Annotated in this window: 67 protein-coding genes and 2 tRNA genes; 23 read left to right on the top strand and 46 right to left on the bottom strand. The window is 41.4% G+C overall.

The features are described from left to right. Positions 1-106: 106 nt before the first annotated feature. The 3 genes from ACK4HU_RS16690 to ACK4HU_RS16680 all read right to left on the bottom strand — a co-directional run bounded on the left by ACK4HU_RS16690 (position 107) and on the right by ACK4HU_RS16680 (position 4085). Positions 107-1411 carry a putative oxidoreductase C-terminal domain-containing protein gene (locus ACK4HU_RS16690; protein WP_409808668.1) on the bottom strand — a complete coding sequence of 435 codons (1305 nt, stop codon included), beginning with the start codon at positions 1409-1411 and terminating at the stop codon, positions 107-109. A gap of 304 nt (positions 1412-1715) precedes the next feature. Next, positions 1716-3086 carry a Gfo/Idh/MocA family protein gene (locus tag ACK4HU_RS16685; protein ID WP_409808666.1) on the bottom strand — a complete coding sequence of 457 codons (1371 nt, stop codon included), beginning with the start codon at positions 3084-3086 and terminating at the stop codon, positions 1716-1718. A gap of 30 nt (positions 3087-3116) precedes the next feature. Continuing rightward, positions 3117-4085, bottom strand: coding sequence for a PmoA family protein (locus tag ACK4HU_RS16680; RefSeq protein ID WP_409808664.1), 969 nt, complete (start codon positions 4083-4085; stop codon positions 3117-3119). 82 nt (positions 4086-4167) lie between these two features. On the opposite strand from ACK4HU_RS16680, the gene ACK4HU_RS16675 reads away from it, so the two are divergent. Continuing rightward, a complete protein-coding gene (locus ACK4HU_RS16675) occupies positions 4168-5088 on the top strand; it encodes a ThuA domain-containing protein (RefSeq protein ID WP_409808662.1) in 921 nt (306 codons plus the stop codon). A 239-nt stretch (positions 5089-5327) separates the two neighbouring features. Here ACK4HU_RS16675 and ACK4HU_RS16670 read toward each other — a convergent pair whose 3' ends face one another. The 4 genes from ACK4HU_RS16670 to ACK4HU_RS16655 all read right to left on the bottom strand — a co-directional run bounded on the left by ACK4HU_RS16670 (position 5328) and on the right by ACK4HU_RS16655 (position 9361). Further along, on the bottom strand, positions 5328-5726 hold the full coding sequence (locus ACK4HU_RS16670) for a hypothetical protein (RefSeq protein WP_409808661.1): 399 nt from the start codon (positions 5724-5726) through the stop codon (positions 5328-5330). Between the two features lie 272 nt (positions 5727-5998). Then, entirely contained in the window at positions 5999-6574 is a 576-nt protein-coding gene (locus tag ACK4HU_RS16665) for a Maf family nucleotide pyrophosphatase (RefSeq protein ID WP_409808659.1), read from the bottom strand. Next, complete coding sequence (locus ACK4HU_RS16660; protein WP_409808657.1) at positions 6555-7865, bottom strand: DUF1015 domain-containing protein; 1311 nt, start codon at positions 7863-7865, stop codon at positions 6555-6557. The genes ACK4HU_RS16665 and ACK4HU_RS16660 overlap by 20 nt, the downstream gene beginning before the upstream one ends. Continuing rightward, positions 7865-9361: an acetyl/propionyl/methylcrotonyl-CoA carboxylase subunit alpha gene (locus ACK4HU_RS16655; protein WP_409808656.1), complete on the bottom strand. Its 1497-nt coding sequence runs from the start codon at positions 9359-9361 to the stop codon at positions 7865-7867. Before ACK4HU_RS16655 ends, ACK4HU_RS16660 begins: the two co-directional genes overlap by 1 nt. Before the next feature lie 315 nt (positions 9362-9676). Here ACK4HU_RS16655 and ACK4HU_RS16650 point away from each other — a divergent pair, with 315 nt between their 5' ends. After that, a complete protein-coding gene (locus tag ACK4HU_RS16650) occupies positions 9677-10927 on the top strand; it encodes an aminotransferase class I/II-fold pyridoxal phosphate-dependent enzyme (RefSeq protein WP_409808654.1) in 1251 nt (416 codons plus the stop codon). Between the two features lie 102 nt (positions 10928-11029). After that, on the top strand, positions 11030-11206 hold the full coding sequence (locus ACK4HU_RS16645; protein WP_409808652.1) for a histone H1: 177 nt from the start codon (positions 11030-11032) through the stop codon (positions 11204-11206). 65 nt (positions 11207-11271) lie between these two features. Here ACK4HU_RS16645 and ACK4HU_RS16640 read toward each other — a convergent pair whose 3' ends face one another. After that, positions 11272-13110 carry a M1 family metallopeptidase gene (locus ACK4HU_RS16640; protein WP_409808651.1) on the bottom strand — a complete coding sequence of 613 codons (1839 nt, stop codon included), beginning with the start codon at positions 13108-13110 and terminating at the stop codon, positions 11272-11274. Between the two features lie 179 nt (positions 13111-13289). On the opposite strand from ACK4HU_RS16640, the gene ACK4HU_RS16635 reads away from it, so the two are divergent. From ACK4HU_RS16635 to ACK4HU_RS16620, 4 genes are all read left to right on the top strand, one after another. Then, on the top strand, positions 13290-16433 hold the full coding sequence (locus ACK4HU_RS16635) for a VPS10 domain-containing protein (protein ID WP_409808649.1): 3144 nt from the start codon (positions 13290-13292) through the stop codon (positions 16431-16433). Between the two features lie 293 nt (positions 16434-16726). After that, positions 16727-16972 carry a hypothetical protein gene (locus ACK4HU_RS16630; protein WP_409808647.1) on the top strand — a complete coding sequence of 82 codons (246 nt, stop codon included), beginning with the start codon at positions 16727-16729 and terminating at the stop codon, positions 16970-16972. 1 nt (position 16973) lies between these two features. Continuing rightward, on the top strand, positions 16974-17261 hold the full coding sequence (locus ACK4HU_RS16625; protein WP_409808646.1) for a type II toxin-antitoxin system RelE/ParE family toxin: 288 nt from the start codon (positions 16974-16976) through the stop codon (positions 17259-17261). 366 nt (positions 17262-17627) lie between these two features. Next, positions 17628-18914: an APC family permease gene (locus tag ACK4HU_RS16620; protein ID WP_409808644.1), complete on the top strand. Its 1287-nt coding sequence runs from the start codon at positions 17628-17630 to the stop codon at positions 18912-18914. Here ACK4HU_RS16620 and ACK4HU_RS16615 read toward each other — a convergent pair. The 4 genes from ACK4HU_RS16615 to ACK4HU_RS16600 form a co-directional block, all read right to left on the bottom strand. Continuing rightward, the gene (locus tag ACK4HU_RS16615) at positions 18904-19380 is read right to left on the bottom strand and encodes a tryptophan-rich sensory protein (protein WP_409808642.1); all 477 of its coding nucleotides are present in this window, start codon (positions 19378-19380) and stop codon (positions 18904-18906) included. The two genes, ACK4HU_RS16620 and ACK4HU_RS16615, sit on opposite strands and share 11 nt — an antisense overlap. Before the next feature lie 513 nt (positions 19381-19893). After that, positions 19894-20337 carry a DUF1572 family protein gene (locus ACK4HU_RS16610; protein ID WP_409808641.1) on the bottom strand — a complete coding sequence of 148 codons (444 nt, stop codon included), beginning with the start codon at positions 20335-20337 and terminating at the stop codon, positions 19894-19896. Continuing rightward, on the bottom strand, positions 20334-21164 hold the full coding sequence (locus ACK4HU_RS16605; RefSeq protein ID WP_409808639.1) for an N-acetylmuramidase domain-containing protein: 831 nt from the start codon (positions 21162-21164) through the stop codon (positions 20334-20336). The genes ACK4HU_RS16610 and ACK4HU_RS16605 overlap by 4 nt, the downstream gene beginning before the upstream one ends. Before the next feature lie 77 nt (positions 21165-21241). Continuing rightward, on the bottom strand, positions 21242-22675 hold the full coding sequence (locus ACK4HU_RS16600) for a DEAD/DEAH box helicase (RefSeq protein WP_409808637.1): 1434 nt from the start codon (positions 22673-22675) through the stop codon (positions 21242-21244). A 186-nt stretch (positions 22676-22861) separates the two neighbouring features. Between ACK4HU_RS16600 and ACK4HU_RS16595 the strand changes: the two genes are divergently transcribed. The 3 genes from ACK4HU_RS16595 to ACK4HU_RS16585 all read left to right on the top strand — a co-directional run bounded on the left by ACK4HU_RS16595 (position 22862) and on the right by ACK4HU_RS16585 (position 27263). Further along, positions 22862-23914: a carboxypeptidase-like regulatory domain-containing protein gene (locus tag ACK4HU_RS16595; protein ID WP_409808636.1), complete on the top strand. Its 1053-nt coding sequence runs from the start codon at positions 22862-22864 to the stop codon at positions 23912-23914. Positions 23915-24388: 474 nt separating this feature from the next. Further along, on the top strand, positions 24389-26257 hold the full coding sequence (locus ACK4HU_RS16590) for a gamma-glutamyltransferase family protein (protein ID WP_409808634.1): 1869 nt from the start codon (positions 24389-24391) through the stop codon (positions 26255-26257). Between the two features lie 589 nt (positions 26258-26846). Next, the gene (locus ACK4HU_RS16585) at positions 26847-27263 is read left to right on the top strand and encodes a hypothetical protein (RefSeq protein WP_409808632.1); all 417 of its coding nucleotides are present in this window, start codon (positions 26847-26849) and stop codon (positions 27261-27263) included. Between the two features lie 597 nt (positions 27264-27860). Here the strand turns inward: ACK4HU_RS16585 and ACK4HU_RS16580 are convergent. Then, entirely contained in the window at positions 27861-28958 is a 1098-nt protein-coding gene (locus ACK4HU_RS16580; protein WP_409808630.1) for a hypothetical protein, read from the bottom strand. A gap of 219 nt (positions 28959-29177) precedes the next feature. On the opposite strand from ACK4HU_RS16580, the gene ACK4HU_RS16575 reads away from it, so the two are divergent. Continuing rightward, positions 29178-29573: an endonuclease domain-containing protein gene (locus tag ACK4HU_RS16575; RefSeq protein WP_409808629.1), complete on the top strand. Its 396-nt coding sequence runs from the start codon at positions 29178-29180 to the stop codon at positions 29571-29573. 165 nt (positions 29574-29738) lie between these two features. Here ACK4HU_RS16575 and ACK4HU_RS16570 read toward each other — a convergent pair whose 3' ends face one another. Together ACK4HU_RS16570 and ACK4HU_RS16565 are read right to left on the bottom strand one after the other, a co-directional pair. Beyond that, entirely contained in the window at positions 29739-31232 is a 1494-nt protein-coding gene (locus tag ACK4HU_RS16570; RefSeq protein ID WP_409808628.1) for a calcineurin-like phosphoesterase C-terminal domain-containing protein, read from the bottom strand. A gap of 113 nt (positions 31233-31345) precedes the next feature. Further along, on the bottom strand, positions 31346-32353 hold the full coding sequence (locus tag ACK4HU_RS16565) for an alkaline phosphatase D family protein (protein ID WP_409808626.1): 1008 nt from the start codon (positions 32351-32353) through the stop codon (positions 31346-31348). Between the two features lie 443 nt (positions 32354-32796). Here ACK4HU_RS16565 and ACK4HU_RS16560 point away from each other — a divergent pair, with 443 nt between their 5' ends. The 4 genes from ACK4HU_RS16560 to ACK4HU_RS16545 are packed head-to-tail and all read left to right on the top strand — an operon-like array spanning position 32797 to position 38432. Further along, on the top strand, positions 32797-33495 hold the full coding sequence (locus ACK4HU_RS16560; protein ID WP_409808624.1) for an ABC transporter ATP-binding protein: 699 nt from the start codon (positions 32797-32799) through the stop codon (positions 33493-33495). A gap of 7 nt (positions 33496-33502) precedes the next feature. Further along, entirely contained in the window at positions 33503-34903 is a 1401-nt protein-coding gene (locus ACK4HU_RS16555; RefSeq protein WP_409808622.1) for a DUF3526 domain-containing protein, read from the top strand. Beyond that, positions 34900-36222: a hypothetical protein gene (locus tag ACK4HU_RS16550; RefSeq protein ID WP_409808620.1), complete on the top strand. Its 1323-nt coding sequence runs from the start codon at positions 34900-34902 to the stop codon at positions 36220-36222. The genes ACK4HU_RS16555 and ACK4HU_RS16550 overlap by 4 nt, the downstream gene beginning before the upstream one ends. Beyond that, positions 36219-38432, top strand: a complete 2214-nt coding sequence (locus ACK4HU_RS16545; protein WP_409808618.1) for a DUF5916 domain-containing protein — start codon at positions 36219-36221, stop codon at positions 38430-38432. Before ACK4HU_RS16550 ends, ACK4HU_RS16545 begins: the two co-directional genes overlap by 4 nt. A 51-nt stretch (positions 38433-38483) precedes the next feature. On the opposite strand, the gene ACK4HU_RS16540 is transcribed toward ACK4HU_RS16545, so the two are convergent. Both ACK4HU_RS16540 and ACK4HU_RS16535 read right to left on the bottom strand, forming a co-directional pair. After that, complete coding sequence (locus tag ACK4HU_RS16540) at positions 38484-39407, bottom strand: DUF4625 domain-containing protein (RefSeq protein WP_409808616.1); 924 nt, start codon at positions 39405-39407, stop codon at positions 38484-38486. Then, a complete protein-coding gene (locus ACK4HU_RS16535) occupies positions 39397-41787 on the bottom strand; it encodes a TonB-dependent receptor (RefSeq protein ID WP_409808615.1) in 2391 nt (796 codons plus the stop codon). Before ACK4HU_RS16535 ends, ACK4HU_RS16540 begins: the two co-directional genes overlap by 11 nt. A gap of 163 nt (positions 41788-41950) precedes the next feature. Between ACK4HU_RS16535 and ACK4HU_RS16530 the strand changes: the two genes are divergently transcribed. Further along, complete coding sequence (locus ACK4HU_RS16530; protein WP_409808613.1) at positions 41951-43213, top strand: hypothetical protein; 1263 nt, start codon at positions 41951-41953, stop codon at positions 43211-43213. A gap of 406 nt (positions 43214-43619) precedes the next feature. Here the strand turns inward: ACK4HU_RS16530 and ACK4HU_RS16525 are convergent, their stop codons facing one another. After that, positions 43620-44582: a tryptophan 2,3-dioxygenase family protein gene (locus tag ACK4HU_RS16525; protein ID WP_409808612.1), complete on the bottom strand. Its 963-nt coding sequence runs from the start codon at positions 44580-44582 to the stop codon at positions 43620-43622. 115 nt (positions 44583-44697) lie between these two features. Between ACK4HU_RS16525 and ACK4HU_RS16520 the strand changes: the two genes are divergently transcribed. Continuing rightward, positions 44698-45903 (top strand): acyl-CoA dehydrogenase family protein, encoded by a 1206-nt coding sequence (locus ACK4HU_RS16520; RefSeq protein ID WP_409808611.1) that lies wholly within the window; start codon positions 44698-44700, stop codon positions 45901-45903. 301 nt (positions 45904-46204) lie between these two features. On the opposite strand, the gene ACK4HU_RS16515 is transcribed toward ACK4HU_RS16520, so the two are convergent. Beyond that, positions 46205-47203: an acyloxyacyl hydrolase gene (locus ACK4HU_RS16515; RefSeq protein WP_409808610.1), complete on the bottom strand. Its 999-nt coding sequence runs from the start codon at positions 47201-47203 to the stop codon at positions 46205-46207. Between the two features lie 329 nt (positions 47204-47532). On the opposite strand from ACK4HU_RS16515, the gene ACK4HU_RS16510 reads away from it, so the two are divergent. Beyond that, positions 47533-48801, top strand: coding sequence for a TCR/Tet family MFS transporter (locus ACK4HU_RS16510; RefSeq protein ID WP_409808608.1), 1269 nt, complete (start codon positions 47533-47535; stop codon positions 48799-48801). Positions 48802-48977: 176 nt separating this feature from the next. On the opposite strand, the gene ACK4HU_RS16505 is transcribed toward ACK4HU_RS16510, so the two are convergent. The 3 genes from ACK4HU_RS16505 to ACK4HU_RS16495 are packed head-to-tail and all read right to left on the bottom strand — an operon-like array spanning position 48978 to position 53988. After that, positions 48978-49847, bottom strand: coding sequence for a hypothetical protein (locus ACK4HU_RS16505; protein WP_409808606.1), 870 nt, complete (start codon positions 49845-49847; stop codon positions 48978-48980). Positions 49848-49857: 10 nt separating this feature from the next. Next, positions 49858-52839, bottom strand: a complete 2982-nt coding sequence (locus ACK4HU_RS16500) for a metallophosphoesterase (protein WP_409808604.1) — start codon at positions 52837-52839, stop codon at positions 49858-49860. Between the two features lie 51 nt (positions 52840-52890). After that, positions 52891-53988 (bottom strand): DUF1573 domain-containing protein, encoded by a 1098-nt coding sequence (locus ACK4HU_RS16495; RefSeq protein ID WP_409808603.1) that lies wholly within the window; start codon positions 53986-53988, stop codon positions 52891-52893. Between the two features lie 70 nt (positions 53989-54058). On the opposite strand from ACK4HU_RS16495, the gene trpS reads away from it, so the two are divergent. Next, on the top strand, positions 54059-55033 hold the full coding sequence (gene trpS / locus ACK4HU_RS16490; RefSeq protein ID WP_409808601.1) for a tryptophan--tRNA ligase: 975 nt from the start codon (positions 54059-54061) through the stop codon (positions 55031-55033). 556 nt (positions 55034-55589) lie between these two features. On the opposite strand, the gene ACK4HU_RS16485 is transcribed toward trpS, so the two are convergent. From ACK4HU_RS16485 to ACK4HU_RS16475, 3 genes are read right to left on the bottom strand one after another with little or no spacing between them, the layout of a single operon-like run. Next, positions 55590-56072: a DUF6992 family protein gene (locus tag ACK4HU_RS16485; protein ID WP_409808600.1), complete on the bottom strand. Its 483-nt coding sequence runs from the start codon at positions 56070-56072 to the stop codon at positions 55590-55592. Beyond that, positions 56065-56472 (bottom strand): hypothetical protein, encoded by a 408-nt coding sequence (locus tag ACK4HU_RS16480; RefSeq protein WP_409808598.1) that lies wholly within the window; start codon positions 56470-56472, stop codon positions 56065-56067. Before ACK4HU_RS16480 ends, ACK4HU_RS16485 begins: the two co-directional genes overlap by 8 nt. Before the next feature lie 4 nt (positions 56473-56476). Continuing rightward, a complete protein-coding gene (locus tag ACK4HU_RS16475) occupies positions 56477-56881 on the bottom strand; it encodes a hypothetical protein (protein ID WP_409808597.1) in 405 nt (134 codons plus the stop codon). Positions 56882-56988: 107 nt separating this feature from the next. On the opposite strand from ACK4HU_RS16475, the gene ACK4HU_RS16470 reads away from it, so the two are divergent. Beyond that, positions 56989-57351, top strand: a complete 363-nt coding sequence (locus ACK4HU_RS16470) for a MerR family transcriptional regulator (RefSeq protein WP_409808595.1) — start codon at positions 56989-56991, stop codon at positions 57349-57351. 98 nt (positions 57352-57449) lie between these two features. Here ACK4HU_RS16470 and ACK4HU_RS16465 read toward each other — a convergent pair whose 3' ends face one another. The 4 genes from ACK4HU_RS16465 to ACK4HU_RS16450 all read right to left on the bottom strand — a co-directional run bounded on the left by ACK4HU_RS16465 (position 57450) and on the right by ACK4HU_RS16450 (position 62100). Next, complete coding sequence (locus tag ACK4HU_RS16465; RefSeq protein ID WP_409808593.1) at positions 57450-58304, bottom strand: PIG-L deacetylase family protein; 855 nt, start codon at positions 58302-58304, stop codon at positions 57450-57452. Then, positions 58301-61717, bottom strand: coding sequence for a HEAT repeat domain-containing protein (locus ACK4HU_RS16460; protein WP_409808591.1), 3417 nt, complete (start codon positions 61715-61717; stop codon positions 58301-58303). The genes ACK4HU_RS16465 and ACK4HU_RS16460 overlap by 4 nt, the downstream gene beginning before the upstream one ends. A 179-nt stretch (positions 61718-61896) precedes the next feature. After that, a tRNA-Glu gene (locus ACK4HU_RS16455) sits at positions 61897-61968 on the bottom strand. A 60-nt stretch (positions 61969-62028) separates the two neighbouring features. Beyond that, a tRNA-Glu gene (locus tag ACK4HU_RS16450) sits at positions 62029-62100 on the bottom strand. A 185-nt stretch (positions 62101-62285) separates the two neighbouring features. Between ACK4HU_RS16450 and gap the strand changes: the two genes are divergently transcribed. Beyond that, on the top strand, positions 62286-63305 hold the full coding sequence (gene gap, locus ACK4HU_RS16445) for a type I glyceraldehyde-3-phosphate dehydrogenase (protein WP_409808589.1): 1020 nt from the start codon (positions 62286-62288) through the stop codon (positions 63303-63305). Here the strand turns inward: gap and ACK4HU_RS16440 are convergent. The 9 genes from ACK4HU_RS16440 to ACK4HU_RS16400 form a co-directional block, all read right to left on the bottom strand. Then, positions 63295-64365 (bottom strand): VOC family protein, encoded by a 1071-nt coding sequence (locus ACK4HU_RS16440; protein WP_409808587.1) that lies wholly within the window; start codon positions 64363-64365, stop codon positions 63295-63297. The genes gap and ACK4HU_RS16440 overlap by 11 nt on opposite strands. Beyond that, positions 64349-65050, bottom strand: a complete 702-nt coding sequence (locus ACK4HU_RS16435) for a TIGR04283 family arsenosugar biosynthesis glycosyltransferase (RefSeq protein WP_409808585.1) — start codon at positions 65048-65050, stop codon at positions 64349-64351. Before ACK4HU_RS16435 ends, ACK4HU_RS16440 begins: the two co-directional genes overlap by 17 nt. An 8-nt stretch (positions 65051-65058) precedes the next feature. Next, complete coding sequence (locus tag ACK4HU_RS16430) at positions 65059-65706, bottom strand: DUF6134 family protein (RefSeq protein ID WP_409808583.1); 648 nt, start codon at positions 65704-65706, stop codon at positions 65059-65061. Continuing rightward, the gene (gene arsM / locus ACK4HU_RS16425; protein WP_409808581.1) at positions 65660-66631 is read right to left on the bottom strand and encodes an arsenosugar biosynthesis arsenite methyltransferase ArsM; all 972 of its coding nucleotides are present in this window, start codon (positions 66629-66631) and stop codon (positions 65660-65662) included. Before arsM ends, ACK4HU_RS16430 begins: the two co-directional genes overlap by 47 nt. Then, positions 66624-67235, bottom strand: coding sequence for a TIGR04282 family arsenosugar biosynthesis glycosyltransferase (locus ACK4HU_RS16420; RefSeq protein WP_409808579.1), 612 nt, complete (start codon positions 67233-67235; stop codon positions 66624-66626). Before ACK4HU_RS16420 ends, arsM begins: the two co-directional genes overlap by 8 nt. After that, positions 67232-68287 carry an arsenosugar biosynthesis radical SAM (seleno)protein ArsS gene (gene arsS / locus ACK4HU_RS16415; RefSeq protein WP_409808578.1) on the bottom strand — a complete coding sequence of 352 codons (1056 nt, stop codon included), beginning with the start codon at positions 68285-68287 and terminating at the stop codon, positions 67232-67234. Before arsS ends, ACK4HU_RS16420 begins: the two co-directional genes overlap by 4 nt. 104 nt (positions 68288-68391) lie before the next feature. Next, positions 68392-68724 carry an arsenosugar biosynthesis-associated peroxidase-like protein gene (locus ACK4HU_RS16410; protein ID WP_409808576.1) on the bottom strand — a complete coding sequence of 111 codons (333 nt, stop codon included), beginning with the start codon at positions 68722-68724 and terminating at the stop codon, positions 68392-68394. A 400-nt stretch (positions 68725-69124) separates the two neighbouring features. Continuing rightward, positions 69125-69793: a bifunctional 4-hydroxy-2-oxoglutarate aldolase/2-dehydro-3-deoxy-phosphogluconate aldolase gene (locus ACK4HU_RS16405; protein WP_409808574.1), complete on the bottom strand. Its 669-nt coding sequence runs from the start codon at positions 69791-69793 to the stop codon at positions 69125-69127. Next, the gene (locus ACK4HU_RS16400; RefSeq protein WP_409808573.1) at positions 69793-70785 is read right to left on the bottom strand and encodes a PfkB family carbohydrate kinase; all 993 of its coding nucleotides are present in this window, start codon (positions 70783-70785) and stop codon (positions 69793-69795) included. Before ACK4HU_RS16400 ends, ACK4HU_RS16405 begins: the two co-directional genes overlap by 1 nt. Positions 70786-70832: 47 nt before the next feature. Between ACK4HU_RS16400 and ACK4HU_RS16395 the strand changes: the two genes are divergently transcribed. Continuing rightward, positions 70833-72467 (top strand): UxaA family hydrolase, encoded by a 1635-nt coding sequence (locus ACK4HU_RS16395; protein WP_409808571.1) that lies wholly within the window; start codon positions 70833-70835, stop codon positions 72465-72467. A 56-nt stretch (positions 72468-72523) separates the two neighbouring features. Here the strand turns inward: ACK4HU_RS16395 and ACK4HU_RS16390 are convergent, their stop codons facing one another. Together ACK4HU_RS16390 and ACK4HU_RS16385 are read right to left on the bottom strand one after the other, a co-directional pair. Further along, a complete protein-coding gene (locus tag ACK4HU_RS16390; RefSeq protein WP_409808569.1) occupies positions 72524-73207 on the bottom strand; it encodes a hypothetical protein in 684 nt (227 codons plus the stop codon). Positions 73208-73345: 138 nt separating this feature from the next. Continuing rightward, positions 73346-73627 (bottom strand): DUF1330 domain-containing protein, encoded by a 282-nt coding sequence (locus tag ACK4HU_RS16385; protein ID WP_409808567.1) that lies wholly within the window; start codon positions 73625-73627, stop codon positions 73346-73348. Between the two features lie 44 nt (positions 73628-73671). On the opposite strand from ACK4HU_RS16385, the gene ACK4HU_RS16380 reads away from it, so the two are divergent. Continuing rightward, entirely contained in the window at positions 73672-74979 is a 1308-nt protein-coding gene (locus ACK4HU_RS16380; RefSeq protein WP_409808566.1) for a tagaturonate reductase, read from the top strand. Between the two features lie 16 nt (positions 74980-74995). Here the strand turns inward: ACK4HU_RS16380 and ACK4HU_RS16375 are convergent, their stop codons facing one another. From ACK4HU_RS16375 to ACK4HU_RS16350, 6 genes are all read right to left on the bottom strand, one after another. Beyond that, positions 74996-76384: a TolC family protein gene (locus tag ACK4HU_RS16375; protein ID WP_409808564.1), complete on the bottom strand. Its 1389-nt coding sequence runs from the start codon at positions 76382-76384 to the stop codon at positions 74996-74998. Continuing rightward, positions 76381-77736, bottom strand: coding sequence for an HlyD family secretion protein (locus ACK4HU_RS16370; RefSeq protein ID WP_409808562.1), 1356 nt, complete (start codon positions 77734-77736; stop codon positions 76381-76383). Before ACK4HU_RS16370 ends, ACK4HU_RS16375 begins: the two co-directional genes overlap by 4 nt. A gap of 4 nt (positions 77737-77740) precedes the next feature. Further along, positions 77741-79438 (bottom strand): peptidase domain-containing ABC transporter, encoded by a 1698-nt coding sequence (locus tag ACK4HU_RS16365; protein ID WP_409808560.1) that lies wholly within the window; start codon positions 79436-79438, stop codon positions 77741-77743. Beyond that, on the bottom strand, positions 79431-80108 hold the full coding sequence (locus tag ACK4HU_RS16360; RefSeq protein ID WP_409808558.1) for a TetR/AcrR family transcriptional regulator: 678 nt from the start codon (positions 80106-80108) through the stop codon (positions 79431-79433). Before ACK4HU_RS16360 ends, ACK4HU_RS16365 begins: the two co-directional genes overlap by 8 nt. Before the next feature lie 94 nt (positions 80109-80202). After that, entirely contained in the window at positions 80203-80571 is a 369-nt protein-coding gene (locus ACK4HU_RS16355) for a DUF2237 family protein (RefSeq protein ID WP_409808556.1), read from the bottom strand. Then, on the bottom strand, positions 80564-80959 hold the full coding sequence (locus tag ACK4HU_RS16350; protein WP_409808555.1) for a hypothetical protein: 396 nt from the start codon (positions 80957-80959) through the stop codon (positions 80564-80566). Before ACK4HU_RS16350 ends, ACK4HU_RS16355 begins: the two co-directional genes overlap by 8 nt. Positions 80960-81114 lie beyond the last annotated feature (155 nt).

Genomic DNA, 81114 nt, shown 5'->3' with positions numbered 1-81114 from the left:
CGGCTGTGCCGCATATACCTCCCCTCCCTTTAATAACCTGAAATCCGGTGGCCGAGCGAAGTCGAGGCCATTTTGATTTACTGGCATAGTAGCGGATAATCATAATTCATTTCAACGCAAACTCTCTTGCCAAAATCGTAGTGTAATACTTCGTGATCATATTTGGTACTTCCCAAGCCGGCATTTTTCCATTTTGGTAATATTCCAAAAACCGCTCGGTCACTTGTGCAAAGTGCGCCTCGTGTCCATTGTGATAGGAATTTGGTACGATCACTTGATATTCACCTGACGGCATTTTCAGGAGATCAATCCCCGGATACTTTACTTGAAGGGTTTCTTTCACCGCTTTTTCCAAATTGGCCAGATCCGAACCAAGTAATTTCACATACAATGCCGGTCGGTAGTTTTCTTCTTTCCCCTGACGAATAATCAGATTTGCTTTGGTTCCACGCATCATACTGTAATGTGTATCTGCGCTTCCTTCAGGCGCTTGGAAATTCCAAATCACACTGACTTTAGCATGTTTACCTTTGAGCGTGTAATTCATTTCTCCGTTGGAAAAGACTTCCAAAACATCACCTTTCATGGATTTTTGAAGGAAATCAGGGAAGGTTGATTTTCCAGTCACATTTTGGAATTGGTCCAAAGTCATGCTCGTTGCCCATCTTTTTGCAGAAAGCATTTGAACATCAATTGTATCCAAAGTTACATCCGGAAATGCTTCCCATTGAATCAAATCGACTAAGTGAGTTGTCACATCAACGATCCCATCCCCTTCTTTTTCCACATCAAAAAACCAATCCGGACGGATCAAAGGAGCTCCGGAAACATACTTGAAGAAATGATGGATGGACTCTTTAGTGATTGCTGGATTTACTTGAGTTCCGTTTTCCAATTCACCAAAAACATCAGAAATCATCGAAAGCTCCCGCTGTAGCAACGTCGTGATTTCAAATCGCTCGGTCATGATATCATACAGTAAGAGATCTTTTTTCCCTGCGATTTGGAAAGCTTTTTTGAGCTTCTGGAAACCTTCGGGATTGATCACCAAAGGCTTGTCAGCATAGACGTGGATTCCATTTTCCACTGCTGCAAGGATGTAATCGATCTTTTGATCATTTTTACCCGCCACCATCATCACATTACCCGGCTTTTGGGAAATCATCTTTTTGAGGTAATCCACACCGGTATATACTTCAAGATTCCACGCCGTCGGATCTACTTCCCGGTTATTGTAGCTAGCAATTCGATTCAAGTGATCTTTTAATTCAGGCCCATCGGGTGCGAAAATATAAATGGTCGAATCCACCACGGGATACATGGACTTATGAATCAATCCGGCATGAAAGTGACCAGGATCGAGCGTCATGATTCTCACTTTTGAATCTGATTCAGAAGTTTCGTTTTTCATTTCTGAGGTATTACAGGAAACGAGAAAAAGGGCCACTATGGCCCCAAAAATTACTTTTGATGAATGCATATTAATTATTTTTTTTACCACAGACCTGCCTGCCGACAAGCAGGGTTCACTGAGAATAAAGTTATTCGAGGTATTAACCAATTTAGAACTTCAGAACTAAATCGACATAGTGAGTTTTTGAGAACACAGAGGTTAAAAGCTTCGCTTTTATGGACGATACAACTTACCAATCACTGTTCACCTCTTACTAATGGCCTCCTGCATCGGTCATCGGTCATCTGACATCCGACCCTCTTTACCCCTTCACAAAATCCGTTCCCCAAGGAGCTCTTTGCGGTCTGCTCAAATGTGAATTGGCTTCGGCATCATTGATAAATTCTTCTTTGACAGGATCCCAAGCTAATTTTCTACCCAGTCTCATTGCAACATGACTGACCAAACAAACTGAGCAAGATCGATGACCAATTTCTACCGGAGATAATAATTCGGCATTTCCCTGAATAGCTTCCAGCCAGTTGCCATGGTGTTCCTTGCTTCTGATCAATCGGATTTCATTTTCACCGATGACTGACTGAAGGATTTTAGGATCAGAAGCATCCAATGCTTTGGCGCTATTTCCCTGAGCAACAGGATCTGAAGCAGAGGCAACATAATTTCCTCTTGAGACCCAAATCCAACCTTCAGAACCTTCGTATCGGATGCCATTAGGATAGCCTCCGGATGTCAGCATCACGATACCATTATCATATTCAGCTTTGACCATGAAGTCGCCGTGAACATTCCAAAGACCTGACCTTGGGAATTCTGCAACAGCTTCAATGTATCGGGGACCTGTCAGTTCTGTATCCATACCCCAAGCGGCAGAGTCAAAATGATGTTGACCCCAACCTGTGATCATCCCGGCTCCATAATTTTCATGTCTCAACCATCCCGGACGACTGTAATCGTTTTGTGGGTGAACGCCAATCTCGGTGTAAGGTACTTGGGGAGTTGAACCCAGCCACATGTCAAAGTTTAAATTGGAAGGTATCGGCATGGCAGGCGCAGCAAGTCCTGCAGGATCCCCTGGAAGTCCAATTCGTACGGTATGAAGCTTTCCAATTCGGCCATTTCTTACCAATTCAGCAGCAATTCTAAATTGCTCACTGGATCTCTGCTGAGTTCCCAACTGAAGGACAACACCAGTTTTATTGACCACATTGACCAATTGTCGGCCTTCTTTAATAGTCAGTGAGGTAGGCTTTTGGACGTAAATATGTTTTCCTGCCAAAGCCGCTTCCATTGCAGGCTGAGAATGCCAATGATCTGGAGTGGAAATGATCACTGCATCGATATCCTTATTCAGGAGCATCTGACGATAATCGCCGTACTGCTTCACATCCATGTATTTCTCGCCCAGCTTTTTGGTGTAATATTCCTCTACCAGCTTTTTACCATCGGCCATCCGCTTGCTGTCTACATCGGAAACAGCTACGATACGGGCGACATCATGTCTCCAAGTTCCAGGAAGGTCATGCTCTCTCGCAATTCTACCACAACCTATTTGTCCAATGTTAATTTTATTGCTAGGCGCATTTTTTCCAAAAACTGAGGCAGGGACGATAGTCGGGAATCCGAATGCGGCAGTGGCCAATGCGGATTTTTTCATAAAATCTCTTCTTTCCATAATGTATTATCAGATTAAATCGGGTTCAAATTATTTAACAAAAGCTCTCCAGTAGGCCTCAGCCTCTTCAGCTGTGAGATCTCCATCGAAGACGATCATTCTATATTTTAAGGAATATCGCTCATTAGGCTGAATCTCCCAAGATTCATGTCGGATCGGGCAAAACTCAATAAACACATTTCCTTCGCCATTATATTGACCAAGGGGCCAAACACGTAAAGGTTCGGGATGAGATTTGTTGGTATTGTGACTGAGGAAAAGGATTCCACTTTGACCGGATTTGTCGGCAGTTTTGCCTTTCACGATAATCCATTTCGCATAGGATCCATCGGCATCTTTTCTGGTTTTCCCATCTGAGGTCAAAATGCTACTGTTGGCATCGCCCCAAAGCTCAGTGGCACGAAAACCGATTCCACCGCCATATCGGTAATCGTCCAACAGAATTCCACCGGGAATTTTTGTGAAAATCGTTGTAGTGTAATCAACCATGTATCTGCCCTTGTCGGCAGGCTTTACCTTGATGCGAAGATCTTCTTCGATAGCCAATTTTTCACTTTCCGGAGCCTTGAGATCAAGATGATTTTGTCGGACATTGAGTTCTGCGGCACCTCCGGCTACTTTTTTGGAAAGAACTTTAGCAAAATCCACTCGCCCTTTTCCATCTCCCAAATTCCAAAAATCAACCTCTCTCCCACTGATTGTTGCCCGAGTCCAAGGTCCCCAAATACCATAATGATGATAGTGGTCAGGTGGCTGCACTCGGCTAAGTACTTGACCACTTGGCGAAGTAATAGGGTGGATAAAACCGGACTTTTTGAAGTCTGCTTTTACTCCGTCAGGTACGTCCGTTGTAGCAGTTTGATAAGTCAAGACACGCTGATTGTCAATCAGGAAATCAATTCCAACAGGTGTTTCTTTTAAACTTACTTTTTGCGAAAACGATGGCGTAGAAAAAAGGGAAAATATGAAGAGGGGAAGGAATAATCTTTTGATACACATGGGAAATTCAGGTTATTGGGGCTTTGGAAGTCAAGTTATTAAAAACTATAAGAAAGAATCCACCCACTGAACCCAATAACCTATGAAGCGAATTATTTTCTACGCAATCGTTTCCATCTTTTCTCTGAATTTTGCCTGTGCACAAAGTTTACCGGAAGTCACTTTAGATCAAGCATGGAAAGACAAAATTCAGGGTTTGGCTCCTGATAAAGCCACTTTCCCAGCTAAAAAGAAAAAGGTATTAGTCTTTTCTCTCCATACAGGGTTTGATCATTGGGTGAGACCGCACACAGAAGAAATGATCAAAATCCTCGGCGAAAAAAGCGGAGCCTTTTCCGTAACAGGTAGCAAAGACATTTCTCTTATGGAACTGAAAAACTTGAAGAAATTCGATGTTCTTGTCTTGAACAATACTAATTCAAAACCAGACCACCGAAATTTGTTTTGGGATAAACTCAAAGAATCGGGGGCTGATTCTGCTGTAGTCATGAAACAGGCATTGAAATTAGAGGCCAACTTAAGAAAGTTTGTCAAAAAAGGAGGTGGCTTATTAATCCTTCATGGTGGCAATACGATGCTTAATAATTCTTGGGATTTCAGTCGCTTAATGGGTGGAAGTTTCGATTATCATCCCCCTCAGCAGACCATTCAAGTGAGATTGGAAGACCCAAATCACCCATTAGTTCAGGCATTTCCCGCAGATGGTTTCAACCATGTGGACGAACCTTATTTCTACAAAAACGCTTATTCCGAACTGGATTTCAAACCTTTGTTGTATTTCAATAATGCAGAAATCAAAAGTCAGCGCAAAGGTCAAGAATTGACCGAAGGTAAAACTTATGTCGCTTGGATCAGAACCGAAGGCAAAGGAAAGGTCATGTACGCCTCCCCTTCTCACAATGCTCAAAGTTTCGAAAATCCTAATTTGCTACGGTTCTTCTTAGATGGACTGCAGTATGTGGCAGGAGATGTGGAGTGTGACGAGTCTCCGATAAAAAAATAATTTTCACCACTGGATAGTTTTACCACGGAGACCACATAGGAAAAATGAGAGGGCACAAAGGATTTGTTTACCCTAACTCTCAGCATTTAGAACTTTAATAATTCAAGAAAAAAGCAGAAGCCTAAAACAAGCTTCTTCTTTTTTTATTACCATCTGTGCCTATCTGAGTTATCTGTGAGCCTAGAATTTAAAAGAACTTAGTGGCTTTAGTTCTTTATGGCAAAAAGAGGTGTTTGCTATCAACAAGGCTCTTCACTCCAAAAAGTAGCTACTTTAATCGGTACTGGAAATGGTGCATAGAGGGCTAAACAAATACCAGAAAAGTTTTCATCGGTATTTGGATCAAAATCTCTAATCCGAATAAATCCAGTATTTGCTTCAGGAACGGTAACCAAAGTGAAAACTCGAATTACATTTAAATATGAATTCCCGTCATAATAGGTAATGGTTTCACCAAGAGCCTTAGAATTTTTGACGGATACTAGCAATCCACCCCCACATCGATCAGGTCCGATCACCTCAATCTCATAACAATCAATAGGTTCCATATCAGACTGACATCTCGACAGCAGAATGCATGCGGTGGCAATGGCAAAAAGAAAGTTTAAGGTTTTTCGAATAAGATATTTGTTAATCATATTTTAAAACGGAAATCTGTTTATGATCGCTACAAGAGTCAAAAACTTCTATTATTCAATCTGACTGGAAAAAGGATTTACCAAGATTATCTGTGCTCATCTGAGTCATCTGTGAGCTAAAAAAATTTATAAATGGGATAAAACAAAACCCTTTTACTCTCATATTTCCTCTATTTGGTGAAAATTCTTTGCGTTCCTTTGCGTCCTTCGCAGTGAAAAGAAATATTAAATATTGTACATCGAACATTGAATGATGAATAACGAAGTTTGTGTCACCACTTCTTCAGCTGCTGATACACCAAGTGTTGCGGAAAACCCATCACCGTGAAATACGAACCTTCGATTCCCGTCACTCCTACAAATCCAATCCATTCCTGAATACCATAGGCTCCTGCTTTGTCAAAAGGCTTGAAATTTCTGACGTAATACCAGATTTCATCTTCCTCCAAAAACCGAAAAGTCACTTTCGCTTCATCTTCTACGGTGATTTGTCTTTTGGAATCTTTCAAAGTCACGGCCGTGATCACCGTGTGAGTCGTACCGGATAGACCTCTGATCATTTCAAAAGCTTCCAAATCGGAATTGGGTTTACCAAGAATTTTTCCCCTTACAATTACAATCGTATCAGCAGTAATCAGGATTTCACCCTCCTCCAAAGGAAATGGAAACCCTTCAGCTTTGAGTTTGGAAAGGTATGCCGCTGCGTATTCAGCCGGTAAATCCACTGGAACAGTCTCATCAACGGGATGAACTTTTACAGTAAAATCAACCCCAAGGGCTTTCAAAAGCTCTTGCCTTCTAGGGGAATTTGAGGCCAAAATGATTTTCTTATCTTTTAATTTGCTCAAAAAAGGCTCCATATTCAAATTCAAATTCTTCTTGTTTGATACTTCCGAAAAGCATTCCTCCCAATGCCTTGGGATAAAAGTAAGTAGATTTTTGAGGCATCACAGCACCCGATTTGCACACCTCCAACACTTGCTCCAATTCGATTTCTCTGGTGATTATCGCAAAGCTCGCCTTGTTGTTTCGAACCTCTCTCACACATCTGGAAAAATTACGTTCAAAGGCCAGCTGATCTGAATTCCGTTGTTGCTCGGCATTCAAACCCAATATTTTCTCGAATAAAATATAGTGTAAAATGACCAAATCAAGATTCCTCAACGCTTCAGGCAATTCAGGTCGAACTGCGTCAAATTTGTCTTGCTTGAATTTAATCACATAAGCTTCCTCCGAAAGGATCAAGCCGAATGACCATTTTCGCTGAAATGTATAATTAACCAATTCATCAGCATCACCAAAAATCCGGACATCAAACCATTCTTTAATTCTATCCAAAATTTCGGTTTCGGATATTTCCAATCCATAAAAAAGCCGATGGGTTGGGAGAATTTTTAGGTGATTTCCGTGCACATTGGTCAGATACATCAGGTGATAATCCGATCCTTTCCATTTAGATTCCGAAAAAGCATTTTGCTGAAGTTTCTTATATTCAATAGCACCTTCCAATCGATGATGTCCATCTGCCAAAATCACTTTTTTATCGGCCAAAACAGTCAAAAACCTCGAAATTACTTTTGCATCGTGAATCACTCCCAACACTTCTCGCACTCCTTGGTAATCCTCCAATTCATAAATGGGAGAAGCAATTGCAGCGTCCATGTAAAGTTCAAGTTCCGTGCTTTCATCTTCATACAATCCATGCGTAGGGCTCGCTTGAATCTGTGTAGCACTCAATAAATCGATCCGATCATTGACAGCGGAGACTATCGTACTCTCATGACGCAGGATTTGATTTTCTTCCCAATCATATGCTTTAATCTGTGCGATAAAGCCCTTTCTACAACGCTCCTCATGATCTCCGGGAAGCCGGAAATACTGGTAATAGATATAAATTCCTGGAATAGGATCTTGCTGCAGAACACCTGTTTCTTTCCATTTTGAGAGGATCCTTTGAGCATTTTCAGCAGGATTTTCTCCCTGAGGAACAGAAAGATGGATACTGTTGAGCGGATTTGCGTAGAGCATTTCCCGTTGTTTTGCCGAAACCACGTCAAAAAGTGGTGCTGTCAAATCTTCCAGATTTTCAGAAAGTGACTCGTTATATCTCCAAGCCTTAAGCGGTAAAATTTCTGCCATCAGACCAGTCGGTTTTTCCAGTTGGTGGTTGGGATAGCATTTAGCGGTTGAGTAGGGTTCACTATGTTTTCTTCCTTTTGAAAAAACTCCACTGCCAAGGCCGCCAGCAATTCCTTTTCCTCATCAGTGAATTCGAAAATCAACTTATCAGGAGTGAAATACTGCTCTACAAATTTTGTATCGAAGTTCCCGGAAACAAAAGCCTCATGCTGAAGCGCAAATCTGCAAAAGTCAAGTGTCGTTTGGATTCCTGTAATTCGGTAGTCATTAATAGCCCGAATCATCCGATCAATAGCATCTTGGCGATTTTCGCCATGAGTGATCAGTTTGGCGATCATCGGATCATAATAGATAGGAATGTCCATTCCCTCTTCGAAACCATCATCTACCCGTATTCCGGGACCTTGCGGCCTCCTGTAAGTGATCAACTTTCCGATATCCGGCAGGAAATTGTTTTTAGGATCTTCGGCATAAACCCGAATTTCGACGGAATGACCGTGGATTTTGAGATCTTCTTGGGCAAAAGAAAGTGGATTTCCTTCTGCTACTAGGATTTGCTCCCGCACCAAATCTTTTCCAGTGATCATTTCAGTAACTGGATGCTCCACTTGGAGACGGGTGTTCATTTCTAGGAAATAAAAATTTAATTTGTCATCGACAATGAATTCCACTGTGCCAGCACCATAATAATTACATGCCTTCGCCACTCCTACCGCAGCCTCTCCCATAGCCATTCTCATCTCAGGCGTGACCACAGCCGAAGGTGCTTCTTCGATTACTTTCTGATGACGACGCTGTATCGAACACTCCCTTTCGAAGAGATAAACCGTATTTCCATGCTGGTCTCCTAATATTTGAATCTCAATGTGTCTAGGTGAAGTGATAAATTTTTCAATGAAAACCGCTCCATCACCAAAGGAAGATTGGGCCTCGGAAACAGCCCGATTCATCTGTTCCTCAAATTCTGACTCAGATTCAACAATACGCATACCCTTACCCCCGCCACCAGCTGATGCTTTAATTAAGATGGGATAGCCGATTTCAGCTGCTCTCTTTTTAGCAACAGGAATATCAGAAATGGCTTCCTCTGTCCCTGGAACCAACGGAATATCATACTTGGCTACAGCTTGTTTTGCGGCAAGTTTCGACCCCATTACTTCAATGGAATCTGGTGATGGTCCAATGAAAATTAACTCGGCTTTAGAGACTTTTCTAGCGAACTCGGCATTCTCTGAAAGAAAACCATAACCCGGATGAATGGCATCTACCCCGAGCTCTTTGCAAACTTGGATTATTTTATCACCTAATAAATAGGATTGATTCGATGGTGGTGGACCGAGGCATACCGCCTCATCTGCAAACCTCACATGAGGGGAAAGCCGATCTGCTTCAGAATAAACGGCAACCGTAGAAATACCCATTTCCTGAGCGGTACGCATGATTCTAAGCGCTATTTCTCCCCGATTGGCGACTAAAAGTTTTTTAATTTTTGGCATTTTTCTCTTGAGAATTATTTGGGTTAGCCCAAAGGCTGAAAGCGAAATAAGTAAATTAATCTGAGCTTTTATCTGTAATTATTTGATTTGAGTTGGCAGATGACCTTTCCCGAACCTGTCTGTCACGGGAATACAGGTTTCGGGACAATCTTACATGGACACAATTATTCCTCTGTGTGACGCTCACTTCTTGCCCGATTTTAGAAGAATAGCGGGCCTTCTCTTTGGATTTTTGGTTTGCAGCGGGTAAAAGTTTATTTTTGACGAATTGGGTGAAAACCCATTTAAATAAGGAACTCTAAATTCAATACTGCTTTGGATCTATTTGCAAAATTAAAAACGAATATGGGCCCTTTGGGCAAACACTCTGAGTTTGCAGACGGCTATTTCTCATTCCCAAAACTCGAGGGTGAAATTGCCCCCAGAATGAAATTTCAGGGGAAAGAAGTACTCACATGGAGTCTTAATAATTACCTCGGATTAGCCAATCACCCGGAAGTACGCAAAGCCGATGCAGATGCCGCTGCCAAATGGGGGGCAGCCTACCCTATGGGGGCTCGAATGATGTCTGGACAGACTAATCTCCATGAGCAATTGGAGGATGAATTGGCTGAGTTCGTAGGAAAAGAAAAGTCTTATCTTCTTAACTATGGATATCAGGGAATCATGTCTGTAATCGATTCCATTTTGGATCGTAAAGATGTGGTTGTCTATGATTCCGAATGCCATGCCTGTATCATAGATGCGTTGAGGATGCATATAGGAAAACGTTATGTTTTCCCTCATAATGATATTGAAAGCTGTGAAAAACAGTTAGAACGTGCTACCAAACTTGCCGCTGAGACCGGCGGAGGGATCCTTGTGATTACCGAAGGTGTCTTTGGAATGACTGGAGATCAGGGAAAGCTAAAGGAGATAGTTGAACTGAAGAAAAAATTTGAATTCAGACTTCTGGTAGATGATGCTCACGGATTCGGTACCATGGGAGAAACCGGTGCCGGAACAGGTGAAGCACAAGGCATACAAGACCAAATTGATTTGTACTTCTCTACTTTCGCAAAATCCATGGCTTCTATCGGAGCTTTCATCGCAGGAGACGCCAATGTGATCCTTTATCTGAGATATAATATGCGTTCTCAGATTTTTGCCAAATCACTTCCAATGTTGCTTGTGGAAGGTGCCTTAAAGCGTCTGGAATTGTTGAGATCACAGCCAAAATTGAAGGATGATCTCTGGAAAATAGTAGAAGCATTAAGAAAAGGGCTTCATGATAATGGATTTAGCACCGGTAGATCAGACTCGCCTGTGACCCCAGTTGTACTCAATGGCACTGTAGGCGAAGCAGCGGCACTTACTAAAGATCTGAGAGAAAATTACGGCATCTTTTGTTCAGTGGTAATTTATCCGGTGATACCTAAAGGCATGATTATCTTGAGATTAATACCAACTGCTGTTCATACCTTGGAGGACGTCGAGGAAACGATCCAAGCTTTCGCTGCAGTAAAAGACAAGCTGACAAGTGGCTTCTACAAAAATTCAGAATTGGCACTTTCAATCCTAGAATAAAAAAAATATTAAAAAAAATGCCCTCTGGATTGAATTAGAAAGTATTTGACCTATATTGAACCATAATAAACTTATCATCAACCTTAAAAATAAACTTTTACTATGAGCAGATTTAGTGAAGTCAAAGATCTCGTAATGGGCCTAGAAGGCGATTTTGAGAAATTCTATGAGAAAGGCAACCAAGCAGCCGGAACTCGAGTGAGAAAAGGAATGCAAGACCTTAAAAACCTAGCGCAAGAGATTCGTACTGAAGTACAGAACAAGAAAAACGAAGGTTAATTCAAAATAAAAAAGGTGGCCAAAAGCCACCTTTTTTTATTAAGGATTTTGTTAAAAAGTGGAGCCTAAAACTCCACTTTATTATTTTCTGGCTGAAGGTCCGCCATCCTTTTACTTGGGTCTATTTCTACAGATTTTATAGTGCTTAGATTTTTTGTAAGTACCAATGTCTTTGTCAAATTAGTCCATGGCCATGCTTCAGTATGAATTCTATTTGGCATTCCTTCTTCAACTGCTTTTTCACCTCTCATTATCACCAAAGGCAAATAGATTGATTCTGAAGTTCCGTCTTTATAGGTTATCACCAAGTCTACAGGCATCGGCATCAGGCCAATTCTTTCCAAAGAAATCTCGGTATTGTTCCCATTTGCCTTTACTCCCTTGATTCCATAATCGATCGTCTTGGTAGAATTCACAAAGTATTCTTTGTACCAATCCAACTCCATACCGCTTTCTTTTTCCATGATTCTGATCAAATCATTCACATTTGGATGTCGGAATTTCCAAGTGTCAAAATATCGGAGCATTGCTCGATCCCGCACATTATCACCAATTACATACCCTAACTGAGCTAAGAAAACGGCACCCTTGGAATAAGCAGCAGCACTATATGCTGAATTAGTATGATAGTGATCTGCGTGAGTGGACATCGGTTCTTCAACTCCTGACTTAGCTAGCCTATAATATCCCGAATACGATCCGCGTAAGGGCTCAGAACTCTCCTGAAAAATACTTGCCATTGCCAGACTACTTGCATAGCTCGTGAATCCTTCATCCATCCAAGGGTAAAGTGATTCGTTTGTTGCCAAAACTCCATGAAACCAGCTATGGGCCAACTCATGAACCATAACTCCAACTAAACTCCCCAAAGGTCGTTGCCCTGTGATCAAAGTGGACATCGCATATTCCATTCCTCCATCTCCTCCTTGCACGACAGAAAACTGTTTGTAAGGATACTGACCAAAGTTTTTGGACAAGTAATCAATCGCTTTTGGCGTGTATTCTTTTAGCTTCTCCCAATTCTCAGTGGTTTTTGGGCCTGGGATATAGAAATGATGTACTGTAATTCCATTCGCCATCAACACTTTGTTGTGCTTGTATTTGGGATCAGCTCCCCACATAAAGTCATGAACCCTTGGAGCTTTGAAATGCCAAGTCAGGGTCTTTCCTGCAGTTGTTGGAACCTTTACCCCTTCATCTTGATAGCCATGTCCGATCTCATTTGGGTTTTGAAGGTATCCTGTTCCACCCAAGACGTAGCTTTTATCAATCGTGATTTTCACATCAAAATCTCCCCAAATCCCATAAAACTCCCGACCGATATAAGGATTGGCATGCCATCCTTGCTCGTCATAGTTAGCCATCTTGGGATACCACTGCGCCATGGAATAGCGAACGCCCTCGTCACTGTCTCTACCCGATCTTCTCACTTGAACCGGCACCTGACCTTCAAATTCCATTTGAAAAGTCACACTGGAATTTGGAAGAATTGGCTCTGTCAGATCCACCTCAAGGATGGTTTCCACCTCCCTAAACCTCACAGGATTTCCATTCATTGTCAAGCTTTTGGTGTGCAGATAGCCAATTTCATTAGGCTTTAACTTAGAGATTCGTGCCGCCACTCTTCTGTCCGGATCGGCGATAGTTCTAGATCGCACATCCATCATCGAACCTGGTTGAAACGCATTGAAATACAAGTGATAAAACACCCGAGTCAAGGTATCAGTTGAGTTATTCGTGTAAGTCAACTCTTGCTCACCTGTAAATTGATTGGTTTGGACATCCATGTTCACGTCCATTTTGTATTGTACTGCTTGTTGGAATCTGCCAGTTTGCCCTTGAGCTACCGAGATTCCCACAAAAAGAAAAAGCCCGATAAGAGGCTTCGTGAAACTTGTAATCATATCGATTTAATTTTTCCTAAAGAAAAAGAAATCTCCTGCATTGCCCAAACCAGCCGTAAAAAATTGAATTTGAATATTCATGCTTCCTACTTTTCCATTCGAATAAAAAGCAAACCTTGAATCCTTGTTTTTGACTTATTTACCAGAGTAAAAGAAAACCACTAAATCAAATATAACAGATGAAAAAAATCTACTTATTGATTTTGGCGGTCTTGTTCAGTTTCGGAATTGAAGCACAACAAGTCAACATGGACATGTTTAAGTCCATGAAAGCCAGAAGTATCGGACCAGGAGCAATGAGCGGCAGAATTACAGCCATCGATGCGATCCATGACAACCCCAATATAATGTATGCAGGATCCGCTTCAGGTGGACTCTGGAAATCTACCTCAGGAGGTATCACTTGGGAGCCGATTTTTGATAATGAAAAAGTCCATTCTATTGGTGCTATTTCCATCTATCAGAAAAACCCAAATATTATATGGGTTGGTACGGGTGAGGGAAATCCCCGCAACTCTCTAAACATGGGTTATGGAGTTTACAGATCCATGGATGCCGGTAAGACCTGGCAAATGATGGGTTTGGAAAAAACTCGAGCAATCCACCGAATCATTGTTCATCCTGACGATCCAAATACAGTATTCGTAGGAGCGATAGGTTCGCCATGGGGTGAGCAGGAAGATCGTGGCGTCTACAAGACCACTGACGGAGGAAAAACATGGAAAAAAATTCTGTACATCGACACTAAAACCGGTGTAGGGGAAATGATCATGGATCCAAATAATCCAAATAAAATATTCGTCAACATGTGGCAGCACAGACGCTATCCATGGTTTTTTGAGTCAGGTGGAGAATCATCAGGACTATATGTTACTCATAACGGCGGAGATGATTGGAAAAAACTTAATGCTACTGACAACGGGCTTCCAAAAGGAAACTTGGGAAGAATGGGCCTGGCAATTTCCAAGGCAAACAGCAGCAAAGTCTATGCATTAATTGAGTCCTCTAAAAATGCACTATACGTATCTGAAGATGGTGGAGAAAAGTTTACCATGATTAATGATAAAGGAGAAATTGGGGACAGACCGTTCTATTATTTTGAAATTCACGCAGATCCAAAAAATGAAAACCGCCTCTACACGCTCTATTCTCGGGTAGGCATCACGGAAGATGGTGGGAAAAGCTTCAGAGAACTCCTTTCCTATGAAGGTGTACACCCTGATCATCATGCCTGGTACATTAATCCTAATGATCCCAATCTTCTGATTGAAGGAAATGATGGAGGTTTGAACATCTCCCGTGATATGGGTAAAACTTGGTACTTTGCTGAAGGCATTCCGGTGGGACAATTTTATCACGTCAATGTAGATAATGAAATTCCCTACAATATCTATGGTGGAATGCAGGATAACGGGTCTTGGACCGGTCCAGCCTATCATTGGAGAGTGGATGGAATCAGAAATTCCTATTGGCAAGAAATCTCTTTCGGAGACGGCTTCGATGTAGTATCGCATCCGGCAAACTCACGCTACGGATATACTATGTCTCAAGGAGGAAATGTATCCCGATTTGACAAGCTGACTGGTCACAACAGAACCATCCGACCGACTCATCCTGACAAAGATGTGTTTCTGAGATTCAACTGGAATGCAGCCATCGCTCAGGATCCTCATGATGTTAACACCGTTTATTATGCATCTCAATTCCTACATAAGTCAACAGATTCAGGCGAAACTTGGGAGATCATTTCTCCAGATTTGACGACTAACGATTCCACCAAGCAGCGTCAGCAGATGACGGGAGGTTTGACCTTTGATATCACAGGTGCGGAAAATCATACTACAATAATTGCAATTGCACCTAGTCCAGTTGACAAAAATATGATCTGGGTGGGAACTGATGACGGAAATCTTCAAGTCACTCAGGATGGAGGAAAAACATGGACCAACACAGCAGCCAAACTTACAGGTTTGCCTAAGGCTTCATGGATTCCACAGGTTCAGGCTTCCCAATACAATGCAGGCGAAGTTTGGGTAGTGGCCAATAACTACCGAAACAACGATTTCGCTGCCTACGCATATCATAGCGCAGATTACGGAAAGACCTTCACAAGAATTGCGGATGACAGCAAAGTTTGGGGTTATACCCTTTCGATCAAGCAAGATACTGAAGAGCCAAACTTGGTTTTCTTGGGAACTGAATTCGGACTTTATGTTTCTTTTGACAAAGCAAAAACTTGGAATAAGTGGGAACATGGCTATCCGAAGGCTGTTTCTACCTATGACATGACAATACAGGAAAGAGAAGCAGATTTGGTCATCGGTACATTCGGACGTGCGATTTATGTCTTGGACGACATCAGACCATTACGAGCTTTTGCTAAGAATGGAGGGAAAATTCCTTCAGGCAAAATCACTGCTTTCCCTGCTCCTGAAGCGTATCAGGCGGTAACTCAAAGAGCACACGGAGAGCGATTCATGGCTGATGCAAAATATGCCGGTGAAAACCGCGCAACTGGTGGAAGAATGAGCTACCTAATCAATGACAATAAGGAAAAACTCGATTCTGTTACAGTAAAAATTTATAATGCTTCCGGTGAGCAAATCAGAACCTTGAAAACACTTCCTGAAAAAGGTGTAAATCGAATCATTTGGAATCTTGACCGCAAATCTACGGCAGAAATGACCGGTGGATTTGGTGGTGGCCAAGGAGGCGGACGTCGTGCTGGCTTCAATGAACCAAGTGGAGGAAGTGCACTTCCAGGCACTTATAAGGCAGTCTTTATTTATGGTGCTGATTCTTCGGAGACTTCAATCAAGGTAAATATGGACCCTAGAATTGATGTGAAACTTGCGGATCTTCAGGCGAAGGAAGCTTTCCTTAAGAAGAATGAAGCCCTTTCATCAGAAGTCACAGCTGCAACGACCAGGTTGAACGATGCTCAGAAGACCATCGACAAGGTCAATGCAATGATCAAGGATATCACAACTCCAGAGGCAAAAGCGTTGGCGGAAGCGACCAAAGACATCAAGAAGAAACTGGACAAGACCAGAGAAGCTTTCTACGGACCAACAAGAGAAGGTCAAGGAATTGTGCGGAACCTCTATCCTACTACAATGACCCGTCAGTTTGTGCCACGTAGCTACGCTAATTCAAGTTTTGGTGCTCCGGGTGCAACTGAAGAGCGACTTTTTACCCAAGCCAAGGAATCCGCTGATGAGGCGATTACTGAGGTCAATAAATTCATGAATGGGGATTGGAAAGCTTTTGAAGAGAAAGTAAAAGCCACTCCGATTGATTTGTTTGAAACGGTGAAGAAGTAGTGGAAAAAGGTCATCTAACTGATACCATTTAATGATCTAGTAATGGCTTCGACTTCGCTCAGCCACCGAGTTTAATTTTTGAGGAGAGGGGTAAAATTCGGCTGCGCCGCATTTTACCCCTCTCTATTTTAAGCTACCACGGTCACCGAGCGAAGTCGAGGTGAAGTAGAAAAAATCTAAGTTTAAATATTGCCTCAGACTAAAAGCATCCTGAATTTTCGGGGTGCTTTTTTCGTTTATAACCAAATCATTCCAAGGAATAATTTTTAACTTATATCAAAATTATAAAAGTCATGATTACAGCAGGAGAAAAACAGGATTTAATTGATTGGATCACAAATCTTGAAAATCAATCAGTTCTTAATTATTTAATGGAACTGAAAAATTCCAATGATTCAGACAAAATCTACATTGTTTCAGATCAAGAAAGAATAGCTATTAAAGAAGGCATTGAATCACTTGAAAATGAAGGGGGTGTTTCTCATGAGGATGTTATGAAAATGACTAGAGAAAAATATCCCAACCTTTTTAAAGATTAGAATGAAAGTCATCTGGTCAAAAAAAGCCATCGGGGATTATTATTCTATTATTGACTATTTAATAGTGAAATGGTCTGCGAGTTCCGCTGAAAAGTTTATTGACCAAGTTTATTCTAAAATTCATTTTATTAAAACTCACCCAGAGGCATTTGAAAAGACTAATTTTGAAGGCTCAAGTAGAGTGGTAATTACAAAACAAGTCACACTTTTTTTTAGAGTTTATAAAACCAAAATTTACCTTCTCCGATTCTGGAACAACTCTCGAAACCCCGAAAAATTAAGGCTTTGAGCCTTAAACCAAGTACTATTCCTTATTTAGCCTAACTCATCATAGAGATTTCCCCCAGCCCTATGAACCACTCCGGAACACAAATAGAAAGGGTTAGTCAATGGATAGAAAAAGTCACTTTTAATGACCTTCCAAAGGAAGTAGTAGCAAAGAAATCTAATGATTCCCAGAGATGTACCAGCAAACCTATGCTTCCAAGTCATTAAAAATCCCGAACTCAGCAAAAAGATTCAATTTGAAGATCGTTCTTTTGTTTATGGAAAAGTCGCTGCTTATTCGATAAATAAATAAAAATCTAATCTAGAATCTGAATAAAAACTGTTTGTTTTACCAAACAAAATCCAAGGGTAAACATACTTTTCTTTGATGGCGCTTGACAATAAAATCTCTTGGAAAACTGCCGCAGGACTGGTCATCGCTAATATGATCGGAACTGGGGTATTTACAAGTTTGGGATTTCAGTTGGCGGAAGTTCAAAACACCTGGTCCATCCTTTTACTTTGGATAATTGGAGGAATAATGGCTTTGATCGGTGCCTTCGTATATGCGGAATTGGGCACCCATTTCAGGAAAACAGGCGGAGATTACATCTTTCTTTCCGAAGCTATCCATCCATCAATTGGGTATTTGTATGCTTGGGTTTCACTTACAGTTGGTTTTTCTGCACCGATAGCAATCGCTGCAATGGCGATGAACGGGTATTTAGTTCCACTTTTTGGAAATACCATTTATCCCGGTTTGTTCTTTCTTTTGGCTGTGCCTATTGCGCATATATTCTCAGTCAGCCGATCTGCCCAGTTTCAGGATACCCTGACTTTGATCAAAATCATCTTTGTTTTTGTCCTCATCTTTTTGGGATTTGCTTTTGCTTCTACCTTGGAAAATGCCTCCTTTGACTTCTCCAATACTTGGCAAAAAGAGGTCATCATGCCTGGATTTGCCGTGTCTTTGATCTATGTTTTTTATGCCTACACGGGTTGGAATTCTGCCGCTTACATTATCGAGGAGGTAGATCAACCCGGGAAAAATCTACCTAAAGCCCTGATTTGGGCTACATTTTCGGTCATGGTGGTGTATGTACTACTTCAGTTGGTCTTTTTGAAGCATGCATCGATTGCCCAACTTTCAGGAAAAGTGGAAGTAGCCGACATTGCATTTGCCAACCTCTTGGGGAAGACGGGAGCGCTTTGGGTGAGCGTATTTATCGGAGTCCAATTGATAGCCACCATCTCAGGATATTCTTGGATCGGACCACGGGTAACCTATGCAATGGCTAAGGATTTCAAACTCTGGAAGCCCCTTTCCAAAGTCAATTCAAATGGTATTCCAGTTCGGGCAATCTTTTTAAATACCGGGATTAGCTTGATCTTATTCCTTTCCGGTTCTTTTGAGCAGATCATGCTTTATGCAGGTTTTGTCTTGCAACTGATGGGTACGATTACGGTTTTTTCTTCGCTAAAAATCAAAAAGCAGATCGGGTTCAAAAGTCCTTTAAAACCTTGGATTCAGTATATCTACATCACATTTAGTTCAGGAGTAATGGTTTACCTTTTTTGGGATCGACCTTGGGAAAGCATTGCTGGATTGGGAATTGTCGGACTTGGTTTACTTATTTTTCTTTTTGATAAAAAGTCAAATGAATCTAAGCCCTAGCTAAACGAAGTTGACCGAGAATAATCATCGTAGCATAAAAGGTCCAAGCCACGATAGGGAAAACCAGGTAGGAAAGGTTGATTGAAAATTCAGAAACAGTGACTCCTACCCATAGCGCCACAAAAATAACGAGCACATTCCCAAAAAGTCCAAATTTCAGAGCTGAGATTCCGGTAAGTTTTTCCAAACCAAGCGTATAGTAGGCATAACTGGCACAAACTACGGCCAATACAATGGTCAAATTGGCGAGGGAGTTGGCTTCGATAGATACCAGTTTATACCTAAGAATTGCCAATAAAAGAAATAAAAAAACCCAAACAATCGGAATCACAAATCCAGGAGGTTCAAACCAAAGTCGCTTCTTAGGTACATTACCTACAAACCTCAACCCGAAAAAATATGCGGGCACATTAGTTAGAAAAAGAATTCCATAAAAAAGAAGAATATTGCCTGATAGCGTGCCCATGCTCTAAAATTAGGCTAAAAAGCTGATTTTTTTGATTTTTTGAATTTAAAAATAGACAATGATTTTTTTAGTGAAAAAAGATTTCCCGCAGATAGCCGCTGAAAAATTGCGCAGAGGTGCGCGGATTTTTTTGAATATATGTCCGAAATATAGAGTAATAAATCAGCAAAAACCTGCGGAAAGCAGGTCAATGAAAGCCTCAGCGACCATCAGCGCGAAAAAAATCCGAAATCCGAAATCCGAAATCAAATCCCCCTACCCCCTTTGATTCACATTTTCGTCCAATTTATCATTCTGGTCCAAGGGGGAGTTACGTCAAATCAAACCTCAAAAATCAATTCCAAAAATCAGCGCATATCTGCGTCAGCAATCAGCGATCATCAGCGGGAAATTAATTTAACATCCGTCCAGCTTCTGGAGAAGCAGGACAACGGACTGGGATTCGCATCACTTTCACTTTATTCAGTCTCTTGCTTCTTATCTTCTGTCTCCGGTCCTCCGTCTTCCAGCTTTTCAGCCTAACAATCGTCTATGATAATTCACTTGCCCGATATGGTAATTCATATGACCATAAAGGTGAATCAGAAAAAAACCAATTGACATCTGATGCCCAAACATCGCATGAAGAGACTTATCACCCATCCGAATCGGATTTAAACCTAAAAGAGAAGTCGAGACAACTTTCTTTACTTCTTCTAATTCCTCAAGCATAGCAAACTTAGGCACACCCTTCCCGGAAAATTCAAAATCTCTATTTCTTTGATAAGCAATCCCTCCGAAATCCAGCCCGATAAAAAGTCTGAGATTTCCAAAAATATGAAGTGTAAGATTCCCCGCTGAATTAGAAATTTCCTTATCAACTATCCAGAGATTTTCCTCATTTGTATAAGCTTGTAATTCCTGACCTAGCTTTTCTAAATCTCTCTGAAATAGCTGATTAAGTTCCTTTAGATTCATGGATGGTTTAAATACTTTTGATAGGCCTGAGCCATTTTAATGTCATACTTATTTTGGGCGTAGGCAGGGCCATTGTAACACTTGGCAAAAGATGCCCAATTGAGTGATCTGAGGTGATTGATACATCCAAATGCTGTGATGTACCTTCCAAAAGCTTCCAGCTGGTTTCGCTCATGAATGTACATCTGATCAACGAAAGCACCGACTGAATCGTATCCCAATTTTTTGGCGTGAAATCCCATAATTTGATAACTACCCCAAGAAGCAGAAGCCAACGCTGCTTCTTTTACGAGGGGATTGGACAATAGTTTTGAGGCTTTTTCCAACCGCACATATTCTCTAGTTCCTCCCACATAGTGGGATTTTGTCCAGCTGGAATACAGCACATCAGCATTGGAAGCATTGGAGATTGAACTAGGCTCGATTCCCCTTTCCTTCAGTTGCCTCCAGAAAATATGTCCTTCAAACAGAATTTTTGGTCGACCATCCACAAAGAAACCCTTCCCACTGCTTTCAACTTCATTCACAGCCTTCACTGCTGCTAATTCCAACTTGTGCTTTTGAGCAAAATTCTTCAAATCCTGCTCACCCAAAAACTTATCGCTCATTGATGGGGCAGGTCGGCTTTTATCTACCAACACAGTCCAAGTTTTGAGTCCGACCTCCCCGTCCTCTACCAAGTCATTTTTCTTTTGAAAATCCCGGACAGCCTCATCCGTCATATTTCCAAAATAGCCAGTGGCTGGAATTTGGTAACCTAGTTTTCCAAGAAGTTCCTGAAGATAAGAGACATAAGTGCCCCTTGATTTTAATTTGATCGTTTGCATAGCGCTGTGGTTTAAAAATGAAAAGTATTTCAAGATACTTGAAGTACTTCAAAAAAACCAACTCAAAGCGCTGAAAATCAGGAGTCGATTACGTTCTTACGTTGACCGTATTTACTTGGGGCTTCAGAGCTGGGAGTCACGGATTTTTCCGGTTTTGGACTCTGCGGCTTGGGAGCTTCTTGTGCTTGAGCAGTGGGAGCTTTATTGAAATCAGACCGAGGTTTGAACCCTCCTGAAGGTTGATTCGATCTTTCTCCTGAAGGCTGATTCGATCTTTCTCCGGATGGTTTATTCCCTGGCTTTTTCTTCTTTTTGTTTTTCGACTTGCCATCTCCTCCTGATGAAAATCCTGAGGATTTCGCCTTTTCTCCCAAGTATTCTGGACCTCTTTCAAAGCCTTCTGGCATTGGATTTCTGGTGATCTCCATTCCGATTAGGCTTTCAATTCGCACAAACTTGTGCTGATCTTTTGGATTGACAAACGTGATTGCTTCACCTTCTTTGTCCGCTCGGGCCGTCCGGCCTACACGGTGCACGTAATCTTCCGGATCACCCGGAGTATCAAAGTTGATTATTAACTCAATCCCCACCACATCAATGCCTCTTGAAATGATATCCGTACCGATCAGGATCTTCACTGCCTTATTTTTGAAGTTTGACATGATCTTCTCCCGCTCTACCTGCTCCAGGTCCGAGTGGAAAGCCTCAATGTCAAATTCCTTTCTAAGCACTTTGAATAGCGCTTTTACTTTGTCTTTGGTAGATGCGAAAATTATTACCGCTTCATAGGGTTTCTGCGCAAGAATATAGCGAACCAATTCTTCCTTCTGCCCGTCGTAAACTGAATACATTGATTGGGTCACTCCTTCGGCAGTTTTTCCGATAGAAAGCGAAATCTCCTCAGGATTGTGAAGGAATTTCATACTAAACTGTCGGATTTTCGGAGGCATAGTAGCCGAGAAAAGAACGGTTTGTCGATCCTGCGGTAGGTAATTGACGATTTTCAGAATATCATCCGAAAAGCCCATATCCATCATTCGGTCGGCCTCGTCAAGAATCAAATGCTCCAGCGTACTCAAATCCATTTTTCCGCCTGCCAGCAAAGCAATCAGACGACCCGGAGTAGCCACGACGATTTCAGCACCGGTTTCCAGCGCTTTTTTCTGTTGTTCCCAGACAATCCCATCTCCACCTCCATAAATTGGCACCGAACTCACTCCCAAAAAATAAGAGAAACCCTGAATCTGCTGATCAATTTGAATCGCAAGTTCACGGGTTGGAGCCAAAATCAAAGTGTTCAGTTTACCTAAACTGGATTTCGATATTTTATTTAAGATAGGAAGTACAAACGCTGCGGTTTTACCTGTCCCGGTTTGGGCACAGGCGATCAAGTCTTTTCCTTGCATGATCACAGGAATTGCCAGTTCCTGAATAGGTGTAGGGCGATCAAAGCCCATGGCATCGAGACCTTCTTGTAGCGAGGGCTCGAAATTGAAATTAATAAAACTCAAGTTATTGATGATTTAATGAAATATACGGTGTTCTTAAAAAGCTGAACTCTTTCAAATATACGGTCTTAAAACTTACAAAGCCAACTAACGGCCTTCTGTTCAGGATTCAAACCGACAGATCTAAATCATTTAGCATCAATTCTAAGTTTGGACTATATTACCCTATCATTCAATCAATTTGAGCAAATGAGCCTACATAGAAATATCTGTCTGCTACTCTTTATTCTGGTCATACCCAACTTGAGTGTAGCACAAAACTTCAGTCTAAGCGGTAGAGTAATAGATTATGACACCAAAGAATATGTGGATGGTGCCACAGTTACTCTTAGAAATACCGCATTTGGAGACTTCAGCAATGGTGCTGGTAATTTTTCCATAAAAAATATTTTAGCAAATAAATACACACTTGCCATCAACTTTCCCGGATACAACACCTACGAGCAAGTAGTTAACCTGAAGGCAGATTTGAATCTGGGGAACATTTATTTGGTAAGGTTCGGAAGTGAAGGAACAGGAGCCGCATTGCAAAAAACTATTCGAGCAACCAATGTTAGTAGGCTACTCGTTGAGCGACCCAATTTCATCGGAAACACCATCTATGGAATTGCTCCGGAACCCAAAAAGCTGGAGGGGAATTTCTACCTCGATACCAAGTGGAATGTCGCCTCTATCCTACTCTATCGCGAGCAAACTGTCTTGGAAGGTTTCAGAGTGAGATACAATATCAATTCCAATACGTTTGAACTCATGGAGCCGGAAAATAACCTTGTTACTACTATGGCTGGACTTCGAATCCAGAATATTGTCTGGATGGATAGTAGCTATAAGGTGCCTCGCTATTTTGTAAATGGAATGGACTTCAAAGAAGATGGAGTGCCAATTTCCGGATTTTTCGAAGTAATAGTCGAAGGTGATCTACCGCTGATGCGAAGGACAAAGGCCATTTTCAAAGAATCCAATTACAATACTGCATTGATGGTTGGCAATCGGAATGATCAGATCATCAAGCGAAATGTGTATTACTACCTAAAAGGAAAAGACCTTTTTGAAGTGCCTAAAAAGCGAAAGGACCTGTACAAGATATTCGGAGAAAAAGCTGCGGAAATCGAAGCCTTTGTCGAGCAAAATGAGATGGACTTGAAAAAGAACGGCTCCATTTTCCAGCTATTTACTTATTACAATTCCCGCTTCCCCGGCTTTGTCCCCATCATGGAGCAGCTGTTGGATGAGGGGGATTGAGAGGAATTTTGAATGTCCAAAAAGTAGTTTCAAGCTTTATTCCGCTTATATATTATGTCCGATGACCGATGACCGATGACCGATGAATCCCAAATCGAATCTCAATCTGGTATTTAAAATGGATATTTTGATTTACCGAAATGATACCAGTGGCCGAATTTCCTTTTGATTACACCTCGACTCCACTCGGTGACCGATTTTGGTTGGATATTAGTAGGGGGAGGAAAAATGCGGCGGAGCCGCATTTTTCCTCCCCCTAACAAAACGAAAACCCGGTGGCCGAGCGAAGTCGAGGCCAAAGTTTAAACCTTCCTTTATAATCTTTAATTTAAAGTCTTGAGAACGACCTCTTGTGTCTAGCTTCTTGTATCTTATTTTCATCGGTCACCCGACATCCGACATCGGTCATCCAGTCAAGTTATAGAGAAAAATTCACACCCATTATTCCCGATTAAATAAATAGCCACCAAAAATATGAAAAACCTTTACCTCCTAATCCTCCTCCTCCTCACCCACTTCTCCTTCTCACAAAGCCTTCCAGGACATGGAGCGGGGACCACACCCAACCAACGCCCAATCCTTCACGGCAAAAACTGGGTTGCAATCACGGGTAAACCCCTTGGAGCAACTGCCGGAGCAGCGATCTTCCAACAAGGCGGAAATGCCGTTGATGCAGCCTGCGCGATGATTGCCGCAACTTCCACCATGTGGGACGTACTTTCTTGGGGAGGCGAAACGCAAGCCCTGATCTATAATCCCAAGACCAAAAAAGTCATCGCCATCAATGCCATGGGTGTCGCTCCCACTGGAGCTACAGTGGAATTCTACAAATCTCAGGGCATGGACTATCCACCACAGTTTGGACCCTTGGCAGCCACTACGCCGGGAACCCCGGGTGGAATCATGACCATGCTGGCAGAGTACGGCACGATGAGTTTGGAGCAAATCCTCAAACCTTCCATGGAGCTGGCCAAAGGATACCCGATCGAAGAGCAGACAGCGGATAATATTGAAAAGGGTAAAGCCAGAATTAAAGAATGGCCTTATTCTAAGAAGGTTTTCCTTACACACTTAGGCGAAGAAAGAGAAGCACCAACACCTGGAGAAATATTCATTCAGGAGGACCTGTACCAAATGCTATCCAAACTGGTGGAAGCTGAGAAATCTGCTTTGGCAGCTGGAAAAAGTCGAAAGGATGCCATTTACGCGGCTTACGAGCGATTTTACAAAGGTGACATCGCCAAGGAAATCGTCCGAGGAACACGAGAACAAGGCGGACTTTTCACCGAAGCTGACTTAGCCAACTGGAAAGTAAAAATCGAGGAACCGCTGCATGTCAACTACCGTGGCATAGACGTCTACAAGCTTCAGGAATGGACACAAGGCCCGGCTTTGCTCCAGTCGTTGAATATTCTGGAGAACTTTGACCTCAAATCAATGGGATACAATTCCGCCAACTACATCAATACCGTTTATCAGGCGATGAGTTTGGCTTTCGCAGATCGGGACTTCTACTATGGAGATCCGGCATTTGTCAAGTCGCCGATGAAAGGTTTGCTCTCCAAGGAATATGCAAAAGAGCGCGCAAAGCTAATCGGAGCGACCAACGATCCCAAAATCACCGCAGGTGATCCCTACCCTTTCCAGAATGAGAAAAATCCTCATCTGGAACTACTAAAAAAGAGTCAAAATGCCGTAGCAGCACTGAATCCTTCCGAAATCAACTCCACCCTAGATGCCAAATTCTTAGAGGACTTCCAGAGTGGAACCACTTCCGTGGAAACTGCCGATGCAGAAGGCTGGGTCGTGTCAGTGACGCCAAGTGGAGGCTGGATTCCTGCTGTGATCGCCGGAAATACAGGCGTGGGACTCTCCCAGCGCATGCAGAGTTTTGTCTTGGATGAAAACCTGAATCCCTACAACCTTCCCGAACCGGGAAAAAGACCTCGTGTCACCCTTACTCCAAGCATGGCCTTGAAGGATGGCAAACCCCTACTGGCTTTTGCCGTGCAGGGTGGAGATTCTCAGGATCAAAACCTGCTTCAGTTTTTCCTCAACGTGGTCGAGTTTGATATGAATGTGCAGGAAGCCGTAGAAGCCGCCAACTTCAACAGCTATCAGATGCAGAGCAGCTTTGGAGATCATGAGATCAAGCCCGGTGCGATCACGCTGCGGGACGACACACCCGACTGGGTTCGCAAGAACCTGCTTAAGCGAGGCTATGTGATGGATTTCTGGACCAAAACCTCTGGCCCAATCACTGCCATCTGGCTAGACTGGAAGTACGGCACCCTCTGGGGCGGCGCTAGTAACTATGGAGATGATTACGGGATTGCTTGGTAAAGAGGCGAGGCATATGGTTCAAGTTTTCAAACTTGGACCTTTTATAATGCAGTCTTCGGACTGCTTTTTTTTATTCTACCTGAAAGATTTTCACCACAGAGAAAAAGGAGAGAAAGGAGTTCAGGTTTTGGGCTCCTTTTAATTTTTTGACCTCTATCCCCCTTCACTCTTTTTTGAGAGCACAGAGAAAAGCTAAAGCTTTTTCCTGAGAACCTTTGAGGTTTTGCATACCTCGAAGGTTTTTTCATAACCGCAAAGGCCACGAAGGAACGCAAAGATATTTCACCACGGGGAAAAGGGAGTGAAAGAAGTTTAGGTTTTGGACTCCATTTAATTTTTTGACCTTTACCCCCCTTCAATCAGTGTAAGGATTTATACGCTTACCTTTAAACTGTTTAAGGACGAGTCAAGCGACCCCGCAAGGGGTCAAACCTTTCAATAACCGCGGGTGAAACCCGTGGAGAGCAGGACCTCACTTATTATCGGAAACGACCCCGAAGGGTGTCGAACTTAAATTATATTTTTGAATTCATAATTTCAATTTGCGCATTTTCCAAACTTTCCCCACCCAATCCAGTAAAAACAAACTATGAAGACTTTCCTAATTCTATGTTTTGCCCTGCTTAGTTCTGGCTTGTATGCTCAGACAATAATTGTCAAACCAGATGGAACCCACGCTGTGGTTCATGATCATGGTCTCCACAAGGTGGTGGTTAATGCCGATGGAACTCACTCGATAATGGTGGGTTCGGATATAAACAAAACCATAATCAATCCTGACGGCACCCATTCTCAAGTAATTGACCATGGAAATACCAAGGTGATTGTCAATCCAAATGGTACCCACACTGTCCTGATCCGTCAGGGCAAAACCCATCAAGTATTTGTCAATCCAAGTTCCGGAACCCACACCCTCACCATCAAAAATCGAGGAAACCGGACCATCATCCATCCCGACGGTTCAGTGACCCAAATCAACAAAAGTAAGAAAAGGGTGAGGTCGTAAACGGTTGCTCCTCGATCCGCGATAGCAATCGGGAGCAATTTCGAGGTCCTTTCATAGGATTTATATTCCGTCGCAAAATTCAAATAATACAAAATCCTCTTGAGTTCAACCCTCCCGAAATCGTTGCACTCATCGGGACTGGCGCTTCAGGGTTGTTAACCAATTCCATAACTTTCATTTTCCCTAGGTTTTACCTAGGGCTCCGCCACGGCGGACAAGTTATTGAAAGGTTCGATCCTCCCGAAATCGCTGCGCTCATCGGGACTGTCGTTTCAGGATCAGTGGAATATTATACCTTGATATTATTCCCGACCACGAAGTGGTCAAACTTCTCAATAGCCGCGGGTGAAACCCGTGGATTAAATAGAATTATTTAGAAGTGAAAACGACCCCGAAGGGTGTCGAACTAATCTAGTCCCATTATCCAACAGGAGCAATTCCGAAATCCTATCCTAGGATTTGTAATCCGAAAAAACCATTTCATTACGCTGGCAGGAGTATTATTTTTCAAATCAACTTCAAGAGCCATCGCTGGATCTGCTCGGCAATTCTTTAACCCAGCTTTAAAAAGCTGGGCTATTGATAGGCGTGCAACCCTCACCTCCTCCCACTCCTCAACAAATCCTCAATCCTCTTCCAATCTCCGGCTAAGGCTTCATCGATCAATTGATTCCACTTTTCCTGTTCGGTGGTGTTGATGCCGTTTTGGGTTTGTTTGTCATAGAATTCCTGCAGGCGGTTCATCTCCCGATAAGCATCGAGATAGGCTTCGCTGATTCGTGCCTGATAAAAATCCAGATCGAAGTCCTGATTTTTCAGCTTATGAATCAGTCGGTCTGCCACAATCCTCACCACATCAAAATGCCGTTGTTCGTGGTTGAGGCCATACGCACTTGGATTTTTGACCCAAGACTGATATGGTAGCATGTAGACGCTGATTTCGAGGGTTTGCACCACCGAACCGGCATCCATCAAAGAAATTCCCTGCACAGAAAAGCTGGTGAAAATCGTTGCGTTGTTCTTGCTTAATGAGCTGGGCCTCGCTTTGAAATCCTCCCAAGTCAAAGGTCTTTCAGGATCATAATAGACTTTGTCGTCTGTAGATTTCTGGTTTGGCTCGATGATATCCAAGCGGATGGTTTTGGCCAAAGCCCGGGTTTGAAGGTTTTGAGATTTGTACCAGTTGTCAAAGTATTCTTGGCTGTTTTGAAATAATTTGATAACAATCTCCTCTACCCGATCCATGCGGAAGTCAGATCGACGATATTGAGTCGTTCCCAAATAGTCCAGCAAGTGTTCAGGTTCGCCGCTTCCCTTCACATAGAACCCCAAGGCCAACTGCACTTCCCCTTGATACAATCGCTGCTCCCGATCAAAACTCTCCTTCAATTCCAACTCAAAAATCCTGATTTGAATCAGCTGTGCAGAGTCTTTTGGAATGGTGATTTCCCTGTAAAATCGGGTGGCTACTTGTTCCAGATTCCCATTAATCGATACCGGTGATTTTTGTGCCGTCTGATTAAAAACCTCACCAATTGCACCTTTCTGAACCCGATGATCCAAGACTTCTAGAACTCGGTATTCGGTATCTTTTGGACTTATTCCTTTGGAATCGAGGTTGATGACTACTTTTTGGGCAAAAGCATTTCCGGCAAAAAAGAGGATAAGGAAACAATTGATGAACAGGGTTTTCACAAGAGGAATATACAGGAAATTGGGGGAAGGGGTTTTCGTCTTTTAAAAATCCCCCTAACCCCCTTTGGGAAAGGGGGAGTTGCCTCAACAGGTCTTTAGGGACTAAAACTCTTCTAGTCAAACGCCAAATTTTATTACATAAGGATTGAAACACTTTAGACGCCACTCCCCCTTGACAAGGGGGTTGGGGGGATTCCTTTTTTTTACCTAAATTATTCCATGCATTTTTTACCATATAATCGTTTTTTAAAAGAATTTTCCAGAGAGTTAAGATCTCATTCGACTCTATCGGAAATTCTTCTTTGGCAGAAACTAAGGGCAAGTCAATTTCGGGGATATGCATTCAACAGACAAAAGCCATTAGACAATTACATCGTTGACTTTTACTGCAAAAAATTAAACCTAGTAATTGAAATTGATGGTGATTCTCATTTCGATCATTTATCCATGATGGAAGATCAGGAAAGACAAAAATTACTTGAAGAATTTGGGCTGGTATTTTTGAGATTTACCGATCTGGAAGTAAAAAAATCTATGCCTTGGGTACTTGCTGAAATCAATGAGTTTATTGATGTATTTGAGGATAACAATGGGTTGGAGAGGACAAAATTTTAATTGAAAAATCCCCCTAACCCCCTTTGGGAAAGGGGGAGTGGCCACAAAAGATCCTTCGAACTCCACTTTTGCTACTTAAAAGTATAAGTCAAGGAATAGAGATTGAGGTTCTTTTAACGCGACTCCCCCTTGACAAGGGGGTTGGGGGGATTATTTTTCAAATCCCTACACCCTCTTCGAATACACATTCCCAAATCTATCCTTGGCTTCGACGACCAAATTGTCTTTTGACTCGGGTTTAAAAAAGAACATGTGATCGTTCAGCTGTGGTTCTACCCAACCACGACGGGCTGGAAGACTTGGACCAGTGTGCAGTTCCACACTCCAAGGATCTACAGCCAAGCGCTTTTCAGGTGCTCCTTTTTTGATTCCATTCTCAAACCAGCTTATTTCCCAAGCCGGATCGTAATTCCAGCAGTTGAGCGACATTTGATCCGGGAAATCTTTGTGATAACCAGTCTGATAAACCCGGAATTGCTCGTTGACATCCAAGCCGGTGCCTTTGTATTTCCACTTCAGTTCGGAACCTTTGGACTCATAAATGGCATAGCCGCTTGGTGTTCCATCGTAGCAGATTGGCCCGGACCACCATGCCCCACAAACCGTACCATGACAATGCTCATAGACATGTCTACTGATCATATTATCATTGAAATGAGTGTGGCCTGACATCAGGTGTGCATTATAGCCTTCCAGCATGCGATATAAATGTTCACGGTTGCTGACAGTTCCCCCAAGGGTATCACGATCAGGATAGCGCAATACCGCGCCGGTATAACTTGGAATATGCAGAGAAACGACGACTGTCTTTCCTTTTTCCACCAATTTCAAATCTTGCTCCAACCAAGCCAACTGCTCCTCGGGAATATGGCCAATGTATTTGGTACCTACTCCGAGATAGAACACATCATCCAACACCACATAGTGAACCTCTCCCCGATTCCAGGAATAAAATGTCGGTCCAAAATGACCTTTGAAAGTTCCCGACGTGGTAATATCCGATCGACCTCCGAAGTCCAAATCATGATTTCCAATCACCTGAAAAAATGGAATATCATACATCTGTATTGACTGATTATATTCCTTGAAAAGTTCCAGTTTGTCAAAGACCAAGTCTCCACATCCGATTCCAAAAATATTGGGATCGTTGAGCGAGGCAATGGTTTTCTGCACATCAGGAGCAGCAACTGTCAGTAATTGGTCCGCTTCGTAAGCATCTTGAATTTGGGTGTCAGCCAAAACTAAAAAGTGGTGATTTTCATCTGAATTTGCAGATTTTTTCAGATCGAAAGTGAGATTTTGTTCAGACTTGGATGGATCAATCTTTTGAAAAAATGAAGCTGAACCGTTCGCCTGTTTTTGGATTTCATAGCCAGCAGGCAGTGAAACGAAAACAAAATCACGATCAGTACCTGAGATCAACTCAAATTCCCCTGAAGAATTTGTTTGGGCAACTATCCTTCCATCAGAAACTGCCACCCCTCCGATCCCTTGACCGTTAGTCAAAACACTGCCTTTTACTCGGATTGGTTTAAAAATAGAAGGTAAATTCTGAATCGGTAATTCTTTTTGGAGTTGGGCGAAAACTGAATCTCCAAAGCCCATCCATCCTACTGAGGTGAGGCCTAATCCTTTGATAAAATCTCTTCTGTTGAACATGGGGTTGGGGGGTAATGAAGTTTGGAAGTTTGGATGTTAAGAAGTGTGGAGGTCAGGAAGTTAGGAAGTTTTGATTTCCGATGTTTCTTGCTTTTTTGAAAATTGATCATTGATCATTGAATATTGATAACCTGCGTCGCATACACAGCACCTTCTTCGCCTTTTACCTGGAAGGTCATTTCGCCTTTTTTCCAGTCAAATGTGGCCAATCCATAATTGAGTTTGGCAATCAGGTCACTCACCCGAAACTGATTGGCTTCCTCAGCAGCCCCATTCCAAGTATGGGTAAGTCCACTGGAAGTGACTTCATAGATTCCTTTTGGAAATCTCGCATCTGTCAGTTTCATCACTTCGGCGATATGTCGGTCTCCGCTAATTAGAACCGGGTTTTTCACTCCCGATTCGGCAATTAAATCCAGTAATTTTTCTCGTTCTTTGGGGAAATTAGCCCATTTTTCATAGGGATGTTCGATAGGCAAAAACTGAATTCCCGAGGCAATCAAATTGACTTTTGCTTTGCTCTCTTTTAGTTCTTTTTCAAGCCAAGTCCATTGCTCCGCTCCCAGGATTTGTCCCGTCTCATTTGGCACATAAATATTGTCAATCTTATCCAGCGTATCGCGGAAATATCTTCCGTCAAGAAGAAAGATCTTTACCTGATTTTCTCCGCTACCAAAAAGGTGAGACGAATAAGCCCCTTCTCTTTTTCGCTCTGGTGCATTTGCTGGAACTCCCAAAAAGTCGAACATCAGGTCTCTGGATTCTCTCTTCTGGGCATAGAACTTACCCGCATCATTTCTTCCATAATCGTGGTCATCCCACACTCCGATAATCGGCATGGCAGCTTTTAGCGCTATATAGTCGGGTTTCATGTCCTGTCTGGCATATTTAGCCCGAAGCGTATCCATAATTGGAGAATCCCCATAGATATTATCCCCTGTCCAAACCCATAGATCTGGCTGATCTGCCAAGATAGGTTTCCAAAGTGGCTGTGGCGCATCTTGGCGATTGCAGGAACCAAAAGCAATTCTGGTGATCTCTGATTTGGATACCAATTGAGCTTTCGGCTTGCAGGAAATGCTTAAGGCGAAAAAAGTGATTGCGATTAGAATATGCTTCATGATTTTTTTATTTGCATCAAAATTGCAAAAACTTGAATTTGATTTTCACCCATCACTAAAACTTATCAATTTCTTAACGTTGGAGCTTCTCAGTGGGAAAGTCCAATTGTCTAATTGAGGCCTCCAATTTCATTAGTACCATGTTTAATTTTGCGAAAAAAATTTGAATTGTCATTGTTGGCGGCAATCTATCAGCTTAAAAGGTTTTTTAAAAATACAGATATACGCTTTTCTGCCAGTAGGCGAATTTCTTTCCGGAAAGGGCTGGAAGACCGAAGACAGAAGAGGGCTGAAATATTTGAATTTGAACCAATTTCTACAAATGATTTTGATCTACTGGCAAGGAAGCAGATAATCAGATTTAAAAAACAGTTTTTTACTCTACTCTTTGATTTTGCAACAAAATTGCTTTTATATTTATGCAACAAAATTGCATAAACCATATGATATCCCTCAACTCAGTCAGCAAACAGTTTAACAAGCACTTAGCGCTTGATAATTTTTCATTAGAAATACCCGAAGGAGAAATTTTTGCGCTACTTGGCCCAAACGGAGCCGGAAAAACGACTACTATAAATCTCCTCTTGGGATTTATAAGCCCGGACAGTGGAACCGTTGCTGTTGGAGGAATAGAACCTTTCCTACATCCTACGGAGGCTCGGAAAATCATTGGATATATTCCTGAAAACGTCAATCTATATTCCCAGTTGACAGGATTGGAAAATCTGAAGTATTTCACACAGCTCGCCAATTCAAAGTATTCCAATGATGATTTGAGGCATTTTTTAGCAACCTGCGGACTTCAAAAAAGTGCCATGGACCGACCATTGGGTACCTATTCAAAGGGAATGCGGCAAAAAGTAGGGATCGCAATCGCCTACGCTAAAAAATCCAAAATCCTCCTGATGGACGAACCTGCTAGTGGTTTGGATCCCCTAGCAAGCAAGGAACTCTCTGATCTGATTCGCAAGCTTGCAAAAATGGGAACAACTATTCTAATGGCTTCTCATGACCTTTTTCGAGTCAAAGAAACGGCAGACAGGATAGGCATCATACACCAAGGCAAACTTTTGAAATCATTGCAAGCGGCTGAAGTCACGGCCAATGATCTTGAAGAAATTTATTTAGGAACTATAGTCTGAGAAAATTATGCAAACCATCATTTGGAATGAATGGATACTTCTGAAAAGAAATCCTTGGTTTATGGGGCTGACCGCAGTTTTGACCTTTATCGTAGGACTCACAAGCTATTTTGGTGTAGCCGAGGCTATAAAATTGAAAGAAATGGAAGCAGAAGCAGCTTCTCACATTCGATCACAGTGGGACAACCAAGAGGCAGGAAATCCACATAGCGCAGCACATTATGGTACTTATTTATTTAAGCCATCAAGTGCCCTGACAGGATTTGATGAAGGAGTTAATGGTGTAGTGGGAAAAACCCTTTATCTGGAAGGTCACCGACAAAATGAAATCCAATACAGCGAGGCTTCACAATCTCTTCAAATCTCACGATTTGGAAAACTTCGGCCATCACTTTTACTACAACTGATCATTCCGCTTCTTTTGATCTTTCTGGTTTTTTCAGCGATCCGTACGGAACGTGAGTCAGATCGAGTTCGGATCCTTTTGGTGCAGGGTGGAGACTTCAGACAATTATTATTTGGTAAAATCATAGCTTACTGGCTGTTGAGTGTCCTGTTTTTGATCATAACACTTTCCCTCCAGTTAATTCTTCAAATGGAACAATTAACTGGCGAAGTAATCCTGAGAACTAGCTTGATTGGCTTGGGATACGCAGCGTTTTACTGGGTTATCAGCAGTTTAACCGCCTATTTAAGTGCAAATCTTAGACAGGCAGGCACAGCATTGAGTGTGATGTTGGCTTGCTGGATCATCTGGGGAGTTTTTTTACCTAAAATCTCCGGCACTCTTGCTGAACAACTTTATCAACTTCCGTCAAGGCAGGAATTTTCCGAAAGAATGAAAGCTGACCGAGCTGTTGGACTGGATGGACACAACCCTGAGAAGGAAAAACTAGCCATATTGAAAGATTCTGTTCTACGCAAGTACCAAGTAGAAACTGTGGAAGAATTACCGATCAATTTCGATGGAATCCTAATGCAGGCTGATGAAGAAATCGGCAATGTCGTCTGGGATAAGCATTTCGGTGACCTCTATGAAGTGCTGCGAAAGCAAAAGACTTTTACTCAGGTAAGCTCTATTCCAAACCCACTTCAAAGCTTGCAAAGTTTGAGTATGGGATTAAGCGGCACTGATTATTTCCACCATGCAGATTTTATGCTGAAAGCTGAAGAGTACCGCAGAGGTTTTATCAAAGAACTGAATGACAAACATGCCTTTGGAGGCAGTAAAACAGGAGATTGGAAATGGGCAGCCGATCAGGAGTTCTATCGGTCGTTGGAGGATTTCACCTACTCATCTATTCCACTCAATCAGATTTTCGGTATACTCTGGTCCGATATTTTAATCCTATTGAGTTGGGTGATAGGAGGTTTTTTATTGGTCACCGCTAGCAAGTTTCGTTTATGAGCCTAATTAATTATCTAAAATGGGAATGGGTCAATTTTGTCCGAAGCCCATATAAAATTATAGCAGTTGTCTTGTTTTTGGTGGCTGCGGGGTTTTCCATCTATAATGGAAATGCCCTTAGAAAAAAACAACTGGACACGATCGAAAAAGTCCAGCTCAATGCGGTAAAACAAATAGAAACTACGAAAGAATGGATCAAAACTAATCAGAAAGGTCCTGAAGACAGGCCTTGGGTCGATGTTCAAGCACCCTTTTGGGCTATGTGGCATGCCAACCACTTTGCTAACAAAGTTCCCTCTCCGATGATGGTTTTTGCTGTGGGTCAAGCCGAACAGTTTGGTTTCTATAAGCGAGTCAATGTCTGGTCCACGGCATATGATGGTGATCTTGCGGCCGAAATCAGCAATCCAGAGCGAATCGCCTTAGGGGCTTTGGACTTCACATTTGTGGTGTTATTTCTACTTCCACTATTGTTGATTGTCCTGTGCTTTACTATCGGTGGATACGAATTTGATAAGCAAGTTTCTAAACTGATCAAAATCCAACTTGGGAGTCAATCTCCCTGGATTTTTGGAAGAATTATTTCCATAGGAATCTATGTCACCGGGCTCCTGATCGTACTTATCCTATTATCTGCAATGAGCACAGGCGTATTTTCAGAGGCGGGAAGTACTCTAATACAATTTTCAGGATTGGTCCTGCTTTACACTTGGATTTGGCTTTTTCTGATAATTGGCTTGATTCATCTCCAAATGGGACAAACTGCACAGGCAATGGCTCTGACTTTGATTTGGGTGATTTTTACCATTGTCATTCCAGGTGCAGTCCATCAGGCAGCCAGTCTGAAGTTTCCAAATAATCTGATGGTTGATTTTCTTGATGCCAAAAGGGAAGATTCGGAATCAATTTATGCCATTGAGTTTCCGGAGGTATTCCAGCAGGTCGCTCAAAGCCTGCCTGAACTTACCACAACAAAAGCAGCTTCCTTGCCTGATAGTTTAATTAATTCCGTGGCAAAGGGAGGTCTCTACAGAACTGAATTAGCTTTTCACATGATGGAAGTCAGTGAGAAAATCGAAAAAGGATTTGAGGAGAAAAACAGCTTCATCAAAGCTTCTTACTGGTTTAATCCCATTATTGGTATTCAAAATTACCTGTTTGGACTTGCTGAAACGGACTATATCGCTTATCAAAACTACCGAAAGCAAATTCAGGGTTCAAACCTCGATCTCTGCAAAACCCTAATTCTAGACGAGTGGAATGAAGTAAAAGTGGATCTTGAAAAATTCACTGTATATGAAGGGCTCCTCGGAAAATGAGACATTGGATTTTAATCGGGCTTATTGTTTTCCTTCCGAAAATTCTAATTGCCCAAACCGCGGAGAATTTTGATCCTCCTTTGATTTCTCCTGAAGTGTTTGCAACAAAGGCTAATGGGAAAATCATTGTTGATGGCACCTTGGACGAAGAAGATTGGAAGTCAGCCATTCCGATCTCTGATTTCTTTGCCATGGAGCCTCGGCAGGGAGCTCCTGTAATTCATCCTACAACAGTTAGGATTTTGTTTGATGATCAGAATCTATATATCGGAGCGTTTTGTGCGGATAGTTTAGGGAAAAAAGGCGTTCGCGTACAGGATCTTCGGAGGGATTTTTTGTATGGTGAAAACGATATCCTATACATTCAGCTTGATCCACAAAACCTGAAACGGTTCAATGTGAGCTTTCAGACCACACCATATGGAAATCAACGGGATCTTCAAGTTTTTGATGATTCCTTTCGTGACAATGACTGGGATGCACTTTGGAAAGTTCGGACTACGATATTGGATTCGGGCTATGTAGTGGAAATGGCGATTCCCTTCAAATCCATTAGGTATACCAAGACAGAGGATAAAAACGAGCCTGTTTCCTGGGGAATTACGCTAGCCAGATTGGCCAGAAGAGATTATGAGCAGACTGTCTTTCCGGAGATTCCCCAAGCTTTTTCACCCTATCGGATGACTTATGCTGCCCAACTTAAAGGGCTGGAACTACCTCCTCCATCTGTAAACTTCAGAGTTCAGCCTTATGGGTTGGCACAAACCAGTCAATCAACCAATTCCGTAGGAGAAACAACAAGCAAAACAGAATGGAAAGCCGGTGGTGAAATGAAATGGGCAGTCACTCCGAGTTCGGTTTTGGATCTTACATTTAATACTGACTTTGCTCAAGCTGATGTGGATCGAGCGGTAAATAACCTAACACGGTTTAATGTATTCTTTCCGGAACGGAGGCAATTTTTTCTCGAAAACAGTGGGATTTACTCCGGAGCTGATAACACCGGCCTGAAACCTTTTTTCAGTCGAACTATCGGTCTTTCCAGTTCTCAATTTAACTCAGATCCTATTCCAATAAATGCCGGAGCACGATTTACGGACCGGAATCAAAAAAGAACCTTAGCCGGTTTGTATGTTCACCAGCGGGGAACAGATTTTCAGGCTCCTGTAAGTTTTTCGTTAATGCGGTATTTGAAAAATTATGGAAAGCAAAACAATATCGGCGTCATGCTTACCCAACGGAACGATGAAGGTCAACCTGAAAAAGGATTTGAAAAGCAGTCAAATACCACGGTCACGTTGGATGGTTTGATTCGCCCCAATGACACCTGGACTATCACTTACCTGGCAAGTGCTTCGCGACAAAACTCTAATGATAGCATCGGTTTTGCGGGTTCCTTCTTTGTAGGGTGGTTCCCAAACAATTGGTATGGAGGCTGGGTAACGCGTGTTGTAGATGAGAAATATTTACCGGGAATGGGCTTTGTGTTTGCTAATAACACCATATTTCATAACCCAGGTGGCTATTACATCTGGAGACCTGAGAACGGTTGGCTTTCAAAATGGATCAGAAGATGGGATCCCGGCTTTTTTGTCAACTGGTTTCAAACCACAAACACTTTAATAACACAGGAACTTAGTGTGGATATTTTTCCAATCTATATCTTGACACGCTCCAATGGCTTGATTTCCTACACCATCTCTCCTACCACTCAGAATTACGACTTTTCATTTCCTATCCTAGGTCAAAATATGCTACCTGGCAGGTATGACTTCATCAGACATGCACTACGCTACCGACTTGACCAATCCAAAAAAATAAGTTTAGACGCTAAGTTCTCCTTTGGAGGTTATTTCAACGGAAACCTGAATAGTTTGTCCCTGACTAGCCGAATAGCTCCCATACCGCATATTGCGGCAGAATTTGGCTATGAACACAATTCATTTACTGGATTTGGGGCGGAAAAGGCTGATTTCACCACAGATTTATTTACAGCCGGAATACGGCTGGCTGCCAATCCTCGGATTCAGCTTTCGGGATTTTATCAATACAACACCTTCGACAAACAAGCTCGGATCAACCTCAGAGGAAGTTGGGAATTTGCCCCGCTGAGTTTTCTTTATCTGGTCTATAATGAAAGCAGCTTTCAAAATACACCGGTCCAAAATCAATCCGGAATTGCCAAGGTGAGTTATTTGAGGCAGTTTTAAAAAAGAAAAGTCCTCGAAAATCAAGGACTCTCTCTATTAACCAAACCAACCTTATTTGATTTCAATCGGGATGGACTCCCGTGTTACATTACCTGCAGTATCTTCAGCCCAAATGACCAGACTTAATTTTGATTGACCCATAGGAATAGTCAATGGATTCTGTGATACAAAAGACTCCAGGTCAAATATCTGATTGACTGAAAGCGTTGGACCCGCCAAATTCCTCCAAAAGGAAGATCCGATCATTGCCTGAGCAACTGTGCTTTCAGTGAGATTTTTTTGTTCATCCAGGTTCGCTTCATTGGTCAGTCTCAACCAAATGAACTTTAGTGGGGTAGACAAAGGATGATCAGTCACTTTAATTTCACCTACCAAGTTCAATTTCTGACCTGCTTTTGCTTCTAGTTTCCCATTAGGCATTTTATTCAAAGAAATGGCAGGTGAATAAGGTCGTTGGATATAAAAAGTTGTGTGATAATTTGACCCATCTGCAAAACTAGTCTGGTTTCCCTCCATATCTGTCGCTGAAATAGTGATGTGGTATGGGCCTGCCAACAGGTTTCCGACCACAGCTGAATTCGCACCTTCCCAAGCGATCTGATGCGCTTCTATGTTCACTTCTTTCTCACCTGAGGGGATGACCAAGTTGGAATTGGAAGCAGTGCTGCTAAAAATTCGCTTAATATTCAGCCGCTCAAATGAATTGCTCAGTCTGGCATGAGAGTGACCGTCAAACCCTCCGTGTACATCCAACAAAATTTCCTTTACTCCAGCTGGGTCTGACACTTTAAATTGAACTACCAGAGATTTATTGGTTGGCGATATAAGCATACCAGGATAAGGCTGAATTTCCAATCCTGCCATTAAGGATGAAATCGTTGGAGGATCAAGATCGGTTGGATTTTCGGAGTCACCACAAGAAGTCAAAACCAATCCGATCAGGAACAATGGCAAGAAATACGAGTTATTTTTCATAAGATTCGAATGATTTATTTTGTTTAAGAGGAATTGAAAGCCCCATAATTATATTCCTTCCAGGTTCTGGTATATTAATTAGCCGATATCGACTCAAATGATTAAAATAGAATTGATTCGTGAGATTTTTCACTCCAAAATTCAATGCTAAATTTCTTCGTACCATTGTAAATTCAGTCCTGAAATTCAAGTTAAATAGCTGGTATCCAAGGGTAATTCGCTCATTTCTTGCTACCCTATTTTGCGCTGCAACTTTTCTGAAATCAATGCCAAAAGACAGATTTCTTATCCAGGAATTTTGAAGCTCATATCGGTAGACAAGTCCTGTAAGCAATGAAAATGGGGGAGTCAGGGGTAGTGGTAGTTCAGACTCAAAGTTATAATTCCAGACATAATCCATCCCTAGATTGAAGTCCAGATTGAAGTCGGACTTATAAGTCGCCGATATTTCCCCCCCAAAAAATATCGCATCGTCTTGCTTGTATTCCCAAAGTGTGCTGGACCCTGGCAAAGGGGAAAAACTACCGCTTGGTGCGAGGTAAATGAATCCCTGATACACTGATGCAAATGGAGTTACACCAAAGGAAAGTTTCTTTCTGGCCAAGCTGTAAGCCAAATCTAACTGATAGCTCCGCTCTGGTATAAGCTCAGCATTACCTCTTTCGTGTCTAAAATTGCCGTGGTGAATGCCGTTTGATGCCAATTCTATTGGCGTTGGAAAGCGAAGTCCTGAGCCGATGTTAGCTTTAAGGATTTGATACTGATCAATCTCCCAAGAAATTCCTCCAGAAAAACTAGGCCTCAGAACCCTTCTTTCTATATCCGGATTTCGCTGATCAAATTCGCCTGTTGGCTGAAGTCTATCATAAATTGGCTGAAGATGCTCATCGATAGAAAGAATATTTCCATCCAGACGAATACCTGCATTCCAATGAAAACGTTCTTGTATGGTTTGATTTAGGATAAGATATCCTCCGGCTAAAAAACTTCGATACGCAGGAAGAAGAAACTCAAACCCATCATATTCATTTATCATGGCCTGAACCATCAAACCATAGCTTAGTCGGGTTTCAGAATTGATGGTTAAGACCTCTCGATAGTTTCCGGTAAATGTGCGGAGATCCAACCCTAATGCAAGATTTCCTGAAGGTGTTGGGCCTACCCCATGGACATGAGGAAGTGATTCTTCTTGACGAATATTTCTTTGGTAACCCAGATCCAGCTCAATAGATCGGCTTCCTAAAGTCCAATTTGAATTAGAAATTACCTTCCAGTGCGTGTTAATTTGTCGTGGAAAACCAATATCACGAGAATTCCCATCATCTTCCAAGCTGTAAGCCGTTGGGATTCCCACCGCCCCAATAAAAATACCTGCCTCCTGTCCAAACCGTGAGATGGTTAGTTGAGACTTACCTCGATTTAGAATTTTTCCCGCAGTAGCTGAAAAGTGTAGCGCATTACCGGCAGTATTTTTAAGTCGCTCGTTGAAAATCGGTAAGACATAGCCGGCATAGACATAAGAATCAGCGGGTATTTGGTAGTCTCCATGTGAATTAATAGTAAGGCGACCCATGAAATAAAAATCATCCTTACGGCCTTTAAGATGGACAGACTGTCCAAAATATTGACTGTTTGACTGGTAATCCAAGGAAATTCCACCTTCTAATCCGTCAGTTTGAAGTGGCGGTTCTGGTAGAATATTGAGCACGCCAGCCATCGCATCTGGACCATGAATCAAAGAGTTTGGACCTTTAATTATCTCCAACCGATCCACATCGTGCGAATCAATTTCCAGTCCGTGATCCGCACCCCATTGTTGTCCTTCTTGCTTGATTCCCTTGTCATTGACCAAAATTCGGTTAAAACTCAGTCCCCTGATCACCGGTTTGGAAACACCTACACCTAGGTTCATTGTCGAGATTCCTGGGATATTTTCCAGTGAACCAGCAAAAGTTATGTTTTGGGCATTTCTGATTTCATTACCGGAAATTATCAAATCTGACATTGAGCTTTCTCTGCTACCTACTCCTACCCTAGTTCCAGAGACGATAGCCGCATCAAGTTCTGTAATGGAGTCGACCAACACTACCTGAATTGGATTATCCGAGAAAGTAGACATTACAATCGTTTGGTATCCCAAATGGGAAAAAACAAGGTGGTCATCACGATTCACCGCCACTTCAAATTCTCCTTTTGGATTAGCGAGAAGTTTAAGCCTAACGGAATTGGTTTTTGATTTTTTTACTTCAATCAAAGCTTCAAGCCCTTTTCCATTATTGTCGACAACTTGACCCTTGGCTATAAAATCTTGGGAAAATCCCGATTTGGATAAAAATAGAATGATTGAGAATGCTATAATAAAAATTGAAAATCGCCTCACGATATTTTTTGCAACATTGTTTCAAATGCAATATTACAGGGCAAAATTCTAGCTTCAAAGCTAATTTTACTTTTTTGCAACATTATTGCATTATTTTATGCAACTATATTGCAAAAAAGAAATTCATGTTGTTGTTTTGTAGTGTACTAATCAAACACCACACATGAAAAAATTAAATACAGCATTAATCGGGATAGCTCTTTTGGCCTATTCCTGCCAAGAAAAAGAGGACCCAATCATTGAACAGCCCACTTTTGAAAATCAGGAAAGTGAGTGGATTCGTATGATAACCTGGAATTCTTCTGGAAATATTTCCATGATGAATCCGATTACAGGAGAGGTGAAAACACCATCAGTAAATCCTTTTGCACAAGGAAGCGCTAATTATCTAAGTTCAAGTGGTCAATACATTACTTCCGTCGAAAGAGTAAATGGCATTGTGAAATTTTTTGATACCGGCATTGTAAATCATGTTGACCATGGTCATGAATATGAAATGAGATGGCTTGGTTCTACAGCTGTTGCACCTCTGCCAACGCACTTCTCTGCTACAAATGGGAACATTGTGATCTTCAATGATGGTGATGGATCAATAACGTGGGCTCGAGAAAGCACAATGGAAACTCCTTCGTTTAATCCCACAGTGATCAAGGATTTGAAAAATGGAGTTCACCATGGTGCAGCTACCTGGCTTACAGGTAACAAGTTTGCTGTCACCTTTAAAAACCCGGAGATTCCCGGTGCTCTACCGCAGACAATCAAAATATTGTCTTCAAATGGTGCAGTTGTAGCGGAATCAGCTGAAGTTAAAGTGACAGGCATTCATGGAGATGCTTCAAATGGAAGTTATGCAGTATTTGGGGGAACTGAGGCAGTCTTAGTCGCCGGATCGAACAATCAATTATTTAAGATCGAAAATATCTCTCCTTTGGAGCCAACTTCCGGAAACTGGATGGGGACAATAAAAGCAAATGATAAATCTTCGATTTTGTACGGATGGGCCAGAAACAAGGGAGTTTTTGCTATCGATCCTTTAGCAAAATCTATGAGAAATATCTATACCGGAGATGATGTAAGTACCTATTTCTTCAGTGCTGATGGATCAAAATTAATCATTCAAACCAAAAGCAATTCTGTTAAAATTATTGATAGCAAAACAGGTAATACGGTCGCTCAAGGTCCAATTGCTGTAGCTTCAATTGAAGGTGGAGAATCAGCACGAAAAATTCAAGACGATGCTACTTTCTACCGATTGATGAATGAGTTACCTCCGGTATTGACTAGTTCAGAGAAGTATTTATATGTTTTGTCCCCTTCACGAACAGAAATCGAAGTACTGGACTTGGAAAACCTAAAGTCGGTAAAGAAAATGTCTTTAACTTCTCCTGTGACAAGCTTTATGCGAGTTGGATTTCAGACCAATTAATTTTTAATGAATATTTTTCAAAGAGAGGCTGTCTCAAAAGGACCGATGGTGTCAGCCTGAGCAAAGTCGAAGGCCATTTGCAGCGAATGCGACCGCATTTCGACTACGCTCAATATGACAAATAGCACTTATGAGACAGCCTCTCTTTTTTTTGACCTATTGAAATTGAATTTATCTTATCCAACACATAGTGGCTCCTCTCCAATAAAAACAGGGACTATCGAGCCATATGTGAGATTTAACGGATTCTCCGCGACGGACGGAACGGGCAGGTGTCATCGCTAAAAAAATCATATACAGTGTGGAATGGTATAAAGATCTTCACTGTCATACTTTTTGTCTATAATCTAGCGTATTTATACTTACGTCTTTAATGATTACATCTTGATACTTGATTCTAATCACCCTAAATTTCCTCTCCAAAGATTTCCTTCACCACCCAACCTTTGCCCCACTCTTCCTGCTCATTTTCAGTCCAGAGTTCGGGGAAAAAGATTACCTTCTGAAAACGCGGAGGAAGGTATTTTTGCCAGTTGGTACCACCTGTTGCAGCGATATCGACCGGATCTCTTTGGAGGTAACGCACAGCAGACTTGTAATGAGCTAATGGCCAAAACACATTGGCTTTCAAATCAAACTGCTTCATCATCTCAGTCATCGATTGAGATGGATCTTCCAGTTCCATGTACTTTTGCCAGAGGTTTTTCCGACGATAAGTCTCGATCAAATGGATAAGCTTTTTGCCATATTTCAACTCAAAATTCTTCAAAGTCAGCGTTTTCTGACCAGTGGCTAATTCGATCGCTCCCTGCTGCCAATACAGATTTTCAAACAAGTCATCCGCAGGACTGTGGTAATCGTATTCAGACCTTTTTCCCAACACAATCAGGTGAAAAGCATCGGTTGACATCAATTCGATTTCCCGGTATTGGGCACTTTGAAAACCCGAAGAAGGTAAAAGCGACATGCGGAATTTCAGGAATTGTTCGCGCTCCATTCCTTTCCACATCATCGCAAAGGAACTGATCAAATGGTCGAAGTACATCAGAATCCTATCCAATCGAGCTTTGAAAAAGACTTCTGAAATATCTTGCTGATCAGCGATTTGCTCCATTTCGGAGATGATCAATTTGAAATAGAGCTCCGTGATCTGATGGTAGATGATAAAAATCTTCTCGTCCTTAAAGCTGGTTTTCGGTTGCTGTAAAGACAGCAAAACGTCCAAATTGATGTATTCCCAATAGGTCAGGTAGTCTGCATAGAGCAATCCTTCGAGGTAAGAAAGCATATCCTGACCGGAAGCTTTAAACTTTTCCTGGAGTTGATGTATTTTATCTAAAATATTAGGATCGAATTGGGATTCGTGCATGGGAATTTTAGTCAAAAATGTAGTTTTTTCAGCACCTTTCTCCTTAATTTCGGGCTGCTGTTGGCTTTTGTTCGTAGCAAAAATGACTGATTCCCAAAAATAAACCAAATATACCATGGAGGCTGTTGAAATTCAGAAATCTCTCAAGCAGGATCTTTTTGAAGGTGTGGATTTTCTAGATCTGGACGATCTGCTCACCGAAGAGCAGAAGTTGATCAGATCATCGATTCGGGATTTTGTAAAAAAAGAAATCTCTCCTTACATCGAGGATTGGGCTCAAAAAAATCATTTTCCATATGAAATCGTCAAAAAATTTGGAGATGTGGGGGCTTTCGGTCCGCAACTACCGGAGGAATATGGAGGAGGCGGACTGGATTACATCTCCTACGGACTGATTATGCAGGAAATCGAGCGTGGCGATTCCGGAATGCGTTCCACAGCTTCTGTTCAAGGTTCGCTCGTCATGTATCCGATCTACAAATTTGGATCTGAGGCCCAGCGAAAAAAGTTTCTTCCAAAATTAGCTTCAGGTGAATTTCTAGGTTGCTTCGGCCTGACCGAACCTGACCACGGTTCCAATCCAAGCGGCATGGTCACCAACTTCAAGGATATGGGAGACCACTACCTGCTTAATGGCGCTAAAATGTGGATTTCCAATTCCCCAAAGGCTGATGTTGCAGTTGTTTGGGCGAAAAACGAAGAAGGACGAATTCACGGATTGATCGTCGAGCGTGGAATGGAAGGTTTCACTACTCCTGAAACTCATGGAAAATGGTCGCTTCGAGCATCCTGTACCGGAGAATTGGTTTTTGACAATGTCAAAGTACCAAAGGAAAACCTACTTCCCGGCAAATCAGGTTTGGGTGCTCCGATGATGTGTTTGGACTCTGCCAGATTTGGAATCGCTTGGGGCGCTATCGGTGCTGCTATGGATTGCTATGAATCCGCGAGAAGATATGCTGCAGAACGCATTCAGTTTGGAAAGCCTATCGGAGGATTTCAACTGACTCAAAAGAAACTCGCAGAAATGCTCACTGAAATCACCAAAGCGCAACTTTTGGCTTGGAAAGTTGGCAAGATGATGAATGAAGGTACTGCTAAAACTGTCCACATATCCATGGCAAAACGGAACAATGTGGAAATGGCTCTGAACATTGCACGAGAAGCCCGTCAGATTCACGGAGGAATGGGAATCACCGGTGAATATCCAATCATGCGACACATGATGAATCTTGAGTCTGTGTTGACTTACGAAGGAACACATGATATCCATCTGTTGATCCTAGGGCAGGAGATTACGGGGTTGCAGGCTTTTAAGTGATTGGGAGTTTGTGTCAGGTTGAGCAGCTTGGCCGTGGCGGGGAGTCGAAACCCGGACTTAATTGGAAGATTGGAAGATTTTGGTCACACTAAATTTTCGCCCCAGTGAGTGACTCTTCACTCACCGGAATTGAATATTTCTCCTCCTAAGTAAGTGCCTGCCCTCTCCGCCCCGTTGAATGCCTGTCATCCGTAGGCTGGACTTCAATCACCGGAATCGGAAATAGTGAAATTAAAAGTGAGTGCGGACACTCACCATGGCGAGCAGATTGGAACTCCATGAAAAATTTAACTTTTGCCGATTAAAACTTCCACCCTATTCTAAAATCCATATACTCTGCCACATGTCCGTGGGCTTTAAGTCCTGCACCAATTCGGAAGTTTTTCCCAATCAAATAATTGAGCGTATATCTTTGGTAAAAATCTTGGTCTTCCTGATATCTTTCAGGCTTGGATAGGTACCTGACCATGCGCTGGCTAAAATCAAATCTTCCAAACAGGAAATGATTTTCCAAAAAAATCCCTGGAATCAAGGCCTCTGTTCTGCTTTCTTGGATTGGTAGAGAGAAATCCTTTGCCAACTCCAATCCTCCTCCGGCTCCAATGATCCCACTTAATTGACGATACCCACCTCCAGCAAGTGTGAAGTTTGGATTCCTTGAACCATCACCACCATCACGGGTATTGAAGCCCAAATCAGTATAAAAGGACCAATTTCTTGAAAGCTGACTTTTCTGAAAACTGGGGAATTCGACGCTTTTGGTGGAATGAAGAATTCCCAAACCCCACATCGGAAAGTTCATCCCACGATTGGGTTGCCGTTGACCTCCATTGGAAATGTGGTTGTAGGTAAAGGAAGTTTGAATAGCCCAATTTGGTGAAAGCTCATAAGTGAGCTTTGGTGCTACAAAAAGCAAAAAGCTCATCGGTGCACTAAAAAAGGTATTTCGAGGATTCTCAATCGGATCATAAACCCTAGTGAGATAACTGACTCCAATACCCGTTGCAAGACTGCCGGCCCATTTTCCAGAACGAAAAAGAAAAGGTTCAAAACTCCCACTTAGGTTCCAAGCTTGTCCAAGCTCTTTCTGATTTTGAAAATCAATGACTGATAGATTCAATCCCAAATAATGAAAACAGTTGCATGCTTCCCAGTTTTTTCGGGAGGTTTTCATCCATTGAGAAGAGATTCCAAGGGAAAATGGACGAGTGGATGCAATATCCCGAAGCTCAGAATTGTGAGGAATGATCCAACCGGTTTGAGCCTCCAATCCAAACTTACGAACCGTCTCTTGCCCCATAGTTGGAACTACTAAAAGGCTTAAACATAAAAAAATCACCAAAATTCTCCTCACTCTTTCCATTTCTAAATTCTTACGGAAAACAAAAAAAGGAGACTTTGGGTCCTCGGAAGCGATGTATAAATTCCTCCAGTTGTAGTAAGGTTCTATGGTATGCATTGCGGATAAACACAAAGGAATAAAGCAAGGTTGCAAAAGACGTATTGCTTTTTAAATAATTCCATTCGAACATAGCAGCATCCCTAATAGTTTCTATGCTAAAGTTTTAATTTTCAGCATAAAACCCTTTTCCCAAAAATTTAAACCGCCTTTCATAAATACCTTCAACTATGCGTTCCAGCAAATCTGCGTTACTTTTTATTTTTGTTACCATCTTGGTGGATGTAATTGGAATAGGAATCATCATTCCCATCATCCCAGAATTGATCATGGAACTGACAGGTGAAGGAACTCACCTTGCGGTCATTTACGGCATGTGGCTGACTACTTCTTTTGCGGTGATGCAATTTCTGTTTTCTCCGGTGTTGGGCGAGATTTCAGATCAATATGGAAGAAGACCTATTTTATTGATGGCCTTATTTGGGTTGAGTATTGATTATTTGATCCACGCGTGGGCACCGAGTATCGCTTGGCTGTTTGTTGGAAGATTTTTGGCTGGAATTACCGGAGCGAGCTTTACCGTAGCTTCAGCATACATTGCAGATATCAGCACCAAGGAAAATAAGGCAAAAAACTTTGGCATTATCGGCGCAGCCTTTGGTTTGGGTTTTATTATCGGCCCCGGTATTGGAGGCTTTTTCGGGAATATTGACATCCGCCTACCCTTTTATATGGCAGCAGGTCTGACATTTTTGAATTTTCTATTTGGTTGGTTTTTTGTGCCGGAATCTTTGGCTGTTGAAAACAGAAGAAAGATCAATTTTTCAAAAATGATTCCGGGAGTTTCGCTGTTAAGTCTCAGGAATTACAAAGGTGTTTTACTGCTCATTCTAGCCTTTTTCCTGTCAAATCTCGCTGGTCAAGTGTTGCCGTCTATTTGGTCTTATCATGGAATTGAGCGATATCAATGGAGCCCAAGGGACATTGGAATATCGCTAATGGTGGTTGGCTTAGCCGTGTCTATTGTCCAAGGTTTTTTAATTGGTTTCTTGGTCCAAAAATTGGGAAAGCGGAAGGTAATCACCATCGGGTTTCTGTTTTGGACTCTTGGAATGTTTTTATTCTCCCTAGCTTCCGAACCTTGGATGCTCTATGTTTTCCTATTCGCCTATTCATTTGGGGGAATAGCAGGACCTACGGTTCAAAGCATCATTTCCGATGAAGTTTCTGAAAAAGAGCAGGGAAATTTACAGGGTGCCATCACAGGCCTAGTTAGTCTTACATCCATAATAGGCTTACTGATTTTTTCACCTACCTTTTACTATTTCACGCAACCCGAGGGTTCTATATATCTTCCGGGAGCACCCTTTATTTTAGCAGCCCTACTACTCTTGATAGCTTTTCTGTTGACACTTTTCGCCATGCAAAAGATATTTGGGAAAAATAAGGTAATGACCACTAATACAGATTTAAAAGTGGGAAGATTTGAGTCAGCCTGAACGGAGTCGATGGGTCCTCGTACTTCCCGACTCTCGACGGTCTGGTGCTCGGACTGACACAACCTTCCGCCATTGAGAAAGTCTTCAATCACCGGAATTGGCATTCCTCAAAATAAAAAAAGTGAGTGGTGACACTCACTTTGGCAATAACGTTTTCAATCTTCCGTCTCCCAACTCTACTTCATCTTCCCCGGATTCTCCAAAATCTCTCTCAAGTCTTCCGGACTGGTTTTTTGCTTTCCAGTCAACAAATAAATAATCATTCCAGCGTCTGAGGGATCAAACTCCTCCCCTTTTTGCGAAGCAACCAATCTACTATATAACCAATCCCAAGCCCCTTTTTCATACGGCTTTTGGTCTTTTTTTACTGATGTTTTGATCCAATCATATTTGCTCAGATCGGTCTTCAAGCCTTCGTAATCAGACCCCCCATTTTGATCAACAATATGATCCATTTGTAAGCCTTTGGGTCCGAATTTTTCTTCCAATTCTGCCCATGTCCAGCCTTCATGAGTTTCCCATTCGTAGGGCTTGTCGGCATGTTCATCATTCCAAGTGGAGTGCGAAATCAATCTCACATATTTTAATTTGACTGAATCAGCTTCATTCAATGCGTCTCCAATGATATTCATCGGGCCCGCAGCAATGATCGTCAGAGGATCTTTGGCTGAGCTTTTATTGATTTGCTTGGTTAGTTCGATCACTGCAAAATTGGGTGCCGCTATAGCTTCAATAAATTTAGTTTTTTTAAACCCAAATTTTCTAGCTCCGAGAAATGCACTTTCACGCATTTGTGCATCAGCATCGGGCTTTTCCTTGTTGGAACCCCAGGTATGATCACTGAAGGTATAAACCACCAACTGATTCTGAAGACTACGAGCGGCAAGAAGCGCAAGACTCATCGGTGTGGCAGCCCAATCGTCTTCATCGTGTTCATTTCCATCGGAGCTGATGGCTATTCTTCCCTTAGAATACGGGATTGTTTGAGCGTACGAAGTATGAAAAATAGTCAAGAAAAGGATACTACAAATTGTGAATAGTTTCATTCGTGTTTGTTCAATTAAGGATGACTAGTTTACCAAAGTAGGTTTTCTGATCTTGAGCAATAACCCAAATCAGGTACGTGCCATTTGCTAATCGGTTTAAAATAATTTCGACTTTAGAATCATTTAGGATAGATATCTGAACTTTATCGGTGACATTTTTTCCCTCTGATGAATATAGGGAAAGTGACGGAATGGAGACTAATGCTCCATCAGGAAACTCCAAGACGACTCGATCAGATGCTGGGTTTGGATAGATCTTTAGAGTTCGAGCTTCATTTATTACTTTTCCAAAAAGGCCTGAAATCGTCAAAGTCACCACCTTCAATTTAGCTTTACAGCCCGCAGTTGAAGTCAATTCCACACTATATTCTCCCATTAGCTGGGCTGTGAAAGTTCTTGAAGTCGAACCTTCCAGTTTCTCTCCATTTCTAAACCATTGATAGGTAAAATCACCCTCAGGAGCTAGAAGAATATTTCCATCAACAGCGATTTCACCCTTCGGAAGCGGATTAACTTTGACTTCAAAATCTTTTGATTCGGCCAAGCATCCTCCTTGATAGCGTATAATCGCATGGTAAACACCGGATTGTGTAACTTCCAAGGATTTACCTGTTTGTCCAGGGATCTCTACACCGTTTCTTCTCCAACGGACGACCTCAAAAGGATGTGCTGAACTAAGTTCTAACTTCCCGTTTTCCCCTTCACAGAAAGTATTGGGACCCGAGAGACTGACTATTTCCGGTGCAAACCTTTTGATCGTCACCACCACAACTGCCTCTTTCACATTTCCGGAATTATCCACTGCTCTGATTGCAACAGAGACTTCTTTCCCAATATCCTCACAGGTGAATCGATTTTTATTTATTGTGAGAGATTTAATTCCGCAATTATCACCAAACTCTGCCAAAACCATTTCAGGTGTGATTTCAACGACTCCCTTGGTCACATCCAAGTCAATGCTGATGTTCTTAGGTACCAAGGTGGGAGGAGATTGATCTTTGACTTTCACAAGGACAACTTCTGTCCAAGTATTTCCCTTATTATCGGTGATTTTTATTTGATTCTCACTTCCTTCCAAATCTGAACAAGTGTATTCTGGACTTCTTGAAAACTCCACCTTCCAGTCTTCTTTAGGTTCATTTTGGAGGTAATCTTTGATCGTGGTGATTACTTTTCCAGCCTCATCCAATTCTACCGTGATTTCCTTTTTGAAAATCGGTTCGATTGTAACGTCCTCCAACTCTACCAAAATCCTCAATGGATCATTATACACTCTTCGCTCGATTCGCTGCAAATCGTAATTTTGATCCATTACTGGAAAAGCATAAACCGGCTCAAAATCAATTTGAGCAAAGGTTTTTCCTCCATCCTGAATTTTTTTCAGATTCACCTCAAGGTGACCATAGTGTTTGCCTCCATCTGTCAAAACAGGATTGGCACCGGAGGTATTCCACTGCTCTATAGATTTTTGATCCGCGGTCCACTTGGAAAATTCATTATAATCTAAGGTAGCCAATGGATTAGAAAGCCAATTTCGCTTCACTCCTCTTAAGCCATCTCCTGCTACACCTACATCGTAATAATGCACGCCTTTGCCATCTCCATCTATATCCACAAAAGATCGCTCAAAAAGTTCATCATGGCCTGCAAGTACTGCAATCACTCCATACTCCTCAAAAAGAGGATGGAGAATCCGCATCGGAGTTCCACCTTGGCCAGTTGATAATTCATGATTCATCGGAACACCATGTTCACCGGAGCCATAAGGAACATGATGAAATTGGACAAAAATCAATTGCTTCTGCTCTTTTGCCTGCTTCAAGTTTGCTTCCAGCCAAGTGTATTGATCTGTACCAAGACCAAATCCAGATAGGTCTGTGCCACCTGCTGCATTGTATTCGGATTGAGTAAAATTTTCCTGAGTATCCGTGCCAGGTCCGGTGTACTCCTTATTTTTTAGCCTTTGTTCAATAGGAGTATCAGATCTTTTTTCTTCAGGAGTTCCATTAGAGGAGTCAAGAGTTAAGATAGTAATCGGACCATAATCTGTTCGATAATAGCTTTGACGATGCTTCTGAAGGGGATCTTCAATATCTATTTCAAAAAATGAATGAAATCTTTTTCTACCAACTACAGGATTGAATTGTCCTTTTTCATTTATCCCATAGCCATTATTGAGTCCACCGAAGCTTTCCCAATTCCCTAATGCGGGAATTATTGGATAAGAGGACAAACCATTGCCAAATTCGCCGGAATTGTGCCGCCAAAACTCATCCCAAGCAGGCATATATCCACCACCTTGAACCAAATCTCCAGGCATCACCATAAAATCAGGTTTTCGGCTATTAATGATTTCAAGATTAGCTGAATAACCATCTTTCTCAGTTAAAAAATAATTAGGCAGTTCGAAACCTCCCTCTAGAGTAGTACCGAACTTTTGTTTCCACAAGGCTGGAACTGTGAAAAACCTGATCAACGGTTGACCTGGGTACCAAGCTCGATTAGTGACTCTACCAAGAGGTTCGGTCTCGGAGTCTGAAAGTGCAATGAAACGGATATTTTCCCAATCTCTAGAGTCTGGAGCAGACTTGAAACCATTGGTAAATTGCTGTCCATTGAGTTGGACTTCATAGGTTACATTTTCTCCAAAAGGTACCCGAATGGAATATTCATACCTGAAATACTTATCGCCACCTATCCAATTTTGTCCGTCAAGTCCAGCAATGGTTTGTGACTTTTCGATAGTGGTGTAATAAAGGTCCGGTATTTCTACTCCTTGCACATTCCCGGAACTGAGCAAATTACCCTTACTGTCTTTTATTAAAATACTTGAGGAATAATTTTGATCCGCAAACCATCTGATCTGAATCAGATTTTTGTCAGCTACTTGGAGATAGGGTAGAATTCTAAAATTGGATTGCGCAAACGAAAAAATGGGGCATAAGAACAATCCTATAAAAACCAGATAACGTAGTTTTTGTGAAGCTTTCATGGAAAGATCAATTACTATAAAAGTTAAATATATTTCAATTCTAGTATAGACTTACTCAATTCTACTTTTCATTACAATCAATTGAACTGGGTTTAAGGGATCATTTGAAAAGATATAAATATTCCGCTGGTCAATCCCTTTTCTTCCTATAGGATCAAGTGTAAGTGAAAGCTCCATACTTTCGCCTGGCTCGAGTCTGTCTTTTGGGGCCTCGATTTTCAAGCATTCGCAGTTTCCCTGGATTTTTCTTATTTCAAGTATTTGGCGACCTTTATTTACCAAGGTGACAGTTCTTCGCACCAATGTTCTGGAACTTATTTCTCTGAGGTCAATTTCTTTTTGAGCTATGAAAAGCTGAGGAACTTCATTCAAATTACTTCTTGGCACAGGGGGAAAGTATTCGAATAAATTCGCAATAAGTTCCAGTCTGATTTCAGAGCCAGGGATATTTTCCCAACTAACCGGAACAGCATCTTCAAAATACCCTAAATCATTTCGAGATTTTCCATCGTACCGAATCATTAGCAAACCCCTTTCTTGCGGCCTTACAAATGGCTGAACTTGAGAAACTTGAATGTATTTGGGTACTAAAGCAAGAAATTCCTCCTGATCAAGTAGTTGTTCTCCTTGGTTGAAAAATTCAACGTACTTAATTCTTGGCTCATTATCGAAGACCTCACCCATGTTGATTTTCTTCAGACGAAACCTCAAAGCGCCTTGCGAAATTGGATAGGCCCTTTTTATATCACTTGGATAGGGAATGGATATTCCCTCCAAAAACAGGGAATCAGTTACTCCACTAAGATTCCCATTTATTACAATCAATTTTGAGAAAAAACCGGCTGCGGAAGTCGGATCAAAGGAGATTTTCAGCTTCCCGGATTCTCCCAAGCTAATACTGTCCCTAGAGAATTCTACGATAGTACAGCCACACTCCAACCAAACATCTTTAATGAAGAAAAGCGAATCCTGGGTATTGGTATATTCGAACTCGGCAGTTTGAAAGCCTTGCTCTTCCAATATTGTACCCAAATCAATTCTGTTGACTTTCCAAATCACTTTTGGAACTGTACTCTCCTGAGCTTGAGAGCACAATGGAGAGAAGATGAGAAAAGAGAAAAAGAAAAGGGGAAATGCAAAACGAATCATAGCTGCAATTAACGCATAATTTAGCCTCGATTGTAGGCTGATTTGCTTAATTTGCGACAAATTAAAGAAAATGGCAAGAGTACTAACGGGCATTCAAAGCTCAGGTCGACCACACTTTGGGAACATTTTGGGAGCGATTGTTCCCGCAATTGATCTGATCAATCAGAATAAGGAAGAGGCCTTTATTTTTATCGCTGATTTCCACTCCCTTACTTCAATCAAAGACGGTGCGCTTCGCAAAGAAAACACCCTCGCAGTGGCTGCTGCGTGGTTGGCTTTTGGATTGGATATTGAAAAGACCACCTTTTACCGTCAGTCTCATATTCCGGAAGTCGCAGAGCTCACCTGGTATCTCAATTGCTTCAGTCCCTACCCTATGCTGGCCAATGCGCATAGCTTCAAGGATAAAGCTTCCAGACTTGCTGATGTAAATGCCGGGCTTTTCACTTATCCGGTTTTGATGGCAGCAGATATCCTGCTTTACTCGGCCAATCTTGTTCCCGTGGGAAAAGATCAACTTCAGCATCTGGAGATGACTCGCGACATTGCTACGACTTTCAATAGAATAATGGAGGAAGAAATTCTGACCATCCCCGAAGCAAGAATTAGTGAGGAGGTGAAGATCATTCCGGGAACTGACGGGCTTAAGATGAGTAAAACTTATAATAATTATATCGATATTTTTTTGCCTGAGAAGGAACTAAAAAAGAATGTAAACAGCATCATTACCGATAGCACAGCTTTGGAAGATCCAAAAAATCCAGAAACTTGTAATGTCTTTGCATTATATAGGTTGTTGGCTTCTCAGGAGCAAATAGAAAAAATGCGTGCTAATTATTTAGGAGGAAATTATGGCTACGGCCATGCCAAAAAGGAATTAATGGAATTAATCCTTAGCAAATATGCTAAAGAGCGAGAGACCTTTAATTTCTTCATGGACAACCGGGAGGAAATCGAGAAAAGGCTTGCAGCAGGAGAAGAAAAGGCACGAGGCGTGGCTTACCCTCTTTTAAATCGTGTGAGAACAAAATTGGGATTTAGGTAAAATCTATTAAGTACTAACAAACCTTGCCATTTGACCAAAAGCCCGAATTACCTTACGGGCTTTTTTTTAAAGCTTTACCTAGGCAGTTTAAATACAAATCTTTACAGATAACTAAGCAAAGTAATTAACAAAATACTTGTGTTTAAATAACAATGCCAGAATTACTATATAGGTCACAAGTTCTATTACCATAGCTAAATACCTTGTTTGACTTGTCATAAATCCAAAAGTCTCAATGACGCAGATTGTGAACAGCATCGTATATGCTGCAAGCATAAATTCCGGAGTTTTACTCCATCCGGTAAAGTAGCCAATCAAGAATCCTATCGAGGTAATCATCACAGAACCAAAATGAATGGGTAGTAACCATTTTGGAAAATCAATGTTCGTATAGGGAGTCCAGAGCACCTTAGTAGACACCAACTCTATTATTCCACCTGTCGACCACAGGAGTAAAAAAAAGTGAATGAGCACTAAACCGTATCCAACGTATTGCATATTCAGTTATTACTGTTTTGGATTTTTTACCTATTTACGCCCGAGTTTGACTATAAATTCAAATTGAGTTAAGGAATTCAAAATAAATCTTAGCCCTCGACTCAGCAAAATGATCAAATCCAAACAACATAACTCCTTGTATAATTAGCCCAATCCCAATGCCTTTTAGCAGGTCATTTTTCATAAATACCAGCACTAAGAAAATGCCCACAATGATAAAACCAATCTCTACCATTTTAGCAACTGGAAAGATTTTCATTACTTTTTCCATTCGGGGTAATTCTTCTGTTTGCATTTTGCTTGGCTCAATTTCGTAATAAGTGCCTACTCTTTTAACGTCTTTTGGCGTTCGGATTACGATACCAACACAAATTACTAAAAGCAAGATGGAAAGCGGAATGAAGGCAAAAGCAACACCCTTAAAGACAACTTTATTTAAGTAAATGAAATAGACAGAAAGACCTAGGCCCATAAGCCCAATTAGGATTCCGATACTACATTGTAGTTTTTCCCCTGAAAAATACTTTATGATATTATCCATTTTTACCTGCTTTGTTTATACCAATTAATAGTAGAATCCCCAAAAAATAATGCGAAGCAATCGCCACAATCACGCTTATTTGTGCAAAAGTATTGTCAAAAATTCCCTCATCCTTCAACACCAACCACATCACCCAATCCATAGTTGCACTGCCTATTTGGTAAGCCGCAAGCCCTTTTGCAATACCCAAATGAGGCTTTTTTCTAAATATCCAGGCGATATAGCCCATCACTCCGAGGGATAAACCTAGGATTTTGACAATCCAGTGACCATCTGCATTTAGGTTCCATCCAGTAACCAATGGAATAATTGAAGGAGGAAGCATTGCCGTTACGAAATAGAAAAATTCTAGAATCGCGACCGCAACAAAGAGAAATTTCAAATCTGTTAATTTTTTCATACTTCTATTTATTTGCCAGTAAGTGGATTATTGATTTGTTCAAAGCCCTTTTAACAAGAGTAATCGTCAGGATGCCAATGAGTAGATCTCCCACGGCCAATAAGAGTATAAAAGCGCCCATGATTTGATGATAGCCTGCTGCAAGGGCAATGGTTGCAAAAACAATTCTAATGATACCGTTCCATACAGGAAAGGCAGCAAACTGCACGATGTTATTGGATGATATCCAAAGTGTTACTGCACCAAAACTTGCCAACAAGGCAGGTAAAACCCGCCAAAAGGAAGAATAGGGCTCTTCTACTCCAAAAAGAGTCAATGCGCCTGGTACCAAAAAAATAGCAAGTGCACTGGCGTTGTACAATGATGCAAACCTTATGATCAATTTTGCTGCTGAAATTTTGCCTTCCATAACCTGAAATTTTAAGTGATATGTAAAGGAAAGTCATATATTTGTAACCTACAAGTATAGAGTATAGTCTATACATCATATTTATTTTTCAATAATAATTGCTTCAAATGTTAATCAACGAATTATCAAAACGAACAGGACTATCCATACACACTTTGAGATATTATGAAAACTATGGTCTATTCAATGGAATCACCGATGAAAAGGTAAAGACCAACAACTATAAGCAGTATGATGAGGTTCTCGTGGAAAAAATAGAACTTATCAAAGAGGCGAAAGAAATTGGGTTCACCCTGTCAGAAATCAAAACTCTACTTGAAAGTTGGTACAGTAAAAAGCTGTCTGTTGAGAAAAAAGTCGAAGTCTTGGAATTGAAAATAAAGGAAATTGACGGTAAAATAAAGCAATTAAAGCAAGTTCGTAAATTTCTTGTTGAGGGAATTGCAGATGTTAAAAATGGCGATTGTTAGTATTTTTTGTCTGAACGGTAACCAACCTGCGCTTTATCGTCTAGTTGCTTTAAATCTCATTGTCAACAAGTTGTGGACTGATCATTGAGGATAGGTACTTACTTCACTTCCCTAAAATATTCCCGATCAAAAACCCTGGAGTAAATCCAGACGGGAACCTTATCGTGAAATGGCATCAGGTCTTTTAGGACGGATTGTTGTGTCTGATGAGCTTTCATCACCTCTAGTGTTCTTGGGAAATATTCCTGTGTTTCAACCGAAAAATCAGGTCTAGGTAATCCCATTGAAGGGTCTTCTGGATAGTTTTTCTGAAAACTTGATGAAAGTCTCAAGGCAAGTTTCACCTGTTTTTTACATAGGGTAACTTGATACATTTCTTGAGGAGTAAACTCAAAAAGTCCTCTTTTCTCCAAAAAAACCTCCTCTACTGCCAATCCGGTAAGGCGATGATCTGGATGCCCATACAACCCAACCTTGGAATCATAGCTGATTAAGACATCTGGATTGATTTCATTGATCAATCGGTCAACAATTTCTTTCAGGGAATCCAAACCGAGTTTTTCCAAACCGCTGTCCGGGTAGTCTTTTAGATGTAGCTGATCAGCACCTATTAAATCTGCTGCCTCTTGCATCTCCACAGTTCTGAGATTCGCCAGTTCAATTTCATCTTCAACTCCGGATGATTTACCTTTTTCACCACGTGTCAGACAGACCATCTGAATCTCATGACCTTCATCTTTCAGTTTCATCAAAGTACCTGCGACGGTTACTTCATCATCCGGATGCGGAAAAATAACCAATATGCGTTTCTTTTGCCCATTTTCTACTAATTGTTCCTGCTTGGGAATATCAAAATCATGCAGCTGATTTCTTCCAAATAGGATTAAAAACCATGGTGAAAGCAACAATATGAAGCCAATAATCCCAAGCGAAACAATCAATAGCTTCTTCATTCGAACCTCCTTCTCAAAGTTCCAAGGTAAGTGACCAAATCCCTAATATCGCGCTTACTCAAAATGTCTCCCATGGCAGGCATACTGGATGGTGCTACTTTGGTGGATTTAATGTCTTTTCGAGGGATTAGTTTTTCGTCTGTCCCAATCTTTACTGTCACACCCTCAGGCAGATCCGCCATCAAGGTACCAGAAATGGTTTCTCCAGAGTTCAACTCCAAAGTGACAAAACCAAATCCTGGAGCCAACCTTTTGCTGGGCTCAACCAATGCGATCAGAAGCTCTTCTTTTGAGAGCACATTTCCAATGTCATTCAAGGCTGGACCTGCATTTCCACCCATGTCATTGAAAGCATGGCAACGAATACATTGTGCTGTCTGATTTTCGAAGAAAATGTTTCTACCTCTTCTGCTGTTCCCATCTGCCAATGCACCTGCGAATTTTTTCCAAGGTTCATCACCTGCTTTTTTGTCCAAAAGCGAAGTAAACTGAGCTTGCAATTCTGGTGATTTGGTTTCTGCAATCGCTTCTTCTAATTCTATCCAAGTTCCTTCTGCAAGTTTACCTGCATCGAAATCTGCAAGAACCTGTTTCCATACTGGAAAATCTTTACTTCCTTCCAACGACGCCAACGTAAGCAATGCTGTCTGCTTCTCCGGAACTGTTCTCTTCTGAATAATATCGGATAAGAGGGCGACTTTTTGATCTTGTGGCAAGCTAGTTTGCGCCAACAAAGCCAATCCAGCCACTCTGACAGACTGGGAATTGTCACTCATAGCCATAGAAATCGCCTCCCCTAGGTTTGGTGCATTCAAGGTCATTAATGAGTTTAAAGATTGAACTTTTACAAGATCAGAGGGGTCTGATTTTAATTTTGTAAGCAGAAGATCAGAAACGTCAGTCATACCTAATTTACCAACTGCTTTAACAGATTCTAATCTAAGGGCCTCTTGGTTGTTTCCAATCTGGGCCACCAAAACGGGTTTAACCCGATCCCGAATCAATACCGGGTCTCTTGTCACTTCGCCTCTATGTCTTCCATCCACACGATCAAGAAGCGATGGCTTTGACCAAGTTCCAATTGCGGCTAAAGCTTCAGTTCGTAAGACTTCGGGTGTATTGGATTTACCCAAATAAGCCAACAAGTGATTAAGATTTTCTTCCTTTCCCACACGTTGATTGGCACTGATGGCTCTACGAATAAGTGGCTCATTCTGAAATGAAGTTGTACTCAACAAAGCACCCAAAGCCGGTAAAGATGCAGGAACTGAAAAATCATCGTGTATCGCTCTTGCAGCTTCAGTCACGATCAATTCCTCAGAATCAGTGAGGAATCGAGCCAGTTCAGGAGATTCTAGTCTTCTCAAGGCCAATACCGCACCCATTCTAACTGCTTTAGAGGCATGAGTCGAAAGTGAAGCGATAACATCTACTTTGCCGATTCTGGAAAGCGCCAAACTTGCTGCATGACGTAGATAGGCATCTTCGTCATTATTTTCTTCCAAAAGTGTTATCAATTGTTGAACAGCATCTGCATTTGCATTTCTTCCCAAGGCCTCAGCACTGAAAAATCTCACCCTTGGGTTTTCGTCTTTCAGACCGGCAATCAGTTCAGCTCCTGCCTTTTTGTATTTGATATCCCCAATCCATTTCGCAGCTTGGGCTTTGATTTCAGGATCAGAATCTTTCAATAATGGAACCAGCGCGTCAGCGAAAGACATATCATCCATTCTTGCCAATTGGCTGAGTCCAACGATGGCATGTACTCTTGCCAATTGACTGCTTTTGTCTTGAACTACCTCCTGGAAAATAGCTGCTCCTTTTTTTCCTCGCTTGGCTAATTCAAATTGTGCTTTTCTACGAACTCGCTGATCTTCGAAATACAATTTTGACTTGAGGTCATTTTCTGCCAGCTTTTTGTAATCAGTTTGCAATTCCGTTTCGGTCTGCTTTTGAAGATCCCAACCTGCAGCAGTTTCATCCTTCAAAGTCCAAACGCGACCATAGTTTTTATCATCCCAACCTGTGATAAAATCCGCCATATACAGCGTGCCATCTGGTCCAAAATCCAATCCGGTGGCCAGAAGACCCCCGAGGATTTTTTCAGTTTTGGTCATTTCAAATGAAGCACCTTTGGGCTGAAGCTGAAATGCATGAACACCGGAGTTGGCCGGATTTCCAACAAATTCGGCTACGAAAAAGTGATCTTTCCAACGCTGTCCCAAACCTGAACCTGGATTGAAAACCATTCCAGTTGGGCCATTCACATAATTCTGAATGCATGGAGTGATGTAGGCTGCCTGCCCATCCCAACGAGGAAGGTAAAGCTTCTCATCCATCCACACTTTATACGTATTGTTGTCAGGATCTCTGTATTTTCCAAATTGCCAGTTGATTCTCCAACCCGTGTCGGAGCCATTAACTAGATAAACCAGGCGTTCTCTTTCGCCTGCATGATCTCCATCATTATCCACAGAGATCAGGTTATTGAACTGGTCAAATGTAAACTCATGGGTATTTCTGACGCCCATGGCAAAAATCTCAAAGTCGCTTCCGTCTGGATTTGCCCGAGCGATTACCCCGCGATTTGGATATTTATATTCAGTGTCGTCAGATCCTTTTCCATTAAACCCAATATCACCGATTCCCCAATAGACTCTGCCATCAGGGCCCATTTTGATTCCGGACATTCCATGTCCTCCAAAACCAATGTGAATGCCATAGCCGTGAGAAAGGGATGTTTTTTCATCCATAATGCCATCTCCGTTGGTATCTAAAAACTTCCAAAGATCAGGTCCAGCAGCTACGAAAAGGGCATCATCCGTTTTCATCAATCCTCCTGCGACATCAGTTACTTCATCATTCAGGTCTTGCATCATGATCTGAGACCAATCCGCGTAACCATCACCATCGGTATCTTTGAGCTTGATGACCTCATTTTGCTCCAGGGTCATATCTCTCCAATCATGAGAACCGTCACCGTTCAGGTCAGCAAGCCAAGTATTTTCTGAAGATCGCTCCGGTGATAACTCAGCTCGGAGAAAAGCTCGCTTATCAGCAATCGTCTGCAATCCGATGGATCGGATTTCCCAACTCTGATGACCACGTATATCAAATTCAGAATTGTTCCGACGGGGAGATCGCGCATAAAAAACTTCCCCCCACTCATTTACCTGAATGGAAATGGGATCTTTCACCAAGGAATCCACAGCCCAAACGGACAGTTTGAGCCCATCGACCAAGACCGGATTGATGGATTTGATTGCGGCCTCTGCCAAGGGTGTGATTTCTTCCTTCGTGAGTGTTTTGATCCTAAGATCAACAGGCTCAGACTTTTTACAGGAGGTTACAAGCGTCGTAGCTCCTAGCAGTATTGCAAGGTATAAAGCGGGGCTGTTTTTGGGTTTGAACATAGAATAGGTTGATTCGAGACTCCAAAATAGAAAAAATGAAAGTTTGATGCTCGCCGTTGATATAAATGGTAGTAAAAACAAAAATCCCGATCACAGATCGGGATTTTGTACACTTTAACCACTAACAACCATAAAACAAAAATTGAATAGATTTTCCAGAATTTATTCTTCTAATCTAGTAGTCGGTACGGGAATCGAACCCGTGTTTTATCCGTGAAAGGGATACGTCCTAACCCCTAGACGAACCGACCATAATAATGCAAAAATTTAAAAAAAACACTGAAGTATCTTATTGATAATCAACGTAATAGTAGTCGGTACGGGAATCGAACCCGTGTTTTATCCGTGAAAGGGATACGTCCTAACCCCTAGACGAACCGACCATTAAACACCTCGAAAAACGTCCTTTTCCGAAAGGTTGTGCAAATATAGCTGGTCAGATCAACAAAGCCAAAATCGCTACAAAAATATCTTTGGAAATTGCGGTAAAAACCTGAACCAAAGCCCTAAAATTTTACTTAAAAAAGTCTCGGGCGTTTAATTAATTTCGCCCTCCAGTAAACTGCATATGCTAAATCAAACTCCTATTACAAAAATTGCGATCAATGGTTTTGGGCGAATCGGAAGATATACTGCTAAGCTTCTATTTCTAAATCCTAGACTACAATTAGTTGCGATAAATGATCTCGCAGACCCTACAGCAATCGCGCATTTATTGAAATACGATTCAGTTCATGGGAAATTTGATGGAAAAGTCACTTTAGAAGAAAGCCTCCTTTTCTTAAATGATCAACCCATCCAGCTTTTTTCAAAATCAAATCCTGAGGAATTACCCTGGAAAGAACTTGGTATTGATATCGTGATTGAATGTACTGGTAGATTTACAACCCGAGAAGGTGCTGAAAAACATTTGAAAGCAGGTGCCAAAAAAGTAATCATTTCCGCTCCTGTTCAGGATGAAAGTATTCCTATGGTAGTACTTGGCGTCAATGATTCCATCCTTAATGGAACCGAAACAATCATTTCCAATGCTTCCTGCACTACAAATTGCCTCGCACCGATGATTCAGGTGTTGGAGGAAAATTTTGGTGTTGTGAAAGGCTATGCTTCCACTGTTCATTCTTATACCAACGATCAAAATCTACATGATGCACCGCACAGAGATTTGCGACGTGCTAGAGCTGCTGCTTACTCCATCATCCCAACCACAACGAACGCTGGCAAAGCCCTAGACAGGATTCTGCCGAAGCTGACTGGGAAAATCGAAGCTTCCGCAATGCGCGTACCTGTTCCGGATGGATCATTAACTGATTTGATTGTGGAGTTAAAGCAAGAGGTTACTGCTGAACAAATTAACGCTGCATACCAAACCGCTGAGTCGGGAAAACTGAAAGGCTTTTTGCAAGTAGAATCTGATCCTATCGTATCTATGGACATTCTAGGAAATATACATTCGTGCATCATTGATGAAGCACTTACCTCAGCAAAAGGAAATTTAGTAAAGGTCGTAGGCTGGTATGACAACGAATCTGGCTATGCCAATAGATTGGTTGATTTGGTTGAAAAGATTTCTGGAATTAAGGCTTGACCCTGTTTAGTGCCAAAAGCTTCACCAAAAACCGTGGCAAATTCTTTTTTGGGTCCCGGTTTTTTAAGTTTAAGTAAAGATTCCACTTCTGAAGAATCGGTACTCGGTGGGTCTCTACGAATTCGATCAGCGTCTGATCCAAGTCCTCGAGATATCCGAAATGGCCTGAAGCACTGCCCATATCAAAGCTGTCTTCACTATCTACAGTAAATGGAAAACCTGCCTCCCCTGCTTTTTTCTTTAGGTTTTGCATACCATTGACATCAAGGCAGCAATGGATAAATCCTAAATCTCCCCAGAGTCTATCTTTAAATATGTGTCTGCCTTCCCGCTCCTTCACTTCAATCAATTCAATCTGTGCCGGACAAAGCAACGCGCCAAAAGCTCCTGTGTTACATCCGTCAGGCATAGAGAGAAGCGCCCGTTTATAGGTTAATTCTTCTCCTGGAATTTCAGGGTAAATTCCCTCCTCTTTATAATTCAACACTGAGAAACCTAAAATATCTCTGTAGAGTGGAATGGATTTTTCCAAATCAGAAACACCGATTACCACACCCAAAACGCCTCCTGTTGGAGAAGAATTCTCGGAAAACCAATTCGTGGCTTCTACTACTTGAAAAACATTGTTGAATGGATCTTTGAGAAAAAAAGTACCTGCTCCGTTTGGGGTTTTGGATACAGGAGAAAGAATCTCGGAACTTAGACTTTTTAAATGTTCAAAAGCCTGATTGATATCTCTAACACGAATTTTTACAGCGTAGATACCTAAATCACCTGGTAAAATCTCAAAATCCGTGGAATTAGGTGTTCTACTTGTGAATTGCCAAATTTCAAAGCCACCGCCACCTTGCATATTCAAGGCCAGGACAGCATGTCTACTTTCAGCTATGCCATCCGTGTATCGAGTCATCAGATTGGCAGTAGCCTCATCTTCAAAAACAGGAACATCCATAGAGAAAGCCTTTCGGTACCATGCCCATGCTTCATGGACGTTTTTTACTCCTATTCCTATTTGTTGAATTCCATTGATTTGGTAAGACTTATCAAGAATTTGACCCATGGTAAAGAAGTATTGAATATGATTTTTTTAGCTTCTCCGGCGCCACACCAATATGAAAAAGCGTGAATACATACAAATTAACAAGTTGTACCCTAATCCAGGAATTATCCCTGTATTTTCTCGCTGATACGGTAATGGTCTTCGGAATGATATAAAATTTTGTCCGTTTTTTGATTCTTTTGACTAATTCAAAATCCTCCATGAAACAAAACTTAGTATCATATCCACCTAATGTATTGAAAAAATCACGGGTAATAAACAAAGTTTGATCCCCTCCCCCTGAAAAAAGCCCGTTGAAGCGTGTAAACCAAGAATTTAACCTCAACAAAAAATTATTCGAATCAAATTCGTATCGGAAACACCCAGATTTGTAGCCTTTGATTAAGGCACTTTGAAGATCGGTGGCAAAAGATTTTAATGGTCTTGTATCTGCATGTACAAAGTAAAGCGTGTTAGCAGTGGCGAAACCCGCTCCCAAATTCAGCTGAACTGCTCTTGACCTTATTTCGGTTTTCAAAACCTTAGCACCCAAATATTCCGCAATGTCGCAAGTATCATCTCGGCTACCTCCATCCACTACAATAATCTCAGAAATAAAATCGCCCCCAAACTTTTGTAATAAAGGAATCAGCTCTTTGATATTTTCAGCTTCATTCAGCGTAGGAATGATAACTGACAACTTCATAAACTCCACTACTTCACTAATTTAATTACATAATTTTTTATTGGACTTTGCATTTCGGCTTTTACCATCACACCATTTTCGTAATAGTAGCGATTAGTATTGCCATTGATGGTTACTTCATAGCTAGTTGCACTGAGCTTTTTTACCCTTGAAACTAGTCCAAAAGCTTCCCCTAATAAAGCTTGATTATCTTTAGGTTCGTTAAAAAAAAGCATAGCGCTGCTGAGAGCCACAGGCTCATTAATTGATTTTTTATTTTCAAACTTGTAAGTGGACGCGTCCACGTCGTAGAACTTTCCGTTCCACTTTATCTCAGAGTTGAAATCACCTTTATTGCTGGAGGAATTACTTTTTGCCCAAACGATCTGATTTCCTGCCAGTCGGGTATCTACTCTAAAATCCACATTCACTTTACCCAGAAACCAAAAGCTGACATTACTCTTCACTTTGTATACAGTACTGTCCGCTATCTTGGATCTGTTAGCAGTCATTTCTCCAATGTTAAAGCCTAATACTGAGATCTCATAATGGCGCTCATTAACCACACCCTGACCAAATCCAGTTTGATGGGCTAAAACAAACAACACAAATAGTAACGCGAGTCTTTGGCTAGCAGCAGCCACCCCCATCGTAGAAGTAAGTAGATTCTGAGACATAAATATCATTTCTACCCAAGTTAGAAATTGCAGCGGCAGTTTTATCACAAACTGACAAAGGTTGATTATTCATCAGCACATGTCCTTTGTGATCGTCAAAATATTCTTCGCTACCGTAATAAATGGCTGTTTTTCCGGTAAAAATACACGGGCCGTCAGATGGCATTGGATCTTTGATGGCACAAACTTCTACAGAATCAAGAAATATCAAATCTTTAGTATCATAATGTCCCGGATCCAAAATCCTATAAGGACGCTTGGCACGAATCTCTACTGTACCAAATCCCGCATCTGTGATCATCTGAAGATAATCTTTGAGGGAAAGAGAACCACTTAAGCAAAGTGCTCGAAGTCTAGAATCATTTCGAAGCGATTCGGGCATATGGTTTTCTGTGATTGGATCACTCAAAACCAATCGACCGTAAGGTTTTAAAACTCGGAACATTTCCGCTAAAGCCTGTTTCAAATCTTCATGAGTGAAGATATTGAATAGACAATTTTGAGCAGCTACGTCAATACTATTATCTTCTACAGGAAGAAGAAGAGCCGTCCCTTTCCTTAATTCCACAAAATCTTTTTGAAACCAATCGTTTTCCTGCTCGGCAACTTTAAGGTTTTCAGCACAAGCTATTAGCATTTCATCAACAATATCAATACCGATGACTCCGGCTTTTTGTCTCGAGAAATATGCAAACTGAAGCACCTCCATACCACCCCCTACTCCAACATAAAGGATTTTTGGGTTATTTACCAGATCGCGTGGATGCACCGTGCTTCCGCAGCCGTAATTCATTTCCTGCATAATTTTCGGAATCTGCAGATCTGGTAATTGCCAAATAGGTGTGGTTGTACAGCATAGCCCTACGTCTGGCGTAAGGGCTGCTTGTTTGTAAACGTCAACTGTCGTGTCTAAGTAATTATTCATGTATGATTTTATTTGAAGTTTTGAAGATTTCCCAATCTTCCAGGGTGTCTATATCAGAGAGTATTTTCAGAAATTCGTAATCTAATTTCAATTTATCGGCGTAGTCTAATGTGATTTCGAGGACTTTGGAGGTGCTCCACGGAATTTCATTGAAAACTTCCGGGAAAAACCCACTCATTCCTAAAAGATAGTAGCCACCATCCTTAGCAGGGCCTACCACCATATCGGCTTCACTGAGGTTTAGAAAAGCCTTATTTAATTCCTTGCAGGTTAGGTATGGACAGTCAGTGCCTATGATCGCAACGCTTGAATACCCTCTTGCAAATAGATGAGCAAAAGCATTTTTCATTCTTTCGCCAAGATTCCCGCCAGATTGAACTTCAAATTGATACCCTTTTAGGTTTTCGTCTAAATGTTCAGGAATATAATCTGAAAAGAAAAGAAATTTATCGACACTGACCTCCTTCACAATTTCATGTGTATAGGTAGTCAACCAATGGTAAACTTCGAGTGCTTCCTGATCACCAACGGATGCAGCAAGACGGGTTTTTACTTTGCCCAAGACAGCATTTTTTTGAAATATAATTAACGCGGCCTTGTTCATGCTGTAGCACCTCCACAGCTAGAACCTGCTCCCGCAGTGCAACCAAAACAATGATTATTCACCTTTATTGACCGATCTATCAATGCAGAGGAATCCCAATCTGCCAAATGCATAGAAGTGGGTACATTTACTTTAAGGTTAAGCATTTGATTGAAATCACAATCATATAAAAATCCATCCCATCCAATTGATATTGTGTTTCGGCACATCACTCCGTGTGCCGCCGCAGGATTAAAAGCAGACAACAGTTTTTCCATATAATTCTCAAAATTGTCTGATCGTAGTAGATATTCCAAAAATCTTGAAATAGGAATATTGGTGATGGTGAAAAGCGAATTGAATTCAACCTCAAATTTGTCTCGAAGTTTCTTTTTAAACTCCGCTTCCAATTCAATTTGCGAACCAGGGAGAAATGCACCTGAAGGATTATAAACTAAATCCAAGACCAAATTGGATCCAGCTATGCCGTATCCTACCTGATTCAAAAGTCTCAATGCTCGAATGGACTTTTCAAAAACTCCATCTCCACGCTGTGCATCCGTCTTCATAGCTGAAAAGTAGGGCAAAGAGGACACCACATTTACCCTGTTTTCCTTAAAGAACTCAGGAAGATCATGGTATTTCGGATTGGCCAAAATGATGGTCAGATTGCAACGAACGATGATTTTGATAGTTGGTCTTATCGATCGGATAGAGGCAACAAACCATCTAAAGTCCGGATTCATCTCTGGAGCTCCTCCTGTCAGATCTACACAATTTAGATTCGGTTCTTTGGCTATGACATCCAGGCATAGTTGCATCGTCTCCCGAGTCATAATTTCTTTACGGTCCGGACCCGCATCTACATGGCAATGCTTGCAAACTTGGTTGCACATCTTGCCCATGTTGATCTGAAATATTTCGAGTTGGGTAGGGATTAAAGGAAATAAGCCAATCCGTTTCAGGTGATTTTTAAAGCTGTTATCGCTACCTCCAGGGTGTTTTTCTTCTAAAATTACAAGTTCCTCTTCAGGATCTGCCAGAGTATGGAGTTGCGCTTTGAGTGATTTCATTTGATTAATATTGTTTCATACATCCCATATGGAGTCTCGCACCTGCCTATCGGTGTGCAGGTGTTTAAGGTAAACCTTAGTGAGAAACACCAATATAGGCTTGATTACATGGATATTTCTTTGATTTTATTCATCATTTGAGTACTGTGTACTAAGGAGGCTCCACCGCGGATGGCCGCAGCCACATGGACAGCTTCCATCATTTGCTCTTCATCACAGCCTTTTTCGAGCGTATCAGTAGTATAAGCATCTATGCAGTAAGGACATTGCAATGCATGTGCAACCCCAAGGGCAATCAATGATTTTTCACGGGCTGTCAGTGCTCCTTCTTTAAATACCTCGGCATAATAAGCAAAGAATTTATCTGCCATGGATTTTTGAAGCTCTCCAATAGAACCGAATTGTTTAAGGTCTTCAGAATTGTAATAAGTCTTCATTTTGTGGATTTGGTTGATTTACGAATTAGGGGTAAAGAACGGATTGTAAATCTCTAAATAATATCATTTAGCCGACATTGTTCAAATTTTTTATCTGGTTATCAACTTTCTTACCCGCAGTTTGATTTTAAAAATTAAAACCATCTGAAAAGCTGGAAATTATATTCTTGGAGCATCTGATCGCTCAATGGTGTCTACACTAATAAAGACTGAGGATATTCCGGCAAAATTTCAAAGGTGCACAAAGTGATCAAAGCTTATTTGCGATTGACACCTCAGCCAGATTTATAAATGAGAAGGGAGACGGAAGTCGAGAGACAGAAGATGGCATGACTCCAAATGCCCTCGAAAAGTTAAAAACACTTTTTGGGGGCATTTTTTTGTATAACTTTTTACAAGTTCAGGATTTGCTGGATCGAATCGATTCAATTATACCCATCGCCAGGTGAACGGATTCTTTTATTTCATTAAAAGCTCCTTTTGCAATTAGATCCTTACGGAAAAGTTGAGATCCCATACCAACACATAGTACACCTACATCAAACCATTTTTTAAGACTTTCTGCTGTTGGCTCTACGCCACCTGTCGGGATGATTTCCATTTTCGGCAAAACAGCATGAACAGCGGGCACGAAATCCGGAGTCAGCACATTTGCAGGGTAAATCTTGGCCAGCTCTGCTCCAAGTTCTTGTGCAAAGAAGATCTCTGAAACTGTACCACAGCCAGGTATCCAAGGCACATCAACTTTCGCACAATATTCACCAAGTTTTGAATTCATCACAGGGGCCACTATAAATTCAGCTCCCATGTCAATATATTCCTCCGCCTCAAAGGGATGATAAATAGTTCCGGCACCAAGAAAAATTCCGGGCAACTTATCGGCTGCTGCTCGAATTTTTGGAAAAATAGATTTGGCCTCCTTTCCTCGGTTGACCATTTCAATTACTCGTACCCCACCCTCATAAGCTGCATGAAGCAAGTCCAAACAAACTTGCTCATCAGGATGGAAAAAGATGGGCATCATGCCACCGGCATGCATTTTTTTGATAAAAGGGGTTGGATTTCTCATTAACGTTTGATTTTACCGACAGCTTCACCGCTTGCTAATTCTTGAATTTCTTGAAGGGAACACAGCAACACATCACCTGGAACACTATGCTTGATCGCACCGGCGGCCATAGCAAATTCAATTGCTTCCTTGGGTTTGAAATGTAGCAATCCATAAATCAACCCACCTGCAAATGCATCACCCGTACCGACACGGTCAACGATATGAGTCAACTCATAAGATTTGGATGAGTAAGTTTTCTTATTGGAAAAAAGCGTTGCCGAAATGGTGTTGTTCGATGAGCTGTGGGATACCCGATCGGTTTTTACAATATATTCCAAATCAGAGAATCGATCAAAAGCCATATTTCGCACTTCTGTGAAACTCTTAAACTCCTCATTCAAGCATTGCTTAAAATCTCGCGAACCTGCAATTATCACGTTGGTCAGTTTCATCAATTCGGGCATCACCTCGTGAGGTTCCTTTCCAAACTGCCAGAGATTACTTCTGTAATTCAAATCCCCGCTCACCGTAATGCCCCTTTTTCTTGCTTCTTGAAGTGATCGAAGTGTAAGTTCAGCACACTTACTGGATAATGCCGGTGTGATACCTGACCAATGAAACCAACTCACTCCATCAAAAATCTCATCCCAACTATAATCTTTCCCATCAAAATTAGAAAAGGCAGAATTCACCCGATCGTAGATCACTTGTGAACTTCGCTGCATGGAGCCTTGCTCAAGGTAATAAACCCCCATTCTACCTGGTAGAAATGGGATAAACTTCGTGTTAATTCCATTCTTGCGCATTTGACCTGCGGCACTCCAACCGATCTCATTATTCGGAAATGAAGTTAAGTGTGCAACCTGCATTCCCCAATAGGCCAAAGCGGCACCTACATTTGCCTCCGAGCCACCAAATTCCACATCGAAGGAATGGGTTTGGAAAAAACGTTGATTTCCTGGGGGCGATAGTCGTAGCATCACCTCCCCGAGTGTGACAATTTTCTTCATGGAAGAATTTATTTTTTTCTAATTTGAACAAATTAAGAATAAAAATCATGAACAATACCACCCTACTTCTCGACCCAATTGACAATGTTGGAGTAGCACTATCTGATCTTAATCGCGGGCAAAGAGTAGTCCTGAATAATTTAGAGCTTGAAATTCAGGATTTTGTGGCTGCAAAACATAAGTTTGCTATTCAGGATTTCAATCCTGGAGATGATATTTTGATGTATGGGACCATCGTAGGAGAGGCAACTCAGGTTATTCCCAAAGGCTATCCCATCACCCTTCAAAACATTCATCATAAAACAAGGGATTACACCATAAATTCAAGCCAATTCAACTGGACAGTACCCGATACTTCTTCATGGCAAGAAAAGACTTTTCAGGGTTATCTAAGATCTGATAATCAGGCAGGTACAGCTAATTATTGGCTTGTTCTTCCTTTGGTTTTTTGCGAAAATACGAATGTAAAATTACTTCAGGAAGCCTTTGAAAATGCCTTGGGATTTTCCACTCCCAACCCATATGAACTTCAAATCAGAAACTTGATTTCAGGACTGACCAATCAAAAAAATACGGAAACGGTTGCGGAGAAATCTGTAAAAACAGGCTCTAAAATTTTTGAAAATCTGGACGGAATCCGATTTCTCACGCATGACTTAGGTTGTGGAGGCACTCGTCAAGATTCCGAAACCCTCTGCGCATTACTTGCAGGCTACATCAATCACCCCAATGTAGCTGGCGCAACCGTGCTAAGTCTAGGCTGCCAAAATGCTCAGGCAAGTATTCTGATGGAAAAGCTTGCCAATATCCAAAAAGGTCAACCTAAAACTGTGATCATCTGTGATCAACAGCAAGAAGGAACGACAGATCAGTTAATTCAAAAAGCCATCCATCAGACATTTGAAGGACTTGTGGAGGCAAATAAAACTACACGTCAGCCGGTTCCCTTGAATAAATTGGTCATTGGATTGGAATGTGGAGGTTCGGATGGGTTTTCAGGAATTTCGGCAAATCCTACTTTGGGGAGAGTCTCAGATTTAATCGTAGCGCTTGGGGGATCAGCCATACTTTCAGAGTTTCCCGAGCTTTGCGGTGCGGAGCAAAACCTGATCAATCGCTGCAAAACATCTGAATTGGCAGACAAATTTATCCACCTGATGGAAACCTACAACGCTGCCGCCAAGCGGGTCGGGAGTGGTTTTGACATGAACCCCAGTCCCGGCAATATCAAAGATGGACTTCTCACTGATGCGATCAAGTCTTGTGGAGCCGCAAAAAAAGGAGGAACAGCTCCGATTTCAGATATTTTGGACTACACAGAATATGCGAAAACTCCGGGATTAAATTTGCTCTGTACCCCTGGAAACGATGTAGAAAGCACGACAGGATTGGCTGGAAGCGGTGCTAATATCATTCTATTCACCACAGGACTAGGCACCCCAACTGGTAATCCAATCTGTCCTGTCATTAAAGTCTCGACAAATCATAAGCTTACCAATAAAATGCCAGATATCATTGATTTCAATGCTGGAACGGTAATTTCGGGAGAAGATACCATCGAAACCTGTGGGGACAAACTTCTGGAAATGATAATTAAGGTAGCAAGTGGTGAAGTCAAAACTAAAGCTGAGCAAAATAAAAACTTTGATTTTATTCCATGGAAACGTGGAGTATCCTTATAAAATCCATGAAATGAAAAAAGCCGGAAAACCGGCTTTTTTCTGATTAGCTTAACAAGTTATTTTTCGTGTTTAAGATTGCCTAATGTCACCGAAGTTCCCTCTCCATTCATTGGATTAAAATTCCCTCTAACTACTCCCGTACCTTTGAATTTGGCAAACTTACCAGTCCCTCCGACAAATTCAACTTCTGCAATGAAGGAAGAGAGATTATTGCTAATTGGAGTTACAGTATTTGAAATGTTTTTAATCCAAATCGAATCTTTTTTCTTTCCAACAGTGATAGAACTTACTTCGTTGGGGATATTTTTAATTCCTAATGCATCCAACTCGTCTCCAAAAAACATTGTGACAGGGGCACCAATAGTTTTCAGTCCGGTCTCATCAAAAAATGCGAATTGATTTACGAAACTTTTCGCCTTTCCCATTCTCGTAGCAGTGCCTGTACCTGTTCCTGGATAGAATCCTGGAGCTGGACCTTCTTCATAATTTTCACCGGGTACAAAAAACAAATTATTCTGAAAATCTTCAAAATAATTGTAATCTGATTTCATCCGATAACCAAACGAGTGACCTGCCTCACGATCAAGGTCTTGCCACAGACTGATGGCTTGTTCATAAGTTAAATCCGGAGATTCAAACTCAGTGGTTTCCAAGTCATGGTCAATTAAATCAGAACAGGACCACAACATAACTGATAGCAACGCTAACGAGGCTAAGGATTGATAGAATTTAATTTTCATTGGGTTTTTAATTTAGGTGATTAAATTTTTTTGATATTTATTTCACTTTTTTAATTTATTGAGATTTTCGTTGTTTATCTATTTTTCAATAAAATACCATTCAATTTGCATTTCACACCAATAAAAATGCCAAAAAAATTATCCGACAATAAAAAAATTGGCCGAAGCAGCATTTTCTCGAATTTTCTTAGCTTGTTGATATTCCTTAGAATTGTACCATTCCAGTGCAATTTCTTTTGTGGGAAACTCAATCATAACCAAGCGATCATACTTCCACTCCCCTTCCATCACTTGCACAGGACTGCCTCGACTTACAAACTTACCTCCATACGCTTCGACACTGCTGGGTGTTAATTTTTTGTATTCTTCGTAAACTAGAGGATCTTGGATATTTACTTCTACTAAAACAAAAGCGGACATAAAGGTGAATGTTATTTTCTCCTAAATAATTAAAAACTTCTAACATGACCAACACCAACATACAAATACTTCAATTCGGGACCGGAAATTTTCTCAGAGCATTTTTTGGCTCAATGGTGCAGGACTTAAATGAAAATGGCAATAACCTGAATATCTGTATCATACAATCCACCTCAAGCAATAGCTTGCAGCAACTGGCCGCTCAGGATTATAAATACAATCTCTTAGTGGCTGGATTCAAGGATGGACAAAAAATTGAGCAAATCCGTGAAATCACCTGTGTCAAGGACGGGATTAGGCTTCCGGATGAAGAGGAAAAGTTTTTGAATTTTGCTGCATCTTCCCAGCTGAAATGGATCATTTCCAATGTCACAGAAGCAGGAATGGTGATGAAAGAAGAGGGGCCATTTGAAAAATTTGCGGAATCCTTTGCGGGCAGATTGACACAGTGGCTCTACAAAAGATTTCAGACGATTCCCCAATCTGAAACGGTAGTTCTTCCCTGCGAATTACTACCTGATAATGGAAAACTTTTACGAAATTTTATCTTGGCTCATTCAATAAATTGGAACCTCTCATCGGAATTCCTTTTATGGATTGAAGAGAAAGTGCTATTCCTTAATTCATTGGTAGACAGAATTGTACCTGGTTTTCCTTCTCATCTTGATTTAAAGCTTAAAGAGTCAGATCCTTTCTTGGTTCAGGCAGAGCCTTATGCACTTTGGGCTATCGAAGGTCCTGAGTCGGTTTGTTCACATTTACCCTTTTTATCCAGTGATTCGGAGGTGATTCTGGCAGGAGATATTTCAGGCTTTGCCTTGCGAAAAGTCAGAATTCTCAATGCTTCGCACACCGCAATGACAGGCCATGGATTACTATTAGGAATTCAAACTGTAGGCGAATGGATTAATTCTTCCGATCGGGAAAAATTTCTCCTTGATATCATTGATAATGAAATCATCCCAACCATTAATCTGGATCGGGATGAGTTAAAGAAATACGCAAATGATGTTTTGGATAGGTTTCGTAACCCTTTTGTCTCGCACAAATTGAGTGATATCTCGCTGAATAGCATTGCGAAATTGAAGAGCCGACTCCTCCCGATTTTTATGGATTATAAAGTGCTTATCGGTTATTATCCACCGAATTTAAGTTTATGCCTAATTTCGATGCTGTTGTTTTACTTGAGAACTCCCGAAAAAATCAGAGACGAGCAGGAAATAAAACTATGGTTTAAGAATGTTTCAAAAAGTCAATCAGAGATTGATGTTCTGAAAACCGCTTTAGCTACTTGGCTAGATCTAGAATGGAATTCAAGCTTCGAAAATGCTTTTAACAAAGTGAGGCAATAAATTAATTTTCAGCATATTATTCAAATCCTAAACCCGCAGCATATCTTGATCTTGCGTAAGAAATACGAAGTCTGGATGCGAGCTCATTGAGGGTGACTCGAGAGTCAAAAACCGAAACTTCACGAGCATTCACGAGAAACAAGCTTGATTCACCCATTTGAAATCTTCGCATTTCACCGGTCAATAATGCTTCAAGACTGGCGACATTTGCCGTGAAAGTGGTCACCTGCTGATTAATTATGGTCCAGTTATTTAATTCGGTCTCCAGTTTATTTTTCAGTTGAAGTTCTTTGAGATCTCTGAAGTTTTGTTTGAAATCAATTTTAGTCCTGGCCAAGCCAATGGCTCCACGGGTTTTTCTCAAAAATAAAGGAGTATAAACTGTAACGCCCCATTTGTAATTGTTTTGATAGAAAGGAGACTCATCAAATTGGGACAGTGTTTCACTGAGAAAATTGTATTTCAGTTTAACAGTGGGAAGTAACTGTTGTTCTTTCAGTCTTCGCTCTACATCCAAGCTAGCCAGTTCAAAATCTGTGATCAACAAATCAGGATGCCGCCCGATAATCGCTCGAAATTCTTCAAAATCAGGTATCAATGTGAACTCCTCAAACAATCCCTGAGGAATAATCGCTTCCTCCAGAAACATAGGATTTCCGCTTTCATCCCAAAGGAAGGTATTTATCTCTTGGGTAGTGGCGAAAAAGGCATTTTCTGCTGATTGAAGTCGGTATTGCCGATTGAGCAATTGAGAAAAGGCCTCTACTGTATCAATTGCTGCGAGATCTCCTTGGAGAAAACTACTTTTGACATAATTGAATCTGGATGTCGCAAGATCTACACCTTCTTTGAGTACTTTTAAATTTTCAAAAGCTAAAGCCCATCTCCAATACATATCTGTAGCACTGAGATTTAACTCATTCAGAAACCTAGAGCGTTCGACTTCACTCGCCTGTTGGAATAGCTGTGCTTGCCGAAGCGCTGCTCTCCTATCGTCTAGTATCAAGCCTTGGCCTAAGTTTACTGCAGCTCCGGCCGAGATCAAACCACCGGCAGGAACTGTGCCTTCAGAATTCAGAAAACTACCTGTATTTTGTTCAAAGGCACTATTCAACTCAACTCCCATCCAGGTTGGAATACTCAAGCCAGCTTCTCGTTTATCATAATAATTGGTTGATTTGTATTCCTTTTTATCAAGATTACCATAGATCAGCGGGTCAAATGCTCCTCTAGCCTGACGCACTTCCATCTGTCCTAACCGTAGATTTAATTCAGCTTGAGCAGAAATGGGATGATAAAGTCGTACCCATTCCATATACATCTCATAGCTGAGTTGGAGTGAATCTTGTGCTTTTGCTAAAGATGACCAAAAAATCAAAAGTAAAATCAGCGTTCTTTTTTTCATTTCTTGGTTGAGCCAGCTTGATCTTTTTGTTCTTGGGTGTAATAATCAGCAGGGAAACCATTGAGCTGACGCCAGATCTCATACCAGACTGGCACATCATTCAGCAAGGCGATACCATCTGCACCAGATCCCATTCTTAATAATTCCGGCCATGCTTCTTCCTCCGGATCTTGAATGACCAACACGCGATATTGATTATTTGCTCCGGCAAATTGGTCAATAGCTACCACCACACCACCAAATGTACCATTGGAGATTTGTGGCCAACCTGAAAAGACAATGGCAGGCCAACCATCAAATATGAATCGGACTTTGTTTCCGATCTTGAGAAGAGGAAGATCAACTGGTTGCACATACATTTCCACGGCCAATTCAGCATTTGCAGGGACGATATAGACAATTTCATCACCTTCTTTGATCGTCTCCCCAATACCGACCTGAATAGCCTTAGCAATATAACCATCCTGAGGGGCTAGCACATGCCTAAGTCCCGTTCTCCGTTCGTAATTGCTGTATTGGTTTTCAAGTTTGGTGGTATTCGCTTCTGCATCAAACTGCGAAGACATTGCTTCGTACATTTCTGATTCAGCTTTGAATAATTTATCCTGAAAATCATTATCTATAGCACCCAAATCGATCTTTGCCGAAATCAACTCATTCTTGCTGCTAAGTAATTTGTTTTCGGCGGATATCAACTGGGCTTGCACTTCCTGAAATTTCAACTTCCTAGTTTCAAAATCAGTGAGAGATCTTAATCCTTCTTCATAGAGGTTCTTTGATCGCTCTAGCTGATATTCTCCAATTTCAAAGTTCACTTTGGCCTGAACCAATTCAATACTGTCAGATTGGACCCTCAATTCCGCCATCCTCAACTTGTTTTCAGCTTGTTGGATTCTGAGTATAGTGTTTCTTTTCAGCGCATTCATTTGAGCGGAGAGGGCACCTACTTTGTCACCGTATGATCTCGCAGAAGAGGCTTTGGCATCGACTTGCATTTGCGTTCTTGGTAGAAGCAAAGAGTCAAAGTATTCATCCTTAATTTCGGATATTCTCAAGATAGTATCCCCTTTGGCTACAAAGTCTCCTTCGGCCACATACCAATTCTCGATTCGCCCGGCCAGTATTGAGTGGATAGTTTGTGGTCTTTGATCAGGTCTCAAAGCCGTCACAAAACCCTTTGACCGGATATTCTGGGTCCAAGGAAGAAAAAGCATGATAAAGGCTGATATTACAATTCCAGTGAGTAGTCTCAATCTCCGTTGATTTTCCTTCTGAGGTAAGGTCATCACCAAGCTTTTAGATCCGCTAAAAGGAATGGATTCCTGAATTTTAGTCCTAGAAATATTCAACATTGCCTTAACTATTTAAATTTATATAACCTTCATAATTCCCCTGGTAAATTACTTGTCCTGAAGCCATCAAAATCACCTCGTCTGCTCGCTTCAGGATTTCATCATCATAAGAGACCATAAGTAGTGTCCAGTTTCCTTTAAACAAGTAGTCTACGATATCATCGAGGACTTTTTTATCCAAATCTACTAAGACATTCTCCATTATTAAGGCCTTTGGCTTACCGACGAAACCTCTCGAAAGCAAAATTTTCTGAGCAAGTGATTTGGAGAGACCTTTCCCACCTGGTTGAAGGATTGCATCAAGGCCTTGAGGTAGCTTGTATAGATAATCTTTGAGGCCCACCAGATTTAAAATGTATTCTAAATGAGACTGATCAAAGTCTCTTCCCATTAAAATATTCTCACGTATAGAACCATGGAATATTTCCTGTAGCTCTAGAAAATCTCCAACCATACCCCGATATTTTTCCAGATTGATGTATTCCAGAGAAAGATCATTCACTAACACGGTACCTTCAAACTCTTCGTATAAACCCGAAAAAAGAGCCATAAGAGCACTTTTTCCACTTCCGCTTCGTCCAGTCACTACAATTTTCTTTCCTGGCTGGACAGTAAGTGTTACTCCTTTCAAAATTGGTTCTTCTGCGTCTTGAGGATGGAATACCACATCTTTCATGCTGAGTTTTAAGCCTTCAGGATGTGCTGCAACAATTTTTTCTGAAGGACTGTGATGCTCAAGTTCCAGATCCATCACCTGACCGAGCTTCTCTACAGCAACCAAAGTATCGTAGACAGTCTCAAGGGACAGAATCAATTTTTCGACAGAATTGACCACCAAAATGATGATTACTTCGGCTGCTACAAATTGACCAATTGAAATCTGATCATTAATTAAAAGTAAACTACCGGCAACAAGCAAACTGGTTACAATTAGAACTTTAAAAATCACCATCATCTTGTATTGGAAAATCAATACAGAAAAATGCTTATTTCGGAAGTCGACATAGCGCTGTAATAATTTATCCACTCTCAGAATCGGTAATCTCGTACTTCCCACCAGCTTGAATGAATTCAAGGTTCTACCCACCTCTTCCAACCAATAGGCTGTCTGGTATTTGGCGACTGATTCTTTAAGAGCTGTATCCATCCCCCGAGGTCCTGAGAAATAAAATATCAAACTCAAAATACCAATAAGTATTGCCCCAAAAAGAATGAAAGAAGGATGGTAAATTGAAAGTAAAAGCAATCCAAATACAACCTGAAGTAGGGCAGTCGAAAAATCAATCAGGATTTTTGAAAGTCCTTTTTGAAGGTTGACCGTATCAAAAAAACGATTGACAATTTCTGGTCCATATTGCCCATGCATTATTTCTGTTTTTATTTTTGGCAGTCGGTAAGCAATAGAAAGTCCCGCTTTGGAGAAAATTCGCTGCTGCAACTTCTCCATGATTTGCAACTGGGATATTTGTAAAAAACCACTAAATGCTACCCCAACAGAAACAATAACAACTAAGATCACCCAAGAAGTGCTAATTCTTCCCCCCAAGATGAAATTCAAAATTGCCTGAATTCCCAAAGGCAATGAAAGGGTGATGAATCCATTGAGGATTGCATAGAAATAGATGGCATATATCTGGCTTTTTTCTTCCCGGAGCAATCCAAAAAACCGCTTCAAAGGAGTTATATCTGAATTACTATGCATTGGAGATTGCTTTTAGTACAAGTTGGTGAAAAAACTGAAAACGCTCAGTTCCTTCATGTCCCGCATCTGTCATTCCAGGTAGGTGAAGTGAATTAAAAGATTGAAGAAGACTGGATTCCATCACTGTGGAAACCAATGTTTTTGGAAATTCATACGAAGGATTGATTTCTCTTATAATTGAAGAAATCCGCTCGCCAAAACGATATACCTGAGCAAAAATACCTGATTCATGCTCGGCATCTACTGATTTGGTCAGGTATCCTTTGATTGATTCATTTACCACCAATTTTCGAAGAAGTTTGGGATCTAAATATTCATTCTCCAAACAACTAGGTCCATAAACCATGAGTTGAACAGCAACTCCCAAACGCACATATGGATCTTTAATATTGGATGTGGCAAAGACAAGATTATGCTCCATCCATGCCCAATACCACGCACTAAGATAGAGCAAAAGCATGTGCTTGTTTTCAAAATACCGGTAAATCGCTGCTTCTGTACTACCGATCTGTTGAGCCAGCTTTTTAAACGTGAATATCTCTATCCCCATATCTTGGATCATTTGAGTCCCTTCACTTACGATCAAGGATCCCAAATCCGAGCTGAAAGGTTCCTTTAAATACAGGTTAGAATTGACTTCAACCCGCATCTTTTTTAAAATTGATTCCATCCCAAAAATAATTGTCTGAATGCTAAACGGAGGACCGTTCAAAAAAGTTTGTACTTCTTTCAATTTTGTTAGTAAAGTTAACAAATTGATAACCTTACTTCTCGGATTTCAGGGCTTTGGAAATCAAAATTTCTAGTGGAATCAGGTCAAGGGTTTTTTCATTGGTTGCTTCCAAAAAGACATAAGGAGCACAGTTTGAACGATAGGCCTCTAACCAACGGAGGGCGCAGAGACACCACTTATCACCTGGTTTTAAGCCGGGAAACTGATATTCAGGCATAGGAGAAATCAGGTCATTTCCTCGACTTTTGGAAAAAAGCAAAAACTCCTCTGTCATAATTGCACAAACCGTATGAGTACCTGAATCCTCCGGTCCGGTTTCACAACATCCGTTTCTATAAAACCCAGTCAATGGATCCAAACTACATGGTACCAAGGCCTCCCCAAACACATTTCTAGACATAGATTTTCGGATTTTTAGCAACCCAATAAGCCCAATAAATGAGAATGGGTTGAATTAAAATTAGTCTAACCCAGCCTATCCATGCAGGAACACACAGGCCACCATCTACACAAGTATTGATCTGAATAAAATACCAATGAGCAGGTATGAAGGCGATTAGCATTAATACAATTCCCCATGCAGCTCGCGATCTCGTGGGAAAATATATAACCCCTAAACCCAGCAATACTTCTGCAATACCAGCTAGAATGTTGATTAATTCCGGGTTGGAGAAAAACGGAGGAATCAATGGATGATAAAATTCAGGTGCTATGAAATGATTAATTCCCGCTACCAAGTAGAAATATCCCATTCCTTGAATGATGACTTTTTTCAGCATAGGTTTCATGTGTTTATAATTTGATTTTTATAGGCCACACCTGCCTGCCGGCAGGCAGGTGGAATCTTCGCATGCATTATAAACATCCCTCTGTGTGTCGCTTCGGGTCATGCTCGATTTCATATGATTATAATTTGATTTTATCGGTCACACCTGCCTGCCGG

This window comes from Algoriphagus sp. (genome assembly GCF_046296635.1).
Lineage (GTDB): Bacteria > Bacteroidota > Bacteroidia > Cytophagales > Cyclobacteriaceae > Algoriphagus.
The sequence above is the reverse complement of the archived record's forward strand: the minus strand, read 5'-3'. Positions and strand labels throughout refer to the sequence as shown.

Coding starts and splice junctions, on each gene's coding strand:
- ACK4HU_RS16690 (WP_409808668.1), bottom strand. CDS start 1,411: ATGAAAAACGAAACTTCTGAATCAGATTCAAAAGTGAGAATCATGACG.
- ACK4HU_RS16685 (WP_409808666.1), bottom strand. CDS start 3,086: ATGGAAAGAAGAGATTTTATGAAAAAATCCGCATTGGCCACTGCCGCA.
- ACK4HU_RS16680 (WP_409808664.1), bottom strand. CDS start 4,085: ATGTGTATCAAAAGATTATTCCTTCCCCTCTTCATATTTTCCCTTTTT.
- ACK4HU_RS16675 (WP_409808662.1), top strand. CDS start 4,168: ATGAAGCGAATTATTTTCTACGCAATCGTTTCCATCTTTTCTCTGAAT.
- ACK4HU_RS16670 (WP_409808661.1), bottom strand. CDS start 5,726: ATGATTAACAAATATCTTATTCGAAAAACCTTAAACTTTCTTTTTGCC.
- ACK4HU_RS16660 (WP_409808657.1), bottom strand. CDS start 7,865: ATGGCAGAAATTTTACCGCTTAAGGCTTGGAGATATAACGAGTCACTT.
- ACK4HU_RS16655 (WP_409808656.1), bottom strand. CDS start 9,361: ATGCCAAAAATTAAAAAACTTTTAGTCGCCAATCGGGGAGAAATAGCG.
- ACK4HU_RS16645 (WP_409808652.1), top strand. CDS start 11,030: ATGAGCAGATTTAGTGAAGTCAAAGATCTCGTAATGGGCCTAGAAGGC.
- ACK4HU_RS16640 (WP_409808651.1), bottom strand. CDS start 13,110: ATGATTACAAGTTTCACGAAGCCTCTTATCGGGCTTTTTCTTTTTGTG.
- ACK4HU_RS16635 (WP_409808649.1), top strand. CDS start 13,290: ATGAAAAAAATCTACTTATTGATTTTGGCGGTCTTGTTCAGTTTCGGA.
- ACK4HU_RS16630 (WP_409808647.1), top strand. CDS start 16,727: ATGATTACAGCAGGAGAAAAACAGGATTTAATTGATTGGATCACAAAT.
- ACK4HU_RS16625 (WP_409808646.1), top strand. CDS start 16,974: ATGAAAGTCATCTGGTCAAAAAAAGCCATCGGGGATTATTATTCTATT.
- ACK4HU_RS16620 (WP_409808644.1), top strand. CDS start 17,628: ATGGCGCTTGACAATAAAATCTCTTGGAAAACTGCCGCAGGACTGGTC.
- ACK4HU_RS16615 (WP_409808642.1), bottom strand. CDS start 19,380: ATGGGCACGCTATCAGGCAATATTCTTCTTTTTTATGGAATTCTTTTT.
- ACK4HU_RS16610 (WP_409808641.1), bottom strand. CDS start 20,337: ATGAATCTAAAGGAACTTAATCAGCTATTTCAGAGAGATTTAGAAAAG.
- ACK4HU_RS16605 (WP_409808639.1), bottom strand. CDS start 21,164: ATGCAAACGATCAAATTAAAATCAAGGGGCACTTATGTCTCTTATCTT.
- ACK4HU_RS16595 (WP_409808636.1), top strand. CDS start 22,862: ATGAGCCTACATAGAAATATCTGTCTGCTACTCTTTATTCTGGTCATA.
- ACK4HU_RS16590 (WP_409808634.1), top strand. CDS start 24,389: ATGAAAAACCTTTACCTCCTAATCCTCCTCCTCCTCACCCACTTCTCC.
- ACK4HU_RS16585 (WP_409808632.1), top strand. CDS start 26,847: ATGAAGACTTTCCTAATTCTATGTTTTGCCCTGCTTAGTTCTGGCTTG.
- ACK4HU_RS16575 (WP_409808629.1), top strand. CDS start 29,178: ATGCATTTTTTACCATATAATCGTTTTTTAAAAGAATTTTCCAGAGAG.
- ACK4HU_RS16570 (WP_409808628.1), bottom strand. CDS start 31,232: ATGTTCAACAGAAGAGATTTTATCAAAGGATTAGGCCTCACCTCAGTA.
- ACK4HU_RS16565 (WP_409808626.1), bottom strand. CDS start 32,353: ATGAAGCATATTCTAATCGCAATCACTTTTTTCGCCTTAAGCATTTCC.
- ACK4HU_RS16560 (WP_409808624.1), top strand. CDS start 32,797: ATGATATCCCTCAACTCAGTCAGCAAACAGTTTAACAAGCACTTAGCG.
- ACK4HU_RS16555 (WP_409808622.1), top strand. CDS start 33,503: ATGCAAACCATCATTTGGAATGAATGGATACTTCTGAAAAGAAATCCT.
- ACK4HU_RS16550 (WP_409808620.1), top strand. CDS start 34,900: ATGAGCCTAATTAATTATCTAAAATGGGAATGGGTCAATTTTGTCCGA.
- ACK4HU_RS16545 (WP_409808618.1), top strand. CDS start 36,219: ATGAGACATTGGATTTTAATCGGGCTTATTGTTTTCCTTCCGAAAATT.
- ACK4HU_RS16540 (WP_409808616.1), bottom strand. CDS start 39,407: ATGAAAAATAACTCGTATTTCTTGCCATTGTTCCTGATCGGATTGGTT.
- ACK4HU_RS16530 (WP_409808613.1), top strand. CDS start 41,951: ATGAAAAAATTAAATACAGCATTAATCGGGATAGCTCTTTTGGCCTAT.
- ACK4HU_RS16525 (WP_409808612.1), bottom strand. CDS start 44,582: ATGCACGAATCCCAATTCGATCCTAATATTTTAGATAAAATACATCAA.
- ACK4HU_RS16520 (WP_409808611.1), top strand. CDS start 44,698: ATGGAGGCTGTTGAAATTCAGAAATCTCTCAAGCAGGATCTTTTTGAA.
- ACK4HU_RS16515 (WP_409808610.1), bottom strand. CDS start 47,203: ATGGGGCAAGAGACGGTTCGTAAGTTTGGATTGGAGGCTCAAACCGGT.
- ACK4HU_RS16510 (WP_409808608.1), top strand. CDS start 47,533: ATGCGTTCCAGCAAATCTGCGTTACTTTTTATTTTTGTTACCATCTTG.
- ACK4HU_RS16505 (WP_409808606.1), bottom strand. CDS start 49,847: ATGAAACTATTCACAATTTGTAGTATCCTTTTCTTGACTATTTTTCAT.
- ACK4HU_RS16500 (WP_409808604.1), bottom strand. CDS start 52,839: ATGAAAGCTTCACAAAAACTACGTTATCTGGTTTTTATAGGATTGTTC.
- ACK4HU_RS16495 (WP_409808603.1), bottom strand. CDS start 53,988: ATGATTCGTTTTGCATTTCCCCTTTTCTTTTTCTCTTTTCTCATCTTC.
- trpS (WP_409808601.1), top strand. CDS start 54,059: ATGGCAAGAGTACTAACGGGCATTCAAAGCTCAGGTCGACCACACTTT.
- ACK4HU_RS16485 (WP_409808600.1), bottom strand. CDS start 56,072: ATGGATAATATCATAAAGTATTTTTCAGGGGAAAAACTACAATGTAGT.
- ACK4HU_RS16480 (WP_409808598.1), bottom strand. CDS start 56,472: ATGAAAAAATTAACAGATTTGAAATTTCTCTTTGTTGCGGTCGCGATT.
- ACK4HU_RS16475 (WP_409808597.1), bottom strand. CDS start 56,881: ATGGAAGGCAAAATTTCAGCAGCAAAATTGATCATAAGGTTTGCATCA.
- ACK4HU_RS16470 (WP_409808595.1), top strand. CDS start 56,989: ATGTTAATCAACGAATTATCAAAACGAACAGGACTATCCATACACACT.
- ACK4HU_RS16465 (WP_409808593.1), bottom strand. CDS start 58,304: ATGAAGAAGCTATTGATTGTTTCGCTTGGGATTATTGGCTTCATATTG.
- ACK4HU_RS16460 (WP_409808591.1), bottom strand. CDS start 61,717: ATGTTCAAACCCAAAAACAGCCCCGCTTTATACCTTGCAATACTGCTA.
- gap (WP_409808589.1), top strand. CDS start 62,286: ATGCTAAATCAAACTCCTATTACAAAAATTGCGATCAATGGTTTTGGG.
- ACK4HU_RS16440 (WP_409808587.1), bottom strand. CDS start 64,365: ATGGGTCAAATTCTTGATAAGTCTTACCAAATCAATGGAATTCAACAA.
- ACK4HU_RS16435 (WP_409808585.1), bottom strand. CDS start 65,050: ATGAAGTTGTCAGTTATCATTCCTACGCTGAATGAAGCTGAAAATATC.
- ACK4HU_RS16430 (WP_409808583.1), bottom strand. CDS start 65,706: ATGTCTCAGAATCTACTTACTTCTACGATGGGGGTGGCTGCTGCTAGC.
- arsM (WP_409808581.1), bottom strand. CDS start 66,631: ATGAATAATTACTTAGACACGACAGTTGACGTTTACAAACAAGCAGCC.
- ACK4HU_RS16420 (WP_409808579.1), bottom strand. CDS start 67,235: ATGAACAAGGCCGCGTTAATTATATTTCAAAAAAATGCTGTCTTGGGC.
- arsS (WP_409808578.1), bottom strand. CDS start 68,287: ATGAAATCACTCAAAGCGCAACTCCATACTCTGGCAGATCCTGAAGAG.
- ACK4HU_RS16410 (WP_409808576.1), bottom strand. CDS start 68,724: ATGAAGACTTATTACAATTCTGAAGACCTTAAACAATTCGGTTCTATT.
- ACK4HU_RS16405 (WP_409808574.1), bottom strand. CDS start 69,793: ATGAGAAATCCAACCCCTTTTATCAAAAAAATGCATGCCGGTGGCATG.
- ACK4HU_RS16400 (WP_409808573.1), bottom strand. CDS start 70,785: ATGAAGAAAATTGTCACACTCGGGGAGGTGATGCTACGACTATCGCCC.
- ACK4HU_RS16395 (WP_409808571.1), top strand. CDS start 70,833: ATGAACAATACCACCCTACTTCTCGACCCAATTGACAATGTTGGAGTA.
- ACK4HU_RS16390 (WP_409808569.1), bottom strand. CDS start 73,207: ATGAAAATTAAATTCTATCAATCCTTAGCCTCGTTAGCGTTGCTATCA.
- ACK4HU_RS16385 (WP_409808567.1), bottom strand. CDS start 73,627: ATGTCCGCTTTTGTTTTAGTAGAAGTAAATATCCAAGATCCTCTAGTT.
- ACK4HU_RS16380 (WP_409808566.1), top strand. CDS start 73,672: ATGACCAACACCAACATACAAATACTTCAATTCGGGACCGGAAATTTT.
- ACK4HU_RS16375 (WP_409808564.1), bottom strand. CDS start 76,384: ATGAAAAAAAGAACGCTGATTTTACTTTTGATTTTTTGGTCATCTTTA.
- ACK4HU_RS16370 (WP_409808562.1), bottom strand. CDS start 77,736: ATGTTGAATATTTCTAGGACTAAAATTCAGGAATCCATTCCTTTTAGC.
- ACK4HU_RS16365 (WP_409808560.1), bottom strand. CDS start 79,438: ATGCATAGTAATTCAGATATAACTCCTTTGAAGCGGTTTTTTGGATTG.
- ACK4HU_RS16360 (WP_409808558.1), bottom strand. CDS start 80,108: ATGGAATCAATTTTAAAAAAGATGCGGGTTGAAGTCAATTCTAACCTG.
- ACK4HU_RS16355 (WP_409808556.1), bottom strand. CDS start 80,571: ATGTCTAGAAATGTGTTTGGGGAGGCCTTGGTACCATGTAGTTTGGAT.
- ACK4HU_RS16350 (WP_409808555.1), bottom strand. CDS start 80,959: ATGAAACCTATGCTGAAAAAAGTCATCATTCAAGGAATGGGATATTTC.